This is a genomic window from Clostridium sp. 1001283B150225_161107_B6, assembly GCF_015556325.1.
In the GTDB taxonomy this organism is placed as follows: Bacteria; Bacillota; Clostridia; order Lachnospirales; family Lachnospiraceae; genus Enterocloster.
Genome location: NZ_JADNMD010000016.1, coordinates 57,672 through 139,870, shown reverse-complemented (window position 1 = coordinate 139,870; position 82,199 = coordinate 57,672). Strand labels below are relative to the sequence as shown.

The following is an 82,199-nucleotide window of genomic DNA, read 5'->3' as shown; positions in this document are numbered from 1 at the left end:
AGTAGTTGCTGTTATATATAATACAAGGACTGAAGGTCCAAGAAAGAACTTTCAGCCCAGTTATTATCATAGAAGATCAGCTTTTACAGACTTTTCTTCACACACTCGTTTTGATTTTTCTGGTTCATCCTATTTGTCTGTCCTTCATTACCTGTGATAAGGTTCCCACACGCCCTGGTTATTGACCCAGTACCCATCGGGGGTATAGCTGTCCTTCACCATGGCTCCGTCCGCTCCCAGATAATACCACCATTCTCCATCCTGGAGCCAGCGGTTTGCATACATGATGCCATCCTGACCCAGATAGTACCACTTCCCTCCGTCCGCCAGCCAGCCGTCCGACTTACAGGCGCCGTTTCCCATCCTGTATTTCCACTGGCCTTCTTCCTGGACCCAGCCGGAAGGCAGGCTCTCTGCCTCATCGGATGCAACCACGTAAAAATCACCCATGTTTACCGCTGCCCCGCTCTCCACCACCACAATGAGCTGCGCTGTGCCGGGCTCCTTTGCCGTGTATTCAATTACATTCAATCCATTATCTCCCGGTACCACCCTGGCTGTCAGGACGCTGAAATCCGTTGTCCTCAGGGAGCTCCCGGCAGCCCAGCTGCTCTCAAGCTTCGACAGAACCAGCTGTCCTGTGGTCCCTGCCTTTATTGTGGTTCCGTCAAACATAAAGGCGCCTGCTTCCTGGCAGCTTATTTCGTAGTATTCTCCCCTCATCTCAAAACCATAGGAGGAAAATGGCATCGCCCCCATAAGTGCCGCCAGCAGGACGGCTGCTGTTATCTTTCCCATTCCCCCTCTTATTCTCTTACCTGTTTTCATACCTGTTTTCATCTTATGTCCCCCTTCTCCCGTTATCTCCGGATGATTTCAAAATTTTCCTTAAAATCCTTATAGTCCCTTATGCCGATAAATTCTTCCGGAACAGGCATCTTCGTCATATGGCTGACGATTTCACACCATTTGTCCATCTGAAATACCGCATCCGGGTCTGTCCATATTGCCTCTGCCTCTTCTTTGGTCAGGTCCATATATTGAAGCATGTCCTCAGGGAACTCCTGCTCCTTTCCGAAACATTGGAACTCTGATTCCAGGATTTCCTTATTAAAAGAAGCGGCCCGCCGGTACACATGCCGTTGATTTTTGTCGCTGTAGGCAACTGTCAGCAAATCCCCGTCATATTCGTCATAGAGAATAACATCCGACTTAAAAATCTTTGACACCTTTCTGGCGTTCTCACTGGTACAGTTCTCCTGAAGGCTCTGGCTGTCTATCCCCAGCCAGTGGCTGTCCTTTGAACGGGCCGCCAGCGCATCCCCGCTTTTTGCCCCCAAAAATCCTGTGTCTATCTTCTTCACCATCTCCAGACAGTCCCCGATTTCATCTGCACTTATGTCCTCTTCCAGAAGGACCAGACAATTAGTCATGACATAGTTCTTTCCATAATAACCGTGAAAAACCTCGTCCTCCATTCTCTTGCAGATTCCAGCAGAGGTATCCAGAATCCGGAAGGAATCAAGGGCTTGTCTGGCTTCTTTGATGGATTCCGGCGTTTCTTCCCTGGGGCGGACCATTACTGTGTAGAAATAATCCGGTCCCAGCACGCTGAGCTCCGCACTATACCTGTATGTCCCGGCCTCATATTCGCTGTCTCCGTAAACCTGCCCTAAATTCCCATCTTCTTTATACCGTATCTCCTTTCGGACAACTTCATCTGCCTTCTCCTGTCTGTATGTATACTCCAATACCTCCGGCATGGAATCGTCCCCTGCCGGCTGCGCGCCCTGCATCCTGCGGATATACTCCTCCCTGTTCCTGGGAGTACCCCTTCCCGCCATTGCAAAAAGCCTTGTCTGCTCCCTGTATCCCCTGACCAGAATACACCCCCATGGGGAAACCAGGATATCCCCAAAATCACGGTTTCCCTGCTGGCTCCACTCTTCCTGAGGGAGCCGGATTTTATAATACAGGCCGGAGGATACAAAGGTCCCATCTGCGCCTGCCTGGTCGAAAACCGTATCATCAGGAACAGTAATCAAAAGGCCGGTTCCTTCTGTTTCTATCCCTGGGGCCTCAGTGCCAGGCGCCTCAGTCGCCGCCATTTCATTCCCCCCGCTGCCCGCTGCTGCCCCTATCCCCCACACTGCCAGTCCAAACACCATAGCAGCGCCTGCTATAGCCCATATCCTTCCGCCTCTTCTTCTGCCCTTTGGCTCTCCCGTTTCCCTGCCTCCGCCCCCGCTTTCATCTGAATTGTCTCCTTCCCCCCATGCTCTCTTTCCTGCCGGTATGCGTATCCTTTTCGGATTCAAAATCCGGGAATTTCCGGGGATTCTTTCATTGCACACCTCCAGAAGCCTCTCCATACCGCCCATTTGTTCCAGCGGTGCCATGGGTATAATGACTTCTCCGCCGCAGCCTTTTATCAGATAAACATTATCCGGCGTATAAACAGCCCGTTCAAAATCACCATAGGCATGTCTGGCCACGGACCGTTCACCGTATTCACAGATTCCATCCTCTTCCAATGCCAGCAGCTGTCCCCCAGCATAGCGGTAGGGAAACAGCGCCGCCCTCCGCAGCTTCTGCATTTTCCCACGGCCCATGCCCAGGGCCCTGCAGGCATCTGTAAACTGGTCCACTGTCCTGGTGTAACTGCAAAACAAAACCGTCCTCCTGCGGCAGCCCTCCTCCATAACTGCCAAGGGAATCCGCGCCTCCCTTCCCTCTCTGCATTTTGCCGTCAGGCAGCCGAACCACTGCTGCGCCTTCTGCTCTCCTCCCAGTACCCGTTCCGGCACGGCCCAGAACTCCTTCTGGGCGAAAAAGAAAATCAGCCCGTCCTTTCTGTGAATCTCTGTCAAAGCGGAATACAGAAGCCATAAATCCGTATTCCCCGTCCGTATGCGGATTACCTTATCATCCATGGAAATATGGCATTCTTCCTTTAAATTCGACATATCCGGCCAGACCTTTCCCCGGTCCTTTTCCTTTAAGAAGTCTTTTTTATACCATTTGAGAAATCCTTCATATTCCTGCTCACTGAGCCTGAAACAGACCTCTTCTTTTGCCTGTGCCTTGGTCACGCTGCTTCTACCCCCCTGGCCGTTTTCCCCATACGCCTCAGCGCAGGATTAACAGCCCCGTTTTTTCTAATTATTCATCTGATAACAATGTATCGCATTTTTCGCTGTTAGGCAAGTATGCAGACAGCAAAAAAGCCAGCCTTTTACGCTGACTTTCCATGCTTACTCAAATCTGACGATTTCTTTTTTAAGCCTTTTCATAATTTTCTTCTCCAGCCTGGATATATAGGATTGTGAGATTCCCAACAGGTCTGCCACTTCCTTCTGGGTCATTTCCTCTCCATCCTCATTGGTAAGTCCGTATCTGAGCTCCACAATTTTCCGTTCCCTTGGATTCAGGCGGCTGATGGCGTTGTTGAGCAGGCTCTTCTCTATCTCATCCTCAATATCATGGTAAATCACATCCTCATCCGTTCCAAGAATATCTGACAGCAGAAGTTCATTTCCATCCCAATCCACATTCAGAGGTTCATCTATGGACACTTCCAGACGCGTCTTATTGTTTCGTCTGAGATACATGAGAATCTCATTCTCAATGCATCTGGACGCATAGGTGGCCAGCTTGATGTTCTTATCCGGTTTAAAGGTATTGATGGCTTTGATGAGTCCAATGGTGCCGATGGAAATCAAATCCTCCACCCCCACGCTGGTGTTGTCGAATTTCTTCGCTATGTAGACTACCAGCCTCAGGTTATGCTCAATCAGGGCTGCCCTGGCCTCCTTGTCATCCTCGCCTCCCAAAAGACTTATCATCCGGCTCTCCTCTTCCGATTCCAGAGGGGCAGGCAGGATATCAGCGCCTCCTATATAATGCACTTCCCCCTGCTTGGGCATCAGTACGGTCCTGAAGCTGGGGATGGTCTTTAACTGGAAACGGTTTGGTATGGATACTTTTATAATCATGGAAATGTCCTCCTGTACGTTGTGTGTTATTCAAGTTCCTTAGTCGCTTTTCTGTATCAGGATTTGATACTCCCCTGAGGGAGAAAGTTCCTGCTTCGTAATGGCTATCAAGGGTTTCTCCAGGCTGTACCTGCCGCCCTCCTGCTCTATCTCCATCCGGTCAATGAACACGGCCGGCAGGATTCCGCGGCTGGTTCCCACGGACTGGTACGGCACATAGACCACGCCCTTCACCGCCGGACACAGCTGCTTCATAAGACCGGCTGCCGCCACATGGACCGGCTGGTTGCTCACAGGCTCCCTCAGCCGGTTGCCCGTGTCAATAAGCCCTGTGACTGTCTCTTTCTTTTCACCGTAAATCATGGTAACCCTGCACAAATCCTTCCTGTGGGCCATGGAACGGATTAATTCCTTTATCCCCCCTGAAAATCCATAACAGGCGGCAGCCGCCCCTGCAACCATCAAAATCCAGACCAGGGCCGGAATCCTTTTTCCGTGTCCGGACTCCACCAGAAGCCATGCGTAATACCCTGCCCTGGTGTGTTCATAGAGTACCAGCATCACGCCGCCCAGAACCACAGATACAAGGTAAATGCCTGCAACGGATTTAATCACCTCTTTCGGGCTTTTCAGATGATAGGCGGCCACTGCCATCAGGCTGCTCACCGCCACATACGTTCCCAATATCTCCACTGCGGCCGGAAGACCGGGAACCAGGCTCACCACACAGGACCATATACCGCCAATGACAGCTCCGGCCAGAATACGCCGCTTTGTGGTCCTGTATGATAAAACCCTGTTTAAGATGGTCAGAACCATCATGTCCATAATGGTATTGACCGCGAATACCACATCTATGTATACTGTATAAACCACTCAGTCCGGCCTCACCTCCCTGGCAAACTTTCTGAAAGCCATTATAGCGGTTTCAAAGCGCGGATGTTGTCGAAATAACCGATAACAGGTACAATATTTATCGACAAAATTCGAGCCGCATACTAAATATGGCGTTTTTGTCCCCAAAAAGCCGGAAAGCCGCCGCCACACCATTCTCCGGTATGGCGGCAGCTTTCCGGCTGCCGGCAACACTTTTTCATGTCTTAACACTTTTTCATGTCTTATTTCATAATCCGTATACTGCCTGCTAGGTTTCCCCTGTTCCAGACATCTGCTGCGGCGTCTAAAAGAGATGCCGGGTCCTTTCAAGCAGTCTGCGGGTCCTGCTGTCCTGCTTACGCTTCATCACATCCCTGCACCGCTGTGCAATGGATTCAGGGCCATATCCGTATTTTTCCATCAGCTGTTCATAATCTCCGGACTCAGCAAAATCCACTGCGCCCATCCGTTCCATGGGAACCGGGCAATGCTCTGCCAGCACCTCTGCCACCGCGCTTCCCAGGCCGCCGTAAATACTGTGCTCCTCCACTGTCACAATGGCTCCTGTCTGTTTTGCGCATTCCTGAATCAGAGCCTGGTCAATGGGCTTTACCGTATGCATATCCACCACGGCTGCCCGGATTCCCTCTTCCTCCAAACGTGCGGCTGCCTGGATTGCGCGGTGGAGAACCGTTCCCGTGGTGATGATGGTCACATCGGAGCCATCCCTTACACGGATGCCCTTTCCAATCCGGAATTTCATATCATCCCCGTAAAAGTCCGGCGCACAAGCACGGCTCAGGCGCAGGTAGACCGGTCCCTGGTGCGCTGCAGCGGCAAACACAGCCATCCTTGTCTCCGCTGCATCTGCCGTGGAAATGACTGTCATGCCGGGTACGGACCTTACAAATGCCATATCCGTTATGGCCTGGTGGCTGGCTCCGTCGTAGGAGTCAGACAGGCCGCAGTAAGCGCCGCACAGCTTTACATTCAGATGGTCATAGGCTATCAGGCTCTGAATGGGGTCCGCCCCTCTGGTGGTCATAAACACGGCAAAGGTATTTACAAAAGGTATGAAGCCTGTCCTGGCAAGGCCGGCTGCCATGGATACCATGTTAAGCTCGCTGATTCCCACATTAAAATACCGCTCCGGAAATGCGTTTCCGAATATACCGCTTTTCGTGGATGAAGCCACGTCCGCCTCCAGTCCCACTATCCTGGAATCCTGTTCCCCTAATTCCTTAAACGCTGCTCCGTAGGCATCGCGGATTGCCGTCATCTCTCCCATTACCGGTCACCTCCCAGTTCTGCTTTTGCCTTTGCGTATTCCTGATCTCCAATGGCCTTTCCATGCCAGGTATTCCTGCCCTCCATGAAGGAGACTCCCTTTCCTTTTACTGTCTTTGCCAGTATCAGGGACGGCTTGTCCGCCGTCATCTTCGCTTCCTCCACTGCCCGGCAGATGTCCTCCACATCATGGCCGTCACAGGGAATCACATTCCATCCGAAGGCCTCCCACTTGGCCTTTATATCCCCCATGGGCATGATTTCATCCAGCGTACCGTCCAGCTGTACCCCGTTGTTATCCAGAATGCCTATCAGATGGTCTGCCCTGAATTTGGCCGCTGACATGGCTGCCTCCCATATGCACCCCTCCTGTATTTCCCCATCCCCCATAACTACGTACGTATAGGAATCATAGCCCTTAAGCCCGTCCCCCAGCGCCATTCCCAGCCCGGCGGATAATCCCAGGCCCAACGGGCCGGTGGAAAGCTCCACCCCGGGCGTCTTATGCACACAGGGATGGCCCTGGAGCATGCTTCCTGTCTGGCGCAGGTTCTTTAATTCCGCCAGAGGAAAGAAACCTTTGTGGGCCAGCACAATATAAAGCATGGGAGCGCCATGCCCCTTTGACAGAATCAGATGGTCCCTGTCCTCCTTTTCCGGGTTCATGGGGTCCACATCCATCAGTTCATAATACAGTGCTGTCAATATCTCCGTACAGGACAGGGAACCTCCCGGATGTCCTGTCTGGATGCTGTACAGCAGGTCAATCAGCTTATTGCGGAATGTCAGGCACAGCTTCTGCAGTGTCTCCTTTCGTTCCTCTCTCATACCGGCATCTCCTCCTTATGGCCTCCGCCCCAGACCCTGGCCTCTATGGCCACGTCGGGCACGGCTGCCTCATAACATACTTTCATTCCGTTCCTCCTGCTGTATCCTGGGTCTGCTGCCTTTTACTGCTGTCTGGTTCCTCCCGCCCCCATCGGTCCGTCCTTCCGGCAAATACAGGCTTCAATGCCTGGTACAGCTCCCGGTAAATCCGATACTGCCCATCATATACAGAAGCCCGGACAGCATCCGGCCAAAATACCTCACCGTCGGCTGCCAGCGCCTTGCCAAAGTCCGGCGGAATCTCAGGGATGCCTGCTGCCTGGGCAGCAATGATGATATCGCCCAGGGTCTCTGTCTCATTGGACCGGAGCCTGGCCACAGGTATCCCCAGCACATCGGCAAATATCTGGCACCACAGCGGGCTGTTGGCCGCTCCCCCTCCCAGAGGTATGATATCCGGGCCGTCTGACTGGTCCAGGACCACCTCCATGCAGTGGCGCTGGGAAAACGCCACGCCCTCCAGGACAGCCCTTACAAATGCCCGGTAATCACTTTCCAGTCCGGCTCCGTAGAACACGCCTCTGGCCCGGGTATCCCAGATAGGGCTCTGCTCTCCGGCCAGATAGGGCAGCCATATGAGTCCTCCGGCTCCTGCCGGGGCAGCGGCTGCCAGTCGGTCCAGATACGTATATATGCCGCATCCGGCTGCCAGGGCCTCTCTGGCCGCTTCCTTCCCAAATGTATCCCTGAACCAGCGCAGGGACACGCAGGCATTGTTGGTGGACTGGACAATCACATATTGCCCGTCATAGGCCCCGTATATGTTCAGCAGTCTTTGGTCCTTCATGGGCTGCGCCCCAATGCTGCACAGCCTTCCGCTGCTTCCTATGGTCAGCGCAAAATCACCTGCCTCCACAGCCCCTGCTCCTATGGTGGCTGCCACCGTGTCAATGGTGCCGCCTGTAACCGGCGTTCCCGCCGCCAGCCCTGTCACGGACGCCGCCCATTCCGTTACAGTGCCTGCGATTTCCGTGGAGCTGCAGGGCCTTGGCAGCAGTTCTGCCCTCAGACCAATCTGTTCCGCAATATCCGTATCCCACCGGCCTGTACGGATATCTGCCATAAGAGTCAGGCTCATACGGGACCGGTTCATGGTAAACTCCCCGGTGAGCTTATGTATCACATATCCGCAGGGCACCATCAGCTTATATGCCTCCCGTGTCAGCTCCGTCCGGTTTTCAGCCAGCCACCGGAGGGCCGGGAGACAGAAGGAGCCGTTGGCAATGCGGTTTGCAGCCAGACTGCGGATACGCTCCTCCCCAATATTCTCCTTCAGCCACTCCACCTGGGCACCGCTTCTCTGGTCATGGAGGCTGATGGCATTGCTTACAGGCTGTCCCTGCCGGTCCACCAGGACCACTGCGTTGGTGCTGCTGGTTCCCACTGCTGCAATCCTGTTTTTATCTATGCCCTGGCCTGTGAATATGGCCTGCAGGTTACGGCACACTGCATCCCACCACCTGGAAGGGTCCTGTTCCGTCCATCCGGGCCGGGGATGAATCATGGAATATTCCCTGTAGGCAGAAGCCACCCGTTTCCCATTCAAATCATATACGGAACATTTTGTTCCGGTAGTCCCTATATCAATTCCCAGCAGCAGGTCCTTATCCCTCATCCCTTCCCTCCGTCCCAATGAGCGCCTCTGTCTGTTCTGCATCCAGCGGAATCCCCTGGTCCCCCAGAAGCAGCGCAAGGCGGGCATTCTCCTCAATCTCCTCCGCCAGGGCCAGCGCTGCCTCCGGGCTTTGACCCGCCGCCACCATGCCGTGATTTGCCAGTAAAAGGCTGTCACGCCGCCCAATCACCTCAGAAACAGCCGCGGCCAGCTCCCTGCTGCCCGGACGGTAATAGGGAACCACGGGAATGATACCCACACGCATGGCATATCCCGGAGTGTAGGCAGGCATCCCCGCAGCCGTACGCTTATCCGTCTGCCTGCGGCAGGCAGCTGCAATGGAATAAGGGGAGTGCAGGTGAAACAGGCAGCGGATATCCGGCCGGCTCCTGTAACATGCCAGATGCATTCCGGCTTCTTTGGACGGCCGCCGGCTGCCTGCCGGGGATTCCCCATCCGCTCCCAGGGCAATCATGTCCTCAGTCCCCAAATCTCCCAGACAGATTCCGCCCGGTGATATGTATACCCTTCCCTGCACCCGTATGCTTACATTCCCTCCGCTTCCCGCGGCAAATCCTTTCATGTAAGCCCGCCGGGCTGCATGCACCAGCCGTTCCAGCATTTCCCTTGTATCTGCATCCATATGGTACTCCTTACTTTAAAATTGCCGGCAGGAACTCTGTGATTCCGGGCACCGCAAAGGTAAGCAGGGCACAGGCCGTCACGGTCAGAATAACCCACAGGGTATCCGGAAAAGCTTCGTCGTATTTTACATTCAGCACCCTGCAGGACGTAAACAGGTTCACGGACAGGGGCGGTGTCAGGGAGCCAACCATCAGGGCCATCAGCATGGCAACCCCGTAGTGGACCACTCCCATTCCCAGGGTCTGGGCAATGGGGAGAAGAATGGGCGTCACCAGAATAATAATGCACATTGTCTCCATAAAGGTACCCAGCAGCAAGAGAAGCAGGAATATGAATGCCATGATTAAAAATTTACTGGACGTGATGGACAGCAGCCAGCCGGCAAACAGCGTGGGAACATTCTGAATGGACATAATCCATCCAAAGGGCGTTGCAACCGAAATAATCAGCATGATGACGCCTGTGGTTACAACGCTTTCCGCCGCCACCTTATAGAATTCCCGCAGGGTCAGCTCCCGGTACACGAATACTGCCAGAATAAAGGAGTAGATAACAGCCACCACAGACGCCTCTGTTGCCGTACATATGCCTGAAAACACACCGCCCAGCACAAAAACCGGCATCAAAAGAGGAAGCAGGGCGTCACCTGTAATCTTTAGCCGCTCCTTTGCCGTATAATCCGCCTTTTCAACGCTCTCCTTGTTGCCCCTTTTGATAGCAAAAAAGGTATTGAGGCCTATAAGGGCCATGATACAGATAAATCCCGGTACAAAACCAGCCAGGAACATATCTCCCACCGATGCTCCGGAGGAGGATGCATAGACCACCATTACAATGCTTGGAGGAATAATGCAGGCCATGGTTCCTCCGGCCGCAATCAGACCCACGGTCAGTCCTCTCGGGTATTTCTGCTCCAGCATCTCAGGGCCTATAATTTTTCCGATGGCTGCAGCGCTTGCCACACCGGACCCTGATACTGCGCCGAAGAATCCGCAGGCTGCAAGGGCCGTGGCTCCCAGACCGCCCGGCATTTTCCGCAGCATCATATTGGCAAACCGCATGAGGCGGGGCGTGCTGCCGTATACCATCAGGGAACCGGCAAAGATGAACATGGGCATGGCCATCATATTAAACGATTTGGCGCCGCTGGCCATACGCTGGACAATAATATCCAAAGGGGGATAGCCATTGACGGTCAGCAGCGCCATACAGCTGATACCGATGGAAAAGGCCACCGGCAATCCAATCAGCAGACAGATTCCCAACACAACAAATAAAACAATCAATCCAGTATTCATTATCGATTCAGCTCCTCCTCCGCAAAATCCATATTTCTTCCCCTGAACTTCTCCACATCAATCCAGAGGCGCAGCAAATAAAAAACAATCATCAGCACACAGCCGCTCAGCACACCCGCATAGTTGACGGAAAGGGGTATCTTCATGGCCGCGGAAAGGGCATGGAGATTGGTGCCCACCAGCTTGGCTGCATAGCGGCAGATTACCAGAAGAAATGCAATGCAGATGCAGTCATCCAGAATCTCAAACCCGCGGTACACCGGTCCGGGAAGCTTGCGGATAAAAAAGTCAATCCGCGTGTTGCTGTTATTGATAGTGGCCATGGCTGCGCCGAAATAGGTAATGTAGACCATGGCCATACCTGCCAGTTCCTCCACCCACGTAAACGAAGTTCCAAACACATACCGGTTCACCACCTGTATTCCTATAATGATGGTCAGGGTACACACCGTGATGCAGCCCAGGATGCGCAGAAGGAATTTTACCTTGTCAATTAGTTTCAGGACCATTTCTTACCCTCCTCTTTTTCACACCATTCCGCGGCAGGACCAGGACATGGACGGAGCCATGCCCCGGTACCGCGGATACCTATTTATTAAAGGATACAGCCAAATCTATCCAGTACTGTCCGTCCTCATACTGGGAAGCAAACTCCTCCCAGATGCCTGACATGGCTTTCTGGAACGCTTCCTTATCCACCTCATTAATTTCCATGCCTGCCTCTTTTAATAATTCCAGGTATTTTGACTCATCATTTTCCTGCAGGTCCACTTCCCTTGCATTGTCAGCCTCCTCAAACAGTATGGTCTGGTACTCTTCCGGAAGGCTTTCAAACCATGCTGTATTGACTGCCAGCGGGGCAGCATCATACATGTGGCCGGTCAGGGACAAATAAGTCTGCACATCCTGGAGGGATGAGGTGTAGATGTTTGCCAAAGGGTTTTCCTGGCCGTCAATTGTCTTGTTCTGAAGGCCCGTATACACATCTGAAAAGGCCATGATGACAGCCGAGCCTCCAACCGCCTCATACATCTTGACCTTCATACTGTTCTCATTGGTGCGGAACTTGATGCCCCCAATATCCCCCGGAACCAGAATGGGCCTGGTGTTATTGGTCATGTGACGGTAGCCGGATTCCCATACAGACAGGATGGTCACTCCCGTAGGTTCCAGAAGTTTCCTGCAGAACTCCTGTCCGAACTCACCGGCCCAGGCATCTCTGGCATTGTCCAGGGATGTGAAGAGAAACGGCAGAAGGGCCACATTTACTTCTGAGTTATAGGGCTCCCAGTTGGCTGCGCCCATCTGCATCATCCCCTCAACCGTACCGGATGTGACCTGCTCCAAAAGGTCGGCCTCGCCTCCCAGGGCTGAATCCGTATATATGTTGACAGCCAGGTCGCCGCCGGTCCGCTCCTCCACTGCCTTCTTAAAGCTCTGCAGGGCAACGCTGGACGGGTTGGTGGAGCTCATGGCAGAACCAATATTCAGCGTATAGCCTGCCTTGCCGCCCTTTGCACCCTGGCTTTGTGTTTCCTGTCCCGCCGTGTCCTGAGTCCCGGCGCCTTCCGTTCCGGAATCCTCTTCCTTCTCCTTGGCTGCAGGAGCCTGGGTTGCCGGAGCAGAAGAACCGCCGGAGCAGGCTGTAAGCCCCCATGTCATGGTCAGCGCCAAAAACAGTGATACCAGTCTTTTTTTCATACGTTTATCTCTCCTTTTTCATTATATAGTTTTATGGTTCAGGCAGAATGCTCGTCCGGCGGCATACGCGGCTGGTCCGCAGCATTCTGCCGCATCATACAGTTTCGTGTAAACACCATTCCCCTGGCTAGTATCAGCAGCAGGTTCTGGCTTTCCACCGGAAGTTCTTTTGCGTTGTCAATGATTTCCTTTAATATCCGGTTCTGTCGTTCTTCTTCCTTTTGCATTGTCAATGTTATACCTCCTTTCTTTTTGCTCTATTAATGAATTATAACAGATAAGGAATTCACTGTCAATGAAACATGTTATATTTTTCCTCTGCCCATGCTGCCAAAAAATCATTGACAATGAATTTTGCTCATTGTATACTGATTGCGGGGGTGATGAAAATGAATACATTGGGAGAACGACTCAACTATGCACGGAAACAAAAGGGATATACCCAGGATTCCCTCGCCCGGACCATCGGCGTATCCAGAGGAGTCATTTTCAACCTGGAAAAGAACAAGACAGAACCGCAGGCCATTGTCATCAATACAATCTGTCAGGTACTGAAAATCAATAAAGAATGGCTCACTGACGGCACAGGAGGCATGGAACCTGACGGCCAGGCCCTTCAAAGTACGAAACTGCTGGCAGAACTCTATGACATTGCCAAGGAACTGTCAGAGGATGAGCAGCTATTTCTTCTGGACACGGTCAAAGCGCTGAAACTGCGCCTGGGCAAACGGCTGTAAGCTGCCACCCTGTGGCATATGGTTATACTATATTGGCGAATTGCCAATATATAATCATAATATCAGCGAAATGCCACTGTGTCAATGTCTTTCCTCAATAAATTAACGATACGCCAACCAAAGGCAGGCCCAAAAACGAGGTGTAATGATGGGATTTTCCGAACAACTGAAAAAAGCCAGGATTTCAATGGGATACACGCAGCAGCAGGTGGCAGATGCATTAGGCCTGACAGCCAGCACCTACTGCGGATATGAAACAGGCAAACGCCAGCCGGATGTGGCAAAGCTGAAGCAGCTGGCCTGGGTTCTGAATACCACCGGCAGCTTTCTTCTGGAGACAGAGCCCGTCCATAACGCAGACAGGCAGGGCCATGGGACTGCGGGTCAGGACTGCGGGACAGCCGGGACAAACCAGTCACCTGGTCATGAAATCATGGCGTCATACAGCAGACTCAGTGAACGGTCAAAAAAGGCAGTGGATGATTTGGTAGCCCTGCTGCTGGATTTGCAGGAAAAAAACGGAGAATAACAGAGAATTGAATTTATGATGAATGTTGGAACGTACTATATCAGCTACAGTCCCGGCATTCTTTTTTATTCCGGATTATTTTGGCAAATCCGGCAGACGCCTCATCTGTCTGTAAACGCAAAAATCCGGCTGTCTCGCAACAGCCGGAGCTAAAACACAATTATGGTTCCGTCTTACCTCTTATTCTTCAGGAAATCCGGAATATTAATCTGCATCTCCTTATTGGTAGCTGGCCTGAATGGCTGGCTTGGTGCAGGTGAAGGATTCGGATTGGAGTTCTGGCTGCTGCCAGCGGAGTATCCCTGGTTAGGATTATACTTAGGGGCGGTGTATCCCTGGCCGCCGCCAGCCGGGTTATAGCCATGGGTGGTATATCCCTGGGATGCAGGACGGTTGGCATAAGGCACGGATGCGGTTGCCGCTGCCTCAGGCGCCGCCGCATGTGTCTGCTGTCCGGCGGGTGCTCCCGCTGCCGGTACCTTTGTCTTAAAGCTGGTAAATCCGGTCATGGCCTTTGCCACGGAAGCATTGGCTCCATGCTCGTCCAGGCCGGTTGCAATAACAGTGATGGTAGCCTCATCCTGGGCATTCTCATCAAACATAGCGCCAAAGATAATGTTGGCCTCGTCGCCTGCCAGTTCCTGAACGTAGCTGGCAGCCTCGTTAGCCTCAATCAGGCTGATATCGCCGGAAATATTGATGATAACATGGCTTGCGCCCTCAATGGTAGTCTCTAACAGAGGACTGGATACTGCCTGCTTAACCGCCTCAATGGCCTTGTCATCGCCCTTGGCCTTGCCGATACCGATATGTGCAATACCCTTGTCAATCATGACAGTCTGTACATCCGCAAAATCCAGGTTAATCAGACCTGGAACATTAATCAAATCAGTAATACCCTGAACAGCCTGCTGAAGCACCTCATCCGCCTTCTTAAGGGCATCCGGCATGGTGGTACGCCTGTCCACAATCTCAAGAAGCCTGTCATTGGGAATCACAATTAAGGTATCGACACTGTTCTTCAGCTGCTCGATACCTGACAGGGCATTGCTCATACGTGTCTTGGCTTCAAAACGGAAGGGCTTTGTCACTACGCCAACAGTAAGAATCCCCATATCCTTTGCAATCTTAGCTACCACAGGAGCTGCACCGGTTCCGGTTCCGCCGCCCATACCGCAGGTGACAAACACCATGTCAGCACCCTTTAATGCCTGTGAAATCTCTTCTGAACTCTCCTCAGCAGCCTTCTCTCCTACCTCAGGCCTGGCTCCTGCTCCCAGTCCCTTGGTCAGCTTTTCTCCAATCTGCATGGCAGTGGGGGCTTTACAAAACTGAAGGGCCTGTTTATCAGTATTAATGCCAATAAACTCCACCCCTGCAATGTTTTCGTCAATCATGCGGTTAACTGCATTGTTTCCTGCGCCGCCCACACCTACGACTATAATCCTGGCGGCATTCTCTGACTCATTTATCTTAATCTCTAACAAGATTCATATCCTCCTTTTATTCCCTTACTACCATTTCAAGCCATGCTTTCATTCTATCATCAATATCAAATTCTCATCGATTTCTGGTCTAACTAATACTATATTTGATTTCACAAAAAATATCAACACCTTTTTTTACATTTCCTAATATTTTTAGAAACACTCATTGACATTGTACCAAATTCCAGCGTACTTTACAACACCTGTTTCATGCCACTATTTTCTATCACACAGATTCCCGCCTGAAAAAGGATTCCCTTCACCGTCAATGTCTTATTTTTTTGACTTTCTTCCTTAATTAATGTCAGCCATTAGCCCTCCGGAACAAATCCAATGCCAAAAAAAGCAAATACAGGGAATGCCGGACCACAAACAGCAGTCTTCCATCCCCTGTATCACAAATCATTCTATATCATCCTGTCATTCCATCCCCTAAAAATCCTCATAATTCTTATCATGCTCCAGCTGGGCCAGCAGTTCCTTTGCCTGCTTTACCGTGCAGCCCTTATGAATCATATAACGCAATGCAACGACCAGGGCTGTCACATCTTCATACTCCCAGACAAACCTTCCCATTGTGACGCCGCCGACCCCGCAGTCCATTGCGTCCCTTGTCATGGTCAGGTAGTCCTCCAATGTCCTGCATTGATCGCCTCCCTGAATCACAATCCGGAAGGAGGACGGCACGCATGCCACTACCCTGGCCATGGAATCCGGGTCGCCTGTGTAGGTGGTTTTTACAATGTCCATTCCCAGCTCGCAGGCACTTCTCACGCAATAGGCAATATTTTCCCATGAAGTCTGCTTTTCCGCCGGAACCAATTCCCCTTTGGGGTACACATGCCCTATGAGAGGCATTCCCTTTGCCATACACTCCTCGGAAAATCTGCCGATGGCGGCAAACTGCTCCCCCTGGAAATCCCCCAGGGTCATGGCTCCCATGGAAACCGCATCCGCGCCCATGCGCACAGCCTCATCCACTGAACCGAATATGGTGTCCCTGGTTGGCGCTGCCGGAGAATAGTTTGAAACCTTCATCAGGAGGGATACCTGTCCGGCAAAGGGCCACATGCATTGTTCTGCTATCCCCTTTGTCATGGTCATTGCATCCGGCCTTCCCGCGATGATTTTCCGAATGGTTTCCTGAATGGGCTGTAAGCCCTTCAAAGGCGCTATGCCCCTTGAAATCGCATGGTCAACAGTAATGGCCATCATCTTTCCGCTTTCAGGATTAACCAGACGGCTCATCCTTACTGCCTTTCCTAACATTGCCATAATTCATATACTCCTCTCAATTCTCAAATTTTTACACTGCTAAGATGTCACACCATCGGCAGTAAGGCTGCTCCTGCCAATGAAAGTATAAATGCCATGCCCGCAAGGGTTATGGTATTCCATGTATATGTCTTCAAACCGCCTGTCACACTGGCGCCTGAAAGGTTTGTAACCACCCAGAATCCGGAATCATTGACATGGCCGATGAAATTGCCTCCTGCCAGTGCGGCCAGGGCAATATACACCGGATGGCAGCCTGCGGACGGTGCCACGGACGCCATGATGGTCATTGCGGTTATGGATGCAACGGTTCCTGACCCCTGGGCCACCCGGAACAGGACTCCGATTCCAAAGGTCAGGCATAAAATAAGCATGGTGGAGGACTGGCCCTCTGTCAGCCCTGCTATGAGAACCTCGCCAATGTTGGTTGCCTGTATCACGGCGCCAAAAGCCCCGCCTGCACCTGTTATCAGCAGCACCACCCCTGCCTGTTTCAGGGACTTGCCCACTGACTCGTTAAGCCCGTTCCATCCCATCCGTTTGAGCAGTATTCCATAGGCAGCCAACAGACCCAGAAGGATTGCAATGGTTTTCTGGGAAATGAACTGTATGGCCACCGGAGCATCGCTGCCTGTCATGACCGGCCAGAAAGAGCCGACGAGAATCGTAAGTACAGGGAGACAGATAGGAATGATTGCCGCCCATGGAGAGGGCAGGTCCTCCCGGCTCACAACAGCCTCGTCCATATCCAAAAGGCCGTTCTCATCCTTTTCCGGATCCCAGAATCCCGGACGGTCCAGCATCCTGAACCATACAAACATGGAAAATACAGCTGCCGCCAGGCCCACAACCGTGCCTGCGATAATGATATAAGACAAATCAAAATTAAGTATGGCGGCCGCTGCAAGCGGATTGGGCGTGGGCGGCACAAAGGTCTGGGAGCTGACTCCTCCTATGGCGATAGCACCTGCAAAATATGCCAGCGGACGTTTTGTCTCCTTTGCCACTGCAATGCCAAGGGGAATCAATATAACAAACGTCACATCAAAAAAGACAGGAATGGATAACAGGAACGCGGTAAGTCCCAGCGCCCAGGGCGCCCTTTTTCCCGGAAAGGCCTTTAATATGGACTTTGCAAGGGATTCAGCTGCGCCGGAATCCTCCAGTATCTGGCCCATCATGATTCCAAATCCAATGGGGAAGCCGATACCTGTCATCAGATTTCCAAATCCGCTGTTGATGGATGTAATGGTGTCCATGAAGCCAAGACTGCAGGATATTCCCATGTACAGACTGGCCAGTATCATGGATATGACCGGGTTAATTTTAAACTTAAGGACTAAAAATAATATGATTGCAATTGATATGGCCAAATTCACTGCTAATGTAATCCCACTCATATGATAACCTCCTATTTTTGGCGTACTTTAATAAAAGTACCGCCTGTTTCAACTGATACCTTTCTTCTCACGTATTAAGCTGTACTCAGCGCTATGTCCGGAATACAAAAATGGAATTGACAAATCCAGGAAACAGAATTAGTATATAGATGTACGGCTGGATATCCTCTCATTGATATCCTTCAATCCCGGATATATGTTTTTGTACTCCTCAAATCTTGTTTCATACTCCTTTACCATGGCAGGATTGGGAATATATGTTTCTTTCGGGCGGACCATATGGCTGATGGCTTGTCCGAAGTCTTCAAAATATCCGGTTCCCACGGCGCCTGCGATGGCAGCTCCCAGGGATGCAGCTTCCTGGGTTTCCAGCACGGTAATGCTGCGGTTAAATATATCTGCCTTTATCTGTAACCATTTAGGTGTCTTGGCGCCGCCGCCTATCATGCGTATTTCTTCGATTGACTGTCCTGTGCTCTGCTCAATGGCCATGAGGTTTAATTTCATCTCATAGCCCAGGGAATCCAAAACAGCACGGGTTATATCTTTTTTTGTATGAGTGACTCTTAAGCCGATTATGGCTCCAAGAGATAGCGGATTGTTTACTGGTGTACCCGCGCCTTCCAAGTGAGGTAATACATATATGTCTGCAGGAGTGTTGGCGCACTCTTTAATAATATATGTATAAATATCACAGTTCTGTTCACCGCATAACTGTGATTCCTCATGGCAGAAGGTATTCTTGTACCATTTCAAAAATAATCCCCCGTTTGTATTGATTGCCATGGTAATATAATTGGTTCCGTCCGCATGTCTGTAGCAGGGCAGCTTATTTTCCAGCATGGCTCTGTCTATTATAAAACCAGGCAGAACCGAAACCATTGCGTCCACAGTGCCGCAGGCATCCATCACCATGCCCGGAGTAATCACACCGCTTCCAATTGCACCGCAGGCCTGGTCATGTCCTCCCAGGACCACACGGCAGGTCCGGCTCAGACCCAGTCCGGCCCTTATGTCCTCCCTTACCCTGCCTATAATCGCAGTGGATTTGACTGGTTCCGATAATTTGTTCTTTGATATTCCTGCCATATCCAGCACCCCGCTGTCCCATTCCGGACGTTTTGAGGACAGCATCATGGTTCTGCCGGCCATGGAATAGTCGATAAAAGGACCCTCCCCGGTCAGCTTAAATACCACATAATCCTGGACACAGCAAAACTTCCAAGCCTTTTCATAGATATCCGGCCTGTTTTCCTTAAACCACATAATCTTGTTTACAGTGTAAATGGATGCAAATCCATTGCCTGTGCGCTTATATATCTCCCACTCGTCATGGTGTTCCTTCCAAAACCGGTACTGCTGCAGCGTCCTGTTATCCATCGTAACAATGATGTTATACAGGGGATTTCCCTTATGGTCCACAGGCACCACGGCCTGCGCCTGGGAAGAAACCGCAATGGATACGATATTCCCGCGGCACTGCGCTGATACATCCGCCAATGTCTCGTACACCTTATTCAGGTAATTCTCCGGTTCCAGCTCCGCCAATCCTGTCTGTGGAAGTACCAAATCAATCTCTCTTCTGGAAAAGGCCAGCTGTCTGCCGTGTTCATCAAAGACAGATGCCTTTACACTGGAAGTCCCCAAATCGATTCCGCAAAACATTCCCTGCCCTCCTTGCTCCATTTTTTAAATGAATCGCATTGATGGATTCATCACCTCCTTTGTATGCTTTGATTTCATATCCTGTTTTATTCACCTCCTCCTTATATTTTTGTGGAATCCAATGCCTTTCTTGTCTTAAGTATATTGGCATAGGATTCATCGTATCTCTTATAAGACACCCCTATATACAGCATGTCGATGATTGTCAGCTCCGCTATTCTGGAGGACAATGCATCGCTGTTAAAAGCAGTTTCATTGGAAGACGTGTACAGGACAACGTCCGCCTTTTCCACAATGGGAGACTTTCCGTAGTTGGTAATGGCGATTGTCTTTGCTCCGGACTGCCTTGCAATCTCCATGGCCATGAGAATGTCCTTGGAAGCCCCGGAATGGGAAACAGCAACAATCACATCCTGGGATGTCAGTACGGAAGCAGCCATGGCCTGGAGATTGCTGTCCGTAAACGCCATGGCCATATAGCCTATTTTCAAAAATTTATGCTGTCCGTCCATGGCAACACAGCCGGAACCGCCTACCCCGAAAAACAGAAGGCGCCTGCATCCCAGAATCAGATTGACAGCCTCGTTTATATTTTCCCTGCTGAGCACATCGCTGGTATCCCTTAAGGACTGGATATTTGATTCGAATATCTTGTCCGCAATCGTGGGGATGGTGTCTCCTTTTGCCAATTGGCTGTAAATCTGCTGCCCCGGCTCAATCACATCCTGGGCAATGCTTATTTTCATGGCCTGATAACCCTTATACCCCAGTTTCTGTGCATATCTGACAATGGCTGCCTCGCTGACCCCGCAGGCCTCTGCTGCGTCCGCCACAGACATATGTATGATTTCTTTCCTGTTTGTCTCAATGAATTCATAAATCTTCTTTTCATTCTTTTTGTTGATGGAAGGCAATATTGATTGCACTCTCAGCTGATAACTCGTATTTGGATTGTCCATTTTCTACCTCCTGGATATAATTATAGCGCATTTGAATTATAATTTCAATATATTATATTTATTTTTGAAACTTTATTTTATTTTCACCCCCCGCCACCCCTGTCCTTGCATCCCCCGCTTCCTTTGAATCCTCCGCCGCCCTTCACCCGTTACATTCCATGGCCTTTAAAAACCAATCTGAAAAAAGCACTATTCAGATTATGAATAATGCTTTGCTGTACATATATTCAGCCGGAAAAATAATCAGCCAAAGAAAATCATTTCTTTTTAAATGTAATTCCTGCCCCGCTGTTGGATTCCGAATACTTGTCCAGCTTCATGGTCCCGCTGATTTGCGTAAGCTGGGGCTGGGCCTTCAGGATATCGTTGAGGGTGGATATCTTTCCGTCAATATCCGTGTGGTCCCCCATGGTGACCTCCATTTTTCCGATGAACAGGGTAGCCTGCCCGTGGGAATCATACTGGATGCGGTCCACTGCAATATCATAGACCGACAGCTGCTGCGTCAGGTTCAGTATCTCCTCAAAAATATTCTTATCATCCACCGGAAGGGGACGGTGCAGCACTATCCTGCCGAATTCCATGCCTGTAATCCATGGGACGCCGGGCAGCCTGCTTCCTGAGCTCTCCACCACAATACCATCCTTGTCAAAATACATGAAGCTGCTCATGTAGGACACATATCCCACAATGCTCTTTTCATATATGATTACCTCCACGTCCAGCGGATTATGGAACACTATTTTATAATCCTCCACAAAGGGTATCTGGATGTGGGGGCGGAACCGGTCCGAAAAATAGGCGTGGGCTGAATTCTTCCCCCACCTTCCGGTGAACAGAAGGTCTTCCACCTGTTTGGCCGAATACCGGCCGCTTCCTGTCACCGTCACATTCTGAATCTGCACAGACAAAAGCAGGATTGCCAGAAGCAGTACCACTGCCACGGCAATACCTGCCCCTATATGATGTTTACTACCATAATTTCTCATACAGTACCTCACCTGGTAATATCATTCTCCCCTGCCATAAGTCCTTCCCCATCTGCGGGAATTACCTCCGGCCATCAGGAGTCCTTCCCCACCCAGCGGATATTGGCGCCCAATGCAGCCATATCCCTGCATATGTCCTCGTACCCCCGCTCAATGTGATGGCATTCCCCGATGAATGTGTCCCCCTCCGCTGCCAGGGCCGCCACCATCAGGGCTGCTCCGCCTCTTAAGTCGCAGGCATTGACGGCAGCGCCCTTCAGGGGATAATGCCCCTCAATCACAGCCCTCCGGTCCTCGGTCCGTATGACAGCCCCCATCTGTTCCAGGATTTTCGCCGTCGCAAACCTGCCCTCAAAGACCTGCTCCTCTATATAGCTGGTACCCCGGGCAGTTGCCAGGAATGCCAGGAAGGGCGACTGCAAATCCGTGGGAAAACCGGGATACGGCTCTGTCTTTATGAGAAGGGGAAGGGGACGGCTCCACATGCCTATGCGAATCTGGCAGTTTTCTTCGTCCGCATCCACTGCAGCGCCTGTCTTTTCAAATTCCTCCAACGGCACCTTAAGCTCGGACGGACGTATGCCCCGCAAAAGGACCTCCCCGCCAGCGGCCACTGCCGCAGCCCCGTAGGTGCCTGCCACAATCCGGTCACCCTCCACCCGGAAGCTGCTGTCATGCAGCCCGGATACCCCCTGCACCATCAGATGGTCCGTTCCCATGCCGCAGATAACAGCCCCCATATTATTGAGGAAACGGCACAGCTGGCTGATTTCCGGTTCCCTGGCAGCCTGGTGGATAATGGTCACTCCGTCTGCCAGCACAGACGCCAGTATGGCCTGTTCCGTGGCCCCCACGCTAGGGTAGGACAGATGGATTTCTGTTCCCTTAAGGCCTCCGTTCTTTCTGCATCTGGCCTCTATGGTACCATCCCGTTCCCGGATATCGGCTCCCAGGGCCCTCAGTGCCATCAGATGCAGGTCAATGGGCCTGGCCCCTATGAGACATCCGCCCGGATAACAGCTGCTGCCCTCGCCCATGCGTCCTAACAGGGCGCTGAGCACCACGATAGAGGAACGCATGGCAGTGACATACGCTTCGGGAATGGATGTCCCCGTGACGCTGCGGGCATCCATCACAAGGCAGTCTCCCTTGTGGCAGCACCGGCAGCCCAGACTTTCCAGTATGTCCAGCATACAGGCCACATCCCGTATGACCGGGACATTGGTCAGCACTGTAATTCCTCTGTGAAGCAAAGCCGCAGCCATCATGGGCAGTACGGCGTTTTTAGAACCTTGTATGGATATCTCTCCCTGCAGGGGAGTAAGACCACAAACCTGAATGACAGACAATGGGGCACCTCCTGGTATCTATGCCTTCCGTAGAAAACACCTTCTACTTAAAGCATATGCCGGGACGTGCCCGCTTGTGCGGTATTCCTGCTGTTACTTTTCAAGTTTTATCTGATTGGACACGCTTAGGACAATTCCCATCTCCATCAGGAGGAACAGCACCGACGTTCCCCCGTAGCTGATGAAGGGAAGGGTAATTCCCGTGTTGGGAATGGTGTTGGTCACAACCGCGATATTCAGTATGACCTGGATGGCTATGTGTCCCATGACGCCCACCACCAGAAGGGCCCCGAACAAATCAGGGGCATTGTTGGCAATAATCATGAATCTGTATATCATGAACAGGAATATGAGGATGATGGATACGGCCCCGAACAGCCCCAGCTCCTCGCATATAATGGCAAATATCATATCGTTCTGGGACTCAGGCAGGAAGCCCAGCTTCTGTATGCTCTCTCCCAGCCCCTGGCCCACCAGTCCGCCGGAACCAATGGCATAGAGCCCCTGAAGGACCTGGAATCCCTTGTCCGTAGGGTCGGACTCCGGGTTCAGCCACGCCTCAATCCTGCGGTACTGATAAGGCTGAAGCAATCCCACTGTGGTCAGGAACTTGCCAATGGGCCCGGCAAAGGCCAAAGTTGTAAGACCCAGGGCCCCGATGGAGAAAAAGGGCCACTTCACCTTGCAGGACACAAAGAGCATGACAAAAGCGATTCCGCACACAATGATGCCGGAACTCAGGTTGTTCATGGCTACCAGACCCGCTATGGGCAGGGTCAGGGCCACCACGTAACCCATATTTTTCCATTTATTAATTTTCATACCCATGGTGGTAATCACCGCAGCCAGAAGCACTATCAGGGCTATTTTGACAAACTCCGTTGGCTGGAAGCTTAAAGGCCCCACTCCCAGCCAGCGCTTCTTGCCGTTTACCTCACGGCCAATCAGGCTGACTGCAATCATGAGTATGTATGACATGAGATAGGCAAACACGGAAAACCGGGCAAATATATGATAATCTATCTTGGATATGATGAGCATGGCCACCAGACCCACTGCCGCGATTCCCGCCTGCCTCTGCATGAAATATGCACCGTTTCCGTTATATGCCTTACTCAGCTGCGCTGAATAGGAACTGGCGCTGTAAATCATTACCAGCCCGAAAGCTGTCAGGAAAATGATGCAGAACAAAAGGCTGTAATCATAAAAACGCTTTGCCTTCTTTTTTTTCTTTGGCATCTGCTGTTCCATCCGCTCCCCGTTCCCGGCCGGCCGTCTCACCTGGCCGGAGGGTCCGGCTGCCGTCTGCACCTTTCCCGCCATACGCACTTACCTCCTACAAAGCCATGACGCACTCCTTAAAGACACGTCCCCGCTCTTCATAATTTTTAAACATGCCCCAGCTGGCACAGGCGGGGCTTAACAGTACATAGTCTCCGATGTCCGCATACACGGCGCATACCTGCACTGCCTCCTGCATATCTTCTGCATACATGATTTCCGTAAAACCATGCTTTTTTGCACACTCGGCAATCTTATCCCTGGTCTGTCCTATGAGCACCAGGTATCTGACCTTGCCCTCAAATTCAGCCACCCATTCATCGTACCCGCTGTTCTTGTCATAGCCTCCGGCAATGAGAAGAGTGGGACCCGGCATGGCTCTCAGGGCCTGGATAGCTGCATCCGGGTTGGTTCCCTTGGAGTCGTTGTAATACCTGACCCCGGTGCGCTCCCTGACGAACTCTATCCTGTGTTCCACGGGATGGAATGCCTCAATGACCCTTGTAATGTCCGCCATGGGAACGCCCATTTCCAGGGCAATGGCTGCGGCTGCCATGACATTCTCATAGTTATGGCGGCCCAGGAGCTGCATGTCATGGACATTGACCACAACGGTCTGGCGGCCGTTCTGGCAGTACACAATGTTATCCCCGTCCATGCAGAAACCATCCTTCAGCTTCTCCCTGCTGGAAAACCAGATGACCCTGGGCTTAAGCTCCGGATTCTGGCCGAACTCCCTGAGAACAGGGTCGCCGTAGTTGAGCACCACCGCATCCTCCTCTGTCTGGTTCAGGGTAATGCATTCCTTAATCCGGATGTAATTCTCCATGGTGCCGTGACGGTTCAGATGGTCCGGGGTGATGTTCAGGATTGCGCTGACATTGGGTCTGAAATCCATAATGGTTTCCAGCTGGAAGCTGGACACCTCTGCCACGGTCACGGAATCCTCCGTCATCTCCAGCACCTTGGCGGTATAGGGGTCGCCAATGTTTCCCACCACAAACGTCTCCTCATAGCGGGCCTTTAATATCTCTCCCGTTAGGGCAGTGGTTGTGGTCTTTCCGTTTGTTCCCGTAATAGCGGCCAGCTTTCCCAGGCCGCACTGGTAGGCCAGCTCAATCTCTCCCAGAATGGGAATCTTGGCATCGTCCACCACGGCCACAAAAGGGCTGTCTAAGGGTATGCCCGGACTGATGATGCACAGCTCCACGCCCAGCAGGTCGGAACGCTTGATATCCCCCAGCACAACAGTTATCTTTGCATCCTTGTCAAATTTTTCCTTGATATCCTCTTCCCTTAAGGCGGTATTTCCGTCATAAAGCACCACATCGCCGCCCCGTTCAAGAACCAGCTTCGCAGCAGCAATGCCGCTGATTCCCGTTCCAGCCACTAAAACTCTCTGACTTTGGTTCATTTGTCAACTAACCTCCTCGTTATGAGCACCCGGAGACCGTATTCCGGCCTCTTACGTGCGACAGATACATGTACACCAATATAATACCTACAGCCCCAGATAAGCCACCATGCAGAGGATGGCAGTCACAATGGCAAAGACAGCCACCACCCTAGTCTCCGACCACCCGCTCAGCTCAAAGTGATGGTGGATAGGCGCCATCTTAAAAATACGTTTGCCGCCGGTGCGCTTAAAATAGGTCACCTGGATGATGACGGACAGCACCTCCACCAAATAGATGAGTCCGATGATGGGAATAAACAAAGGCATGCGCATCAGGTAGCAGGAAGCAGCCACAAAGCCGCCCAGGGCCAGGGAGCCTGTATCCCCCATAAACACCTTGGCCGGATATACATTGAACAGCAGGAATCCCAGAAGGCTTCCCACCACAGCTCCCGTCATGGGGCTGATGCCCATGTCCTCGCCGATTGCCACAATGGTAAGAAAGGTGGCGACCAGTATGGTAACACTTGTACAGAGGCCGTCTAAGCCGTCTGTAAAATTCACCCCGTTGTCCGTACCCAGCATGATGAAGAACAGCGCAGGTACAAAGAAGATTCCCAGGGACAGGAAGCTGCCCCCGTCAAAGCCGCCTGTAAAGGGAATCAGCATATCCGTCCCTACCTCCCCGCTGTTAAGCAGGTACCAGGCAAAGATGCCGGTGATGATGAACTGGCCCACTAACTTCTGCATGGGCTTCAGCCCCTCGGAGCGCTTCATCACAATCTTGATATAATCGTCCAGAAAACCGATGATTCCAAATCCCACCGTGACAAACAGCACGGGAATGATTTTGGGATAGCTGGGAATATAAAAGATAGATGTAATGATGATGCTGCAGAGTATAATCAGGCCGCCCATGGTAGGCGTTCCCTGCTTTTTCAGATGGCTCTGTGGTCCGTCGTCCCTGACCTGCTGCCCGAATTTAAGCTTGTGCAGGAAGGGGATGATAATGGGGCAAAGCAATGCGCTGATGGCAAATGCAATGATAATAGCTAGTATGGTTTCATGAATCATAAAGGCACCTCAATCTCATATGTATGTCTTATTTGGTAATTAGTATACGTCTTTTTCCGGGAATAATCAACTATGGATTAGAAAGGTGCACAGCAGTTTCTTCCTGCACTGCCTCAATTCCCAGATAAGGAAGTATATTCTTAAATAAATCTCCGATTACCGGGGCAGCTATGGTTCCGCCGTAATATATCCCCTCCGGCTCATCAATGGTAATGAGGGCCATGACCTGCGGATTGTCAGCCGGAGCAAAACCAATGAACGATGAAATATATTTTTTAAGGCTTCGCGGAAGCTTTTCCGACGTGGCGGTTTTGCCGCCGATGCGGTATCCCTCCAATTTGGCCTTTTTTCCGCTTCCCTCTGATACCACCTGCTCCAGCACATACCGCATGGTGGCGCTGGTTTCCTCTGACAGGATTCTTCCCCCGGAAGGATAATCCAGCTTGCGCACCGATGTTTTGTCTGCGCTCACAGTCTCCACACCGAAATGAGGGGTCACCCTGTTTCCGCCGTTTACAATGGAGGCAGCCGTGGTGATAAGCTGCACAGGCGTAATCTGGAAGGACTGCCCAAACGAAACAGTGGCCAGCTCCACCAGTCCCATGTCCTCTTTTTTGTGCATGATGGTGGCAGCCTCCCCAGGCAGGTCGATTCCCGTCTTTCCCTTCAGTCCGAACTGGGTAAAATACTTATAATAGCCGTCCACACCCAGGCGCTGTCCCACGTCGATGAATACCGGATTGCAGGAGTTCATGGCTCCCTGGAGAAATGTCTCCGCCCCGTGTCCCCCCACTTTATGGCACCTTATCTTCCGGTCCTCCACCACCCTGAAGCCGGGGCAGGAAAACTGGTCCGTCAGCTTCACAACCCCTGATTCCAGTCCGGCTGCCGCCGTGATGATTTTAAAGGTGGAACCCGGCTCATAGGTATCATTGATGCAGGTATTCCTCCACATCTGGTTCAGAAGCTCCTGTTTTTCCGCCCCCGTGGCCCCCTGGTTCCGGGCAGCCAGCTCCTGAAGGCTCTGGCTCCGAAGGTTCTGGTCCAGCGTGAAGGGGTCGTTTAGATTAAACTCCGGCACATTGACCATGGCCATCAGCTCTCCGTTCTGGGGATTCATGACAATGATGGACACCTTCTTGGCGTTTTTCTTTTCCAGCACCTGGTAGGCCAGCTGCTCCGCATATTTCTGTATGTTCACATCCAGGCTGATATGAAGGTCATTTCCCGGTATGGGTTCAATCCTGTCCTCTGCGGCGTTCTCTATCTCCACACCCTTTGCATCGGACATGGTGAGAATCTTGCCGTTCATTCCTTTCAGATATTTTTCGTACTTTACCTCCAGGCCAATGATGCCCTGGTTGTCTCCCCCGGTAAATCCCAGAACCTTGGAGGCCAGGCTGTCATAGGGATAATACCGTTTATAGTCCTCATCCACCTTGACGCCTGCCAGCCGGTAGGAGCGTATCCGGTCCCCCAGCTCTTTGTCCACATTGGTCTTGATGATTTCCCTGGAACTGTGCTTCTCCACCCGTTTCCTCACCAGTTCCTCATCCAGGTCCAGCTCATCGCACAATACCCGTATAACCTGCTCCCGGTCCTTTACCTGATTGTATATGACGGAAATGGTACACACTGTCCTGTTATCCGCAATGACGACCCCATTGGCGTCAATGATACGCCCCCTGGCCGCCTTAATGGTACGCTCCCTCTGGTGAAGGTCCTCCGCCATGGCGCTGTAATGCTCGGAACAGAACAGCATAAGAAAGCCAAGCCGCCCTGACAGACTCACCATGACAATGGCTATGAGCAGTGCCAGGACGGCTATATTCTTTCTGTGTTTCGTTAAATTAGAATACATGAGCAGCTCCGGTGTCCATCATTGTTAATAATATATTGGAGCCCGTCACATTTTATGAATTTTTCTCCTGATTACTCAGAGGGCCTGGCGGTTTCCTCCCCGGAAGACGGCTCAGCTCCCTGGCTGCTTTCCTGGCCAGGACCTGCCTGTCCGCTGTTCTCACCGCTGGTTTTACGGGGCAGCGCCGACACCGGAGCAGACCCGGGACCCTTTCCGGTCCCGTCCCCCTCCTCAGCCGCAGTGGGAACCGCATCCGGCAGGCCGCTGCCCTCGCCGTCATCCCCGCCGGGCATATATTCATCTGTCTCGTACTGCCTTTGCGTCTCAGCCGGAGTCTCCTCTGTCCCCTCTGCGCCTTCCGCCTCGGTTTCAGGCTCATTTATGCCCTCGGAGGAAGGCAGGCTCTCCTGGATTGCCTCGTTTTCAGGAAGGTCCTTGGTGGGGAATATATTTAAATAAGGAAGAATTTCCGTCATAATCTTGGAGAAAACAGCGCTTGCGTAGGAACTGTGGGCCTGCTGTTCTCCCGGCGGATAATTGGGCGTGTCAATGACCACATACACAAATACCTGGGGGTCCTCAATGGGTGCAAACCCGGCAAAGGATACCAGATAATTCTTGGCGTTTCTGGGCTGCTTCTCCGCCGTACCTGTCTTGCCTCCCACATCGTAGCCAATGACCTGGGCCGCCTTTCCCGTACCGGTTTCAACGGTCTGGAACATGGCATTCTTCAGGAAATCAGAGGTGGACTGGGATACTGTCTCTCGCACCAGCACAGGCTCCTTTTTCTCCACCACAGACCCCTGTTCATTGAGAATCTGCTTTACCACATGGGGCTCATAGTAGGAACCGCCGTTTAAAACAGAGCAGAATGCAGCGGACAGCTGCACCATGGTACAGTTGTAGTTCTGGCCAAAGGCATTGGTAGCCAGGTCCGTCGGCCCGATGTTGTCCGCATTGTAAACCAGACCGTCCGCCTCACCGGGCAGGTCAATGCCTGTCTTGTCTCCAAATCCGAATATGCCCTGGTATTTTGTAAAGCGCTCCCTTCCTATCATGGCTCCAATGCGCATCATAGCCACATTACAGGACTGCATCAGGGATTCCTGAAGGTTCAGCCACCCATGGCCGCCCCTGCGCCAGGCCGTACATTTGATATCATAGTCTCCCACATGGAGGTAGCCGGTACACTCAAAGTTTTCATTTCCCTTAAGCACCCCTTCCTCCAGGCCTGTGGCAACAGTGAATATCTTGGAAGGCGAACCGGGCTCATAGGTATCGCTGACACAGAAATTCCTCCAAATCTGGTTCCAGGCCACCTGCTGTCCATAGGAAATCACATCCTCCCTGGAAAAATGCTCCAGCACCTGGTCCTCGGTAATGACTGCCCCGTCATTTTCCCGCCGGTACACAGCCGCCGCCTCCTTTTTTCCCAGGTCAAACAGGTCCTGCTCCGTATAGCCGGACACGTCCCTTGGATTATTCAGGTCGAATTTATTGCTGGTTCCCATGGCCAGAATTTCCCCGTTATTGGGATTCATGACAATGACAGCCGTTACCTTGCTGCCCACGTTGGTCTGCCACTCGTCAATGTATTTCTGTACAATGTTCTGGATATTCACATCAATGGTGGATACCACTGTGTTGCCGCCCACGGCCGGCTTTACCACGCCCTCCAGGTTGGAGTCCTGGTCCAGGTATCCGTATTCCCGCCCATTGACCCCAATCAGGCTGCTGTTGTAATACTGCTCAATGCCGCCCGTACCCACGCTTCCGTCGCTGCTGGTAAATCCAACCACATTGCAGGCCAGGGAATTATAGGGGTAAATGCGCTTATATTCATCCTCAAACCAGATGCCCTTAACCCGCTTCCTGGCCTCCGCGTCGTTATCGCTCTTGCGGTAAGCCTCATTTGTCTCCCTGGCCATCTGTTCAAAGGCCACTCTCTGGTCATAGGTGAGCTGGCGCCCCTTGTTATATCTGAGATACGCTGTCTCCCTGCGCTCCTCAATCAGGGTCCGCAGCTCTCCCGCGTCAAAGCCAAAGCTGGTGACCAGGGCCTGGATAGTAGGTTCCAGAAAGTTTTCCGGGTCCGACATAATCTGGCCCGGGTCAATAATCAGGTTATACACCTTCTCGCTGGTAGCCAGGTAAGTGCCGTTCCTGTCCACAATGTCGCCCCGCCTGTAGGGGATAATACGGCTGTCATACTCCTGCTGGCGCTGGGAGAGGACGATTTTATTATACTGCTCATTGTTGTCCTTGATGATTCGGTACAGAATCATTACCAAAGCAAATAAAGCCAGCGTAATCACCAGGACGGTGATTGCCAGCTTCTCTTGTATATACTTGGGATAATAATACTTCCCGCGTTGGTTATTCCGTTGTTCGTTTCTGTATTGCTCCTGTTCCCTGGGGCCGTTTCCGCTGTCCTTCCTGCTGCCGCTGCTGCCTTTCCCCATACGGCCCCCGGATTTAGTGTTCCGGGATGTCTTCATACTGTCTTACATACTCGCTTTCTGTCTTGTCATATAACAGCACCTGGTCCTTCTTGGCGTACACCATTCCCAGCTCCTTGGTGGCAATCTCATATATCTTGTTGAGGTCGATGCTGGTATTGATGCTGGTCTCAAGGGCGTCGTTCTCCGCCTTAAGCTGTTCCAGCTCCGCCTCCATCTGCTCAATATGATGCATCCTGGCCGTGATGGAGGACTGCACATGGAGGTAGTTAATACAGAGGTATAAGGTAAATACAGACGCAATCGTAAGCATGATGACATATGGAAGGTCCATATACATGGCCCGCTCCTGATTGCGGCGAATCCGGTGGTTACTCCGGACCGACTGGCTGCCTGATGGTTTCCCCGGCCTTGTCTCCTGCTTTGGAGCAGTCTGGGGCCTTAGCTTTGGTGCGGCAGAACCCTGCACATAATCATTGCCGTACATGGGTCTGGTGTTTCTGTGTGTATTCCTGCGTCCTGACGACGCCTGCGCCCTTGCAGCCATAACCTTATCCTCCCTTCTATCTGAATCTGGCGGCGGTTACCGGCTTTGGCCGGCCTTCCTGCCACCTGCTGTCTTTCGTATCCTTATAACCGGAAAAACACCTGTCTTATGACTATGCTTCTCTCCGTTCAAAGACGCGCAGCTTAGCGCTCTTAGAACGGCTGTTTTCTTCCAGCTCTTCTTCTGACGGCAATATGGGTTTTCTGGACACCACTTTCCCCTTGCTCTTCCGCCCGCACACGCAGACAGGAAACTCAGGAGGACAGATACAGGGATTTTCGTTTAACCGGAACCGGCTCTTCACAATCCTGTCCTCCAGCGAATGGAAGGTAATGATACTGAGACGGCCTCCCGGATTCAGAAGGTCTATCATGGTATCAATGGACTGCTCTAAAACCTCCAGTTCATGATTACACTCAATCCGGATGGCCTGGAAAGTCCGCTTGGCCGGATGGCCTCCCGTTGCCCTTACCCTGGCCGGAATGGCTCCCTTGATGATTTCCGCCAGTTCCCCGGTTGTCTCTATGGGGTGTTCCCCTCTTGCCCTTACAATGTGCTTTGCTATGTTCTTTGCAAAATTATCCTCTCCGTAATCCCGGATAATCCTGTACAGCTCCATCTCGCTGTAAGTATTAATAATATGGGCGGCTGTGATTTCGTTCCTCTGGTCCATCCTCATGTCAAGAGGCGCGTCCTCACGGTAGGTAAATCCCCTGGAAGCCGTGTCCAGCTGATAGGAGGACACTCCCAGGTCCAGGTAAATTCCGTCCACTCCCTGGATTTCCAGTTCCTTCAGTACTTCCTTAATATTGGCGTAATTGCTTCTGACAATGGTCACCTTGTCCTGAAATGGCAGAAGCCGTTTCCCGGCCGCCTCTATGGCGTCCGCATCCTGGTCTATTCCAACCAGCCTTCCGCTGCCCAAACGCTTACACACCTCATAGGCATGTCCGCCGCCGCCCAGGGTGCCGTCCACATACAAGCCTCCCGGCTTGATGTTCAGACTCCCCACTGTCTCATATAAAAGTACGGACTTATGTACAAATGTTGATTCCTCCATTAAATTCCCAAACCTTCCATATGTTCTGCAATCTCTTCCATATCATCAAAGGTGTTTGCATCCAGCCATTTATCCTTACTCCATATTTCAATGCGGCTGCCCACACCTACCAGTACTGCATCCTTCTCGATTCCGGCAAATTCCCGAAGAACGGCCGGAAGGAGAATCCTTCCCTGCTTGTCTACTTCACAGGTGGTAGCTCCTGCTAGGAGGAAACGTGAAAACTTACGTCCGGCGGCATTGGTAAGAGGCAGTGTGCGAAGCTTTTCTTCAAGGGCAGCCCATTCTGAATTCTCATACACAAAAAGGCAGTTATCAAGGCCCTTCGTAACAACGAATTCATCGCCTAACTGCTCTCTGAATTTGGAAGGTACGATAAGCCGTCCCTTCGCATCGACTGTATGATTGTACTCACCCATGAACATAACTTATCACCTGCCGTACACCGGAGCGGTAGTGGACAGCTGTGGGAGACATCCGATATCCCCCACTTCATCCACTTAACAACCATCTTCTACCACTTTGCACCACTTTCTACCACTTGTATGTCCATCATAGTACAGATTTTGGGAAATGGCAAGAAGTTTTTACGGAAATCTTATAAAAAAATTGCGAAAAAATAAGGCAGCTGCGGGCTTTTCCGCAACTGCCTCTATATGTGGGACGAGTCCCCCACCAGACACAAAATATTGATTTTTTCAGCCTTTGATGCCCCTGGTGGGGACCCATCCCATGTTTTTTCGCCGCCACTTTCCTTCCGCTTTCCCAAAAGTGGGGAAGCGTACATGCCTTAGACGGTTTCCTCCACTTTGTCCCCCTTTTTCGGGTGACGGTGGCGGTAAAGAATCACGGCCGCCGACACGCCCACCAGCACAGCCGACAAAAGCTGTGACACGGCAAATCCTGTTCCCGGAATCTTCAGCTGGTCTGTCCTCAGTCCTTCAATCCACACCCTGCCCAGTCCGTATCCAAAGAAATACACCCACAGCATCTCCCCTTCAAACTTCTTGCGTTTCCTGTACCACAGCATGAATATCAGCACGCCCAGGTTCCACAGGGATTCATACAAAAAAGTGGGATGCACCTGAATATAGGAAATCCCATGCTCCACAATCTCATTGTCCACAAGCTGCTGGGATATCATGGCGGGGTTTACCAGACTCTTACGGATGCGCATGGCAAACAGGTTATCCGTATACCCGCCAAAGGCCTCGCAGTTGAAGAAATTCCCCCACCTGCCGATAATCTGTCCCGTAATCAGTCCCAGGACGCCGCTGTCAGCCATGGAAAAAAAGGACAGCTTCCTTACCCTGGTAAATACAATAAGGGTCAGGGCCGCCGCAATCACTCCCCCGTAGATAGCCAGTCCTCCTGCCCTGAGGTTAAATATCTGCAGCAAATCATCCTTATAATTAGCCCAGTCAAAAATAACATAATAGGCCCTGGCTCCCATAATGGAAAAGATGATGGCATAAAGTGCAAAATCCAGATAAATATCCGGATTCTGTCCCCTTCTCCTGGCATCCGAACACGCAATGGCCATGCCGGCCAGCATCCCCAGTCCTATGATGATACCGTAAAATGCAATCCTGAACCCAAACACTGTAATGCTGTTGGGTAGATGCTCTATGGTAATACCCAGATTCACAAAACTCAAATCTGCTCCCGTAACTGCTTCCATAAAGATAATCTCCTTCCTATGTGATATACTTCCCCATTTTACCCCGAAGCAGTATAAAAAGCAAGAAGGTATTTACCAGCCAAAAACCTACCGGGCACCCAGGGCAGCCATGGTCACATAGTTATACGGCTTATTAAAATGGGGTAGGAAGAATAAGTCAAACAGCTTCAGCTTATCAATGGTCACCTGTTCCTCCACTGCCATGGAAAACATATGAATGCCCATGGAAACATCGTAATCCGAGCACATCTGGGCTCCCAGGATGATTCTGGATTTCCTGTCATACACAATGCGTATCTTCACCTTATGGTTCCCGTTCTCCATGAACTCCGCCTTCTGCCAGTCCTCATAATCCGCTGCCGCTGCATCGTATCCCATCCGTTCTGCCCTGGCCAGGCTGATTCCCGTGCTGAGCATATGGAGCCCCCATATACTGATGCCGTTGGACCCCTGCACCCCCACGGATTCCAGAACCTTGCCGCAGGCATTGTGGGCCGCGATAATGCCGGAGCGCACCGCATTGGTAGCCAGTGCAATATAATCCGCTGCCTGTATGGCATTATTATAAACCGTGGCGCAGTCCCCCACCGCATACACTCCCGGCACGCTGGTTTCCTGCCTGCGGTCCACCAGAAAAGCACCGTTGCCAAAGGTTCTGAGCTTTCCCTGCCCAAGGTCCGTGTTAGGCTTAAACCCAATGCCGAACACCACCATATCAGCCTCATGGCATCCCTGGTCCGTGACCACCCGTTCCACCCGTCTGCCTCCTTCCAGTCTGATCACCTTCTCCCCGAAAGCCAGTTTCACACCATGCTCCCTGAGATTGTGCGCCATCCTGTCAGAAAACTCCCGGTCATAATACCCGGACAGGCAGGTATCCGCCAGGTCAATCAAAACCACCTCCCTGCCGTTCCTCTTAAAAGCCTCAGCCAGTTCCACCCCAATATATCCCGCGCCCACCACAGCCACTTTCTGAATGGAGGTATCCTTAAGCTTTTCAATTACATCCCTGGCATTCTGATACAGCTTCACAAACTGCACATTATCCAGATCCATCCCCTCAATCTCAGGACGAAGCGGAACCGACCCCGTTGCCAGAATCAGCTTATCATAGGCCTGCACATAGTCCTCACCATCCTTTCCCCTGGCATACACAGTCTTACCGTCAAAATCAATTCTGGTAACCTCTGTCTCCATATGAATGACAGCGCCCTTTTCCTCAAAGGCCTCCTTACTGGAGTAAAACAACCCTTCAGGCCCCGAAATCTGCCCGCCAATCCAAAGGGCCATGCCGCACCCCAGAAAACTGATATTAGAGTTCCTGTCAAAAGCCACCACCCGTTTCCCCGGAAACTGGTCCAATATAGTATTCAAAACCGCCGTCCCCCCATGATTCGCCCCAACGACGACAATTGTTTCTTCCATAGATAATAACCTCCTGCAATCTTATCATTTACAATCCTTCATAATTACCAAAACAATATAATCCTCATCACTAAAATCCAGTCACAACTATTGTTGCCAAAAAGCGCCAATATTATAAATCCCAATAAAAATGTGTTAAATAAAAGGTGCTGTACAGAATATATCTAATTGAAGGTACTATATATAACGCACTATATATAATAAGAAGTAATCCTATATAAGGATGAGCTGACTGCAGCTAACCTTCCTGAGCCAATCTTATTTTGCGAGAAAAAATCTCATCTATTAAAAACATACTTTCCTGCCATCAAAATCAGTTTCTTCTGCATCACCTTAAACCCTCTCCATTTGTTATGTGAGAATACTTCTCCTCGTTATCATTCATCTCCTTTTCATCAAGCATAGAAATAATTCTTCGTGAGAAAATCCTTCACAGCTCTTCAGATATTCCATCTTCCCATATCAACCTTCTATCAACCTTCTCCCGCAGCACTCTCCCACAACATTCCCTCATAATATTTCCCCATAGCATTCACCCATAACATTATCCCCTGAGATTTTCCGCGCCCCATCTATACGAGAAAAAATCTCGCGTATTACATTATACAAAACTCCGCCTCATTCCCTCCCTCTCACTCAGCGTACGCGTCCTCTCTCCTTGTGGTGGGATGAGTGAGCGGACGGTCAGCAGACCAGCCGGAAAATGAGCGGGCGGGGGCGGGGAGATTTGACGATTTTTACTGAGGGCCGCTGTCTCTTAGGCTGAACCGGGGGCGAAGCAGGGGGCGGCTGAGGGCCTGCACGGCCCGAAGACGGCGGCACATGGAGGAGAAATCATCAAGATTTCTCCGTAATTTGCCGCTGTACCCCTGCTTTGTCCCCGGTTCAGCCTTAGAGACAGCCCCCGAGGGAACCATGAGTCAAATCTCCCCGCCCCCGCCCGCTCATTTTCCCGACCCTCTCCCCCGTCCGCGTCCCCCTCACACCACACATTTTCCCCTTTAATTTCCCTATCATTTATGATATGATAATAAAGCTGTAATAGAATCAGAACGCCCCGCCAGAAGCCCGGGCGTATTTGAACCATCATATATCACATACAGATAGGAAGGTAATCATATGAAATTAGGTATCGTAGGACTCCCCAACGTCGGCAAGAGTACCCTCTTCAATTCTCTGACAAAGGCAGGTGCGGAATCAGCCAATTATCCGTTCTGTACCATTGACCCCAACGTAGGCGTTGTTCCGGTTCCCGACGTGCGTCTGGACAAGCTCACCGCCATGTACAGCTCAGAGAAAACAACCCCTGCTGTCATCGAGTTCGTGGACATTGCCGGCCTGGTAAAGGGCGCTTCCAAAGGCGAAGGTCTGGGCAACCAGTTCCTTTCCAACATCCGTGAGGTGGACGCCATTGTGCATGTAGTGCGCTGTTTTGACGACCCCAATGTCATTCACGTGGACGGCAGCATTGACCCTCTCCGTGACATTGAAACCATTAATCTGGAGCTGATTTTCTCCGACATTGAGATTCTGGAGCGCCGCATTGCCAAGCAGTCCAAGGGCGCATTCAACAACAAGGAGCTGGCAAAGGAAGTTGAGCTGTTAAAGGCCATCAAAGCCCACCTGGAGGACGGAAAGCTGGCCCGCAGCTTTGAGCCCGAGGACGATGATGCCAGGGAGTTCATCAATACCCTGAACCTTCTTACATGGAAACCTGTTATCTTTGCCGCCAATGTAGCGGAGGATGACCTTGCAAACGACGGAGCCGGCAACCAGTATGTTCAGGCTGTCCGCGGGTTTGCTGATGAGAACAACTGTGAAGTATTCGTTATCTGCGCTGAGATTGAGCAGGAAATAGCTGAGCTGGACGACGATGAGAAGAAAATGTTTTTAGATGACCTGGGCCTTACGGAATCCGGCCTGGAGAAGCTGATTGCAGCCAGCTACCGCATTCTGGGCCTTATGAGCTACCTGACAGCAGGTCCCCAGGAGAGCCGTGCATGGACCATCAAGGTAGGCACCAAGGCGCCTCAGGCAGCAGGTAAGATTCACAGTGATTTTGAGCGCGGCTTCATCCGCGCCGAGGTAGTCAATTACGATGACCTGATGGCATGCGGCAGCATGAACGCGGCCAAGGAAAAGGGTCTGGTACGTTCCGAGGGCAAGGAATACGTCATGAGGGACGGGGATGTGGTCCTCTTCCGTTTTAATGTATAATACAGCCTGCAAGGCTGGCTTTGAATATACTCATAAGAGTTATGGGATTCTGATACGAATCCTTTCACGATTCACATGTCAGTGGAAAAACCGGCATCATCCGCCATCATAAACCATGGATGATGCCGGTTTTTCCTTCTCTTCCCCGACTCCACGGAGCGTTTGTTGTATTTATATGCCATATGGACTATGATAAACAAGGAGGTGAAAAACATGGATTGCAGCAAAGTAGGAAAATTAATTTATACGCTGAGAACGGAAAAAGGAATGACCCAGAAATCCCTGGCCCATGCAATGAACATCAGCGACAGGACCATTTCCAAATGGGAGCGGGGCATTGGATGTCCTGATGTCTCCCTGCTTCAGGAGCTTTCAGATGTCTTGGGGGTAAATATTGAAAAAATACTGTTGGGCGATTTGGAACCCAATGAAAAAGATGGAGGAAATATGAAACGAATTAAATTCTATATGTGCCCTGTCTGCGGCAATGTGATAACAGGCACAGGCATGGCGGAAATCTCCTGCTGCGGCAGGAAGCTGAATCCCCTGAAGGCCAGACCGGCAGACCTGTCCCACCATGTGTCCGCGGAGGAGGTGGAAGGTGATTATTACATCACTCTGGAACATGATATGGAAAAACAGCACTACATTACATTTATGGCATACGCTGCCTGGGACAGGGTGCTTTTAATTAAGCTGTACCCTGAACAGGCAGCCCAGGCACGCTTTCCCAGGACTCATCACGGAATGCTGTATATCTGCTGCAGCAGCCACGGGCTTTTCTCAACCAGTCTGTAGGCCCTTTTTCCAAAATCCCATTGACATTGCTCTCTGTATCTTGTATGATACTCCATAGACCGACGGTCGGTCTATAGAATAGGAGGGCAGAACATGGCACGCATTGTTAAAGAAGCGGATGAGCGGAAAAATGAAATCCTGGACGCGGCAGAAAGACTTTTTACGGTAAAAGGATATGGGAAAACCACTATCCTAGATATTCTGGAGCAGGTAGGCATTGCAAAAGGTACTTTTTACTATTATTTTAAATCCAAGGAAGAGGTGATGGACGCCATCATAGAACGTTTCATTGAGCAGGATGTACAGAAAGCACGGCAGATTGCCCTGGATAAAGGACTGACGCCCGTGCAGAAATTCTGCGGTATCATAGCAGCCCAGCAGCCGCGGACAGACGGGCCCAAGGACCGGATGATTGAGGAATTCCATCTGCCGGCCAACGCGCAGATGCACGAAAAAAGCATTGTGCGCTCCATCCTGGCGCTCTCACCTATCCTGGGCCAGGTGGTGTCCCAGGGCGTGGAGCAGCATATATTCTCCACGGAATATCCCCTGGAAGCCATACAGATACTGCTGGCCTCCGGCCAGGTACTGTTTGATTCCTCCATGTTTGCATGGACGCCAGCGGAGATGGAGCAAAAGGTAAATGGATTCATAGCTGCCATGGAAGCTGTCCTGGGCGCTGAAGCCGGAACCTTTGAGCCCATGAAACAGATTCTGGCCGCAGGAAACACCATTGCGCCGGAGTCCCGCCAGAAACCGGAGTCCTGCCAGAAACCGCAGCCCTGCCAGAAACCGAAGTCCCACCAGAAACCGCAGCCCCGGTCAGGGAGGGAAGAATAATGGCAAATCATCCCTCATCCGGCAGCATAAATATAAACAGCGTCAATTTCCGCCTTATGGTAATCGGACAGATTATTTCCATCCTGGGCTCGGCCCTGCTGCGGTTCGCCCTGTCTCTCTATGTATTGGATATAACGGGGAGGGCCGACATCTATGCCACCCTTTATGCATTCTCCAACCTTCCTCTGCTGATTTCTCCTGTGGGCGGAGCCATTGCCGACCGTTTCAACAGACGGAATCTGATGGTGCTCTTCGACTTTACCAGCAGCGCCGTCATCTTCATGTACTACTTAAGCCTCCGCCTGGGAGGGACTTCCATTCTTCTTACAGCCGCTGTCATGATGCTGCTTTCCGTCATCAGCTCCATGTATGAACCAGCGGTAACAGCCAGCATTCCCCTACTGGTAAAGGAAGAACATCTGGAAGGCGCCAACGGTCTTGTAAACGGAGTCCAGGCCCTGTCCAATGTGGCTGCTCCCCTGATTGGCGGCATGTTCTACGGTATATTCGGAGTAAGGGCCCTGGTGTTTATCAGCGGAACCGCCTTTTTCTGTTCCGCCATACTGGAGCTGTTCATCCGCATCCCCTTCCACAAACGTGAATTCACCAGACCTGTCCTTCCCACCATGGCAGCTGACCTGAAGGAAGGTTTTTCCTATGTGGTCCGAAATCCCCTTATACTGCGCTCCATGGTTCTGGCAGCCCTGATGAATCTGATTCTGACTCCCCTTTTTGTGGTGGGAGGCCCTGTGATTTTAAGGGTTGCCATGAAAAGCACCGATGCCATGTACGGCATCGGCATGGGAACCATCAATCTGGCAACCATATTGGGCGCCCTGTCCATCGGAGCCGTGGCTGGGAAGATGCGCATGGATAACCTTTACCGCCTGCTGGCAGCCATCACCCTGCTGATTCTTCCCATGGCCCTGTCTGTGACCCCTGCTCTGATTAGCTGCGGCTTTTATCCGTCCTACCTGTTATTCCTGGCATGCGCCGTGCCCATTGCCATGATTATGACCATCATCTCCATCTTCATTGTCACAAAGGTCCAGAAAGAAACCCCCAACGAAAATCTGGGAAAGGTGATGGCCATTATCACGGCGGCAGCACAGTGTGCGGCTCCCCTGGGGCAGCTGGTCTGCGGGTTTATCTTCCAGACCTTCTCGGCAAGGCTTTTTCTTCCGGCCCTGTTTATATGCATTGCCATGGCATTGGTTTCCCTGGCTGCCAGACATCTGTGGGCGGAAATCACAGTCTCTTAATCCGCAGGCCTTTTCTTCCTGGCAGCCATCATATAGCGGTGGATGGTCCCGTCAACAGAGCCGTGTGACTCCAGAAGGTCCTGGGCAGCAAACAGTCTGTCCAGGCAGCCATCCACGGAAAAGCCCGGAAATTCCCACTCAATGATTTTGGCAAACCAGACAAGGGCTCCCACGTCAAAAAAACGTATGGGGCGGAAGGCCTCGCCTTTTTCCATGATTTCAAAGCCTGCCCCGGTAAGGGTCCGTGACTGCAGCTTCAGGTTCATTCCTGGAAAGGGCTTGGGCGTGCCCGGCAAAAGCAGCTCTGCCAAATCCCTGTCATTCTCCTCCCCCACCTGCTGGGTTATGAATATACCTCCCGGCTTCAGGATGCGGTACACTTCCTCTGCAGCATAATTCCCATGACGGTTTATGACCATATCAAAACAGCTGTCCGGAAACGGCAGAGGAAGATTTCCCGACGCCTCCCTGAAATCAATTCCCAGAGGCGCCAGACGTTTCCGGCACAGCTCTGCATTGGGCGGATATGCCTCAGTGGCACTGGTCCTGCCGTATGGATGGCCCAGCGACAGGAGAAACTCGCCTCCCCCTGTGTCCATATCCAAAAGATAGTCCCGGTCTTTAAGATGGGACAGGATAATTGTCCTGTAATCCCAGGGCAGGCCGCCCTCCTCCCTGTACCTGTCTTCTATGTGCGAAAAATCCCACCCGTGAATGTAGGCCAAAGCCTCCTCGGCTTTCCATATCTTTTTTAATTCCTCAGTCTTCATAGCGCTGCTCCTTTCCCTATTCATCACCTGGTTCCATGGATAGGGCGCAGCCCCGGAAATGACAGCCTGATTCTTTCATCCCGACACAATGGCTGTCTGCCTTAAGGCTGCGCCGGGTAGTTATCTGACATGCTTTTTCTCATAATTCCTCCTTGCCGGCCACAAAACAGGCCTGTGTGTCTGCTGCTATCAGCACGTATCCCTGTCTGATTCTCCAATTGTCCTTACAGCTTCGGGATGTAATCATTATACTCCCTTATGCCCGAAGGGGTAAATACATAAGGCTTTTCCGGCTGTTTTCAGCATATTTTTTTGTATTATAAATAAAAACAATAAGATTTCGTGTTTTCACCCTATTTTTATATCTGAAACCGTATTTTCTTGCTTTTTCCATTTTTTTGTGGTAGATTAGTTGATATTATTCAGACCAAAGCCGTATCCCTCACACTACATTACGGCTGCGGGGAAATGAGGTATCATTATGGAACTGGTAAGCAGTATCGTGGAAGGCATCAATAACTGCCTCTGGGGCATTCCCATGATTGGCCTTCTCTTCGGAACCCATCTCTTCCTCACCTTCAAAACAGGATTCATCCAGCGCATGACCTTTACGGGTATCCGCCTGTCCGTCACCAGGGACCAGGATACCCACGGTGATATCAGCCAGTTTGCGGCCCTCACCACCGCCCTGGCCTCCACCATCGGCACAGGAAATATCATAGGCGTGGGTACGGCCATAGCCCTGGGAGGACCGGGCGCCGTGCTCTGGTGCTGGCTCACAGGCGTATTCGGCATCGCCACCAAGTACGGCGAATCCCTGATTGCAGTAAAGTACAGGGTGCGCACCAAGGACGGAACCATGCTGGGAGGCGCCATGTATGCTCTGGAACGCGGTCTTAACATGCGGTGGCTGGGCATTGCTTTCGCAGTCCTTGGAACCCTTACATCCTTCGGCATAGGATGCGGCGTGCAGGTCAATGCCATATCCAGCATTGTAAACAGCAATGTTGCCCCTGCCGTCATGGCCGGCTCCGGAAGCCTTAAGGATATTCTGGATACATACCCCTGGGCCATCAGCCTGGCAGTGGGTCTTGTCACGGCAGCTATCACCTGTCTGGTAATTTTCGGGGGCGTAAAATCCATTGCCAGGGTATGTGAAAAGCTGGTTCCCTTCATGGCCTTTTTCTACGTGGCGGGCTGCCTTGTGATTCTGTTCATCAACCGCGCCTTCCTGGGCCAGACCTTCTCCCTTATCATTAAGAGCGCCTTCACAGAGGTCCGTTCCATTGCCGGCGGCCTGGCCGGGACCGGCATCATGATGTCAGCCAGGTACGGAATTGCCAGAGGTCTCTTTTCCAATGAATCCGGCATGGGTTCCGCTCCCATTGTGGCCGCTGCCGCCCAGACCCGCAACCCGGTGCGCCAGGCTCTGGTATCTGCCACCGGCACCTTCTGGGATACGGTTGTGGTGTGTCTCATGACCGGACTGGTACTGGTCAGCAGCATCATTGGCCATGATGCCATAAATGTGGCCAACCTGTCCGGCGGCGGGCTGACCAACGCAGCCTTCAGCCTGATTCCATACATCGGGCAGCCCATACTCATCGTGGGCATCATTACCTTTGCCTATTCCACCATTCTGGGCTGGTCTTACTACGGCGAGCGCTGCCTGGAATATCTGATGGGCAAGCGGGGTGTAATCCCCTATCGTGTGGCATGGATTGCAGTGCTGGTGGCTGCCCCGGTCATTCAGCTGGAGCTGGTGTGGTCCATTGCCGACACCCTCAATGCGCTGATGGCTGTTCCCAACCTGATTGCAGTCCTGCTTCTGTCCGGTGTGATTGCCAGAGACACCAGATATTACCTGGCGCACCTGGATGAAAAGGATAAAACCCCGATTCCCCTGGTCAGCGACCAGGGAGTCCTTCCCTTTTTCAAACAATAAACAGAAACGGGAGCACGCTGATTGCCAGTGCTCCCGTTCCTGTTTATTCGCTGTCATCCTTATGGTCCTTGGTTATGCTGCCCAGCACCATCACCGCCGCCATGATGATGATAATGGCAGCAAAGATTCCGCCCATGCCTTTTCCCATGATTTCCAGGGCAATTCCCACATGTTCCATATTCATATGCTTCCTCCTTTGCCGCAATGCGCAGAGCCTGTCTGCACCTGCCTCCCTTGTCCTACAGATACTGGGATACAATGCTGATGACCAGTCCGCCTGCAATGACCGATGCCACCTGGCCCGATACATTGGTGCCCGCTGCCTGCATCAGTATGATGTTGCCCGGTTCCTCCCTGGCAGCCATCTTCTGCACCACCCTGGAAGACATGGGGAAGGCGGATATGCCGCAGCCCCCAATCATTGGATTCACCGGTTTCTTACCTGCCATTTTAAGGAATACATTTACCAGCTTTGCAAAGAGCACGCCGCCGATGGTATCGAATACAAAGGCCACCAGTCCCAGAATCATAATCATCAGAGTGGCCGGATTCACAAACTGCTCCGCCCTCATGCTGAATGAAATGGTAATGCCCAGAAGCAGGGTGATGATGTTGGCAAATTCATTCTGGGCTGTCTGGCTCAGACTGCCCAGGACGCCGCATTCCCGAAGTAAATTCCCAAACATGAGGAAACCTACCAGAGCCACGGACTGAGGCGATATAAGCCCCACTATCATGGTCACTGCAATGGGAAAAGCAATGCGCAGCTGCCGGTTCACGCTCTTGGGATTGTACTCCATATGGATGCAGCGCTCCTTCCTGGTGGTCACCAGGCGGATGGCAAAGGGCTGGATAATGGGAACCAGGGCCATATAGGAGTAGGCCGCCACCGCTATGGGGCCGATGTACCTGGACCCCAGGACCTGGGATACCAGGATGGAGGTGGGTCCGTCCGCCGCGCCGATGATGCCGATGGAGGCAGCGTCCCTCAGGTCAAAGCCCATAAGACATGCAATGAGGATGGCTGCAAAGATTCCAAACTGGGCCGCTGCCCCGAAAAGGAACAGTACTGGCTGGCTCAGCAGCGGTCCAAAATCAATCATTGCGCCAATTCCGATAAAAAGCAGGATTGGCATTGCCTCCGACGCCTCGATTCCGGTCTTGAACAGCCATTCTATGATTCCGGCCGCAGGAATCTTTCCCTGTACCATCTGGTCCACCACGCCGGAATAAGGCAGGTTCACCAGTATAGCGCCAAAGCCCAGGGGCAGAAGAAGCGAAGGTTCGTATTCCTTCTTAACCGCCAGCCAGATAAGGATGATTCCCACCACATACATGACGGCCTGCTGCCAGGTTACCGCCGTAATGCCCTCCAACAGAAAACTCATTTACTTTCCCTCCTTTGTATCATACCCTGTACATCACTCTTCCGGTTCCTTTTTCGTCTCCTTAAGGGTCAGCTTCACCCACTGGATAACCCTGTCTTCCATTTCCAATATCTCATAATCAGCTTCCGGTGTCATAACTGTCAGGGGAAGCTGTTCCCGGGACGGTATATATCCCAGCTGCTCCATTAAGTATCCGGACAGGGTATCGCAGGAACTGTCCATATGCAGATGCATTTCTTCTTTTAAATCAAACAGGGGAATGCCGCCTGACACCCGGTAAACCTTATGGGGTTCCAGCTCCGTAAGCTCCGGCTCCTCCTCCTCATAGTCGTCATGGATATCTCCCACGATTTCCTCAATCAGGTCCTCCAGGGTAACCATGCCGGACACGCCGCCGTATTCGTCAATCAGAATCGCCAGTTTTATTTTATTTGCCTGCATCTCCCGGAACAGGGCGTCTGTCCTGCGGTTCTCAGGCACAAAATAGGCCGGCTTTAAAAGGGAACGGACATCCAGTTTATCAAAGGAAGTCCTCCTGGCCTCTATGGTCAGTGTCTTGGTGGACAGGATGCCTATGATATTGTCAATCTCACCTTCGTACACAGGAATCTTGGAGTGCATGGATTCCAGAATCTCATCCAGGAACGCCTCCAGGGGCTCACCTATGTCCAGGGCCACCATGTCCTGTCTGGGCACCATCACTTCCTTGGCCCGCTTATCGTCAAAGGAAAATATGGATGTAATCATCTCCTTCTCAATGTCATTGAACACGCCTGCCTCGCTTCCGGTTTCCAGCATGGACTTAATTTCCTCCTCGGACACATCTGTCTCCAGGTTCTCATTGTGCATGCCAATCAGCTTCAGGAAGCCGCTGGTGGACAGGGAAAGCAGCTTTATAAAGGGATTCATAATACGCGATATATAGTAAATGGGACGTACGCAGAACAGGCTGAAGGCCTCTGCTTTCTGCAGGGCAATCCGTTTGGGCACCAGCTCGCCGAACACAAGGTTGAAATAGGCCAGGATAACGGTCACCACAACGCCTGCCAGGGTCTGGCTGTAGGGCACGTTCCGCTGGGCCATCCGCACCGCCAGCACCTGGGCGATACCGGTAGCCGCAGACGCACTGGAGAAAAAGCCTGCCAGGGTAATGGCCACCTGGATGGTGGAAAGAAATACCGTTGAGTCCTTCATCAGGCGCTCGATGAGCGCTGCGTTTTTGCTGCCCTGCTCGGACAGGCGGTGGATTTTGTTCTTATTGACAGATACCACTGCCATCTCGGAGCCTGCAAAGAATGCATTGATTAATGTCAGGATGACTAAGATTGTGATTTGGAATAAAATATTGGCCGCTTCAGGGTCAGATTCCATGGTGAATGATTCCTCCTTCATATTACATAGATTGATTTGTTTCAAGGACTATTATACATAAAGATTGGCAAAATGTCAGCTAAAGATTCCATTAAGATGAATGGCTGGGAGCAGGACAGCTCCCAGGGGAATCAATCCAGGGGCTGTATGTAGAAATTTCCCACCACGTCGCTGGAATTAATGACATTCACGAACGTATCCGGATACTGCTCCCGTATCCGTTTCTTCATCTTCCTCACGTCGCTGTCCGAAAGCACGGTATAAATCAGGTATTTCTTGTTGGCTGAATAGGAGCCAAAGCCCTTTAAAATCGTGCTGCTGTGATTGGTCAGCTCCAGCAGGTCAGCGGACACGGCCGCCGGGTTATCTGTTACAATGAGCAATGTTTTTTTCTTATATTTCTTGTAAAAGGTGTTGATGACCTGGGTGTTGCAGAACTGGAAAATAATGGAATACAATGCCTTATCCATTCCAAAAATTCTTCCCGATATCAGGATAATAACTGCGCTGAATAACAGCATGTAATTGAAGGTGGAAACCTTGTATTTTGCCGACAGCGACATGGCGATAAAATCCGTTCCGCCTCCGCAGGCCCTGCTGTTAAGGACCAGGCTCATGCCCAGGCCGTTCAGTATACCGCCGAATACAGATATCAGCAGGATGTCCCCTGTGATGGGAACCACCGGCAGCTCATCCACCAGCACCGACACGGTCAGCAGGCAGATGCAGGACAGAATTGTAAATTTCTTTCCCACCAAGCGGTAGGCGAACACGGCCGGCACCGCGTTAAAAAGGACGTTCAGAAGGGTAAATGATATCTGGACATCGTAAAAGGTAAGGCCGATTCTCTGAATCAGCTTGGCCAGGCCGGTAAATCCTCCCGGCACCAGCTCTCCCTGTTCCACAAAAGTATTCATATTGACAGCTACAATCAGGCTTCCCAACAGGATGCAGAGAAAGGCCGCCGCGTCCTTCCTCTTCCTGTTTTTGTTCTGCTGCTTCATATTCTCCTGATACAATTCAGACATCATCTGTCCGTCTCCCATATGTCCGCCCCCTTTTCCTGCGCCCTTTATCCTCTGACAAACTGGGCATTGTAAATATCCGCGTAAAAACCGTTCATTCCCAAAAGCTCCTCATGCCTGCCCTTTTCCACAATCCGGCCGTCCCGCATGACCAGAATCACATCCGCCTCCCGGATGGTGGACAGCCGGTGGGCCACAATAAAGCTGGTCCTGCCCTCCATCATCCGCGCAAAGGCTTTCTGGACTTTGATTTCAGTCCTGGTGTCAATGGAGGATGTGGCCTCATCCAGTATAAGCATGGGAGGAAGACACAGCATGACCCTGGCAATGCAGAGCAGCTGTTTCTGTCCCTGGGACAGGTTTCCTCCGTCCTCGCTGATGACGGTGCCGTATCCGTCCGGCATCCGCATGATGAATCCGTGGGCATGGGCCTGTCTGGCTGCCTGGATGATTTCCTCCTCAGAAGCCTCCGGATGTCCGTAGGCTATATTGTCCCGGATAGTGCCGGATTTCAGCCAGGTATCCTGAAGCACCATGCCGTAGCTGGTCCTCAGGCTCTCCCTTGTTACATTCCGTATGTCGGTCCCCTCCACCTCAATTGCGCCGGAGTCCACATCGTAAAAACGCATCAGCAGATTGATAATGGTGGTCTTGCCGCAGCCCGTAGGCCCTACGATGGCCACCCGCTGGCCGGGCTGTACCGACAGGTTGAAATCCTCAATCAGCTTTTTCTCAGGCGTATAGGAAAAGCACACCTGCTTAAGCTCCACGCCGCCCTTTACGTCACAGAGCACCTCTGCATCCTCCCTGTCCTCTATGATGGTCCTCTCATCAATCAGTTCAAACACGCGGGCAGCGGACGCAAGGGCATTCTGCAGCTCTGTCACCACCCCCGATATCTCATTAAAGGGCTTTGTGTACTGGTTTGCATAGCTTAAGAAGCTGGTCAGCTGTCCCACGGTGATAAATCCCCGGATGGCCCCGTAGGCGCCTGTAATCCCCACCGCAGCATAGACCAGGCTGTTTACAAACCGAGTGGCCGGGTTGGTGATGGATGAAAAAAAGGTGGCTCTCAGGCTGTATCCGGCCAGACGGTCATTGATTTCCTCAAACTCCTTCTGCGCCTCCTCCTGATGGCCAAAAGCCTGGACCACCTTCATATTGCCTAACATCTCATCGGTCAGGGAGGTCAGCTCTCCCCTTGTCTCAGACTGTTTCCGGAACATGACAAAGGTTTTTTTTGCGATGAAGCTGGCCACAAACAGGGAGATGGGAGTCAGCACCACAACCACTGCCGTGATGGCAGGCTGGATGGAAAGCATGAACAGCAGGGTGCCTGCTATGGTCAGCAAGCCTGTGAACAGCTGGGTAAAGCCCATGAGAAGTCCCTCTGAAAACTGGTCTATGTCCGCTATAATCCGGCTTATGATGTCACCTGAAGGATGGACATCGATATAGCTTAAGGGCATTACCTCCAGATGGTTGAAAGCCCTGGTACGGATATCCTTCACCACCCGGTAGGTGATGATGTTGTTGATATGGTTCATAAGCCACTGGGAGACAGAGGTAATGGCCACAGCTCCCAGTATTTTCATGAGAATGCCCTTTAAACCGGCGAAATCCACATGGCCGGACGAGACAATACGGTCCACGGCCTGGCCTGTCAGAATGGGCACGTAAAGGGTAAGGGCCACGGTGACGAGGGCCAGGAACAGGGAAAAGATAACGCTCCACCTGTACTGGCTGATATATTTCAGGATTCGCTTCAGGGTCTCCCTGCTCCTGTTTTTGTCCAATGCCTGTTTTTTACTGCTCATCCCGTTCCACCTCCTCCTTTGAAAGCTGGGAAAGACAAATTTCCCTGTATACCTGGCAGTCCTTAAGAAGCTCCTTATGGGTGCCCGCGCCTGCCAGATGTCCCTCATCCAGCACCAGGATGGTGTCCGCCCCCTTAATGGTAGTTGCCCGCTGGGATACAATGAATACCGTCATATCCCTGGTATTCTCCCGGATGGCCTTTCTCAGCCTGGCGTCCGTGGCAAAATCCAGGGCCGAGGCGCTGTCGTCCATAATCAGGATTTCCGGCTTTCTCACCAGGGCCCTGGCTATGGCCAGCCTCTGGCGCTGTCCGCCTGAGAGATTACGGCCTCCCTGGTCAATGTGAAGGTCCAGCCCCTCTCCCTTTGAATCCACAAATTCCCGGGCCTGGGCCGTATCCAGGGCCTGGTAGATTTCCTCATCCGATGCATCCTGTTTTCCCCAGCGCATGTTGTCGCGGAGGGTACCCTTAAACAGCACGGACTTCTGCGGGACCACTCCCGTCTTCTCTCTCAGCGTGTCCAGGGAATAATCCTTTACATCTGTTCCGTCCACCAGCACCTGCCCTGGGGCTGCATCGTAAAACCTGGGAATCAGGTTCACCAGGGTGGATTTGCCGGAGCCGGTTCCGCCTATGACGCCTATGGTCTGCCCGGCCATGGCCCGGAAGGAAATACCCTTTAAAGCCGGCTCCTTGGCGCCTGCATACACGAATTCCATATCTTTAAATTCCACCTTTGGAATCCGCGGCCCGCGCTCCCCATCTGCAGACATCCCGTCCTCACGGGACCCGGCGTTTACGGTTTCCGTTCCATCCATTTTCCCCTTATCCTCAATGCTGCTCTCCACCCGGAATATACTGTCCACCCGGTTCATGCAGGCAGTGGCCTTGGAAATAATGATAATCAGGTTCGCCATCTTTATAAGCTCCACCAGAATCTGGGACATGTAATTCACCAGGGCAATCACCTTGCCCTGGGTGATAATCCCTCTGTCCACCTGTTCCGCTCCCACCCAGATAACTGCCACCACAGCAATATTTATGATGACATAGGTCACCGGGTTTAACAGGGCTGATATCTTTCCCACAAACACCTGCATCCTGACCAGGTTTCCGTTTTCCCGGTCAAATTTCTCTGTCTCGCTTTTCTGCCTGTTAAAAGCGCGGATGACACGTACGCCCAGCAGGTTTTCCCTGGTGGTCAGCAGCACCTTGTCCAGCTGCCTCTGTACGGATTTATAGAGAGGCATGCTGACCGCCATAATACCGAACACCACCACGCAGAGCACCGGTATGGTGACCACAAAAACAAAGGCCGAGCGCACATCCACGGTAAAAGCCATGACCATGGCGCCGAACACCACAAAGGGCGAGCGCAGCAGCAGGCGCAGCGTCATGTTGATACCGCTCTGCACCTGGTTTATGTCGCTGGTCATCCTTGTGATAAGCGTGGCCGTGCCCACTGTGTCTATCTCTGTATAAGACAATCTTCCTATATGGGAAAACAGGTCATTGCGCAGGGAGGTGGCTGCTCCCGTAGCTGCCTTTGCAGCAAAATACTGGGCTGTCAGGGAACAGGTCAGTCCAATGAGGGCCAGCAGCACCAGCACGCCCCCCATTTTAAGAATGTATCCGGTGTCCCTGCCCCGGATGCCCACGTCCACCATGCGGGCCACCACCAGCGGCACGAACAGCTCAAAGCTGGCCTCCAGCATCTTAAACAGCGGGCCCAGTATGCTCTCTAACTTGTAGTCCTTCATATAGCTGAACAATCGTTTCATAATTGTCTTTCACTCCTCTGCCGGAATCCATTGTATTTTTTCACACTGCCTGGTATTATAACATAGAATCAACCATATATAAAATATTGTTTTTGTATATATAATATACGTTTAACGAATAGGAGGTACCGTCCGCAGGTTTTATCCAAAGGACAAAAACAGCCTGTCCCCTATCCAAAGGACAGGCACAGGCCAATCACTCCGCTGTTTCCCCGGGAAACAGCTCCTTCCAGAAATAATTGATTTCCGCCCCGAAAAACAGGATGCACATGCAGAAATAGAGCCACAGAAGCAGCAGCACAATGGCAGTCAGGCTTCCGTACATATAGGAGTAATTCTTTCCCCCGATATGGCTGAAGTACAGGGAAAAGGCAAAGGAAAAGGCCATCCATCCCACGGTGGAGAACACGGCTCCCGGAAGCTGGTCCCTGAGCTTCAGCCTCTTATCCGGCACAAAGGTATAAATTCCAAGGAAAAATATAATCAGTATCATCAGCGCCCATAAGGCCCTGAAATTAATAATGTGGGTGGTCACGTCCGCCAGGATGGGAAAACGGCTCACCATAAATGCCTGAATCATGTTGCCGAACACCAGCAGGCCCAGGGACAGGATGCACACCAGGATGAACACAATGGTGTAGCCCGAGCAAATCAGCCGGTTAATCACATACCAGCGTTTTTCCCCGTGTCCGTTTACCCGGTTAAGCCCTCTGGCCACGCTGAACATGCCGCGTCCCGCGGACCACAGGGCCGTGATGGCTGTGACGGAAATCATGGTTGCAGGGGATTTTAAGGACAGGTCATTTACCACCCGGAACGCCAGGGACTTGTAGTCCACCGGCACCAGGCCCACAATCAGCTCCATAAACCTGGCATTGCTGATGCTTGGAATCATCTGGATTGCTGTCAGCAGCAGCATGATGAACGGTACAACGGAGAGTATGATAAAAAAGGAGACCTGGGCCGCATAGACCGTCATCTCATCCTCAGCAAATTTATCATATACCCTTTTTCCCGCCACGATTATTCCAAACATAAAACCTCCACTGCTGTTAATATAGTTCCCTGAAACTGCCCTCTTCAATCACCGGAATGTCTTCTGCTTCCATATGTTCAATGTGTATGAACCTTCCCTGCTCCAGATTCCTTAAGAATCTGCCCATTGCCAGCGGGTCTCCCTGGACCTCCATCTCCACATCGCCGTTCCAAAGATTCTTCACCCACCCGGTAAGTCCCAGCGGACGCGCCAGGTAGCAGGCGGTGTACCTGAAGCCCACCCCCTGCACCCTGCCGGAAAATATGATATGTTTTCTGACCTTTTTCATACATCTGTTACCCGATTACATTTCTGGGGGTTCCATCCAGATATTGTACCACATTGTCAAACACAATAACAGCACGTTTTACCAGGGCCTCCCTGGTGGCAAAGGCCACATGGGGCGTCACGATGGTATTGGGCGCCAAAAGCAGCGGATGGTCCTTCCTGACCGGCGGCTCGTTTTCAAACACGTCAATGCAGGCGCCTGCAATACGGCCTTCCTTCAACGCCTTGGCCAGGGCATCGCTGTCAACCACAGGCCCTCTGGCCGTGTTGATTAACACTGCGTTTTTCTTCATCCGTCCGATGCGCTCCTCATTTATCAGCGCCCTGGTCTCCTCAGTGAGAGGGGTGTGGATGGAAACCACGTCGCATTCAGACAATAATGTCTCCAAATCCACATAGCGGATTCCCGGCACGTCCTTGGCTGTCCTGCTGTAAGCCAGCACCTGGCATCCGAAGGCCTGGGCTATGGCTGCCACCCGAAGGCCGATGGCCCCGGTTCCAACCACGCCGAACTTCTTACCCTCCAGCTCAAATCCCACCAGACCGTCCTTGGTGCCTTCCTCACGGCATACCTTGTCGCAGGGTATCACATTCCTGTACAGGCTGATTAGCATGCCGAACACCAAATCCGCCACGGCGCAGGTGGAATAACCGGCGCAGTTGCAGACCGTGACACCGTTCTTCCTGCATACATCCATGGCAATGTGGTCCACGCCTGTAAACGCCACAGCCAGAAGCTTTAAGTTCCGGCACCCTTCTATGACCTGGGCATTCAGGGGCAGATTGGATACCACGATAATGTCAGCATCCTTTCCGCGCTCTATCAGCTCCGCTGTGTCCGTTGTCTTTGTGTTGTGGTACACAATCTCCACCCTGTCTCCCAGAGCTTCCCTTGCCATGGACAGCAGCTTTCCCTCTTCCACGCCCAGCGGCTCGATGATTACCATTTTCATTGTATTTTCCTCCGTATCCTGTTGTCAGCTCCCCGCAGGGGTGTCCTGACTTTTTATGCTATCCATTATATAGCAGGGAACGGGCTTTTACAATACATAAGATTTCCGCTGTTATTCCAATTCCACCAGAACCTCTATCTCACACGCGATTCCGCCCGGCAGCGCATTGGTTCCAATGGCGGAACGGGCGGGAAGTCCTGCTTCCTCACCGAACAGCTCTGCAATCAGGCCGGAGCCGCCGTTCACCACCTGGGGCTGCATGCCGAAGTCATCCGCACTGTTTACAAAAGCCAGTACCTTCACGAATCGTTTAATCCGGTTCAAATCCCCGGTCTTTTCATGTAAGTTTGCCAGCAGGTTCAGCATACAGTTATAAGCTGCTTTCTGCCCGTCCTCAACCGCCAGGTCCTTTCCCAGCTTGCCCACTACCGTGTTTCCGTTTCCCAGGTCCGGACCGCAGCCTGAGCAGTAAAGAAATTTATCGCCCAGCTCCTGTACCGGTGTATAAACACCGCCCTTGGCCGGCGGCTGCGGTAAGGTGATTCCTTTTTCCTTTAAAACCTCATATACGTCTCTCATTTCCATCTCTCCTTAATTATATGTAATTTAATATAAAACCTTATTAATGATGCCCTTATACAGACTCACGGCATCCCTCACCTGCTTTTCCCAGGTAAATTCCCCCACCGTATGGGCCTGGGCAATATCCCCCGGACCGCAGATGACGGTCTTGATTCCCTGTTCCACCAGAAAGCACTGCTCGCAGGATGCGTCAAAGGGCCGGGGGAATGATTTGATTCCCAGAAGTTTTTCCCGTTCCTTAAGGCACAGCTTCACAAACCAGTCATCCGGACTGGTTTCACCTCCCGGCATATAGAAATGCGGCGTCCTTTGGCAGCAGTCAAGCCCGGCCCGTTTAAACCCATTGTCCAGGAACTGTCCCGCCTGTTCATAATCCATGCCCGGGTGAATCCTGAAATCCAGAAGCAGCCGGACATTTCCCGGCACCACATTGTCCTTTTCATACCCTTCCATCATAGTGACAGCAATTCCGGGGGGCGGAAGAACCGGATGGACAATCTGTTTTAATTCCTGATTCATATCCCGGACTGCCTGAACCGCCCTGCATGCCCTGGTCACAGCATCATCCTCCTGTTCCGGAAGGGCCGCGTGTCTGGGCGCTCCTTTCACATCAATGTAATCCCTGGACACACCTCTGTGGGCAACCGCCACCTCCAGATTCGTGGGCTCGCCTATGACGGCGTAGCTGCCTCCGGCATGGGTCCTGAGATAGCTTAAGGTACCCAGATTGGAACACTCCTCATCCGCCACAAACAGAAGCTTCAGACAGCCCTTCATGGGTTCTTTCCTGGCGGCGCAGTCCATGGCGGCTTCACACATGGCAGCGATACCGCCTTTCATGTCGCTGGTTCCCCTGCCATACAGCCTGCCTTCCTTTTCTACCATGGAAAAGGGACTGCCGTCCCACTCTCCCACGGCCGGCACCACGTCCAGATGTCCGTTGAACATAAGTTCCGGTCCTTCCCCATCCCCCAGGACAGCAATCAGGTTTGCCCTGCTGCCGCCTAAATCCTGTACTTCGCACCGGAAACCCAGAGGTTTAAGGATTCCGGCCAGGTACTGGGCCGCGGGTTTTTCATTTCCAGGAGGATTGACGGTGTCAAAGCCAATCAGCTCCCTTAAAAGTTCTATGCAATCCACAAAATGCCTCCTTGTCTTAATGCTTTCCCGGAAATACGCTGCACCACACGAATCGCACGGCCTAATAGGTGATTCTGCGGTTCCTCGCCGTCACCTGCCATCTGTCAGCCACCTGCCCGTTCCTTGCCACCAGTATCTCCGGATACAGCGCCGTGGTGGGACATATATGGGTGGGAATCACATAGAGACAGGTTCCTATGGCCGGTATCCTGCCTTCGTCCTCCAGCCGGAACGCCCAGTGTTCCTCGCTGTGTATGATGGGTACCGCGTCCTCCAGTCCCACGATATATCCCCGCTGTCCCGCCGGGTCGGATGCAATTCCCTTATAGCCCAGGTCCGTGGTGAACACCCCCTTTGCAGGGCGGCTGATAACCCTGGTCATCACGGCTGCGCCGGGAATGAAATCCAAATCCGGAAGGTTCATGTAATACCCTGCATCCGTGATGAATGCAGTGCCCGGGGACAGATACCACCGGGTACAGCCTGCATGGCATGGAAATGAAGGGGTTCCTCCCGCCACTGCCATTTCACAGCAGATACCGTCCCTGACAAGGCGCTCCATGATATCCGCCACCTTTTTGTCCGTATCGTCCACCTGGGCCAGTCTCAGGGCCGCATCCCTGTTATTGTGGTTTCCATCATAACAGTGCATACCGCACAGGCGGAGCCCCGGAAGGGCGGACGCGAAGCGGTAAAGCTCCTCCAGCTGTTCAATGGGAACACCGGTACGGTTCATCCCCATGTTCACATCCACCAGCATTGGCAGCACAATCCCCTGTTCCACGCATACCCGGGAAAGGGCTTCAAACTGGTTCCGGTCATCCTCCACGCCGTAGAAAACCGTATCAGGATACGCCTTTGCCAGTTTCACCAAACGTTCCATATTAGGACCAATCAGCGGATAGGCCAGAATTACCTTTTCAGCCCCTGCCTCCGCAGCCATCTCAGCCTCCGCAACGGTAGCTGTCTTAAACTTTGTGATGCCGTACTCCATCTGCATCTTCACCATGTCCATGGATTTATGGCTCTTTACATGGGGCCAAAGCCGCTCCGGGCTTCCGGCTGTCCCAATTGCCTTTTTTATGTTGTCCCTGATGATTTCCTCATAATAAATGAGGCTGGGTGATATAATTGCTTCCGTTTCCCTGAGTTCGTACATATGTCCCATATTTATTCTCCCTGTTTCATTATTTTTCCCCTGCACACAACATGCCTCACATGCCGGAACGCTTCTATGTCCTCCAGGGGGCTCCGTTCCACTGCTATAAAATCCGCTTCATATCCTGGGGCCAGCATGCCCAGGAAGTCCCCCAACCCCAAAGCCCTGGCGCCCTCCAGCGTGGCCGCTTGAATCACTTCCTCCGGCGTAAGGCCGCACCTCCTGCATAAAAGCTCCATCTCCAGCCAGGTCTCATGGAAAAAGGTGAATCCGCAGCCTGCATCCGTTCCAATCACGGGACGCATTCCCAAATCAGACAGGCGGGCGAAAATCTCACATTCCCGCTTTTCCTGCTCCAGGAAAAAGGCTTCCCGCTCATCCGGTTTTTTCACGCCATCCCTGGCAGGGTCCAGCATATGGTAGTTGTTGGATATACCTGCCATGAAAAAACGGTTGTTCCCGCAAAACCGTTCCATCACATCCGGCTCATAACACCGTTCCAAAAGCCCCGTACGATGGTTCCGCCTGAAACAGGCGCAGTGTTCCAGGCTGTCCACCCCGGCCTCCAGGGCGTTCACACAGGAGCTGGTTGTCAGGCAGTGGGCTGCTGTGGGAAGTCCCAGTTCATGAGCCGTCTCCACTGCCGCCCGGATTTCCTCCCTGCTGTAGGTGTCGCGCTCCGGTATGGAGCCGGGGGTAAGCTGGCCTCCGCTGACAATCAGCTTGATGCAGCCGCAGCCCGCTGATTTGCGTTCTTTCACGGCCTGTATCAATCCCTGCGCACCGTTGGAGGTCTTTCCTAAGAATGCCAGATGTCCTCCATCCGGGGTCAGAGGCATGCCCGCTGCCTGAATCCTTGGCAGGTCCGCCCCTGTCTCCGCCACGGCTTTCTTCCGGTCCGGACCTGTTTCCAGGTCCATGGGATTATCTGAGCCTAAGGCCCTCACCAGGTCCATGGAGCTTCCTGCGTCCCGGACCGTTGTCACGCCTGAGCGCAAAAGCATCCTGGCGTGTTCCATGGCCCCGGCCAGACGGGTCCCTCTGTCCTCCCTGATGTAGGCTCCATAAGTATCCCCGGAGGGCGTAAACTCCAGATGCACATGGGTATTAATCAGACCAGGCAGGATATAGCTGTCCGAACAATCCATAATCCTTGCGCCGGGATGCGCCTGGGCCAGTTCCTCAAAGCGCCCCATCTCCTTAATCCGGCTTTTCTCCAGAACCATCCCTGTATATTTCATTTTCCTTGAAAGAGAATCATAAATTCCCTTCCCATGGACCAGCACCGGTATCTCCATGAATTCCTCCTCTGCTGCGCGCTTTTCCGGCCTGGGTTCCTACCCCTTTACCGCTCCGGCCGTCATGCCCTGAACAATGTATTTCTGCAGTATCATGGTCAGGATGATGGTTGGCACAATAACCACAATGGTGGCTGCCAGCATACGGCCCCAGCGTATGTCTGCGCCCGACACAAAATACTGCAGGGAGACAGGAAGGGTTCTTGTCTTCTCACCGCTGAGGATAAGGGCAAACTGGAAGTTGTTCCAGGAGCCCAGGAACGAAAGGGTGGAGCAGGTCACTAATCCGGGCGCGCTGATGGGCAGAAGGACGTCCTTAAAACACTTCTGCCTGGTACAGCCGTCCACAATGGCTGCCTCCTCCAGTTCCAATGGCAAATCACTGAAAAATCCCACCATAATCCACACAATCAGCGGAAGGGACAATACCATGTGGCTGAGAATCAGCACGCCGTAGGTATCAATCATGCGCAGCTTGGAAAATATGAAATAATAGGGCAGCAGAATGGATATGTTGGGCAGAAGGCGGGCCGTAAGGATGGCTGTGTTGGCCTTTCCCATTTTATATCTGGCAATTGCATAGGCTGCCGGTACTCCCAGGAGCAGGGACAGCGCTGTGGACGCCACTGCTACAATGGTGGAATTCAGCATATAGGTGCCGTAGTGCTGGGTCTTAAATATGTAAATGTAGTTATCCAGTATGGGTTTGAATCCAAACAGCTTGGGAGGCATGATATACACCTGGGCCATATTTTTAAAGGAAGAAATGAGCACAAAATACAGCGGGAACAGAATCGGTATCACGATAATCAGGACCAGGATGCCAAATAATAATTTTGAGATAATCTTCTTTGTCCTGAACTTATTAACCCCCATAATACGCCACCAACTTTCTCTGTATCTTCATGACTAAAACGCTGAGCAGCAGCACAATCACAAACAATATCATGAGCATTGTAGATGAAAGGCCGAATTTGTAATAGGAAAATGCCGTCTCATAGGCAAACAGGTTAAGTGTCCTGGATGCATTGGCCGGTCCACCCTTTGTCATGGCGTAAATCAGGTCAAAGGACTTGAACACGTCTATGAACCGCAGCAGGCCGATGGAAAACAGGGTCTGGGTGAGAAGAGGCAGGGTCACCTGGAAAAATGTCTGTATGGGCGTTGCCCCGTCCACCCTGGCAGCCTCCATTGGGTCTGTTGGAAGCGACGAAAGTCCTGCCAGACATACAATCACCACCATGGGAGTCATCTGCCATGTCTCCACCGCTGCAATGGCGGGAATGACCGTCTGCTTTGCCGACACAAAGGCTGACCTGGGAAGGCCCACGGTTGTAAAGATATAATTCAGCAGGCCCGAGGACGGCTCATAGAACAGCATCCACATCAGGCCCACTGCCACAGGCGCCATCATGTATGGCAGCAGCACCACTGCCTTCACCCCGTTCTTGCCCCTGAAATCCTTATTCAGTACAAGGGCAATGGCAAGACCCAGCAGCATCTCAGCCACCGTTGCAATGGCTGTGTAGTAAAATGTAATTCCCAGAGACTGCCAGAATTCCCTGCTGGCCAGCACATCCAGATAATTCTTTCCCCAGTTAAAGCGCATGCCGTTCCCCATCAGCAGGTTCCAGTCATTCAGGCTGAATATGAAAGTCATTGCAATGGGAACCGCAATCATGGCCATCATAAAAATAAGGGCAGGCAGGGAAAAGACCCACTTAATATGTTTGTTGACAAAATTGTTCATATACACATCCCTCTCTGTTGTCAGAAAGGAGCCTGGTAATCATTGCAGGCTCCTTTCCATTGTCTCCAAAGCACGTCCGGCTGAATCAGCCTTCGGGACACGCTTTAATCCTCATAGGGATAATCCGCGCCGTACTCACCTGCATCCTTAAGGAGCTGGTCCACCTTTTCCGCCGCTGCATTCATCTTGCTCTCCAAATCCGGTCCCTCTCCCTTTGTCTCAATGGAGTACACAATGGCCTCGCCCATGGCGTCCCTGGCCTCTGATACGGCGGTCATCCTGGGAAGTCCGTACTGGTTGGTGGTATCAGCCTGAATCTCTTCATTGTATGCCTGGATGTAGTCTTCCGGCATGGCGGCTGTGACGCGCTCATCGTCCCATACGGAAGCCCTGAAGGTGGGCATTCCCTTTGGAGTGATGTCGGCCGCAATATCCTTGCCTGCCGCATATTTGAGGAATTCCCATGCAGCCTCCTTGTTCTTAGAGCCTGAGTAAATGGATGCGCCCCACACCACCTGCTTATAGGACTGGCGTCCTGCAGGACCTTCCGGAATGGGAGCAACCCCTACCTTGTCGTAGAAGGAAGACTCATTGGGGTCTATCAAAGTCTGATACAGGGCAATGGCATCCACGCACATGCCTACCTGTCCGGCGTTGAACAGCTGGGTCATCTGGGAATATCCTGCGGTCAGTATGCCCTCCGGAGCATAGTCCCCCAGCAGCTTTCCATAGAATTTAGCTGCTTCCAGGTTCTCGGGCGTGTTAAAGGCGCATGTGCCGTCCTTGAAATAAGCGCCGCCAAATCCGTAAAGGAAGGGTGAAAACTGGGAGGTCAGGGCTATCTTCTCGCCGCGGCAGGCAATGGCATAAAAATTGCCTGCAGGGTCATTGATTTTCCCGCATACATCCAGCAGCTCATCGTAATTTGTGGGAACCTTCACTCCCTTTTCCTCAAATACATCCTTCCGGTAGAACATCAGCTGTACGGAAGAATACAGGGGAAGGGCTCCGATGGCCCCGTCAGACTTAATCTTTATCTGTTCCATGGGTGCCGACGAGAAGTCTTCCCAGTCAAATTCCGGGTCCTCTAAATATTCATCCAGCGGTTCAATCCATCCGTTATTGCTGTAAGCCGCCATGTCCTGCAGCGGGCTCATGAGGAACGCGTCAATGGTGGAGGAGCCTGCCAGAAATTCCGTGGTTATCTTCTCGCGAAGCTGGGCTTCCCCGTACAGCTCCAGATTCACCTTGATTCCTGTCTCCTCCTCAAAATCATCCAGATACGCTTCAATCGCATCTGAAATCTGTCCTGTCATACTGAGGACACGGATTGTTGTGCCGGCATAGGGCTTTTCCCCTGCCTCCCCTGCGGCGGTTTCCCCGGATGTCCCCTCTGCTTCCTTGCCGGCCGGAGCCTCCGAAGCCTTGGACGTATCACCCGGCAGTCCGCTGGTCCCCCCGGAACAGCCTGCAAGTGACCCCGCCAGCATTACTGCGCTTAAAGCCATACAAATTTTACGTTTCATAAATACCCTCCTTCTATTCACGTTTTCTTAAACTGTAAGCATAGTATAAATGTTCATTCCCTGATTTGGAATTTAAAAAAATAGGGATTATTGGTATTATTGTCCACCAAAAATAATCCCTATTTTTTATTTGAATTATTGTATGATTCTTTTTAAATATTGTATGATTTTCACAATTTCCGCACGTCACTGGGACTCATATTGTAATATTTTTTGAACAGGCGGCTGAAATAGGAGATGTCATGTATGCCTATCCGGCTGGCCGCCTCCTGGACCTGGATATTGGAGCTACCAAGAAGGGTAAACGCCTTTTTCATCTTCAGCCGGTTGAAATAATTCACAAAGGTGTCCCCGGCAGCCTTCTTAAACAGGATGCAGAACTGGCTTTTTCCCAGGGCGCACCATCCGGCTGCTTCCTCCAGGCTTATATTCTCATCCACATGGTCCTCCAGGTACTGAAGAAACCTGGTAATCTCCGGATTCGCGCTCTTATTGGCCAGTAAATAATCCACCACGGACTGCACCGCTGCCTTAAAACAGCCCTTTAACTCCGTCAGTGTCTCGGCTCCCCAGAAATCCCCGGTGGAGTATATCTCATCGTATTCAGGCACATCCGTTCCCTCGGGAATGGAATATCCTGATATGAACACCCATGTCTCCACCACGCCGCGTCGTATGGCCTGTATCTGGTCAAAGGACCGGAATCCCGCCATCTCCTCAAACCAGCTGTCAATCAGCCGGAATGCCTCATCTGCATCCTGCCTGAATATGGCCTCCTGCATGTTCCGCTGCACACTCCTTTTTGTGATGAAGGGACGGCCTGTTTCCTCCTTCTTGCTGTGAAAGGCGGCCGGACCGTCAAAGAAGCGCAGGGCCGCCAGCCTCCTGGCCTGGGCGAAACCGGCCGGAATGTCCATGCGGCTTAAGCACTCCTGGCCCAGTCCCATGGAAAGGGTCAGGTTCAGGTGGGTCTTTAAAGCATGATTGAGCAAATCCAGGGTGTCCGGAAAAAAACAGTCCGCACGGTCCCCTCCCACGCTTCTGAACAGGACCACAATTTCATTCTCGCCGGTAAAAGCCAGGTCTGATTTCGGCAGCTCTTCAAAGTACTCCCGGATTATGTTCAAAAGGCCGTACCTTCTGATATGGGCGTCCGTGCTGCTGCCCGGACGGTTCATCTGTTCACTGTCCACCAGAAAACAGCCTGCCCGGTAAGTTTCAAAGGGATTATAGGTATATCCCAGCCGGTCCAGCAGCATTTCATTGTCCCCAGGCCCGTGATTTCCCAGCAGCAGGGTCTTTAAGTCCTCCTCCCGGTTAAAGGACTGCACCTTCATGTCCAGGCTGCCCCGGCCCGCCTTCTTCTGTTCCTCCTCTATCATGGCCTTTAACCTTGTGATAAGCTCCACCAAAGTATCCTGGGTAAAGGACAGCTTAAGTATATAGTCCTCCGCCCCCAGCTTGATGGCCTTCTTCACATAGTCAATCTCATCCACGCAGCTCAAAACCACAACCTTTGTATCCGGGTGGTTCTCCCTTATATACTTCACCAGCTGGATTCCGTCCATGCCGGGCATCATAATGTCCGTAAACACGATATCAGGCACATCCCGGTTCATGCACTCCACTGCGTCCTTTCCGGATTCACAGGTGGATACCACCCTGCATCCGTAGGCTTCCCAGTTAATGCATGACTGGAATCCCACCCTAACTATGATTTCATCATCCACAATCATTACCTTCAGCATGACCCGTTTCCTCCCCCATATGGAAATACTGCAAAAACCTTTGTTCCGTATCCTACCCTGGATTCAATATAGAGCCCGTAATCCGCTCCGTACCTGGCTTTCATCAGCTCATGGATGCTGGTGAGCCCGATTCCGGTCACATGGCGTTTCTTGCTGTTTTCATCCAGCTCCTTCAGCACCTCATCCAGTTTTCCCTGCTCCATGCCCGCACCGTTATCCTGCACCGTGACGCAGACCCGCTCCCCATACTGTTCAGCCGTAATCCATATGGTGCCGTGTAGCACCTCTCCCATGCCGTGGAGCACCGCATTCTCCACTAGCGGCTGGAGGAAGAACTTAATGACCCTGAACTCCTCCAGCTCCTGTGGGATGTCCGTCACCAGCTCAATCCGGTTCTTAAGTCCCCAGTTTTTGATTTCCACCCATGCCCTGACAACACGCATTTCCTCCTTCAGAGGCACTTCCTCCTCCCTCCGGTTCATGGTGTTCTCCAGAAGGATTCCAAGGGAGGTAATCATGTCCGCTATGTTGCCTGCCCCGGATATCATGGCGGACCACTTGATTACATTTAACGTGTTGAAAAGGAAATGGGGGTTAATCTGGGCCCGGAGCATCTCATAGCGGAGATTCTGCTCTATTTCCTTCTGCTTGATGGTCTGGGCCGAGAGTTTCTCTATGTAATCCACCATCCTGCTGATTTCCCGCTCCGCCTCCACGATTCCGAACACAGGCATCTGCCTGCCCTTTGCGTCCTCCATGTCGGCGATTTTTGTACCGCCTATGTTCACCCCGCTCACCTTATGAATCAGCCGGTTAAGAGGCGCATTGACATAGAAATACATGGCAAGGCAGACCGCGCAGGCCCCCAGGGCCATGAGCATGGTCAGGGAATTCACCGTACTGTGGAGCTTGTCCACTGCCTGGGTAATGTGGGCCAGGGGCACCAGGTTCACCATGCGCCAGCCTGTGCCGGCCATGGTCACATGGTTCACCAGATACTCCTCCCCGCCCTTTGTATAATGAAAATAATCCTGGTCCTCCCGGAAATCCCCGTTCAGCCTGCCCGCTGATATATCATCCAGAATATCACTGTGCTCCGTGGCATAAATCAGATGGTTTCCCTGGTCAAAGAGGGCCAGCACCGCGCCGTCATAGGGAATCAGCACCTGGGAAAGATTTTCCGTGGGAAAGGACACAAAGGACACCCCAAGGAATTTCAGGGAATTATAATCCTTAATCCGGCGGATAAACAGGATAAAATCCTCGTCCTTTCCTGATTCAATCCGGTCCTTGAACACACCCTTGTCATTGTAAATACAGGGCGCAATCCACCCGGACACTTCCTTGCCCTCCAGGAATTCCCGGTACCACGGCTGCTGTTTGACGCTCTGGGCAAACTTCTCCCCAAAATAACTGCTGTTGTCAATCCCGTCCGCCACGCTGTACACTGTTGCATCGGCTCCCAGGATGATGTAATGGAGCCTGTAATCAAAGAATATATTCCTGTAAAAGGTCAGGGTTTCCTCCACAGCCCGGATGCGGCTGACATTCTCCGAGGAATATACCTTTCCGTCATAGGACTGGTTTAAGTAGGAGGCCACCTGCTTGTTGGTGCTGGATGCAGCCGACAGCTTGCGTATGGAATCCGTCACATCGGTCAGCGCCAGCTCGTTGCGGTTCATGTACTGGGATATGATGCCTGCCTCCTGGGTGATGAGCAGATTCCTGCTGCGGTTAAAGGAGTAGTGCATGATGAGGAACACGCTGATAAAGACAGCGATAATACATGTATATATGATTTTAATCCTCAGGTTTACCTTCATCCTCTTCATCAAACCGTCCCCCCTGGACGGCCAGACGGCCGTCCAACTCATTATAACATTCTTTTATTTCCCGGACAATCCTGGGTCCTGTACATCGCGGGCACCTGCCTCTCAAATGCCTCCTGTATCTCCCTCTGGAGCCGGCTGCTGCTGAGTATATCAAACCCTGTCATGGCCAGGGCCTTTGCCCCCAGGATACACGCCCTGTCCCCTTTCTCCGATGCAGCCGCCGCCGCAAACTCCGGTGAATGGCCGTTGACCTCCCCTGGCGCAATGGATATATATTCATGAATCACCGGCATGTGAAGCGAGAGATTGCTTACATCCGATGAGCCGTAAAAGCCCATGGGGTCGGGGTAGGAAACAGGCTCCCCCAGTGATTCCAGGTTCTCCTTAAAGGCCTGGCCCATGGGGATATTGGGATAACGTTCGGAAAACAGGGGGTCCACGTGTATGTCCGCCCTGGCCCCTGTGAGCATGGCTGCAGTTTCCGCACAGTGCTTCACGATTCCCACCAGACGCTCCAAATCCCCCAGGGTCCTGGAGCGCAGGCAGAATTCACAGGATGCCTCCCCCGGAATCACATTGTTGGCCTGGCCTCCCTGGCGGATGACGCCGTTGACCGTATCCTGAAAACGGAAGCAGGGATGCATCAGGTCAATATTGGAAAAGGCAGCCCTGACCGCTGTGAGGGCATTGATTCCCGATGCAGGGTTGGAGGAATGGGCTGATTTTCCGGTAAAGCCCGCATAAACAGTGGTGCATCCCCTGGCGCTGCGCTGCACCATGGAGGGGCCGGAGGTGGGATGGCACATCAGCACATAATCCACATCCGCAAAGGCGCCCTGTGCCTGCATAAGGATTTTTCCGCCCTTTGTCTCCTCCCCCGGAGTCCCTATGACGTATACGGTTCCGCCCAGGCGGTCCAGTACAGAGGAAAGGGCTATGCCTGCCCCGGCTGCCATGGCTGCAATCATGTTGTGGCCGCACCCGTGGCCCAGTCCCTCCAGCGCATCGTACTCGGCCAGAAAGGCAATCCTTGGCCCATTCTGGCATCCGCCGGACACGCCGCTTTTTTTCACCGCTGTAAACGCGGTTGCCAGACCCCCGGTTCCTGTATCCACCCGGAAACCATGTGAACGCAGCAATCCTGCAATCCTGTCACAGGCGTAATATTCCTCAAACCCGCACTCCGGGTGGCTGTGTATATCATGGGACAGCTGTATCAGCTCCTCCCTGATTGCCTCCGCCTGTCCTGCCACATATTCTTTCGTCCCTTCCATTCTCTACCGCCTTTCTCTCTAATACAAAACCGGGAGGAAAAGGTTCCTCCCGGTCATGCAACGGCCTTCAGGCCCTGTTACTCTTCTGTTACCACCGCATTCTGGTACTCATGTGCGCCAATCTGGCTCAGCATCAGTCCCTGAAGCTTTCCGGTGGCTGCAATCACCTTTGTCTCGCTGTAAAGGCCGATGATTGGGGTGTCTGTAACCATGTCATCGTAAAGCTGCTTCAAAAGCGCTTCCCTCTCCTCGCCCTCGCCGGTGGATGCATACTTCACATATGTCTCATCGAATTCCGGGTTATAATACCGGGAGAAGTTATTGACAGAGGTGGACAGCAGCATTCCGTTAAACACATAGTCCGCATGTCCTGTATTGGTCTGCCAGAAATCCAGCATCAGGTCAAAGTCCTCGCCGGCCTCAATCAGGGAGAAGGATGTATTGTCATCCTGGGTCACAATGTTGAGGGTGATTCCCACCTCGGCCAGCTGGCTCTGAAGCACCTGGGCAATCTCCGTGTTGGTCTGGTTGGAGTTGGTCCACAGGGTCAGTGTAATGCCGCTGCCGTAGCCTGCCTGGTCCAGAAGGGATTTTGCCTTCTCCGGGTCATATCCGTTTGTCTCGTATTCCCGGTAATCCTGGGCGGACTGAGGTATGATGTTGTCGGATACGGTTCCGAATCCATAGAGCAGGGAATCCACAATGGTCTGCTTGTTGATGGCGCACTCCACTGCCTTGCGGACATCCGGGCTGCCCACAGGGCCGTCGGAACTGCAGTTCAGCTCCATAAGGATGATTTTCATGGACGGGCTGGTGAGAATCTGAAGGTCCTTATTCTCCTGGATACGGGAGATATCATTGTTGGGAACCTCATAAGCCACATCCACCTCGCCTGTTTCCAGCATCATGGTGCGCTGGGAAGCCTCAGGCACGATTTTCATGGTCAGGAGCCTTGTCTTTGCCGGGCCGCCCCAGTAATCATCAAAGCGCTCAAGGGTATAATAATCGCCTTCCACTGCCTCCTTTAATTTATAAGGGCCTGTACCGATTGGATTGGAGCCAAAGGTTGCCTCATCATATTCCGCAGGCACCACGGAAGCCTGGGGCAGGGTCAGTATGCTTAAGAAAGCCGGGTTGGGAGCTTTGAGCTTAACCGTTACATGGTAGTCATCATCAATGGTGCAGCCGTCGTAATTGCCCACAAACAGCGCTCCCCTCTGGTCGATGAGGTCCAGGGTGAACTTCACGTCCTCTGCATTCATATCAGAGCCGTCATGGAACTTTACGCCCTCCCTGAGGGTCAGCTTCAGGGTGGTGTCGTCCGCCCACTGGTACTCGGTTGCCAGGCACGGCTGCATCTTCATGTCGGAATCATAGGTGAGCAGCGGGTCAAACATGTTGTTGGAGATGGAGTAGGCCCTCTCCTGCTGTCCGATGGTTGCATCCAGCGTGGTCAGGTCATTGCCCTGGCAGAATATGATTTCATCCTTAATCTTCACGTTCTGTCCGTCGCTTCCAGCCACTGTTTCCTGGGGTGTTTCTGCTCCGCCCTTACTGCCGCCGCAGCCTGTCATCACCATACAGGCGATAAGACACATGGCAATTGCTTTTTTCATACATATATCCTCCTGAAATTATTCATTATATTCAACTCCCTGCCTATTTACCGCTGCAGAGAAGATGACACGATACAAAATGCCCCGGTGAAGCCTCAATCTCATGTATGGGCCGCCCGCATTCCGGGGTTGCCCTGGGACACCGCTTTGCAAACCTGCATCCCTCTCCCATGTTGATGGGAGAGCTCAGCTCCCCGTTCAATATCTCCCGTTCCATCTTAATGGTGGGGTCCGGGATAGGGATGGCTGACAATAATGCCTGGGTGTAAGGATGCATGGGATGTTCAAAGAGCTCATCCGGCTTGGCCCTCTCCACCAGCTGTCCCAGGTACATAACCACAATGTCGTCGGAAAGATGCTTCACCACCGATAAATCATGGGTGATGAACAGATAGGTAAGTCCCATCTGCTCCTGAAGGTCCTGCATCAGGTTCAGCACCTGAGCCTGAATGGACACGTCCAGGGCCGACACCGGCTCATCGCAGACAACGAATTCCGGGTTCAGCGCCAGAGCCCTGGCAATACCGATTCTCTGCCTGCGGCCTCCGTCCAGCTCATGGGGATAGGAATTGGCAAACCGGTATGCCAGCCCCACCAGGTCCATCATCTCCCTGACCTTTTTCTGAAGGCCTTCCCTGTCGTTCTTCTTATAGATGCCCTGGAGCACCAACGGCGCCTCAATGGCCTGGCTCACCGTCATACGCGGATTCAGGGAAGAGTAGGGGTCCTGGAAAATAATCTGCATCCTGGACCGCAGGGCCTTCACCTGCTTCTTGTCGTACTTCACAATATCCTGTCCGCCAAACCAGATTTCCCCGGACGTGGGTTCCTGAAGCCTCAATATGGTGCGGCCCAGAGTGGATTTGCCGCAGCCCGACTCCCCTACCACGCCCAGTGTCTTTCCCTTTTCAATGGAAAAGGATATGTTATCCACGGCCTGAAGGGGTCCGCGGGGCGTATCAAAATATTTCTTCAGATTTCTTACTTCTAACAGTCCCTGGTGTTCCATCACTCCCCTGCCCCTTTCCTCAACTCATTCTCCACCTTGAAACAGCGCACCTTGTGGCCGTTTCCGGCATCCATGAACCGGGGATGCTCCGTGCTGCACCGTTCAAAGGCATATTTGCATCTGTCCGCAAAGGGACATCCTGTCCTCTGCACCGTTGGGTCCGGCATCAGCCCGTCAATGGGATTCAGCCTGTGTACGTGCAGGTGCACCTGGGGAATGGCTCCCAGCAGTCCCTCGGTGTAGGGATGCAGGGTATGCTTATAGATATCCAGGACCGTTCCGCTCTCCACAACCTCCCCTGCGTATATGATGGCCACCTTCTCACACATCTGGGCAACCACGCCTAAATCATGGGTAATCAGAAGTGTGGCCGTATGGTATTTATCCTTAAGGCGCCGCATCATCTCCAGCACCTGGGCCTGGATGGTCACATCCAGCGCTGTTGTGGGCTCGTCCGCTATAAGCACCTTGGGGTTGCAGGCCAGGGCAATTGCGATAACCACCCTCTGCTTCATGCCTCCTGAGAATTGGTGCGGGAAATCCCCTGCCCTCTCCGCCGGAATACCCACTGTCTCCAGCATTTCCATGGCCTTTTCCTCGGCTTCCTTCTTGGTGCATTTTTCATGGACCCGGATTACCTCCGCAATCTGCTCCCCTACCCTGACAACGGGATTTAAGGATGACATGGGGTCCTGGAAAATCATGGATATCTGGTTGCCTCTGACGGCGCGCATTTCCGCACCGCTGGCCGTTAAGAGGTCCCTGCCCTCAAATTCAATGACGCCGCCCTCTATCCTGCCGGGAGGATTGGGAATCAGACGCATAATGCTCTTGGCAAGCGTGGTCTTTCCCGCGCCTGTCTCGCCTACCAGTCCCAGTGTCTCCCCGTCGTCCAGTTCCAGGTCCACATGATTCAGCGCATATACAGTTCCGTCCTCTGTATGGTATTGTACCTGTAAATCTTTGATTTCTAATATATGACTCAACGTTTTGCTCCCCCTTATCGTTTCAGCTTTGGGTCAAGGGCATCCCGAAGGCCGTCCCCAAACAGGTTAAATGCAATGACTGCCACGATTAAGAACAGACCCGGGAACACGGAAATATGCCATGCGTCCCTCATATAGGTCCTTGCCGTGGTAAGGATTGCGCCCCACTCCGGCTGGGGCGGCTGTACGCCCAGTCCCAGATAGGACAGACCTGCCACTGCCAGGATGGAATCGCCGATTCCCAGGGATACCTGCACCAGGATTGGAGCCAATGCATTGGGCAGTATGTACTGGAACAGAATGGTGCCGTCCGATGCGCCTACGGCCCTGGCCGCCTCCACAAATTCGCTGTCCTTTACCGTGAGCACCGCTGCCCTGGCAATTCTGGCGTATTTGGCAATACCCGACACGGCCAGCGCCAGTAACAGGTTGAAGGTGCTGGTTCCCAATGCAGCAACAATGGCCATGGCCAGCAGCATATAGGGTACTGCCAGCAGCACGTCCATGACACGCATGATAGCGTTATCGGTCTTGCCGCCGTAAAATGCAGCTATCATGCCAAAGGGCGCTCCCATGAGCACGGACAGCGCAATGGCCACCACGCCGATGGCAAACGAAAGCTTGGTTCCCCACAGGATGCGCAAAAGCAGGTCGCGGCCAAACTCATCGCATCCAAAGGGATGGGCCAGGCTGGGCTTTGCCAGACGCAGTGAAAGGTCCTGCTTTATGATATATTCGTTGTAAAAAGAATAGTTCGTAATCTGGTCAATGGCCAGTGTTGTAAGGATTGTAACTATGAACAGGACAATGATAACCAGACCCACCACGGCCAGCCGGTTGTGCCTGAACTGAATCACCGACTGCTTCCACAGGGAACGCACCTTTTCATCCTGTCCCAAATTGTTCTCTGTTTTCTTTAATGTGCTCATTTTTTCTTTGCCCTCTTCCATGATGATTGATATTCAGATTTAATCCTGGGGTCCAAAAATGCATACAGAAGGTCAACAATCAGGTTCACGATTGTAAACAGGATTGCCAGTGTCACCACGCTTCCCAGCACAGCAGGCGTATCCTTGTAGGAAATGGAATCCACCACAAAACGGCCTACTCCGGGCCAGGAGAATATGGATTCCGTCAGCACGGAACCTCCCAGCAGGGTTCCGAAGTTAAGTCCTACCACAGTGACAATGGGAATCAGGGCATTTTTTAACATGTGCTTCCAGATGACCGCGCTTTCCGTAAGGCCCTTTGCCCTGGCCATGTCAATGTAATCCTGGCGCACTACCTCCAGCACGGAGGAGCGGGTGGTGCGGGCAATCAGCGCGGCATAGCCGCACCCCAGCGTCAGGGTGGGCAGAATCAGGCTTATCAGATTATCCGGAAATCCGTGCTGCATGCCCGAAGACGGCAGCCAGCCCAGATTCAGCGAAAAAATAATGACAAGAATCAACGCAAACCAAAAGGTTGGCACTGCCATCAGGAACAGGGTGATAAACATGGTGATATTGTCCAGGGTGGAATACTGCTTGATGGCAGATATGATTCCCACCGGAATGCCGATGATGACAGAAAATATGATTCCTGAGGTTGCCAGCACCACGGTGTTGCCCAGACGTCCCATAATCAGGGAAAACACGGCCTGGCCGTTGCGGTAGGATGTGCCTAAATCCCCATGGAGAAGTCCAAGTATGAACCGCCCGTACCGCACCAGGAACGGGTCGTTCAGCCCCATGGAATCCCTCAGCGAGGCAAGAGCTGCCTCCGTGGCATTGCTGCCCAGAATGATACGCGCCGGGTCGCCAGGAGCAAGGTCCATAATGGTAAACACCAGGAAGGTTGCTCCGATTAACACCGGTATTGCAAATATAATACGTTTGATGATGTATCGTAACATGATACGCGTCCTTTCTCAGTGATTATTGTACCTGCCAGCGGTACATCTGCAATTCAATGGCCTCACAGACCTCATGAAGCTGTCCCGTCATCCTGTTTCTCTGGCGGATAAAATCCGTCTGGGACATCAGGTAGCGGTCCTCAGGCGTATTGTCCCTGTGCACCCCCAGCAGGGAAGAAAACACTGCGTAAGGTTCATGCTCCACTGCATAGTCATGTCCGTAGGGACTGGAATATGTATATTTTAAGCGCACCAGCTCTCCCGCTGTCCGGATGAGTATGGCGTCCGCATCCTGCTGCGGATATGCCCGGACCGCATCAGACAATTTCTTTACAGCTTCCTGTGTTCTGGCAATGGCAGCCTGCACCGGCGCCACGTCGAAATCCGGATCCAGTTCTCTGCCGAATGCATCAAAATAAGCCTGCATTTCATCCATAAAACCTTCCATGTCTATGGGAAGGGGCGTTTCCATGGCATAGCGGAGCACCAGCCTTGCCGCTATCTCACAGTCCCGCGCCAGCACATCATCCCCAATCTTGTCCAGGGTATCCTCCTTTGTGTGCCACCAGTAAAATGGGCCGCCCACCCCAAAGGCAGCCGGCATGGCAGCCGGCCTTAAGATATCGCCGGTCTTTCCAGGCTGCGGCGTGGTCCCGTCATCCATGTAGAACTGGGGCGCAATGGAAACCGGGGTCATGGCTCCCCAGAAGGTCTGGTCGCTGGAACGGTCCAGGGCCCTGTAGGGAAGAGGCTTGCGGCTGTTGTAAGGCGCAAGGAATTCATCATTAAACGCCTCTCCCTCCATTCCGGTCATATCAAAACGGACTGCATTGCTTCCCATACAGCCGCAGATGTCCATGTTGATGTGGGCCACACAGTGCTTCCTCAAATATTCATAGTGATGGTCGCAGAACCAGGTGGAGCCGGAGTAGCGTCCGTCCGAATGGCCGGACCACCAGGCAACCACCACGGTACGGTTCAGCTTTTCCTGGAACTTCTTAAGTGCCCTGGCTGTCTCCAGCATCAGAACATTGGCCGCGCCATTGTCCGTCATGCCCTCATACCAGGAATCGTAATGTCCGCTGAGAAGCACGAAGCTTTCACTCTTACCGGGAATCGTTGCCACCGGCATGCTGGACCTTACGATGCGGTTGTCCATGGCCACGTCCATCTGCACGGTCACAGCTGTATTTCCAGCCGTATTTTCATCTGTACTTCCAGCTGTATTTCCTGTCATCCCAATCAGCTTCAGGCCGTCCTGTCCCAATATCTGCACATAGGGAAGATAGGGATACAAATCCCTGTCGCGGCTTCCAGGCATTCCCCACACACCGCCCATGGTGTCGTGATGGTGGATGTCCTTGGGCCATATGGCGATGATGCCCAGGGCTCCTGCCCTTGCAGCTTCATAATAAAAGGGAAAGCTGATATCATAGGTCAGGACAATCTTTCCCTTAAACGCACTGAACCGTTTTTCCTGTTCCACGCCGGTCAGCGGGCCTTTGTCGCACATCCAATCCCAGACCAGCTCACCCTCAAGCCCATGGGCTTCGCCGCTGTACACAGCCGCAATGGCCTCCACGGTGAAATCAAGCTCTCCCGGTTTCTTTACACGAACAGAAGCCTGTACAGGCAGGCTTCTCATAAGCTCATAATAATGCCTTTCATACCCGATTCCCGCTGCTTTAAGCTCCTGAACCAGGTAATCCACGGCTGCTTCCCCGGCCTCTGAACCGGAGTATCTCTCCAATCTGCTGAAAACCTCAGCATCCTCCTTCATCCTGCCAAGATTCAGTTCCCGCAGGATTTCTTCTTCCATTTCTGCCCAGCTGTCCATATTCATTCCTTAACTTTCCATGATTATAAAATTTTTGTAAAAACCACATTTTTTAATTATAAATAGGCCCATTTACATAGTCAACCTATTTCGACAATTTTCCCCTGAATTTAGCGTTTTCTTTTATGCAATTTTACCCCCACCTGTATGGATATTACCAGGGAAACAGGGGAAACAAAAAAGCCTGATGCCATTGCTGGCAGCAAGCCCTGAAATCAGATTCATATTCCAGCCCTTTTCTATCTGACGGCAATGTACAGATAACAATGGGCCTTTCCATCTTTTGTATATTCTGCGGGAACCGCGCTCTCATAATCCGCGGTAAAGCACCGGTCTATGGTCCCCTCCTTTTGCTGGGCCCACACTGATTCCCACGCCCTCCTGGTACATCTGCCGATGTCGCCGTTTTCATCCGCCTCATCATATTTACGGTACTGTCCCATTTTCACCTTTTCTTCCATTTCCCATCTCCGCTGATATCCTTCTGCCGCGGTCTATATTTCTGTTATGTTACCACACCAAACACGACAACAGTATGTCATATAAACTTCACCTTAGCTTATAAATGAATGGCTCATAATATAAAATTCTTCCTGGCTCGGCAGGTGCTTTTTCTCCATTTTTTCCAGGGTGTCATCGTACTTGCGCGCTTCTTCCTCAGAGATTGCCATGACAGGACTGTCATGATACACCCAACGCCTGCCGTCCAGTACATCCGGCACCAGTTCCTTAACCATCATTGCCGCCGGATAGGTTCCGTTCTCCAGGCAGACATTAAACTTTTTACAGCTTTTGAACCCGCGGCTCACATAATTCATCGGACTTCCAAATATGACAATCACATCATACCCAAGGGATACCGCCTGTTTAAATGAATGTTCCATAAGCATCTTCCCGTACCCCATTCTCTGGTATTCAGGTGCAACAGAAACAGGTCCGAAGGTTAGAATCTCTTTTTCCTCCCCGGCCTCATCCACCAGCCTGGCCTTTGTATACATGATATTTCCAATTACCCGGTCATCCAGCTCAAGCACAAAATCCAGCTCCGGTATAAAATCCTCATGCCCGCGCATGATATGAACCAGATAATGTTCACTGCATCCGGGTACATACATATTGTAAAATGCTTTCCTGGTAATATCCTCAACCGCTTTATAGTCTGATTCCATTTCATTCCGTATCTTAATCATGATAAATTACCTCGTTCAATTTCCAGCCGGTCCTGTCCCTCTTCGACGGGGCCTTACCTGGCAACACTATATCCGTGACGCTCCAGAAGTTCCAGCGCCTGTTCAAAATCATCCGCCTTCGTCATAACATAATCTGTATTATAGGTGGATACCACAAAAATCCCAATCTTATGTTCAGCCAAAATAGAGGATATCCCGGCCAGGATACCAATCAGGGAAAAATCCAGTTCTCCCTGAATCCGGAAAACCCGCCATCCGTCTTCCCTTGAAACCGTGTCCCCGGGAATACTCTCAGTCCTGCATACCAGGGATATCTCCTCATCTGTCCTGCCCAGGAAATACAGGTCGTCCTCCATCCTGGCCTGTCCTATATTACTAAGCTTGCAGACTGAAAATGCTCCCTCTATCACCTTTATTTCCATGTTTCCGAATCTCCTTTTCCCTTTATATCCCTGTCAGGCATTTTTCCCGACCCTCTTTCGCACATATGGAAAATGGCTTAATATGAGCGGGAAGGGCCTGTTCATTTCTTTGTTCCATACTTTCCGGCCAGCCGCTCCAGGGGTCTGACCGCCAGATGATCCACCAGCATGGAACATGCCAGGGACAAGAAAAAGGTCACAGCCGTGGAGGCCAAGGTTCCCACTATATAATGGCGGGCCAGCATATTCTTTAACAATACCGGATTCACATAGTAGCTGAGGATAAGGAAATGAATCAGGTAAATGGAAAAACTGTATCTGCTGATGAAGCTTCCCAGCTTTCCTGCCCATGCAGGTATCTTCCCGCCATAAAATTCAAACAGCAGGAATACGCCGGAACAGATGAATACCATGGCCGGTGATTTGTGCGGACTCTGGGGAACCCACCACGAAAGACCCATATCCGCAGCCACATCCATAGCCAATCCAAAGACTGCCAGAACCGCGAATACCGGAAACTGTTCCTTCCTGCATAAACGCTTAAGTCCGTATCCCAAAAGGAAATAGTAGACCCACCCTGTATACAGCACAAACTGCGCCCATGGCTTCACATCCACCCCAAGAATTTCTCCTGCAACCTCCGCCGCGTGGATTCCCAGCATCAGAAACAGGAATATCTTCATTTCCCGGTCTGTCATGTTCTTAACCATCCTGGCCAGGAACGGTGCACATATATAAAAGGATACGATGGCATACATGAACCACATATGGCCTGCCCTGGGAATCCCGGCTGTCAGCACCTGTCCCAGATATCGCCCTGCATGTTTCCAAAGTGGCAGGACCACCCTGTCCGCATGAACATTGTAACAATAGTAAATCAGGCCATAGACCAGAAACGGAATTCCCACTGTAATAAGACGCTTTCTGTAAAATTCCCCTATCCGCCCGGTTCCCCGTTCCAGCAAAAACATGCCGCTGAGCATAAAATAAATTCCCACAAAGGATAGCAGGAAGGGAGTCATGACACTGTTAAACCACCATTGTCGGGGGCTGGCCGTCTCCACCGGCATGGCATGTACCATGATGATTGCCATGACTGAAACGGCCCGCAGGCAGTCATATCTTGGGTCCCTTGTTCTTAGGTCCCTTGTATTTGAATTGCAGCTCCCCGGATTCTCAGGAGCCTTTTCTGTCTGTCTCATATGTAAAACCTTCTCTTCTGCCTTTTTCGTTTTCCCTTTTCTGCTGTGATACCTATGATTCGGTACAAATCTGTCCGTCCAGGCAAAGCTCCATGCCTACCCCCACTTCCCCTATGTCCAAGGCATCCTTCATAGTCTCTATCATTCTTGCCTTTGCCTTCAGGGAAACACAGTGACAGGGGTAGATTCGTTTGACGCCGCAGCATTTCAGATAATCAATTGTGCGCTCCAGCCGCTCATCTGCATCAAAGAGGTGAAATCCTCCTATGATGCCGAGAATCCGCTGCCGGCCGCATACCTCCCTGGCATACCGGACTATGTTGCAGATACCGCTGTGGGAGCATCCTGTTATAATAAAAATGCCCTCCGTCCCTCTGTAAACCAGGGCGGAATCATCTCTCACATAGTCATCCTGCCATATCCCCTTTATCTTTGTACTTCCAATGGCCCGCCTCTTTTCAAAGTCCACTGTGTCCGGTATCTCCCCCAGGAACACAAGCCTGTCCGAGATGGCAAACGGTCTGTCACACGGCCTGTATCTGCAGATGGCAGCCATGTCTGCAGCAGAGTATGGCGCGCCGATGGATTCCCCGTCAAACACTTTTTCATCAAAACAGGCCGGGTGGGCAACGACCTCCATTCCCGACATATCCATCTGTTTGTTCAGGTACTTAAGCCCTCTTGTGTGGTCATTGTGGCCATGGGAAAACACCATATGGGTTACACGGCCAAGGTCAATTCCCAGGGCCTCTGCATTTTTAAGAAATACATCCGAATACCCGGCATCAAACAGCAGGCGGATGCCGTCACATTCAATATAATAACTGACTGCCGGCTCTCCCAGATAATACCGGTCTATGTATGTATTATTATCAGCCAATACCCTTAATCTCATTGCAGCACCATCCTTCCAAAGGTAGTCTGATACTCTATTCTACCATAATCCCGTCCTGCCGTCCATGTTTCCATTCACGTCCACGTTTCCGTTTGTGTCCGTATTTCCTTCTTACACTTCCTTTCCTTCTTCCCCCATCACTCCCCATTTACCTGATTCCTTCTGTAAATATCCTGCCTATCACACTCGGACAACAGCCTTTCGACCAAAAAGGAAATCGCAAATACCACTGTCAGGTTGAGAACAAACCGGCAGGACGCAAACCTGATTCCCAGGGCCGACATCTCAAAAAACAGCAGCGGAATCCGGATGCTCACGCTGGAGCACAGGAAAATCAATACATTGGAAATACGCCCTCCTTTTTTTAACAGAAGGCCGGCAATGGGAAGCAGTGCATAAACAGGTACTGCTGTCAGCATTCCCAGCAATAGCGATATTCCCATCCCGGAGGGACCTGATTTCTCACCCATGATTTTTATCATTCTATCCTTTTCAATCCAGACATCCATCAGTCCCACACACAGAAATACCGGAACCAGATTCCAGATAAATTGTCCAAGGCCGGCACCGGTATAGGCCATTATCTCCCCGGACCGTTCCGGTATCAGAATGAACACTGCCAGACAGACCGCTGCCATCACCTTCCAGGCTCCCTGTGTACCCGCTTTCTTCATCCGGTTCCTCATACTATCACCCCCAGCAGAAAAGATGTGGCAAATGCGAACAAAAAGAAGAACAGATTTCTCAGTATTGCTGCTTTGGCTCCCATATATTTCACCTCCAGCGGAATGGTGATTATTCCTACTGTTGTCAATGTGGAAATGAATACTGCCATCTGTGCTGTACCCGCCCCATTTTTAAGCAGCTCCGATACCACCGGAAAAACAGCCAGAACCGGCACAAGGGCCGCTGCACCTGCAGCTGAGGCCAGAAGCATTCCCCGGATTCCCGACTCCGCTCCCACAAGAGTCTGAACCGCATCAGGCGGCAGAACCAGAAACCCGGTGCCTGTAATCAGCAGAATAGCCAAAAAATAGGGAAGTACCCCCATCATCATGAGTAACGCCTTTCTGACCGCCTTTTTTGTTTTTCCCCGGTCCCTCCTGAGAGAAACAACCATCAAACCTGCGGAAAGGCCGTAAAAAAATATGGTAAAACCTGTGTTCATCCCTGATTCCTCCTTTATATGCCTTTTTGATTGCATGTATCTGTCGATTATAATACAATACAATCAGGAGGTAAGTTGCGCAGGCAACCAAATAACAATGGAACAATACATTCAAACAATCAAAACAGCCAAACTTTTTGACGGTCTTTCCCAAAAGGATACATACCGTCTTCTGGCCTGCCTGAAAGCACAGCCGGTTGAATATGCCAGGGATACAGTTGTTGTGGAGGAAGGCTGTCCCGTAAAAAAGTTCGGCATTCTGCTGAGAGGCAGGGGAAGGTCATACAAAACAGATTCCCAGGGACACACCCTCACAGTCACGCTTTTAAAAGAGGGAAGTGAAATCGGCGTCATCCTGGCCGCCAGCCCAGGCCGCAAAAGCCCGGTGTCTGTTACCGTGAAGCAGAACAGCCTGGTCCTGTTCATACCCTATGACCGTCTCATAAACAATTGCACCAGAAACTGTATCTGCCACAGACAGCTTCTTAAAAACTTCATGGGAATTGTGGCTGAAAAAGGACTGGTGCTTCATGAACGGCTGGACTGCCTGCTCCGCCCCACTGCCCGGGATAAGATTCTGACCTATCTTAAGAAATTCTCTGATTCACAGACCGGTGTTCCGTTTACCATTCCTCTGGACCGAAACGCCATGGCTGAATATCTGAACATGGACCGCAGCGCCCTTTCCAGGGAGCTGTCCTGTATGAAAACAGACGGAATCATTGATTTTTACAAATCCACGTTCCGTCTGCTTAACCGATGCTAATTTAACTGACACACATCCGGATAATTGGCAGCAACCTGCACTGCCGCAATAAGGCCGGTATCATGACTACATATCCATGCCTGTCATGTACAGGGGAATCACATTGATAACCGGCTCTTCGTACGGATGGATGTTCTTTATGGCAGCCAGGGTTTCCTTTAGCCGCTCAGCCCTGCAGGTCACCTCTGCTTTCAGCTCCGGCTCCGTACTGATGCTGCCGCAGTTTCCAATATACGGTCTGCTTCCCTCTAACGGCCTCCAGCAGCCTGTCACCGGACTGTATGACATGCAGCTGTCATAATTTCCTATGTGGCCGGCATCCACATCCTGAAGCGCCTTTTGCAGTGCCCCCAGATGTGTCTCCGGTATGAATATTTCCAATTTACAACAGGTAAATGACTCCATGACATCCCGCCTTTCTCTGTCCTGATTTCCAGTTTGTTCTCATTGGCATTCTGTGAGCTGACTGGATATGGGGGTGGTTTGAATGTAAGTATTTATCCATCCTAAATCCGGCATGAAAGGCCCATGGCCCGTTCAGCCCATTGAGAATCACGCAGAATGGCCCGTCCAACGCCAATCAAATCTGCCGCCCCTTCTTCCAATAACCGCTCCGCCGCCGCAATATCCGTAATACCTCCTGTTAATATAACCGGAACAGACACCGCATCTTTTATTGCCTTTGTAACCTCCCTAAAATAGCCCTGCTCGTTTTCACGTCCTTTTACCGAATATCCAGTTAATCCCCCTGAAATGTCCAGAATATCCACACCGGATTTCTCAAAGACCTTTGCTGCCTCAAGTGCATCAGCCAATACACTGCCGCCCTCCGCATAGTCCAAAGCCCCAAAGCGAAGTAAAATCGGAAAGTCCTCCCCAACTGCCGCGCGGACAGCGTAAATGACCTCCTTGTGAAACCTGATTCTTCCCTGCAATCCGTTCCCATATGCATCTGTCCTGTGATTTGATAATGTAGAATAAAACTCATTCAGAAGATATCCATGGGCTGAATGGATTTCCACTGCATCACATCCTGCTTTTTTGGCTCTCACAGCCGATGCCGCAAACTCTCCTGCAATGGTCTTTATTTCTTCCGCCCCAAGTTCATGTCCGGCTATAAACTTTTTTCCCGGCCTTATGCGTCCCTCATCATACATTACAGATGGACCTGCATTTTTCTCCCCCAACACCCCCAGGGCCCCTGCGTGATTTATTTGTGCAGTCACCTTAGTCCCGTTTTTATGTATTGTCTTAACCAGAGCCGCCACACTTTCAACGGTCTCATCCGTTGCCAAAGACAGTTGATGATTCACTGCCCTCCCACGCGGGGATATGAAACAATGTTCTAACACAGCCATTGATATATAGCCGCCCCGTGTCTTTTCCCCGTAATACTTTAACAGCTTTTCTGTAGCCATGCCGTTTTCATCTGCTGCATTTGTAGCTATTGGCGGAAAAATCAACCGGTTTTTAAATATCAGTTTTTTTGTTTTTAAGCTTGACTGTATAATTGACATTCATTCCTCCCTGTTCACCATTAACAATTGTTTCAAAAGCCTATCACTCATATGACTGATAGGCCCATAATTAATCCTTATCCTAAACTGATATGATAGTATCCCTTCAGAATTCTTATCACAGATTCCACATCCGGACCAGCTGTCGGTGACTCCGGCAGATATGATGAGGTGACCTTTGTATCCTTCACGCCACTTGCTGTAATCAAAAGCACCACCTTCTCTCCCTGCTTAATCTTACCTTCAGATAAAAGTATTTTTAGTCCTGCAAATGCAGCAGCTGATGCTGATTCACAGTAAACGCCTTCCTTTTCAGCCAGTTCCTGCTGTGCTGCATTTAACTCATGGTTGTCTGAAAGCGTTGCGGCAATGCCATTTGAATGTCTCAGAGCATATAATGCATGGTATGTTCCCCAAACCGTTGACATGGATGAAGCAACACTTCCCCAGCCTTCCACCGGTTTGATTAAATCACTTCCGGAATTATATGCCTTTGCCACTGGTCCATAATCCTCTACAGAAACCATTTGAGGAATCTTATCAATAAATCCCATCTCTTTTAACTCAGAGAATCCTTTCATGATTCCAAATAATGCATCGCCATAACAGATTGGCACCACGATTTTATCCGGAAGAACATCCATCTGTTTAAAAAGCTCATACGCAATCAGTTTATATCCTTCCATGCCCCAGGCATTACTCCCTACAATCGGAACCGTATAATTGGTAGCCGGATACCACCCATATTCATCCACCATGTATTTTAAGACTTTCCATCTTTCCTCTCCGGTTTCCACCCCAACCACACTGGCTCCATAAATCTGCATGAAGGTTTCCAGCGTTTTATTTACCCCCTTCACGGTCATTATGACACATGGAAGCCCTGCCTTTGCTGCAAATGCAGCTCCGGATGCCCCATTATTTCCAGTGGAAGCATAGATAACACCGGGTGCATTCACCTCAATGGCCTTATTTACCAACACTGCGTTCAAACGGTCTTTATGACCCCATGTTGGATTGCGGGTTTCATCTTTGATGTACAGCTCAACCCCTAATTCGCAGCTCAAATGCTCCATTTTTGTCAAAGCTGTGTTGCCTACTCCAAGGTCCACCAATTTCTGCTTCCCTTTGAACGGAAGCAGCTCACGGTATGTCTCCATATTGTCCTTTGGGAACATCTCCATAAAGGTATCCTTCCGTCCATTGGTTTTTGGCAAGTCATACATGGGAGTCACATTTGAGACAAACTCACTTGTCCTGCAATCCGGACACCCCTCAAAAAGGTCCTCCCGTTCAAATACATGACCGCATTTTAGACATCTAACTTTTCCAGTATACATAAGCACACTCCTCAGGCATCATGTGTTACACACATGCGATTGCTTCAATCTCAATACCAGCTCCCTTTGGAAGGGCTGAGACCTGTACACAGGAACGTGAAGGAGGATTATCACCAAAGAACTCACTATATGCCTGATTCACCTCACTAAACAACGCCAAATCCGTAACATAAATGGTCGTCTTCACGATTTTCTCAAACGAACTTCCTGCCGCTGACAGAATCGCGCCGATATTTTGCATTGACTGTATGGTCATTTCTTTTGCACTTCCTGCCTCCATAGCTCCTGTCTCAGGGTTAACAGGAAGCTGGCCTGAAACAAAGATGAAGCCATTCATTGATATTCCCTGAGAATAAGGACCAACTGCTGCCGGTGCTTTTTCTGTTGATATAATACTCATAATAATCTCCTTTTTGTGATGTAATGTAGTTCAAACAGACAGAACATGCTGTCTAAAACTGAATTTCAATCAAATTTCCTGATGTTTTAGTCAACCGGTATGTACCATTCCCGGTAACCTGCAGGGTATCTTCCACCTGGACGCCTCCCCAGCCAAGAATGTAGTATGGTGTTTCAATACACAGCACCATGTTCTCCTCCAACTCATCCTTTGCATCCGGCGCAACAGACGGCGAATCATAAATTTCAAGTCCAATTCCGTGACCACAGTGACTCCTGCGGTAATTCGGTATTCCCCTTCTCACTGTTCTGACAGCGGTATCGAAAACCTCTTTGCAGGCTATGCCGGGACGCATAGACTTAATAGCCTCAATCTCCCCCTCCCGTATCCAACTGTACATATCTTTAATCCTGGCAGCAGCCCCTCCAATCGCAACTGTACGTGAAATATCAGATTTATATCCCATATAGTCACATCCCAAATCAAACCTTACATGGGAATCAGCTGTAAGCCCTAAATCCGTATTGACAGTATCCACATTTGCAGTCCGGATGTCTATGGTTGCCACACAAAAGAACGGACTGCCGCCCAACGCATACACTTCCTGGTTAAATCTTGCTTCCATTTGTTTTTCTGTCATTCCCACATGCATATCCCTGACCACAGCATCAATTGA

74 protein-coding genes and 1 pseudogene (1 of these 75 only partly in view) are annotated in these 82,199 nt (G+C 51.6%); 8 read left to right on the top strand and 67 right to left on the bottom strand.

The window, feature by feature from the left end; translation table 11 throughout:
* Positions 1-147: 147 nt before the first annotated feature.
* From I2H39_RS26205 to I2H39_RS26150, 12 genes are all read right to left on the bottom strand, one after another.
* Positions 148-840 (bottom strand): hypothetical protein, encoded by a 693-nt coding sequence (locus tag I2H39_RS26205; RefSeq protein WP_227147504.1) that lies wholly within the window; start codon positions 838-840, stop codon positions 148-150.
* 20 nt (positions 841-860) lie between these two features.
* Positions 861-3,092, bottom strand: coding sequence for a YcxB family protein (locus tag I2H39_RS26200; RefSeq protein ID WP_195627916.1), 2,232 nt, complete (start codon positions 3,090-3,092; stop codon positions 861-863).
* Between the two features lie 162 nt (positions 3,093-3,254).
* Positions 3,255-3,995 (bottom strand): RNA polymerase sporulation sigma factor SigE, encoded by a 741-nt coding sequence (gene sigE, locus I2H39_RS26195; RefSeq protein WP_138308785.1) that lies wholly within the window; start codon positions 3,993-3,995, stop codon positions 3,255-3,257.
* Between the two features lie 39 nt (positions 3,996-4,034).
* A complete protein-coding gene (locus I2H39_RS26190) occupies positions 4,035-4,871 on the bottom strand; it encodes a sigma-E processing peptidase SpoIIGA (protein WP_138308787.1) in 837 nt (278 codons plus the stop codon).
* Between the two features lie 304 nt (positions 4,872-5,175).
* Positions 5,176-6,159, bottom strand: a complete 984-nt coding sequence (locus tag I2H39_RS26185) for a transketolase C-terminal domain-containing protein (protein ID WP_138308789.1) — start codon at positions 6,157-6,159, stop codon at positions 5,176-5,178.
* Positions 6,159-6,986 carry a transketolase gene (locus I2H39_RS26180; RefSeq protein WP_138308791.1) on the bottom strand — a complete coding sequence of 276 codons (828 nt, stop codon included), beginning with the start codon at positions 6,984-6,986 and terminating at the stop codon, positions 6,159-6,161. Before I2H39_RS26180 ends, I2H39_RS26185 begins: the two co-directional genes overlap by 1 nt.
* 82 nt (positions 6,987-7,068) lie before the next feature.
* The gene (locus I2H39_RS26175; protein ID WP_138308793.1) at positions 7,069-8,661 is read right to left on the bottom strand and encodes an FGGY family carbohydrate kinase; all 1,593 of its coding nucleotides are present in this window, start codon (positions 8,659-8,661) and stop codon (positions 7,069-7,071) included.
* The gene (locus tag I2H39_RS26170; RefSeq protein ID WP_138308795.1) at positions 8,651-9,304 is read right to left on the bottom strand and encodes a class II aldolase/adducin family protein; all 654 of its coding nucleotides are present in this window, start codon (positions 9,302-9,304) and stop codon (positions 8,651-8,653) included. The genes I2H39_RS26175 and I2H39_RS26170 overlap by 11 nt, the downstream gene beginning before the upstream one ends.
* 10 nt (positions 9,305-9,314) lie before the next feature.
* Complete coding sequence (locus I2H39_RS26165; RefSeq protein ID WP_138308797.1) at positions 9,315-10,604, bottom strand: TRAP transporter large permease; 1,290 nt, start codon at positions 10,602-10,604, stop codon at positions 9,315-9,317.
* Positions 10,604-11,113, bottom strand: a complete 510-nt coding sequence (locus tag I2H39_RS26160) for a TRAP transporter small permease (protein ID WP_138308799.1) — start codon at positions 11,111-11,113, stop codon at positions 10,604-10,606. Before I2H39_RS26160 ends, I2H39_RS26165 begins: the two co-directional genes overlap by 1 nt.
* Positions 11,114-11,192: 79 nt before the next feature.
* Positions 11,193-12,305, bottom strand: a complete 1,113-nt coding sequence (locus I2H39_RS26155; protein WP_195627915.1) for a DctP family TRAP transporter solute-binding subunit — start codon at positions 12,303-12,305, stop codon at positions 11,193-11,195.
* A 38-nt stretch (positions 12,306-12,343) separates the two neighbouring features.
* Positions 12,344-12,538, bottom strand: coding sequence for a hypothetical protein (locus tag I2H39_RS26150; RefSeq protein ID WP_138308803.1), 195 nt, complete (start codon positions 12,536-12,538; stop codon positions 12,344-12,346).
* Between the two features lie 156 nt (positions 12,539-12,694).
* Here I2H39_RS26150 and I2H39_RS26145 point away from each other — a divergent pair, with 156 nt between their 5' ends.
* Positions 12,695-13,042, top strand: coding sequence for a helix-turn-helix transcriptional regulator (locus I2H39_RS26145; RefSeq protein ID WP_138308805.1), 348 nt, complete (start codon positions 12,695-12,697; stop codon positions 13,040-13,042).
* Positions 13,043-13,187: 145 nt separating this feature from the next.
* Entirely contained in the window at positions 13,188-13,571 is a 384-nt protein-coding gene (locus I2H39_RS26140; protein ID WP_227147501.1) for a helix-turn-helix transcriptional regulator, read from the top strand.
* Between the two features lie 173 nt (positions 13,572-13,744).
* Here I2H39_RS26140 and ftsZ read toward each other — a convergent pair whose 3' ends face one another.
* The 17 genes from ftsZ to I2H39_RS26055 all read right to left on the bottom strand — a co-directional run bounded on the left by ftsZ (position 13,745) and on the right by I2H39_RS26055 (position 35,479).
* Positions 13,745-15,058 (bottom strand): cell division protein FtsZ, encoded by a 1,314-nt coding sequence (ftsZ, locus tag I2H39_RS26135; protein ID WP_138308806.1) that lies wholly within the window; start codon positions 15,056-15,058, stop codon positions 13,745-13,747.
* A 432-nt stretch (positions 15,059-15,490) separates the two neighbouring features.
* Positions 15,491-16,333 carry a fructose-bisphosphate aldolase gene (locus I2H39_RS26130; RefSeq protein ID WP_138308808.1) on the bottom strand — a complete coding sequence of 281 codons (843 nt, stop codon included), beginning with the start codon at positions 16,331-16,333 and terminating at the stop codon, positions 15,491-15,493.
* Between the two features lie 47 nt (positions 16,334-16,380).
* Positions 16,381-17,733 (bottom strand): GntP family permease, encoded by a 1,353-nt coding sequence (locus tag I2H39_RS26125; RefSeq protein ID WP_195627914.1) that lies wholly within the window; start codon positions 17,731-17,733, stop codon positions 16,381-16,383.
* Positions 17,734-17,871: 138 nt separating this feature from the next.
* Positions 17,872-19,398: an FGGY-family carbohydrate kinase gene (locus tag I2H39_RS26120; protein ID WP_138308811.1), complete on the bottom strand. Its 1,527-nt coding sequence runs from the start codon at positions 19,396-19,398 to the stop codon at positions 17,872-17,874.
* A 101-nt stretch (positions 19,399-19,499) separates the two neighbouring features.
* Complete coding sequence (locus I2H39_RS26115) at positions 19,500-20,357, bottom strand: MurR/RpiR family transcriptional regulator (RefSeq protein WP_195627913.1); 858 nt, start codon at positions 20,355-20,357, stop codon at positions 19,500-19,502.
* Positions 20,358-20,614: 257 nt separating this feature from the next.
* Entirely contained in the window at positions 20,615-21,346 is a 732-nt protein-coding gene (locus tag I2H39_RS26110) for a cell division protein FtsQ (protein WP_138308814.1), read from the bottom strand.
* A gap of 74 nt (positions 21,347-21,420) precedes the next feature.
* The gene (gene murA / locus I2H39_RS26105) at positions 21,421-22,695 is read right to left on the bottom strand and encodes a UDP-N-acetylglucosamine 1-carboxyvinyltransferase (protein WP_195627912.1); all 1,275 of its coding nucleotides are present in this window, start codon (positions 22,693-22,695) and stop codon (positions 21,421-21,423) included.
* Positions 22,696-22,788: 93 nt separating this feature from the next.
* Positions 22,789-23,946 carry an FtsW/RodA/SpoVE family cell cycle protein gene (locus tag I2H39_RS26100; RefSeq protein ID WP_347563833.1) on the bottom strand — a complete coding sequence of 386 codons (1,158 nt, stop codon included), beginning with the start codon at positions 23,944-23,946 and terminating at the stop codon, positions 22,789-22,791.
* 85 nt (positions 23,947-24,031) lie between these two features.
* Complete coding sequence (gene murD / locus I2H39_RS26095; protein WP_138308820.1) at positions 24,032-25,390, bottom strand: UDP-N-acetylmuramoyl-L-alanine--D-glutamate ligase; 1,359 nt, start codon at positions 25,388-25,390, stop codon at positions 24,032-24,034.
* Between the two features lie 87 nt (positions 25,391-25,477).
* Complete coding sequence (gene mraY / locus I2H39_RS26090; protein WP_195627911.1) at positions 25,478-26,446, bottom strand: phospho-N-acetylmuramoyl-pentapeptide-transferase; 969 nt, start codon at positions 26,444-26,446, stop codon at positions 25,478-25,480.
* A 70-nt stretch (positions 26,447-26,516) separates the two neighbouring features.
* Positions 26,517-28,307, bottom strand: coding sequence for a penicillin-binding transpeptidase domain-containing protein (locus tag I2H39_RS26085; protein ID WP_195627910.1), 1,791 nt, complete (start codon positions 28,305-28,307; stop codon positions 26,517-26,519).
* 71 nt (positions 28,308-28,378) lie between these two features.
* The gene (locus tag I2H39_RS26080; RefSeq protein ID WP_195627909.1) at positions 28,379-30,769 is read right to left on the bottom strand and encodes a penicillin-binding transpeptidase domain-containing protein; all 2,391 of its coding nucleotides are present in this window, start codon (positions 30,767-30,769) and stop codon (positions 28,379-28,381) included.
* Positions 30,770-30,782: 13 nt separating this feature from the next.
* Positions 30,783-31,313 (bottom strand): septum formation initiator family protein, encoded by a 531-nt coding sequence (locus tag I2H39_RS26075; RefSeq protein WP_138308829.1) that lies wholly within the window; start codon positions 31,311-31,313, stop codon positions 30,783-30,785.
* A 112-nt stretch (positions 31,314-31,425) separates the two neighbouring features.
* Positions 31,426-32,373: a 16S rRNA (cytosine(1402)-N(4))-methyltransferase RsmH gene (gene rsmH, locus I2H39_RS26070; RefSeq protein ID WP_138308831.1), complete on the bottom strand. Its 948-nt coding sequence runs from the start codon at positions 32,371-32,373 to the stop codon at positions 31,426-31,428.
* Positions 32,373-32,798, bottom strand: a complete 426-nt coding sequence (mraZ, locus tag I2H39_RS26065) for a division/cell wall cluster transcriptional repressor MraZ (protein ID WP_002567056.1) — start codon at positions 32,796-32,798, stop codon at positions 32,373-32,375. Before mraZ ends, rsmH begins: the two co-directional genes overlap by 1 nt.
* Positions 32,799-33,163: 365 nt before the next feature.
* Positions 33,164-34,054: a prolipoprotein diacylglyceryl transferase gene (gene lgt / locus I2H39_RS26060; protein WP_195627908.1), complete on the bottom strand. Its 891-nt coding sequence runs from the start codon at positions 34,052-34,054 to the stop codon at positions 33,164-33,166.
* A gap of 87 nt (positions 34,055-34,141) precedes the next feature.
* Positions 34,142-35,479, bottom strand: coding sequence for an FAD-dependent oxidoreductase (locus I2H39_RS26055; RefSeq protein WP_138308835.1), 1,338 nt, complete (start codon positions 35,477-35,479; stop codon positions 34,142-34,144).
* Between the two features lie 1,119 nt (positions 35,480-36,598).
* Here I2H39_RS26055 and ychF point away from each other — a divergent pair.
* The 4 genes from ychF (at position 36,599) to I2H39_RS26035 (ending at position 40,596) form a co-directional block, all read left to right on the top strand.
* Complete coding sequence (gene ychF, locus I2H39_RS26050; RefSeq protein ID WP_195627907.1) at positions 36,599-37,696, top strand: redox-regulated ATPase YchF; 1,098 nt, start codon at positions 36,599-36,601, stop codon at positions 37,694-37,696.
* A 213-nt stretch (positions 37,697-37,909) separates the two neighbouring features.
* Positions 37,910-38,494, top strand: a complete 585-nt coding sequence (locus I2H39_RS26045; protein WP_195627906.1) for a helix-turn-helix domain-containing protein — start codon at positions 37,910-37,912, stop codon at positions 38,492-38,494.
* A 93-nt stretch (positions 38,495-38,587) separates the two neighbouring features.
* The gene (locus I2H39_RS26040) at positions 38,588-39,334 is read left to right on the top strand and encodes a TetR/AcrR family transcriptional regulator (protein ID WP_195627905.1); all 747 of its coding nucleotides are present in this window, start codon (positions 38,588-38,590) and stop codon (positions 39,332-39,334) included.
* A complete protein-coding gene (locus I2H39_RS26035) occupies positions 39,334-40,596 on the top strand; it encodes an MFS transporter (protein ID WP_195627904.1) in 1,263 nt (420 codons plus the stop codon). The genes I2H39_RS26040 and I2H39_RS26035 overlap by 1 nt, the downstream gene beginning before the upstream one ends.
* On the opposite strand, the gene I2H39_RS26030 is transcribed toward I2H39_RS26035, so the two are convergent.
* Positions 40,593-41,366 (bottom strand): class I SAM-dependent methyltransferase, encoded by a 774-nt coding sequence (locus I2H39_RS26030; RefSeq protein WP_195627903.1) that lies wholly within the window; start codon positions 41,364-41,366, stop codon positions 40,593-40,595. The two genes, I2H39_RS26035 and I2H39_RS26030, sit on opposite strands and share 4 nt — an antisense overlap.
* A gap of 481 nt (positions 41,367-41,847) precedes the next feature.
* Here I2H39_RS26030 and I2H39_RS26025 point away from each other — a divergent pair, with 481 nt between their 5' ends.
* Complete coding sequence (locus I2H39_RS26025; protein ID WP_138308842.1) at positions 41,848-43,311, top strand: alanine/glycine:cation symporter family protein; 1,464 nt, start codon at positions 41,848-41,850, stop codon at positions 43,309-43,311.
* Positions 43,312-43,354: 43 nt separating this feature from the next.
* Here the strand turns inward: I2H39_RS26025 and I2H39_RS26020 are convergent, their stop codons facing one another.
* From I2H39_RS26020 to I2H39_RS25865, 32 genes and pseudogenes are all read right to left on the bottom strand, one after another.
* Complete coding sequence (locus I2H39_RS26020; protein WP_171042620.1) at positions 43,355-43,495, bottom strand: hypothetical protein; 141 nt, start codon at positions 43,493-43,495, stop codon at positions 43,355-43,357.
* A 55-nt stretch (positions 43,496-43,550) separates the two neighbouring features.
* Entirely contained in the window at positions 43,551-44,699 is a 1,149-nt protein-coding gene (locus tag I2H39_RS26015) for a sodium ion-translocating decarboxylase subunit beta (RefSeq protein WP_138308844.1), read from the bottom strand.
* A gap of 33 nt (positions 44,700-44,732) precedes the next feature.
* Entirely contained in the window at positions 44,733-46,070 is a 1,338-nt protein-coding gene (locus I2H39_RS26010; protein ID WP_138308846.1) for a hemolysin family protein, read from the bottom strand.
* Positions 46,071-46,201: 131 nt separating this feature from the next.
* Positions 46,202-47,116: a YitT family protein gene (locus tag I2H39_RS26005; RefSeq protein WP_138308849.1), complete on the bottom strand. Its 915-nt coding sequence runs from the start codon at positions 47,114-47,116 to the stop codon at positions 46,202-46,204.
* Positions 47,117-47,142: 26 nt separating this feature from the next.
* Complete coding sequence (locus I2H39_RS26000) at positions 47,143-48,912, bottom strand: ABC transporter ATP-binding protein (RefSeq protein ID WP_138308851.1); 1,770 nt, start codon at positions 48,910-48,912, stop codon at positions 47,143-47,145.
* Positions 48,902-50,695, bottom strand: coding sequence for an ABC transporter ATP-binding protein (locus I2H39_RS25995; RefSeq protein WP_195627902.1), 1,794 nt, complete (start codon positions 50,693-50,695; stop codon positions 48,902-48,904). The genes I2H39_RS26000 and I2H39_RS25995 overlap by 11 nt, the downstream gene beginning before the upstream one ends.
* A gap of 196 nt (positions 50,696-50,891) precedes the next feature.
* The gene (locus I2H39_RS25990; RefSeq protein ID WP_138308856.1) at positions 50,892-51,731 is read right to left on the bottom strand and encodes a YihY/virulence factor BrkB family protein; all 840 of its coding nucleotides are present in this window, start codon (positions 51,729-51,731) and stop codon (positions 50,892-50,894) included.
* Between the two features lie 16 nt (positions 51,732-51,747).
* Positions 51,748-52,020, bottom strand: coding sequence for an acylphosphatase (locus tag I2H39_RS25985; protein ID WP_138308858.1), 273 nt, complete (start codon positions 52,018-52,020; stop codon positions 51,748-51,750).
* Positions 52,021-52,027: 7 nt separating this feature from the next.
* Positions 52,028-52,972, bottom strand: a complete 945-nt coding sequence (locus tag I2H39_RS25980) for a 2-hydroxyacid dehydrogenase (RefSeq protein WP_138308861.1) — start codon at positions 52,970-52,972, stop codon at positions 52,028-52,030.
* Positions 52,973-53,083: 111 nt separating this feature from the next.
* Positions 53,084-53,551: a RidA family protein gene (locus I2H39_RS25975; protein WP_330640857.1), complete on the bottom strand. Its 468-nt coding sequence runs from the start codon at positions 53,549-53,551 to the stop codon at positions 53,084-53,086.
* A gap of 27 nt (positions 53,552-53,578) precedes the next feature.
* On the bottom strand, positions 53,579-54,694 hold the full coding sequence (locus I2H39_RS25970; protein WP_138308868.1) for a M20 family metallopeptidase: 1,116 nt from the start codon (positions 54,692-54,694) through the stop codon (positions 53,579-53,581).
* A gap of 61 nt (positions 54,695-54,755) precedes the next feature.
* Positions 54,756-55,862, bottom strand: coding sequence for a D-TA family PLP-dependent enzyme (locus I2H39_RS25965; RefSeq protein ID WP_138308871.1), 1,107 nt, complete (start codon positions 55,860-55,862; stop codon positions 54,756-54,758).
* A 2-nt stretch (positions 55,863-55,864) separates the two neighbouring features.
* The gene (locus I2H39_RS25960; protein ID WP_138308873.1) at positions 55,865-57,151 is read right to left on the bottom strand and encodes an amidohydrolase family protein; all 1,287 of its coding nucleotides are present in this window, start codon (positions 57,149-57,151) and stop codon (positions 55,865-55,867) included.
* A gap of 39 nt (positions 57,152-57,190) precedes the next feature.
* Entirely contained in the window at positions 57,191-58,027 is an 837-nt protein-coding gene (locus I2H39_RS25955) for a carbohydrate ABC transporter permease (protein WP_138308875.1), read from the bottom strand.
* Positions 58,017-58,901: a sugar ABC transporter permease gene (locus I2H39_RS25950; RefSeq protein ID WP_195627901.1), complete on the bottom strand. Its 885-nt coding sequence runs from the start codon at positions 58,899-58,901 to the stop codon at positions 58,017-58,019. The genes I2H39_RS25955 and I2H39_RS25950 overlap by 11 nt, the downstream gene beginning before the upstream one ends.
* A 104-nt stretch (positions 58,902-59,005) precedes the next feature.
* Complete coding sequence (locus I2H39_RS25945) at positions 59,006-60,427, bottom strand: sugar ABC transporter substrate-binding protein (protein WP_138308880.1); 1,422 nt, start codon at positions 60,425-60,427, stop codon at positions 59,006-59,008.
* 170 nt (positions 60,428-60,597) lie between these two features.
* The gene (locus tag I2H39_RS25940; protein WP_195627900.1) at positions 60,598-62,175 is read right to left on the bottom strand and encodes a response regulator; all 1,578 of its coding nucleotides are present in this window, start codon (positions 62,173-62,175) and stop codon (positions 60,598-60,600) included.
* Positions 62,169-64,007 carry a histidine kinase gene (locus I2H39_RS25935; RefSeq protein ID WP_138308884.1) on the bottom strand — a complete coding sequence of 613 codons (1,839 nt, stop codon included), beginning with the start codon at positions 64,005-64,007 and terminating at the stop codon, positions 62,169-62,171. The genes I2H39_RS25940 and I2H39_RS25935 overlap by 7 nt, the downstream gene beginning before the upstream one ends.
* Before the next feature lie 41 nt (positions 64,008-64,048).
* Positions 64,049-65,281: a M20 family metallopeptidase gene (locus tag I2H39_RS25930; RefSeq protein WP_195627899.1), complete on the bottom strand. Its 1,233-nt coding sequence runs from the start codon at positions 65,279-65,281 to the stop codon at positions 64,049-64,051.
* A gap of 77 nt (positions 65,282-65,358) precedes the next feature.
* A complete protein-coding gene (locus I2H39_RS25925; RefSeq protein WP_195627898.1) occupies positions 65,359-66,897 on the bottom strand; it encodes an ABC transporter substrate-binding protein in 1,539 nt (512 codons plus the stop codon).
* A gap of 43 nt (positions 66,898-66,940) precedes the next feature.
* Positions 66,941-67,906 (bottom strand): oligopeptide/dipeptide ABC transporter ATP-binding protein, encoded by a 966-nt coding sequence (locus I2H39_RS25920; RefSeq protein WP_138308890.1) that lies wholly within the window; start codon positions 67,904-67,906, stop codon positions 66,941-66,943.
* Entirely contained in the window at positions 67,906-68,892 is a 987-nt protein-coding gene (locus tag I2H39_RS25915) for an ABC transporter ATP-binding protein (RefSeq protein ID WP_138308893.1), read from the bottom strand. Before I2H39_RS25915 ends, I2H39_RS25920 begins: the two co-directional genes overlap by 1 nt.
* A 14-nt stretch (positions 68,893-68,906) precedes the next feature.
* A complete protein-coding gene (locus tag I2H39_RS25910) occupies positions 68,907-69,821 on the bottom strand; it encodes an ABC transporter permease (RefSeq protein ID WP_138308895.1) in 915 nt (304 codons plus the stop codon).
* Positions 69,818-70,786, bottom strand: coding sequence for an ABC transporter permease (locus tag I2H39_RS25905; protein ID WP_138308897.1), 969 nt, complete (start codon positions 70,784-70,786; stop codon positions 69,818-69,820). The genes I2H39_RS25910 and I2H39_RS25905 overlap by 4 nt, the downstream gene beginning before the upstream one ends.
* 22 nt (positions 70,787-70,808) lie before the next feature.
* Complete coding sequence (locus tag I2H39_RS25900; RefSeq protein ID WP_243281844.1) at positions 70,809-72,605, bottom strand: M28 family peptidase; 1,797 nt, start codon at positions 72,603-72,605, stop codon at positions 70,809-70,811.
* Between the two features lie 257 nt (positions 72,606-72,862).
* A pseudogene (locus I2H39_RS25895) lies at positions 72,863-73,087 on the bottom strand (AraC family transcriptional regulator); the annotation flags it as partial.
* Between the two features lie 90 nt (positions 73,088-73,177).
* The gene (locus I2H39_RS25890) at positions 73,178-73,813 is read right to left on the bottom strand and encodes an N-acetyltransferase (RefSeq protein ID WP_195627897.1); all 636 of its coding nucleotides are present in this window, start codon (positions 73,811-73,813) and stop codon (positions 73,178-73,180) included.
* 53 nt (positions 73,814-73,866) lie between these two features.
* Positions 73,867-74,235, bottom strand: a complete 369-nt coding sequence (locus I2H39_RS25885) for an ACT domain-containing protein (RefSeq protein ID WP_138308908.1) — start codon at positions 74,233-74,235, stop codon at positions 73,867-73,869.
* Positions 74,236-74,336: 101 nt separating this feature from the next.
* A complete protein-coding gene (locus I2H39_RS25880; protein ID WP_195627896.1) occupies positions 74,337-75,437 on the bottom strand; it encodes an acyltransferase in 1,101 nt (366 codons plus the stop codon).
* A 52-nt stretch (positions 75,438-75,489) separates the two neighbouring features.
* On the bottom strand, positions 75,490-76,332 hold the full coding sequence (locus tag I2H39_RS25875) for an MBL fold metallo-hydrolase (protein ID WP_138308912.1): 843 nt from the start codon (positions 76,330-76,332) through the stop codon (positions 75,490-75,492).
* Between the two features lie 137 nt (positions 76,333-76,469).
* Positions 76,470-77,006, bottom strand: a complete 537-nt coding sequence (locus I2H39_RS25870) for a permease (RefSeq protein WP_227147492.1) — start codon at positions 77,004-77,006, stop codon at positions 76,470-76,472.
* Between the two features lie 8 nt (positions 77,007-77,014).
* Positions 77,015-77,500, bottom strand: coding sequence for a hypothetical protein (locus tag I2H39_RS25865; protein ID WP_138308917.1), 486 nt, complete (start codon positions 77,498-77,500; stop codon positions 77,015-77,017).
* Between the two features lie 97 nt (positions 77,501-77,597).
* Here I2H39_RS25865 and I2H39_RS25860 point away from each other — a divergent pair, with 97 nt between their 5' ends.
* On the top strand, positions 77,598-78,266 hold the full coding sequence (locus I2H39_RS25860) for a Crp/Fnr family transcriptional regulator (protein ID WP_227147489.1): 669 nt from the start codon (positions 77,598-77,600) through the stop codon (positions 78,264-78,266).
* A 66-nt stretch (positions 78,267-78,332) separates the two neighbouring features.
* Here I2H39_RS25860 and I2H39_RS25855 read toward each other — a convergent pair whose 3' ends face one another.
* The 5 genes from I2H39_RS25855 to I2H39_RS25835 all read right to left on the bottom strand — a co-directional run.
* Entirely contained in the window at positions 78,333-78,671 is a 339-nt protein-coding gene (locus I2H39_RS25855) for a cytochrome C biogenesis protein (RefSeq protein ID WP_195627895.1), read from the bottom strand.
* Positions 78,672-78,772: 101 nt separating this feature from the next.
* Entirely contained in the window at positions 78,773-79,783 is a 1,011-nt protein-coding gene (locus I2H39_RS25850; RefSeq protein ID WP_195627894.1) for an NADH:flavin oxidoreductase, read from the bottom strand.
* Positions 79,784-79,860: 77 nt separating this feature from the next.
* Positions 79,861-81,123 carry a pyridoxal-phosphate dependent enzyme gene (locus tag I2H39_RS25845; RefSeq protein WP_195627893.1) on the bottom strand — a complete coding sequence of 421 codons (1,263 nt, stop codon included), beginning with the start codon at positions 81,121-81,123 and terminating at the stop codon, positions 79,861-79,863.
* A 25-nt stretch (positions 81,124-81,148) separates the two neighbouring features.
* Entirely contained in the window at positions 81,149-81,529 is a 381-nt protein-coding gene (locus I2H39_RS25840; protein WP_347708610.1) for a RidA family protein, read from the bottom strand.
* A gap of 46 nt (positions 81,530-81,575) precedes the next feature.
* Positions 81,576-82,199 carry the 3' portion of a Xaa-Pro peptidase family protein gene (locus tag I2H39_RS25835; protein WP_195627891.1) on the bottom strand. Its footprint extends 570 nt past the window's final position, so only the last 624 of its 1,194 coding nucleotides appear in the window; the start codon falls outside the window, past its right edge — the gene reads right to left on this strand; it ends in the stop codon at positions 81,576-81,578.

Coding starts and splice junctions, on each gene's coding strand:
- I2H39_RS26030 (WP_195627903.1), bottom strand. CDS start 41,366: ATGAAGACTGAGGAATTAAAAAAGATATGGAAAGCCGAGGAGGCTTTG.
- I2H39_RS25850 (WP_195627894.1), bottom strand. CDS start 79,783: ATGTCAATTATACAGTCAAGCTTAAAAACAAAAAAACTGATATTTAAA.
- ychF (WP_195627907.1), top strand. CDS start 36,599: ATGAAATTAGGTATCGTAGGACTCCCCAACGTCGGCAAGAGTACCCTC.
- I2H39_RS25985 (WP_138308858.1), bottom strand. CDS start 52,020: ATGAAAAAGGTCAGAAAACATATCATATTTTCCGGCAGGGTGCAGGGG.
- mraY (WP_195627911.1), bottom strand. CDS start 26,446: ATGATTCATGAAACCATACTAGCTATTATCATTGCATTTGCCATCAGC.
- I2H39_RS26005 (WP_138308849.1), bottom strand. CDS start 47,116: ATGGGAGACGGACAGATGATGTCTGAATTGTATCAGGAGAATATGAAG.
- I2H39_RS25845 (WP_195627893.1), bottom strand. CDS start 81,123: ATGTATACTGGAAAAGTTAGATGTCTAAAATGCGGTCATGTATTTGAA.
- I2H39_RS26125 (WP_195627914.1), bottom strand. CDS start 17,733: ATGAGTGGGATTACATTAGCAGTGAATTTGGCCATATCAATTGCAATC.
- I2H39_RS26045 (WP_195627906.1), top strand. CDS start 37,910: ATGGATTGCAGCAAAGTAGGAAAATTAATTTATACGCTGAGAACGGAA.
- I2H39_RS25855 (WP_195627895.1), bottom strand. CDS start 78,671: ATGGAGTCATTTACCTGTTGTAAATTGGAAATATTCATACCGGAGACA.
- mraZ (WP_002567056.1), bottom strand. CDS start 32,798: ATGTTCATGGGTGAGTACAATCATACAGTCGATGCGAAGGGACGGCTT.
- rsmH (WP_138308831.1), bottom strand. CDS start 32,373: ATGGAGGAATCAACATTTGTACATAAGTCCGTACTTTTATATGAGACA.
- I2H39_RS26160 (WP_138308799.1), bottom strand. CDS start 11,113: ATGGTCCTGAAACTAATTGACAAGGTAAAATTCCTTCTGCGCATCCTG.
- I2H39_RS25890 (WP_195627897.1), bottom strand. CDS start 73,813: ATGATTAAGATACGGAATGAAATGGAATCAGACTATAAAGCGGTTGAG.
- I2H39_RS25885 (WP_138308908.1), bottom strand. CDS start 74,235: ATGGAAATAAAGGTGATAGAGGGAGCATTTTCAGTCTGCAAGCTTAGT.
- murD (WP_138308820.1), bottom strand. CDS start 25,390: ATGAACCAAAGTCAGAGAGTTTTAGTGGCTGGAACGGGAATCAGCGGC.
- I2H39_RS26040 (WP_195627905.1), top strand. CDS start 38,588: ATGGCACGCATTGTTAAAGAAGCGGATGAGCGGAAAAATGAAATCCTG.
- I2H39_RS25940 (WP_195627900.1), bottom strand. CDS start 62,175: ATGCTGAAGGTAATGATTGTGGATGATGAAATCATAGTTAGGGTGGGA.
- I2H39_RS26145 (WP_138308805.1), top strand. CDS start 12,695: ATGAATACATTGGGAGAACGACTCAACTATGCACGGAAACAAAAGGGA.
- I2H39_RS26115 (WP_195627913.1), bottom strand. CDS start 20,357: ATGGACAATCCAAATACGAGTTATCAGCTGAGAGTGCAATCAATATTG.
- I2H39_RS26075 (WP_138308829.1), bottom strand. CDS start 31,313: ATGGCTGCAAGGGCGCAGGCGTCGTCAGGACGCAGGAATACACACAGA.
- I2H39_RS26180 (WP_138308791.1), bottom strand. CDS start 6,986: ATGAGAGAGGAACGAAAGGAGACACTGCAGAAGCTGTGCCTGACATTC.
- I2H39_RS25980 (WP_138308861.1), bottom strand. CDS start 52,972: ATGAAAATGGTAATCATCGAGCCGCTGGGCGTGGAAGAGGGAAAGCTG.
- I2H39_RS26140 (WP_227147501.1), top strand. CDS start 13,188: ATGATGGGATTTTCCGAACAACTGAAAAAAGCCAGGATTTCAATGGGA.
- I2H39_RS26205 (WP_227147504.1), bottom strand. CDS start 840: ATGAAAACAGGTATGAAAACAGGTAAGAGAATAAGAGGGGGAATGGGA.
- I2H39_RS25935 (WP_138308884.1), bottom strand. CDS start 64,007: ATGAAGAGGATGAAGGTAAACCTGAGGATTAAAATCATATATACATGT.
- I2H39_RS25900 (WP_243281844.1), bottom strand. CDS start 72,605: ATGGAAGAAGAAATCCTGCGGGAACTGAATCTTGGCAGGATGAAGGAG.
- I2H39_RS26025 (WP_138308842.1), top strand. CDS start 41,848: ATGGAACTGGTAAGCAGTATCGTGGAAGGCATCAATAACTGCCTCTGG.
- I2H39_RS25975 (WP_330640857.1), bottom strand. CDS start 53,551: ATGAGAGACGTATATGAGGTTTTAAAGGAAAAAGGAATCACCTTACCG.
- I2H39_RS25960 (WP_138308873.1), bottom strand. CDS start 57,151: ATGGAGATACCGGTGCTGGTCCATGGGAAGGGAATTTATGATTCTCTT.
- I2H39_RS25905 (WP_138308897.1), bottom strand. CDS start 70,786: ATGTTACGATACATCATCAAACGTATTATATTTGCAATACCGGTGTTA.
- I2H39_RS26080 (WP_195627909.1), bottom strand. CDS start 30,769: ATGGGGAAAGGCAGCAGCGGCAGCAGGAAGGACAGCGGAAACGGCCCC.
- I2H39_RS26000 (WP_138308851.1), bottom strand. CDS start 48,912: ATGAGCAGTAAAAAACAGGCATTGGACAAAAACAGGAGCAGGGAGACC.
- I2H39_RS26110 (WP_138308814.1), bottom strand. CDS start 21,346: ATGAGAAATTATGGTAGTAAACATCATATAGGGGCAGGTATTGCCGTG.
- I2H39_RS26170 (WP_138308795.1), bottom strand. CDS start 9,304: ATGGATGCAGATACAAGGGAAATGCTGGAACGGCTGGTGCATGCAGCC.
- sigE (WP_138308785.1), bottom strand. CDS start 3,995: ATGATTATAAAAGTATCCATACCAAACCGTTTCCAGTTAAAGACCATC.
- I2H39_RS26010 (WP_138308846.1), bottom strand. CDS start 46,070: ATGGAATCTGACCCTGAAGCGGCCAATATTTTATTCCAAATCACAATC.
- I2H39_RS25875 (WP_138308912.1), bottom strand. CDS start 76,332: ATGAGATTAAGGGTATTGGCTGATAATAATACATACATAGACCGGTAT.
- I2H39_RS26035 (WP_195627904.1), top strand. CDS start 39,334: ATGGCAAATCATCCCTCATCCGGCAGCATAAATATAAACAGCGTCAAT.
- I2H39_RS26175 (WP_138308793.1), bottom strand. CDS start 8,661: ATGAGGGATAAGGACCTGCTGCTGGGAATTGATATAGGGACTACCGGA.
- I2H39_RS25945 (WP_138308880.1), bottom strand. CDS start 60,427: ATGAAACGTAAAATTTGTATGGCTTTAAGCGCAGTAATGCTGGCGGGG.
- I2H39_RS25995 (WP_195627902.1), bottom strand. CDS start 50,695: ATGAAACGATTGTTCAGCTATATGAAGGACTACAAGTTAGAGAGCATA.
- I2H39_RS25870 (WP_227147492.1), bottom strand. CDS start 77,006: ATGAAGAAAGCGGGTACACAGGGAGCCTGGAAGGTGATGGCAGCGGTC.
- I2H39_RS26130 (WP_138308808.1), bottom strand. CDS start 16,333: ATGGCAATGTTAGGAAAGGCAGTAAGGATGAGCCGTCTGGTTAATCCT.
- I2H39_RS26155 (WP_195627915.1), bottom strand. CDS start 12,305: ATGAAAAAAAGACTGGTATCACTGTTTTTGGCGCTGACCATGACATGG.
- I2H39_RS25925 (WP_195627898.1), bottom strand. CDS start 66,897: ATGAAAAAAGCAATTGCCATGTGTCTTATCGCCTGTATGGTGATGACA.
- I2H39_RS25950 (WP_195627901.1), bottom strand. CDS start 58,901: ATGAACAATTTTGTCAACAAACATATTAAGTGGGTCTTTTCCCTGCCT.
- I2H39_RS25880 (WP_195627896.1), bottom strand. CDS start 75,437: ATGAGACAGACAGAAAAGGCTCCTGAGAATCCGGGGAGCTGCAATTCA.
- I2H39_RS25930 (WP_195627899.1), bottom strand. CDS start 65,281: ATGGAAGGGACGAAAGAATATGTGGCAGGACAGGCGGAGGCAATCAGG.
- I2H39_RS25920 (WP_138308890.1), bottom strand. CDS start 67,906: ATGGAACACCAGGGACTGTTAGAAGTAAGAAATCTGAAGAAATATTTT.
- I2H39_RS26085 (WP_195627910.1), bottom strand. CDS start 28,307: ATGTATTCTAATTTAACGAAACACAGAAAGAATATAGCCGTCCTGGCA.
- I2H39_RS26055 (WP_138308835.1), bottom strand. CDS start 35,479: ATGGAAGAAACAATTGTCGTCGTTGGGGCGAATCATGGGGGGACGGCG.
- I2H39_RS25860 (WP_227147489.1), top strand. CDS start 77,598: ATGGAACAATACATTCAAACAATCAAAACAGCCAAACTTTTTGACGGT.
- I2H39_RS26120 (WP_138308811.1), bottom strand. CDS start 19,398: ATGTTTTGCGGAATCGATTTGGGGACTTCCAGTGTAAAGGCATCTGTC.
- I2H39_RS25865 (WP_138308917.1), bottom strand. CDS start 77,500: ATGAACACAGGTTTTACCATATTTTTTTACGGCCTTTCCGCAGGTTTG.
- I2H39_RS26020 (WP_171042620.1), bottom strand. CDS start 43,495: ATGAATATGGAACATGTGGGAATTGCCCTGGAAATCATGGGAAAAGGC.
- I2H39_RS26165 (WP_138308797.1), bottom strand. CDS start 10,604: ATGAATACTGGATTGATTGTTTTATTTGTTGTGTTGGGAATCTGTCTG.
- I2H39_RS25910 (WP_138308895.1), bottom strand. CDS start 69,821: ATGAGCACATTAAAGAAAACAGAGAACAATTTGGGACAGGATGAAAAG.
- I2H39_RS25990 (WP_138308856.1), bottom strand. CDS start 51,731: ATGTTTGGAATAATCGTGGCGGGAAAAAGGGTATATGATAAATTTGCT.
- I2H39_RS25955 (WP_138308875.1), bottom strand. CDS start 58,027: ATGGGGGTTAATAAGTTCAGGACAAAGAAGATTATCTCAAAATTATTA.
- lgt (WP_195627908.1), bottom strand. CDS start 34,054: ATGGAAGCAGTTACGGGAGCAGATTTGAGTTTTGTGAATCTGGGTATT.
- I2H39_RS26185 (WP_138308789.1), bottom strand. CDS start 6,159: ATGGGAGAGATGACGGCAATCCGCGATGCCTACGGAGCAGCGTTTAAG.
- I2H39_RS26015 (WP_138308844.1), bottom strand. CDS start 44,699: ATGAGTTTTCTGTTGGAGGGCATTACGGCGGTAACCTGGCAGCAGGCC.
- I2H39_RS26100 (WP_347563833.1), bottom strand. CDS start 23,946: ATGGAACAGCAGATGCCAAAGAAAAAAAAGAAGGCAAAGCGTTTTTAT.
- I2H39_RS25965 (WP_138308871.1), bottom strand. CDS start 55,862: ATGGGACATATGTACGAACTCAGGGAAACGGAAGCAATTATATCACCC.